The sequence below is a fragment of the Virgibacillus salexigens genome, from assembly GCF_000723585.1.
GTDB lineage: Bacteria > Bacillota > Bacilli > Bacillales > Amphibacillaceae > Virgibacillus > Virgibacillus salexigens.
Genome location: NZ_CCDP010000002.1, coordinates 807,402 through 922,744, shown reverse-complemented (window position 1 = coordinate 922,744; position 115,343 = coordinate 807,402). Strand labels below are relative to the sequence as shown.

109 protein-coding genes, 3 riboswitches and 1 other annotated feature (1 of these 113 only partly in view) are annotated in these 115,343 nt (G+C 37.2%); of the genes, 77 read left to right on the top strand and 32 right to left on the bottom strand.

Annotated features, from left to right (window positions below):
- The 5 genes from BN990_RS17400 to BN990_RS17380 all read right to left on the bottom strand — a co-directional run.
- Positions 1 to 1,067, bottom strand: the 5' portion of a protein-coding gene (locus tag BN990_RS17400) for a Ger(x)C family spore germination protein (protein ID WP_038245891.1). It extends 4 nt beyond the left edge of the window; only the first 1,067 of its 1,071 coding nucleotides appear in the window; the start codon lies at positions 1,065 to 1,067; its stop codon lies beyond the left edge, outside the window.
- The gene (locus tag BN990_RS17395; protein WP_038245890.1) at positions 1,064 to 2,131 is read right to left on the bottom strand and encodes a GerAB/ArcD/ProY family transporter; all 1,068 of its coding nucleotides are present in this window, start codon (positions 2,129 to 2,131) and stop codon (positions 1,064 to 1,066) included. The genes BN990_RS17400 and BN990_RS17395 overlap by 4 nt, the downstream gene beginning before the upstream one ends.
- 1 nt (position 2,132) lies before the next feature.
- Positions 2,133 to 3,443: a spore germination protein gene (locus tag BN990_RS17390; RefSeq protein WP_038245889.1), complete on the bottom strand. Its 1,311-nt coding sequence runs from the start codon at positions 3,441 to 3,443 to the stop codon at positions 2,133 to 2,135.
- Between the two features lie 258 nt (positions 3,444 to 3,701).
- Positions 3,702 to 4,730: an NAD-dependent formate dehydrogenase gene (locus BN990_RS17385; protein WP_038245888.1), complete on the bottom strand. Its 1,029-nt coding sequence runs from the start codon at positions 4,728 to 4,730 to the stop codon at positions 3,702 to 3,704.
- Positions 4,731 to 4,942: 212 nt separating this feature from the next.
- Positions 4,943 to 5,302, bottom strand: coding sequence for a Na-translocating system protein MpsC family protein (locus BN990_RS17380; protein ID WP_038245887.1), 360 nt, complete (start codon positions 5,300 to 5,302; stop codon positions 4,943 to 4,945).
- Positions 5,303 to 6,076: 774 nt separating this feature from the next.
- Here BN990_RS17380 and BN990_RS17375 point away from each other — a divergent pair.
- From BN990_RS17375 to BN990_RS17365, 3 genes are all read left to right on the top strand, one after another.
- The gene (locus BN990_RS17375; protein WP_021290436.1) at positions 6,077 to 7,027 is read left to right on the top strand and encodes a response regulator transcription factor; all 951 of its coding nucleotides are present in this window, start codon (positions 6,077 to 6,079) and stop codon (positions 7,025 to 7,027) included.
- Between the two features lie 165 nt (positions 7,028 to 7,192).
- The gene (locus BN990_RS17370; protein WP_038245886.1) at positions 7,193 to 8,041 is read left to right on the top strand and encodes an ABC transporter ATP-binding protein; all 849 of its coding nucleotides are present in this window, start codon (positions 7,193 to 7,195) and stop codon (positions 8,039 to 8,041) included.
- Positions 8,042 to 8,734, top strand: coding sequence for an ABC transporter permease (locus tag BN990_RS17365; protein ID WP_038245885.1), 693 nt, complete (start codon positions 8,042 to 8,044; stop codon positions 8,732 to 8,734).
- Between the two features lie 142 nt (positions 8,735 to 8,876).
- Here the strand turns inward: BN990_RS17365 and BN990_RS17360 are convergent, their stop codons facing one another.
- Both BN990_RS17360 and BN990_RS17355 read right to left on the bottom strand, forming a co-directional pair.
- Positions 8,877 to 9,740, bottom strand: coding sequence for an AraC family transcriptional regulator (locus BN990_RS17360; RefSeq protein WP_021290439.1), 864 nt, complete (start codon positions 9,738 to 9,740; stop codon positions 8,877 to 8,879).
- A gap of 399 nt (positions 9,741 to 10,139) precedes the next feature.
- Positions 10,140 to 11,636, bottom strand: coding sequence for a glycine betaine uptake BCCT transporter (locus BN990_RS17355; RefSeq protein ID WP_021290440.1), 1,497 nt, complete (start codon positions 11,634 to 11,636; stop codon positions 10,140 to 10,142).
- A 373-nt stretch (positions 11,637 to 12,009) separates the two neighbouring features.
- On the opposite strand from BN990_RS17355, the gene BN990_RS17350 reads away from it, so the two are divergent.
- From BN990_RS17350 to BN990_RS17290, 13 genes are all read left to right on the top strand, one after another.
- Positions 12,010 to 12,564 (top strand): TetR/AcrR family transcriptional regulator, encoded by a 555-nt coding sequence (locus BN990_RS17350; RefSeq protein WP_021290441.1) that lies wholly within the window; start codon positions 12,010 to 12,012, stop codon positions 12,562 to 12,564.
- Between the two features lie 58 nt (positions 12,565 to 12,622).
- Positions 12,623 to 13,756 carry an MFS transporter gene (locus BN990_RS17345; RefSeq protein ID WP_038245884.1) on the top strand — a complete coding sequence of 378 codons (1,134 nt, stop codon included), beginning with the start codon at positions 12,623 to 12,625 and terminating at the stop codon, positions 13,754 to 13,756.
- 316 nt (positions 13,757 to 14,072) lie between these two features.
- Positions 14,073 to 14,801, top strand: a complete 729-nt coding sequence (locus tag BN990_RS17340; protein WP_038246139.1) for a FadR/GntR family transcriptional regulator — start codon at positions 14,073 to 14,075, stop codon at positions 14,799 to 14,801.
- Positions 14,802 to 14,815: 14 nt separating this feature from the next.
- Complete coding sequence (gene kdgD / locus BN990_RS17335) at positions 14,816 to 15,748, top strand: 5-dehydro-4-deoxyglucarate dehydratase (protein WP_038245883.1); 933 nt, start codon at positions 14,816 to 14,818, stop codon at positions 15,746 to 15,748.
- A gap of 58 nt (positions 15,749 to 15,806) precedes the next feature.
- Positions 15,807 to 17,270 (top strand): alpha-ketoglutaric semialdehyde dehydrogenase GucD, encoded by a 1,464-nt coding sequence (gucD, locus tag BN990_RS17330; RefSeq protein ID WP_038245882.1) that lies wholly within the window; start codon positions 15,807 to 15,809, stop codon positions 17,268 to 17,270.
- A gap of 113 nt (positions 17,271 to 17,383) precedes the next feature.
- On the top strand, positions 17,384 to 18,460 hold the full coding sequence (locus BN990_RS17325) for a tripartite tricarboxylate transporter substrate-binding protein (RefSeq protein ID WP_021290446.1): 1,077 nt from the start codon (positions 17,384 to 17,386) through the stop codon (positions 18,458 to 18,460).
- 50 nt (positions 18,461 to 18,510) lie between these two features.
- Positions 18,511 to 18,915: a tripartite tricarboxylate transporter TctB family protein gene (locus BN990_RS17320; protein WP_021290447.1), complete on the top strand. Its 405-nt coding sequence runs from the start codon at positions 18,511 to 18,513 to the stop codon at positions 18,913 to 18,915.
- Positions 18,916 to 18,930: 15 nt separating this feature from the next.
- A complete protein-coding gene (locus BN990_RS17315; RefSeq protein WP_021290448.1) occupies positions 18,931 to 20,424 on the top strand; it encodes a tripartite tricarboxylate transporter permease in 1,494 nt (497 codons plus the stop codon).
- 52 nt (positions 20,425 to 20,476) lie between these two features.
- Positions 20,477 to 21,817, top strand: a complete 1,341-nt coding sequence (gene gudD, locus BN990_RS17310) for a glucarate dehydratase (protein ID WP_021290449.1) — start codon at positions 20,477 to 20,479, stop codon at positions 21,815 to 21,817.
- 38 nt (positions 21,818 to 21,855) lie between these two features.
- Positions 21,856 to 22,926 carry an Ldh family oxidoreductase gene (locus tag BN990_RS17305; RefSeq protein WP_021290450.1) on the top strand — a complete coding sequence of 357 codons (1,071 nt, stop codon included), beginning with the start codon at positions 21,856 to 21,858 and terminating at the stop codon, positions 22,924 to 22,926.
- Positions 22,927 to 23,015: 89 nt separating this feature from the next.
- Positions 23,016 to 24,554 carry a galactarate dehydratase gene (garD, locus tag BN990_RS17300; RefSeq protein WP_021290451.1) on the top strand — a complete coding sequence of 513 codons (1,539 nt, stop codon included), beginning with the start codon at positions 23,016 to 23,018 and terminating at the stop codon, positions 24,552 to 24,554.
- A 213-nt stretch (positions 24,555 to 24,767) separates the two neighbouring features.
- Positions 24,768 to 24,998 carry a DinB family protein gene (locus tag BN990_RS23540; protein ID WP_308436513.1) on the top strand — a complete coding sequence of 77 codons (231 nt, stop codon included), beginning with the start codon at positions 24,768 to 24,770 and terminating at the stop codon, positions 24,996 to 24,998.
- 387 nt (positions 24,999 to 25,385) lie between these two features.
- The gene (locus tag BN990_RS17290; RefSeq protein WP_038245881.1) at positions 25,386 to 25,796 is read left to right on the top strand and encodes a GNAT family N-acetyltransferase; all 411 of its coding nucleotides are present in this window, start codon (positions 25,386 to 25,388) and stop codon (positions 25,794 to 25,796) included.
- 65 nt (positions 25,797 to 25,861) lie between these two features.
- Here the strand turns inward: BN990_RS17290 and BN990_RS17285 are convergent, their stop codons facing one another.
- Positions 25,862 to 26,110: a hypothetical protein gene (locus BN990_RS17285; RefSeq protein ID WP_021290454.1), complete on the bottom strand. Its 249-nt coding sequence runs from the start codon at positions 26,108 to 26,110 to the stop codon at positions 25,862 to 25,864.
- Between the two features lie 363 nt (positions 26,111 to 26,473).
- Between BN990_RS17285 and BN990_RS17280 the strand changes: the two genes are divergently transcribed.
- Positions 26,474 to 26,740, top strand: coding sequence for a hypothetical protein (locus BN990_RS17280; RefSeq protein ID WP_021290455.1), 267 nt, complete (start codon positions 26,474 to 26,476; stop codon positions 26,738 to 26,740).
- Between the two features lie 104 nt (positions 26,741 to 26,844).
- Here the strand turns inward: BN990_RS17280 and BN990_RS17275 are convergent, their stop codons facing one another.
- On the bottom strand, positions 26,845 to 27,660 hold the full coding sequence (locus tag BN990_RS17275; protein ID WP_081856167.1) for a C40 family peptidase: 816 nt from the start codon (positions 27,658 to 27,660) through the stop codon (positions 26,845 to 26,847).
- 770 nt (positions 27,661 to 28,430) lie between these two features.
- Between BN990_RS17275 and BN990_RS17270 the strand changes: the two genes are divergently transcribed.
- The 4 genes from BN990_RS17270 (at position 28,431) to BN990_RS17260 (ending at position 30,872) form a co-directional block, all read left to right on the top strand.
- The gene (locus BN990_RS17270; protein ID WP_038245879.1) at positions 28,431 to 28,910 is read left to right on the top strand and encodes a DinB family protein; all 480 of its coding nucleotides are present in this window, start codon (positions 28,431 to 28,433) and stop codon (positions 28,908 to 28,910) included.
- 134 nt (positions 28,911 to 29,044) lie between these two features.
- Entirely contained in the window at positions 29,045 to 29,173 is a 129-nt protein-coding gene (locus tag BN990_RS23405) for a hypothetical protein (protein ID WP_267903324.1), read from the top strand.
- Position 29,174: 1 nt separating this feature from the next.
- Positions 29,175 to 29,591 (top strand): hypothetical protein, encoded by a 417-nt coding sequence (locus BN990_RS17265; RefSeq protein ID WP_148530725.1) that lies wholly within the window; start codon positions 29,175 to 29,177, stop codon positions 29,589 to 29,591.
- Between the two features lie 354 nt (positions 29,592 to 29,945).
- Positions 29,946 to 30,872 (top strand): S66 peptidase family protein, encoded by a 927-nt coding sequence (locus BN990_RS17260; RefSeq protein ID WP_021290460.1) that lies wholly within the window; start codon positions 29,946 to 29,948, stop codon positions 30,870 to 30,872.
- Between the two features lie 86 nt (positions 30,873 to 30,958).
- Here the strand turns inward: BN990_RS17260 and BN990_RS17255 are convergent, their stop codons facing one another.
- Together BN990_RS17255 and BN990_RS17250 are read right to left on the bottom strand one after the other, a co-directional pair.
- Positions 30,959 to 31,213, bottom strand: a complete 255-nt coding sequence (locus BN990_RS17255) for a spore coat protein (protein WP_038245877.1) — start codon at positions 31,211 to 31,213, stop codon at positions 30,959 to 30,961.
- Between the two features lie 11 nt (positions 31,214 to 31,224).
- The gene (locus BN990_RS17250; protein ID WP_021290462.1) at positions 31,225 to 31,410 is read right to left on the bottom strand and encodes a hypothetical protein; all 186 of its coding nucleotides are present in this window, start codon (positions 31,408 to 31,410) and stop codon (positions 31,225 to 31,227) included.
- 145 nt (positions 31,411 to 31,555) lie between these two features.
- Here BN990_RS17250 and BN990_RS17245 point away from each other — a divergent pair, with 145 nt between their 5' ends.
- Positions 31,556 to 32,410, top strand: a complete 855-nt coding sequence (locus BN990_RS17245; RefSeq protein ID WP_021290463.1) for a DUF72 domain-containing protein — start codon at positions 31,556 to 31,558, stop codon at positions 32,408 to 32,410.
- Between the two features lie 37 nt (positions 32,411 to 32,447).
- Here BN990_RS17245 and BN990_RS22690 read toward each other — a convergent pair whose 3' ends face one another.
- The 3 genes from BN990_RS22690 to BN990_RS17235 form a co-directional block, all read right to left on the bottom strand.
- Positions 32,448 to 32,882 carry a hypothetical protein gene (locus BN990_RS22690; RefSeq protein WP_148530724.1) on the bottom strand — a complete coding sequence of 145 codons (435 nt, stop codon included), beginning with the start codon at positions 32,880 to 32,882 and terminating at the stop codon, positions 32,448 to 32,450.
- Positions 32,883 to 32,986: 104 nt separating this feature from the next.
- A complete protein-coding gene (locus tag BN990_RS22685; RefSeq protein WP_021290464.1) occupies positions 32,987 to 33,154 on the bottom strand; it encodes a hypothetical protein in 168 nt (55 codons plus the stop codon).
- Positions 33,155 to 33,254: 100 nt separating this feature from the next.
- Entirely contained in the window at positions 33,255 to 33,710 is a 456-nt protein-coding gene (locus BN990_RS17235; RefSeq protein ID WP_038245876.1) for a hypothetical protein, read from the bottom strand.
- Positions 33,711 to 34,452: 742 nt separating this feature from the next.
- Between BN990_RS17235 and thrS the strand changes: the two genes are divergently transcribed.
- The 5 genes from thrS (at position 34,453) to BN990_RS17215 (ending at position 39,322) form a co-directional block, all read left to right on the top strand.
- Complete coding sequence (gene thrS / locus BN990_RS17230; protein WP_038245875.1) at positions 34,453 to 36,366, top strand: threonine--tRNA ligase; 1,914 nt, start codon at positions 34,453 to 34,455, stop codon at positions 36,364 to 36,366.
- A 27-nt stretch (positions 36,367 to 36,393) separates the two neighbouring features.
- Positions 36,394 to 37,125, top strand: coding sequence for a class I SAM-dependent methyltransferase (locus tag BN990_RS17225; protein WP_038245874.1), 732 nt, complete (start codon positions 36,394 to 36,396; stop codon positions 37,123 to 37,125).
- Positions 37,126 to 37,221: 96 nt separating this feature from the next.
- Positions 37,222 to 37,266 (top strand): erythromycin resistance leader peptide, encoded by a 45-nt coding sequence (locus tag BN990_RS23645; RefSeq protein WP_126410072.1) that lies wholly within the window; start codon positions 37,222 to 37,224, stop codon positions 37,264 to 37,266.
- A gap of 318 nt (positions 37,267 to 37,584) precedes the next feature.
- Positions 37,585 to 38,484 carry a 23S ribosomal RNA methyltransferase Erm gene (gene erm / locus BN990_RS17220; RefSeq protein ID WP_051739263.1) on the top strand — a complete coding sequence of 300 codons (900 nt, stop codon included), beginning with the start codon at positions 37,585 to 37,587 and terminating at the stop codon, positions 38,482 to 38,484.
- On the top strand, positions 38,453 to 39,322 hold the full coding sequence (locus BN990_RS17215; protein ID WP_038245873.1) for a putative RNA methyltransferase: 870 nt from the start codon (positions 38,453 to 38,455) through the stop codon (positions 39,320 to 39,322). Before erm ends, BN990_RS17215 begins: the two co-directional genes overlap by 32 nt.
- Before the next feature lie 54 nt (positions 39,323 to 39,376).
- On the opposite strand, the gene BN990_RS17210 is transcribed toward BN990_RS17215, so the two are convergent.
- Positions 39,377 to 39,904, bottom strand: a complete 528-nt coding sequence (locus BN990_RS17210; RefSeq protein ID WP_021290469.1) for a DinB family protein — start codon at positions 39,902 to 39,904, stop codon at positions 39,377 to 39,379.
- A 169-nt stretch (positions 39,905 to 40,073) separates the two neighbouring features.
- On the opposite strand from BN990_RS17210, the gene BN990_RS17205 reads away from it, so the two are divergent.
- Positions 40,074 to 41,405, top strand: a complete 1,332-nt coding sequence (locus BN990_RS17205) for an NAD(P)/FAD-dependent oxidoreductase (protein WP_038245872.1) — start codon at positions 40,074 to 40,076, stop codon at positions 41,403 to 41,405.
- Between the two features lie 33 nt (positions 41,406 to 41,438).
- Positions 41,439 to 42,467 carry a serine hydrolase domain-containing protein gene (locus BN990_RS17200; RefSeq protein ID WP_101953565.1) on the top strand — a complete coding sequence of 343 codons (1,029 nt, stop codon included), beginning with the start codon at positions 41,439 to 41,441 and terminating at the stop codon, positions 42,465 to 42,467.
- Between the two features lie 15 nt (positions 42,468 to 42,482).
- On the opposite strand, the gene BN990_RS17195 is transcribed toward BN990_RS17200, so the two are convergent.
- From BN990_RS17195 to BN990_RS17175, 5 genes are all read right to left on the bottom strand, one after another.
- The gene (locus BN990_RS17195; protein WP_021290472.1) at positions 42,483 to 44,036 is read right to left on the bottom strand and encodes a polyamine aminopropyltransferase; all 1,554 of its coding nucleotides are present in this window, start codon (positions 44,034 to 44,036) and stop codon (positions 42,483 to 42,485) included.
- A gap of 87 nt (positions 44,037 to 44,123) precedes the next feature.
- Positions 44,124 to 44,519: a DUF350 domain-containing protein gene (locus BN990_RS17190; RefSeq protein WP_021290473.1), complete on the bottom strand. Its 396-nt coding sequence runs from the start codon at positions 44,517 to 44,519 to the stop codon at positions 44,124 to 44,126.
- Positions 44,520 to 44,549: 30 nt separating this feature from the next.
- Complete coding sequence (locus BN990_RS17185; RefSeq protein WP_021290474.1) at positions 44,550 to 45,152, bottom strand: DUF4247 domain-containing protein; 603 nt, start codon at positions 45,150 to 45,152, stop codon at positions 44,550 to 44,552.
- Between the two features lie 88 nt (positions 45,153 to 45,240).
- Positions 45,241 to 45,909 carry a PspA/IM30 family protein gene (locus BN990_RS17180; protein WP_038245870.1) on the bottom strand — a complete coding sequence of 223 codons (669 nt, stop codon included), beginning with the start codon at positions 45,907 to 45,909 and terminating at the stop codon, positions 45,241 to 45,243.
- 78 nt (positions 45,910 to 45,987) lie between these two features.
- Positions 45,988 to 46,497: a DUF4178 domain-containing protein gene (locus BN990_RS17175; RefSeq protein ID WP_038245869.1), complete on the bottom strand. Its 510-nt coding sequence runs from the start codon at positions 46,495 to 46,497 to the stop codon at positions 45,988 to 45,990.
- Between the two features lie 168 nt (positions 46,498 to 46,665).
- On the opposite strand from BN990_RS17175, the gene BN990_RS17170 reads away from it, so the two are divergent.
- From BN990_RS17170 to BN990_RS22070, 3 genes are all read left to right on the top strand, one after another.
- Positions 46,666 to 47,313, top strand: coding sequence for a pentapeptide repeat-containing protein (locus BN990_RS17170; RefSeq protein ID WP_051739259.1), 648 nt, complete (start codon positions 46,666 to 46,668; stop codon positions 47,311 to 47,313).
- A 16-nt stretch (positions 47,314 to 47,329) separates the two neighbouring features.
- On the top strand, positions 47,330 to 47,638 hold the full coding sequence (locus BN990_RS17165; RefSeq protein ID WP_038245868.1) for a CHY zinc finger protein: 309 nt from the start codon (positions 47,330 to 47,332) through the stop codon (positions 47,636 to 47,638).
- A gap of 104 nt (positions 47,639 to 47,742) precedes the next feature.
- The gene (locus tag BN990_RS22070; RefSeq protein ID WP_021290479.1) at positions 47,743 to 47,898 is read left to right on the top strand and encodes a DUF1540 domain-containing protein; all 156 of its coding nucleotides are present in this window, start codon (positions 47,743 to 47,745) and stop codon (positions 47,896 to 47,898) included.
- A gap of 189 nt (positions 47,899 to 48,087) precedes the next feature.
- Here BN990_RS22070 and BN990_RS17160 read toward each other — a convergent pair whose 3' ends face one another.
- The 4 genes from BN990_RS17160 to BN990_RS17145 are packed head-to-tail and all read right to left on the bottom strand — an operon-like array spanning position 48,088 to position 51,712.
- Positions 48,088 to 48,873 carry an energy-coupling factor transporter transmembrane component T family protein gene (locus BN990_RS17160; RefSeq protein WP_021290480.1) on the bottom strand — a complete coding sequence of 262 codons (786 nt, stop codon included), beginning with the start codon at positions 48,871 to 48,873 and terminating at the stop codon, positions 48,088 to 48,090.
- Complete coding sequence (locus BN990_RS17155; protein ID WP_038245867.1) at positions 48,848 to 50,527, bottom strand: ABC transporter ATP-binding protein; 1,680 nt, start codon at positions 50,525 to 50,527, stop codon at positions 48,848 to 48,850. The genes BN990_RS17160 and BN990_RS17155 overlap by 26 nt, the downstream gene beginning before the upstream one ends.
- Positions 50,524 to 51,105: an ECF transporter S component gene (locus tag BN990_RS17150; protein ID WP_021290482.1), complete on the bottom strand. Its 582-nt coding sequence runs from the start codon at positions 51,103 to 51,105 to the stop codon at positions 50,524 to 50,526. Before BN990_RS17150 ends, BN990_RS17155 begins: the two co-directional genes overlap by 4 nt.
- Positions 51,098 to 51,712 carry a YkoF family thiamine/hydroxymethylpyrimidine-binding protein gene (locus tag BN990_RS17145; protein ID WP_051739258.1) on the bottom strand — a complete coding sequence of 205 codons (615 nt, stop codon included), beginning with the start codon at positions 51,710 to 51,712 and terminating at the stop codon, positions 51,098 to 51,100. Before BN990_RS17145 ends, BN990_RS17150 begins: the two co-directional genes overlap by 8 nt.
- Before the next feature lie 96 nt (positions 51,713 to 51,808).
- A riboswitch (TPP riboswitch) is annotated at positions 51,809 to 51,913 on the bottom strand.
- A gap of 218 nt (positions 51,914 to 52,131) precedes the next feature.
- Here BN990_RS17145 and BN990_RS17140 point away from each other — a divergent pair.
- The 4 genes from BN990_RS17140 (at position 52,132) to BN990_RS17125 (ending at position 54,725) form a co-directional block, all read left to right on the top strand.
- Positions 52,132 to 52,512 (top strand): hypothetical protein, encoded by a 381-nt coding sequence (locus tag BN990_RS17140; RefSeq protein ID WP_038245866.1) that lies wholly within the window; start codon positions 52,132 to 52,134, stop codon positions 52,510 to 52,512.
- Complete coding sequence (gene yidC, locus BN990_RS17135; protein WP_038245865.1) at positions 52,452 to 53,216, top strand: membrane protein insertase YidC; 765 nt, start codon at positions 52,452 to 52,454, stop codon at positions 53,214 to 53,216. The genes BN990_RS17140 and yidC overlap by 61 nt, the downstream gene beginning before the upstream one ends.
- Positions 53,217 to 53,296: 80 nt before the next feature.
- Positions 53,297 to 53,343: riboswitch (PreQ1 riboswitch) on the top strand.
- A 183-nt stretch (positions 53,344 to 53,526) separates the two neighbouring features.
- On the top strand, positions 53,527 to 54,045 hold the full coding sequence (gene queF, locus BN990_RS17130; RefSeq protein ID WP_021290485.1) for a preQ(1) synthase: 519 nt from the start codon (positions 53,527 to 53,529) through the stop codon (positions 54,043 to 54,045).
- A gap of 50 nt (positions 54,046 to 54,095) precedes the next feature.
- Positions 54,096 to 54,725, top strand: coding sequence for a queuosine precursor transporter (locus BN990_RS17125; RefSeq protein WP_021290486.1), 630 nt, complete (start codon positions 54,096 to 54,098; stop codon positions 54,723 to 54,725).
- A gap of 211 nt (positions 54,726 to 54,936) precedes the next feature.
- Here BN990_RS17125 and BN990_RS22675 read toward each other — a convergent pair whose 3' ends face one another.
- Complete coding sequence (locus tag BN990_RS22675; protein WP_148530723.1) at positions 54,937 to 55,221, bottom strand: hypothetical protein; 285 nt, start codon at positions 55,219 to 55,221, stop codon at positions 54,937 to 54,939.
- Between the two features lie 104 nt (positions 55,222 to 55,325).
- Here BN990_RS22675 and BN990_RS17120 point away from each other — a divergent pair, with 104 nt between their 5' ends.
- From BN990_RS17120 to BN990_RS17080, 9 genes are all read left to right on the top strand, one after another.
- Complete coding sequence (locus BN990_RS17120; protein WP_038245864.1) at positions 55,326 to 56,735, top strand: APC family permease; 1,410 nt, start codon at positions 55,326 to 55,328, stop codon at positions 56,733 to 56,735.
- A 371-nt stretch (positions 56,736 to 57,106) separates the two neighbouring features.
- Positions 57,107 to 57,766 (top strand): GntR family transcriptional regulator, encoded by a 660-nt coding sequence (locus tag BN990_RS17115; protein WP_021290488.1) that lies wholly within the window; start codon positions 57,107 to 57,109, stop codon positions 57,764 to 57,766.
- Positions 57,767 to 58,046: 280 nt separating this feature from the next.
- On the top strand, positions 58,047 to 58,334 hold the full coding sequence (locus tag BN990_RS23535; protein ID WP_306465042.1) for a thioesterase family protein: 288 nt from the start codon (positions 58,047 to 58,049) through the stop codon (positions 58,332 to 58,334).
- 197 nt (positions 58,335 to 58,531) lie between these two features.
- A complete protein-coding gene (gene pdhA, locus BN990_RS17105; protein ID WP_038245863.1) occupies positions 58,532 to 59,596 on the top strand; it encodes a pyruvate dehydrogenase (acetyl-transferring) E1 component subunit alpha in 1,065 nt (354 codons plus the stop codon).
- A gap of 1 nt (position 59,597) precedes the next feature.
- Complete coding sequence (locus BN990_RS17100) at positions 59,598 to 60,620, top strand: alpha-ketoacid dehydrogenase subunit beta (protein ID WP_021290491.1); 1,023 nt, start codon at positions 59,598 to 59,600, stop codon at positions 60,618 to 60,620.
- An 11-nt stretch (positions 60,621 to 60,631) separates the two neighbouring features.
- Positions 60,632 to 61,852 carry a dihydrolipoamide acetyltransferase family protein gene (locus BN990_RS17095; protein WP_038245862.1) on the top strand — a complete coding sequence of 407 codons (1,221 nt, stop codon included), beginning with the start codon at positions 60,632 to 60,634 and terminating at the stop codon, positions 61,850 to 61,852.
- A 107-nt stretch (positions 61,853 to 61,959) separates the two neighbouring features.
- Positions 61,960 to 63,288 (top strand): FAD-dependent oxidoreductase, encoded by a 1,329-nt coding sequence (locus BN990_RS17090; protein WP_232620927.1) that lies wholly within the window; start codon positions 61,960 to 61,962, stop codon positions 63,286 to 63,288.
- A 104-nt stretch (positions 63,289 to 63,392) separates the two neighbouring features.
- Positions 63,393 to 64,820 (top strand): Na+/H+ antiporter NhaC, encoded by a 1,428-nt coding sequence (nhaC, locus tag BN990_RS17085; protein ID WP_038245861.1) that lies wholly within the window; start codon positions 63,393 to 63,395, stop codon positions 64,818 to 64,820.
- A gap of 132 nt (positions 64,821 to 64,952) precedes the next feature.
- The gene (locus BN990_RS17080; RefSeq protein WP_038245860.1) at positions 64,953 to 65,717 is read left to right on the top strand and encodes a GNAT family N-acetyltransferase; all 765 of its coding nucleotides are present in this window, start codon (positions 64,953 to 64,955) and stop codon (positions 65,715 to 65,717) included.
- Between the two features lie 115 nt (positions 65,718 to 65,832).
- Here the strand turns inward: BN990_RS17080 and BN990_RS17075 are convergent, their stop codons facing one another.
- Positions 65,833 to 67,374, bottom strand: coding sequence for an ABC-F family ATP-binding cassette domain-containing protein (locus tag BN990_RS17075; protein ID WP_021290496.1), 1,542 nt, complete (start codon positions 67,372 to 67,374; stop codon positions 65,833 to 65,835).
- Between the two features lie 524 nt (positions 67,375 to 67,898).
- On the opposite strand from BN990_RS17075, the gene ade reads away from it, so the two are divergent.
- The 16 genes from ade to qoxD all read left to right on the top strand — a co-directional run bounded on the left by ade (position 67,899) and on the right by qoxD (position 89,349).
- The gene (gene ade, locus BN990_RS17070) at positions 67,899 to 69,647 is read left to right on the top strand and encodes an adenine deaminase (protein WP_038245859.1); all 1,749 of its coding nucleotides are present in this window, start codon (positions 67,899 to 67,901) and stop codon (positions 69,645 to 69,647) included.
- A 105-nt stretch (positions 69,648 to 69,752) separates the two neighbouring features.
- Entirely contained in the window at positions 69,753 to 70,619 is an 867-nt protein-coding gene (locus BN990_RS17065; protein WP_021290498.1) for an aminoglycoside 6-adenylyltransferase, read from the top strand.
- Positions 70,620 to 70,823: 204 nt separating this feature from the next.
- Positions 70,824 to 73,076 (top strand): beta-N-acetylglucosaminidase domain-containing protein, encoded by a 2,253-nt coding sequence (locus BN990_RS17060; protein ID WP_081856164.1) that lies wholly within the window; start codon positions 70,824 to 70,826, stop codon positions 73,074 to 73,076.
- A 123-nt stretch (positions 73,077 to 73,199) separates the two neighbouring features.
- Complete coding sequence (locus tag BN990_RS17055; RefSeq protein WP_038245858.1) at positions 73,200 to 74,027, top strand: MurR/RpiR family transcriptional regulator; 828 nt, start codon at positions 73,200 to 73,202, stop codon at positions 74,025 to 74,027.
- Positions 74,028 to 74,129: 102 nt separating this feature from the next.
- Positions 74,130 to 75,797, top strand: coding sequence for an alpha amylase family protein (locus BN990_RS21610; protein ID WP_051739253.1), 1,668 nt, complete (start codon positions 74,130 to 74,132; stop codon positions 75,795 to 75,797).
- A gap of 263 nt (positions 75,798 to 76,060) precedes the next feature.
- Positions 76,061 to 77,395 (top strand): ABC transporter substrate-binding protein, encoded by a 1,335-nt coding sequence (locus BN990_RS17045; RefSeq protein WP_021290502.1) that lies wholly within the window; start codon positions 76,061 to 76,063, stop codon positions 77,393 to 77,395.
- A gap of 56 nt (positions 77,396 to 77,451) precedes the next feature.
- Positions 77,452 to 78,360 (top strand): carbohydrate ABC transporter permease, encoded by a 909-nt coding sequence (locus BN990_RS17040; protein WP_021290503.1) that lies wholly within the window; start codon positions 77,452 to 77,454, stop codon positions 78,358 to 78,360.
- Between the two features lie 14 nt (positions 78,361 to 78,374).
- The gene (locus BN990_RS17035) at positions 78,375 to 79,196 is read left to right on the top strand and encodes a carbohydrate ABC transporter permease (RefSeq protein ID WP_021290504.1); all 822 of its coding nucleotides are present in this window, start codon (positions 78,375 to 78,377) and stop codon (positions 79,194 to 79,196) included.
- Positions 79,197 to 79,314: 118 nt separating this feature from the next.
- The gene (locus BN990_RS22065) at positions 79,315 to 80,982 is read left to right on the top strand and encodes an ROK family protein (protein WP_021290505.1); all 1,668 of its coding nucleotides are present in this window, start codon (positions 79,315 to 79,317) and stop codon (positions 80,980 to 80,982) included.
- Positions 80,983 to 81,040: 58 nt separating this feature from the next.
- On the top strand, positions 81,041 to 82,564 hold the full coding sequence (locus BN990_RS17025) for a DUF4127 family protein (RefSeq protein WP_038245857.1): 1,524 nt from the start codon (positions 81,041 to 81,043) through the stop codon (positions 82,562 to 82,564).
- Between the two features lie 68 nt (positions 82,565 to 82,632).
- Positions 82,633 to 84,246: an FAD-dependent oxidoreductase gene (locus BN990_RS17020; protein ID WP_021290507.1), complete on the top strand. Its 1,614-nt coding sequence runs from the start codon at positions 82,633 to 82,635 to the stop codon at positions 84,244 to 84,246.
- 97 nt (positions 84,247 to 84,343) lie between these two features.
- A complete protein-coding gene (locus BN990_RS17015; RefSeq protein ID WP_148530722.1) occupies positions 84,344 to 85,051 on the top strand; it encodes an alpha/beta hydrolase in 708 nt (235 codons plus the stop codon).
- A 471-nt stretch (positions 85,052 to 85,522) separates the two neighbouring features.
- A complete protein-coding gene (gene qoxA / locus BN990_RS17010) occupies positions 85,523 to 86,482 on the top strand; it encodes a cytochrome aa3 quinol oxidase subunit II (protein WP_038245856.1) in 960 nt (319 codons plus the stop codon).
- A 40-nt stretch (positions 86,483 to 86,522) separates the two neighbouring features.
- A complete protein-coding gene (gene qoxB / locus BN990_RS17005) occupies positions 86,523 to 88,475 on the top strand; it encodes a cytochrome aa3 quinol oxidase subunit I (protein ID WP_021290511.1) in 1,953 nt (650 codons plus the stop codon).
- Positions 88,468 to 89,064, top strand: coding sequence for a cytochrome aa3 quinol oxidase subunit III (qoxC, locus tag BN990_RS17000; RefSeq protein WP_021290512.1), 597 nt, complete (start codon positions 88,468 to 88,470; stop codon positions 89,062 to 89,064). The genes qoxB and qoxC overlap by 8 nt, the downstream gene beginning before the upstream one ends.
- Positions 89,065 to 89,349 carry a cytochrome aa3 quinol oxidase subunit IV gene (gene qoxD / locus BN990_RS16995; protein ID WP_021290513.1) on the top strand — a complete coding sequence of 95 codons (285 nt, stop codon included), beginning with the start codon at positions 89,065 to 89,067 and terminating at the stop codon, positions 89,347 to 89,349.
- A gap of 94 nt (positions 89,350 to 89,443) precedes the next feature.
- Here the strand turns inward: qoxD and BN990_RS16990 are convergent, their stop codons facing one another.
- A complete protein-coding gene (locus BN990_RS16990; RefSeq protein ID WP_021290514.1) occupies positions 89,444 to 89,683 on the bottom strand; it encodes a hypothetical protein in 240 nt (79 codons plus the stop codon).
- Between the two features lie 158 nt (positions 89,684 to 89,841).
- Here BN990_RS16990 and BN990_RS16985 point away from each other — a divergent pair, with 158 nt between their 5' ends.
- From BN990_RS16985 to BN990_RS16965, 5 genes are all read left to right on the top strand, one after another.
- Positions 89,842 to 90,225, top strand: a complete 384-nt coding sequence (locus BN990_RS16985; protein ID WP_021290515.1) for an ArsR/SmtB family transcription factor — start codon at positions 89,842 to 89,844, stop codon at positions 90,223 to 90,225.
- Positions 90,212 to 92,320, top strand: coding sequence for a heavy metal translocating P-type ATPase (locus tag BN990_RS16980; RefSeq protein WP_021290516.1), 2,109 nt, complete (start codon positions 90,212 to 90,214; stop codon positions 92,318 to 92,320). Before BN990_RS16985 ends, BN990_RS16980 begins: the two co-directional genes overlap by 14 nt.
- Positions 92,321 to 92,604: 284 nt before the next feature.
- A riboswitch (cyclic di-AMP (ydaO/yuaA leader) is annotated at positions 92,605 to 92,756 on the top strand.
- Positions 92,757 to 92,899: 143 nt separating this feature from the next.
- Positions 92,900 to 93,556: a potassium channel family protein gene (locus BN990_RS16975; protein ID WP_021290517.1), complete on the top strand. Its 657-nt coding sequence runs from the start codon at positions 92,900 to 92,902 to the stop codon at positions 93,554 to 93,556.
- Positions 93,557 to 93,559: 3 nt separating this feature from the next.
- On the top strand, positions 93,560 to 94,912 hold the full coding sequence (locus tag BN990_RS16970) for a TrkH family potassium uptake protein (protein WP_021290518.1): 1,353 nt from the start codon (positions 93,560 to 93,562) through the stop codon (positions 94,910 to 94,912).
- Positions 94,913 to 94,963: 51 nt separating this feature from the next.
- Positions 94,964 to 95,244 (top strand) — a binding site (T-box leader).
- A gap of 69 nt (positions 95,245 to 95,313) precedes the next feature.
- Positions 95,314 to 96,561 carry an MFS transporter gene (locus tag BN990_RS16965; RefSeq protein WP_021290519.1) on the top strand — a complete coding sequence of 416 codons (1,248 nt, stop codon included), beginning with the start codon at positions 95,314 to 95,316 and terminating at the stop codon, positions 96,559 to 96,561.
- Between the two features lie 203 nt (positions 96,562 to 96,764).
- On the opposite strand, the gene BN990_RS16960 is transcribed toward BN990_RS16965, so the two are convergent.
- Positions 96,765 to 97,361: a YdhK family protein gene (locus BN990_RS16960; protein WP_021290520.1), complete on the bottom strand. Its 597-nt coding sequence runs from the start codon at positions 97,359 to 97,361 to the stop codon at positions 96,765 to 96,767.
- A gap of 184 nt (positions 97,362 to 97,545) precedes the next feature.
- Here BN990_RS16960 and BN990_RS16955 point away from each other — a divergent pair, with 184 nt between their 5' ends.
- The gene (locus BN990_RS16955) at positions 97,546 to 98,934 is read left to right on the top strand and encodes a HAMP domain-containing sensor histidine kinase (RefSeq protein WP_021290521.1); all 1,389 of its coding nucleotides are present in this window, start codon (positions 97,546 to 97,548) and stop codon (positions 98,932 to 98,934) included.
- The gene (locus BN990_RS16950; protein ID WP_021290522.1) at positions 98,927 to 99,619 is read left to right on the top strand and encodes a response regulator transcription factor; all 693 of its coding nucleotides are present in this window, start codon (positions 98,927 to 98,929) and stop codon (positions 99,617 to 99,619) included. Before BN990_RS16955 ends, BN990_RS16950 begins: the two co-directional genes overlap by 8 nt.
- 24 nt (positions 99,620 to 99,643) lie before the next feature.
- Here the strand turns inward: BN990_RS16950 and BN990_RS16945 are convergent, their stop codons facing one another.
- Complete coding sequence (locus BN990_RS16945) at positions 99,644 to 99,964, bottom strand: four-helix bundle copper-binding protein (protein ID WP_021290523.1); 321 nt, start codon at positions 99,962 to 99,964, stop codon at positions 99,644 to 99,646.
- 116 nt (positions 99,965 to 100,080) lie between these two features.
- Between BN990_RS16945 and BN990_RS16940 the strand changes: the two genes are divergently transcribed.
- The 3 genes from BN990_RS16940 (at position 100,081) to BN990_RS16930 (ending at position 104,491) form a co-directional block, all read left to right on the top strand.
- A complete protein-coding gene (locus BN990_RS16940; RefSeq protein WP_021290524.1) occupies positions 100,081 to 100,698 on the top strand; it encodes an NUDIX hydrolase in 618 nt (205 codons plus the stop codon).
- A 96-nt stretch (positions 100,699 to 100,794) separates the two neighbouring features.
- Positions 100,795 to 102,324 (top strand): FAD-dependent monooxygenase, encoded by a 1,530-nt coding sequence (locus BN990_RS16935; protein WP_021290525.1) that lies wholly within the window; start codon positions 100,795 to 100,797, stop codon positions 102,322 to 102,324.
- A gap of 133 nt (positions 102,325 to 102,457) precedes the next feature.
- Positions 102,458 to 104,491 (top strand): heavy metal translocating P-type ATPase, encoded by a 2,034-nt coding sequence (locus tag BN990_RS16930; RefSeq protein WP_038245855.1) that lies wholly within the window; start codon positions 102,458 to 102,460, stop codon positions 104,489 to 104,491.
- An 88-nt stretch (positions 104,492 to 104,579) separates the two neighbouring features.
- On the opposite strand, the gene BN990_RS16925 is transcribed toward BN990_RS16930, so the two are convergent.
- On the bottom strand, positions 104,580 to 105,158 hold the full coding sequence (locus BN990_RS16925) for an ATP-dependent Clp protease proteolytic subunit (RefSeq protein WP_021290527.1): 579 nt from the start codon (positions 105,156 to 105,158) through the stop codon (positions 104,580 to 104,582).
- 74 nt (positions 105,159 to 105,232) lie between these two features.
- Positions 105,233 to 105,895, bottom strand: coding sequence for an RNA polymerase sigma factor (locus tag BN990_RS16920; RefSeq protein WP_038245854.1), 663 nt, complete (start codon positions 105,893 to 105,895; stop codon positions 105,233 to 105,235).
- Positions 105,896 to 106,178: 283 nt separating this feature from the next.
- Between BN990_RS16920 and helD the strand changes: the two genes are divergently transcribed.
- The 6 genes from helD to BN990_RS16890 all read left to right on the top strand — a co-directional run bounded on the left by helD (position 106,179) and on the right by BN990_RS16890 (position 113,690).
- The gene (helD, locus tag BN990_RS16915) at positions 106,179 to 108,482 is read left to right on the top strand and encodes an RNA polymerase recycling motor HelD (RefSeq protein WP_021290529.1); all 2,304 of its coding nucleotides are present in this window, start codon (positions 106,179 to 106,181) and stop codon (positions 108,480 to 108,482) included.
- 559 nt (positions 108,483 to 109,041) lie between these two features.
- Positions 109,042 to 110,019: an ABC transporter substrate-binding protein gene (locus BN990_RS16910; protein ID WP_038245853.1), complete on the top strand. Its 978-nt coding sequence runs from the start codon at positions 109,042 to 109,044 to the stop codon at positions 110,017 to 110,019.
- Positions 110,020 to 110,040: 21 nt separating this feature from the next.
- A complete protein-coding gene (locus BN990_RS16905) occupies positions 110,041 to 111,048 on the top strand; it encodes a FecCD family ABC transporter permease (protein ID WP_021290531.1) in 1,008 nt (335 codons plus the stop codon).
- Between the two features lie 37 nt (positions 111,049 to 111,085).
- Entirely contained in the window at positions 111,086 to 112,063 is a 978-nt protein-coding gene (locus tag BN990_RS16900) for a FecCD family ABC transporter permease (RefSeq protein ID WP_369759847.1), read from the top strand.
- A 13-nt stretch (positions 112,064 to 112,076) separates the two neighbouring features.
- A complete protein-coding gene (locus tag BN990_RS16895; protein ID WP_038245852.1) occupies positions 112,077 to 112,865 on the top strand; it encodes an ABC transporter ATP-binding protein in 789 nt (262 codons plus the stop codon).
- 18 nt (positions 112,866 to 112,883) lie between these two features.
- Entirely contained in the window at positions 112,884 to 113,690 is an 807-nt protein-coding gene (locus tag BN990_RS16890; protein WP_021290534.1) for an alpha/beta hydrolase, read from the top strand.
- 59 nt (positions 113,691 to 113,749) lie between these two features.
- Here BN990_RS16890 and BN990_RS22255 read toward each other — a convergent pair whose 3' ends face one another.
- Entirely contained in the window at positions 113,750 to 114,928 is a 1,179-nt protein-coding gene (locus BN990_RS22255) for a hypothetical protein (RefSeq protein WP_051739237.1), read from the bottom strand.
- Positions 114,929 to 115,343 lie beyond the last annotated feature (415 nt).

The window sequence follows — 115,343 nt, the reverse complement described above, 5'->3', positions numbered from 1 at the left end:
TTAATTAAAGGCTCTTTATTTAAATTAACATGAACTCGAAAATCTACTTTCAATTTTGGGTAATAGTCATTTTTCCAGTTTCTCAGTTCATGGTATGGAATTAGACTCCGAAATTGTTGACCAAACCCAAAAATATCTATATTTTTTGCTTGGCTTTTTTCAAGTAATTGATAAAATCTTTCCTCAATTAGACGTTCATACTCATCTTTTATTCTGTTATTTGTAACTCCTTCATCCTTTTCTAAAACCTCTATATCTAATATTAAGTCACTGGAAACTCTCGGTATGTTATTTTTCAATGAGACCTTATTTTGTAAGGAACTATTCGTTATTATCATACTAGAGAAGTCCAGGCTATCTAATTTTCTTTTTGCAGCATTATTATGAAATAAATTAATTAAATGGCCTTCATTTGGCCCAATAACTTCCGAGGCTTTTCCTTTGGTTAATATAGTATATCCTTCAAAGCTTAGTACTGTATCCTCTCCTGAGCGAACTAGTGGAATGGGGATATCTTTTGTATATGATAATAGGCTTTGATACACTTCCCAAATGGCTGTACTAAAAATTTCCGGTGCCCATGCATCCCCTTTATTAAAATAGCCATATATGGCAGTTGCGTTTACACCTAATTTATTGTTAATGTTGGATAAAACCTTTTCAACACTGTCATTTGTAATGGCTAACAATACATTTGATGGAATTTCTTTAAAATCCATTAAAAATTTGATTAGCTTTACCATTTGGTCCCTGTTATTAGCGAATTCACTATGAATAATAATTAAACGTATCTGCGAGTAATCTATCGCATTCTCGGAATTCATACGAAATTGTTCCAATACACTTGTGAGATTTGCGCCTTTTCCTGAGACAACCCTAGATTCTTGGCTACTCTTCTGCGATATTGGAATTTGTAGTGAAATCTGAAACCCCTGGCTGCCACCTCCTGAAATACCCATGACCAAAGGAAGAGATCGTTTATCAATATCTTTAATATCCCAACATCCAGAAAGAAATGTTATAGATAACATTACTATTAAAAGTTTACTTTGCCTGCTTTTCCTCATTCTCTATTGCCTCCTCTTTGAAAAGAACCGTAAATAAAAATGGTTAAAGGAATAACAATCATAGAGTATAATTGAATACCTGCAATCCATGGAATATATTGATCCCATGAAGTACTTGTAATGGATAATGCGATGATAAGGGAGGTAATAGAAAAAGCAATAATCCAATAAGAGGGTTTTACCAATTTCCAGTGAGCCATTTTATGGATAATGCGCCCAATTAACCATAGCATTACAGCATTAGCAAGTATTACTAATCCAACCAACGATATACCCAAGAACATTGTTTGCCGACTAAATGGAAACCAACGGATTTCTACAGATTCCATTGCCTCCAAAAAAGGGATCTCTAACCTAGCTACGGTTTCTTGTCCAAATATAAATAATGGAATGTATACAACTGAAAGTAAGAATAGCAATATAATAAGCCAAGACAGAAAAATTGGACCAAATCTCAATTTAATTTCAGAAGTCATTAAACCTAGAAACAAAAATGAGGAAAATGCCAATATATAAACAAATTTTTTGTCTATTAAGAAATCGACGGATAAATCCCATGCTGGTAGAGCATTATATACATCAGCATTAATACCAGATGAAAAAATGTTAAACAGGACCAAAGGGACAACGATAATAAAGATGAGGATCGAGCTACGTAAGATAGTTCCTATACCCTTTATGGCTGTATATACAGAAATAGAAAATATCAAAAACAAGATGGCCCAATTAGGAGTGCGGGACAGAAATATTTCATTAATAACATCTGTGTGTAATCGAGTATTAAAGGCAACTAAGAAGATAATGTTAATAACAAATGGGATAAGTAAAATAAATCCCGCCCATTTACCTATTTTCAAAAAAATATCAACAAGGTCATTTTTAGGGAAATAATTCAGCCCTTTTATGTAAATCCAAATTAAACTTATTTGGAATAATCCCTGTAGTAAAACAACCCTCCAATGTGCTACTTCGGTCAAAGCATAAATAAGATTAGGATAAACCAAATAACCGAAGCTTAAATGTAATATAATGAAAACTACCCCAATTTGTACACGTACCGTCACTTTATACCTCCTTTTGATCCAAACTAAAGGTTATATAAGGAAGATTATTGGAAGTTAAACTTGCCAAATAAATGATTGTAAATACCAAGCCAGCACATAGTCCAAGTATGCCAAAGATTGATGCTAATATTAATATTGGATATTTAAGCAATCGAATATATAATGAATTTTGCATGCCAACTACTGTAGAGCTTGCAATTACAACAGCTGTGATTACAATAACTAATAAGTTGCTAACCAACTTTGCCTCAACCATTGCTTGCCCTAATATAATTCCTCCCACCATTGTTACAGTTGGACCGACACTTTTAGGGAGCCTTGTGATTGCTTCTAGTATTAGATCGACGATAACAACCATTACAATTGTCTCAAGAAATGCTGACAAAGGGATACCCTCTCTACTCTCTGCTGTAAAAAGAGCTATATCTGTTCTAAACACTTCAGGATTTACGGATACTAAAGCTACATATAGTGCAGGAAGTATCAACGTAGCCATGACTCCAATTACTCTAAAAATCCGCAGCATAAATGTCAGTATAAAAGGAAAGTTACGATCATTGGCACTTGTTAACATATCCCAGAATAGATGGGGGAAGGTGAGAGCGAAAGGGAGATTGTCTACAAATAGTATAATTCTGTTTTTTTTTAATGATTGCACAGCTTGTGTAGGAAGTTCAGTTGGAAAAAAATGGCTAACTGGATTAAATCTACGTTTCCCAAAATGCCTATTAAGACTGTCGATTCCTTCAATATCCGACTTAATTTGATTTAATTGTTTGTCGACATTTTTCGTAAGAGAATTAGAAGCCTTTCCCTTAATATAAAGCATTGAAATCTTACGTTTTTCCAAATCTCCGATTTGATAGGAGTAATGACACAAACGATCTGAATTCAGTCTCTTTCGAATCATCCCTACATTAATATGAATATCTTCACCAAAGGCATCCATAGCAGCTTGGATAGGACTTTCATTTTTAGGGTCTTCAATGCTACTTCTCAGCTCGTGGGCAATAGGATCGACAATGGCATTTTGTTGTGGATTTTTTAAACAGATGACTAACTTACCTTCTAATATGGAGTTAATTATTTGATCTCTATCAACATTCGTCTTGTCACTAAGGTTAGTGACAAGTTCTTTTACTGAAGGCGACGATGCTGCCATTTGTTTAACATATAATTTAGATTTATTTAAATCAATAAGCGTTTTAAATCCAATAAGATAGATTGTAGTTTTATTTACTTGCTCTTCCTTGATAAAAAAATCATCTTGATCTGAGAAATTAGCTTCTATTTCTTTTAGTAGATGCCCCATTAAAATACTCCTCAAAATAGTCTTATACTATTATGGTTACCAGGATATGAAAATTCATGTGGATAATAAAAGAGAATAAGGAGATATTCGGATTTATAATAATACGTTAATTGGAAATAGTGGTTTTAAATGTTTCGATATTCACTGTAGTCTGCTAATTTTTATTTCTTTTTAGAAGTTTGAGTATCTCCTCAGATCCCTTTTATTGCGGGTAATTTAGCTTTGCTTGTACTACCCGCAATTTGCAGGATATTCTATTTATTTCACACGGTAACTAGAGCTGGCAATTTTACCACCTTCAACAATAACATCTTTTGTTTGGAAGGGGCGGTTTTCAAAGAACCTTGTAAGTATATCCTTAACACCTTCTTCAATGCGTCTCTGAGCTTCTAATGTCATTCCAGAATAGTGAACCGTCATTCCTTGTTTCGGCATCGTACGCCAAGGATGATTTTTTGGTGCAGGCTGTGGATACCAAACATCACCAGCATAACCCGCTAAATGTCCATTTTCTATTAACTCTTTTAAGGCATTCGTATCAACGATTTTCCCACGGGCTGTATTAACTAAATAACTACCTGTCTTCATTTTGCTTAATAAATCGCGGTCGAATAAATTATCTGTTTGCTTCGTTAATGGTGCGTGGATAGTAATAACATCGCTTGTCTTTACTAGCTCCTCAAAAGGTACATATTGTGAACCTTTTAAATCCTTTTGGTTAAGTGGATCAAAGTGTTGAATCTTAACATTAAACGGTTGAAGACGTTGGGAAACTAGTTGGCCTATACGTCCGAAGCCAAAGATACCAACAGTCTTCCCTTCTAAATCATGGGCATGGTTGCCTACCTTGGGCAAGTCCCACTCCCCTTCAACTGCTTGACGATGGCCTTCCAGGAAATTACGTAACAAGATTAAAATGTCCATTACAGCGTGTTCAGCCACACTAACAATGTTACTTCCAGTCACTTCTACTACCGAAATATTATTTTCACGAGCGGCATCTAAATCAACATGATCAGATCCTACACCAGCAGTAATCGCTAATTTAAGATTTGGAGCTTTTTCTATACGCTCTTTTGTGATATAAGCTGGATAAAAAGGCGAACTTATCACTACAGACATATCTTCTAAATGGGAGTCCAATTGTGTTTCAGCATCACTAATAATAATGAGTTCATGACCTCTATTTGCTAAAAAAGATTGCAGTCCTAAGGCCTTTTTCGTACTTAAGAGTTGATTTTCATTTTTGATTGCGTCACTTTCAGGGAATAATGCAACAATTTTCATAAGAAATGATCTCCTTTGTAATAAACAGTTAGTGTAAAATCTAGTAAGAATTTAATTGAATCAGTGAATTAACTACATAAACCACCTCCTAAAATAGAAAAACCACCATCCTTCAGGGTAAACGTCTCCCGAAGAATGGTGGTTAGCTAATAGCACATAAGTACTGTTATACCAATCCGCCATTGGTAAATGTATGAATTTTATTTGTTAATCTAATCTATTTGTTGATCAAAGACAAAGATTGAAATAACTTCATCACTTTCGACATGAATGTCTGTAAATAGTTTCTCAAACTTTGCACCGACTAATTCTTCCATTTCTGTTGGTTGAATGTGGTCGTACAACTCTTTTATCATTTGTGTGCGAGCTTGCCGAACCATATTCAATCCATCTTCATTTTGCATAAAAAAATGCTCTATGTTACTTAGACTTCCACTCATATGAGCGATTGCCCAATTTCCTTGGAACATTACTTTAATTTTCTCTGGACCTTTGCCAACATACTTTTTCCGATAGGATCTTACTAAATTTGCAAATTGTTGTTCAATTTGTTGGGTAGCCGTAATTTCCACCTTCTTTTATAAGACAAATGGGTAGAACAAAATAAACGGTTGTTCTACTTGATTACTAACTTTCGTATTTATTATACTACTTCCTTTATAATTATCAATAGTTGGTTATAATTCATAAAATTACAATAATTATGTTGGCACTAAACTTACCATCCGATCAGAAAATTATATCCGAATCACTGCCTTTCCAATTGAAGTAGGGACTATTATTAAAGGAGGCACTTAGAAGAAATCCAAGTTATACTTTTCATGGAATGGTTAGGCATAATCGTTATAAAGGATTGGTGTTTTGTACCATATTTGCGAATGGTACCAGAGGGATAAAGCTTAAATATATCTCTTGATAACTTAAGCAGTACATTAAAAAAGAAATATCTTACTAAATATACTATGTATTTATAGAAATTTATTGAAATTCACTAAGCGATTATCGTGGGAATCACTTATTTTGTATTTCTTCAATAGCTGGGGGGACAGTTGGAAATACAAAGATACAAAATATAATGGTACTGTTTTACCCCTTTGGATGTTATTTGTCTAAAGGGGTTTGTTATGGTAAAAGTAATATAGGTCATGGATATTATAAGAAGTTTTAAGATGAATGAAAATGGCATTATATCAAGTTAGTAGAACATACAGTGAAATACGATGAACTATATTGTTTAGTAGAAATAATCTCTTTTAAATTTACCACCATTTCAAAAGCAAGTGAACCAGTAACAGGCTGTCACTTTTATTGAAACTTCGTAAAAAGAAAGGGAAAGGATGTTTGAAATGGCAGATTTTACAATTAATCAGGAGAATATAAGCGATGCTGCTCTCCCTTTATTTTCCCTTACCATCTACGATTCACATGTGACAGCTGTTTACAGCGATACGGATATGCAAGCTGAGCTGATGAGGGTCCTTCGCGGCGATTCCAATATCTCGGTTTTTGATAAGCAGGAGGGATTGTACAGCCGCATATCGGTGGAAAGCAATGTCGCCTTTTATCATAAATGGTTCGGATGTCACACGCCGTTGCCAGAGATTCTCGTACAGTTTGAACTGCAAAGCTGTGCAAAACAACCTTTGCATCAGTGTTCGGAATCGGAAATCCGACGGATCTATTTTGCAAAATATTATATGAGCGGCGTTAAGCCAATGGTATTCCATGAACCAATACACGGTGTTGATGTCAGGACAGTTAATACCTTTATTACGATGCTTCAAAAAATTAAAGACGTTGCAACACCTGTACTCATTTTAGTATCCAACATGGAACATGCATTGTTACTTGGTGACATTGCATATAAGCTGCAACAAACTGGAATGAAGCAAGTTGAAATTGATGAAGAGGACATAGTAACTTCAGAAATGGAGGGTACTGATCTCCCAACTACTGCAAACCTATTCAAGATCTCTGCAAAGGTGGATGATAAAATGATTTTATTTGATCCGCCTGAGATCGACTATATCGAAAGCCAGGATGGAAAGGCGATGATTGTCATCAATGAGGAATCATATGCGATGGATGCCACACTGGCAGAAGTTGAGCAGAAATTGAAGGTTTACGGCTTTTACCGTTGTCATCGGTCCTACATTGTGAATCTGCAAAAGGTACGTGAAATCATTACATGGTCGAAAAACACATATTCACTCAGAATTAATAATAAAATTCAGTCGACTATTCCGTTGTCGCGAACCAAAATTCAAGATATTCAAGAGAAATTAAGCCTTAAATGAGTACAGTTCATTTTTAATAGCAGGTACAGGGGGCTTTCAAACGTTATTTTTTAACCGAAATTCAGTACAGTTCACCCTCTTTTTGGTACATTCCATTGGGATTTGACTGTGCCCTCAAGCATCAGCCGCTATGATTGAAGCAGTTGATCAAGGGAGGTTTTTCAGTTGAAAAATATCATTGAAGTAAAAGGAATGCAGAAAGTTTTTGGCTCAAATACCGCTATTAAACATGTTAATTTTGGTATTAAGCAAGGGGAGATTTTTGGGTTGCTTGGTCCAAGTGGATCTGGCAAAACAACAACAGTTAAGATTTTAACCGGAGAACTATCGCAAACTACTGGTGACGTGAAAGTGCTCGGTATCGATTCAGAGCGTTTTGATACATCCGATTTCAAATCTAAGATTGGGATATTATCGGATAATAGCTCGTTGTATGAGCGGCTGACCGTCTATGATAACCTGAAATTATTTTGTAAATTATATCGTGCATCATTGAATCAAATTGACGTCATCCTGCGGGAGGTTAATTTGCAAGATGATCGTTCCAAAACGGTTTCGAAGCTGTCAAAAGGGATGAAGCAACGTGTACTGCTTGCCAAAGCGCTCATCCATAAGCCTAAACTGTTATTTCTGGATGAACCAACATCAGCTCTGGATCCCGCCAATATGGCACATATACACCGTGGGCTGCAAAAGCTGAATGATGCCGGTACAACGATTTTTTTGACAACGCATAATATGGAGGAAGCAACTGAACTATGTGACCGTGTAGCATTTTTGCACAATGGCGAACTAAAGGAACTAGATAGTCCTGCCGCACTACGATATAAATACTCAACACATGCTTTTCATGTGGAAACTTTTGATGGTGATCAATTGGTCATTGAAAACCAACCGGAGAAAGCCAATCAAATAAAGGACTTAATTGCAAACGGACAAGTAAAAGCAATGCATACCGATAATCCAACACTTGGTCAGATTTTTTTAAAAGTGACCGGAAAGGAGCTGGTATAGATGAACATTCAACGTATATCTGCCATATTTGAAAAAGACATAAAAGATTTCATGAAGAACATGATGCTGTTGGTGTTACCGGTAATACCAATTGTCACTGCGTTAATGTTCGACGGCATTGGTGAAGATAAGCTTCCACTGGCGTTAAGCTATGTAATTGTTGGAGGGACATTTTCAACGGTTACATCAAGCTGTATAATGACCATGATGGCAGAAGAAAATGAGAAAAAGACATTGCGTGGTTTGATACAGTCTCCTGCTTCCCTTTTGGATATTATTGTAGGTAAAAGTCTGGTCACTGGACTCATAACATTGATTTCCCTTGTTGTGTCATTGATGATTATTGGCATAGAACCGTTTCTGAACTTCAGGGTATTCGTTGGATTAATCTTGCTGTTTTTGTTCTTTTTACTGCTTGGTATCGGTATTGGGTTATTTTCAAAGTCGCTTGCTGCAACATCCGCTTACCTGATGCCAGTCATATTCCTACTCGGTTTCACACCGATGTTAAATGCGTTTGGTTTTGCAGAAGACAGTATGGCCATTAAAATTACGGATATGTTTCCAGTTATGCAAGCAATTGAAATACATGATACTAACTCCTGGCTGCCAATGGGGATACTGGCTGTTTGGATCATCGGTGCAGGATTGTTTACGTATGTTTGTTTTCGAAAGTCCATGACGGATGATTAAGAGGTATCTTATAAGTGTAGCCGCATGATTGAACCATGCGGCTGCTTTTTAAGATATCGATTTTGATAAAGACAGAGGGATTATTTCGAGCGGGTTTACGGAATGACACTTCTGTAACGATGGTAATCAACCTAGTTAATTGTTAATTTTTTTCTTTTACTGGCATCCAAATTTCACTATATACATTTTCCGGTGAACCTTCGTGTTTTGTAAAAGAAATGCCAGGTATATCGGATACTTGATAATCTGATGAAGGCAACCATTCAGAATAAATTTTTGCAGTCGTTTCTTGCAGTGTAGAAGGAAATGGTCCTTGATTAGGGAAAATTGCCCATAAACTTTTATCAATAGAAATCTGTTCTAGATCATCGAATGGATTTTCTTTTGTAGTTGCAAACCCAATCATATGCGTTAAATAACCTTTTTCTTCCAAGTAACCATCATCAAAATCATAAGATACATTCAAAACGTGGTGAGGATATAAATCAGCTAATTGATGCATTTCATTTCTTTGTTGTTCGGTAATGGATTTGGCTAATTCCAAGATAGCATTATTTTCACCTTCGAATTGAATGGGTACTCTTTTCGATACACCTACAATATTGAACTTCTCTTTTTCTTCCATTTTGAATTCCATCGATATTCCTCCTCTTATATCTATAAAGAATGTAAATTTGGGAAATGATTTTTGAATTTTATTTTTAGCTACTTCTGATGGTAAAAAACCACTCCATTCACGAAAGGCTCTTGAAAATCCTTCTATAGATTGATATCCATATTTATAGGCTATATCTGTCACTTTTTCTCCGTTTATTAATTCAACATTTGCAACGGATAATCTTCGGTTTTTGATATACGCATTCAATGACATTCCAGCCATATATGAAAACATTCTTTTAAAATGGTAATTAGATATCCCTACAATTTTTGATATATCTTGTTCAGAGATGTCATCCGTTAAATGCGTTTCAATGTAATCCATTAAACTATTGAATTTTTGTAACATCCTTTTCCCTCCCTTTACAAGTACATAGTATCGTTAAAAATGATCCCTTACTTGATATTTTTAGTACGGGATTTATCGGAACTTCTTGTTATGTATTAGTATAGTTATTTAATTAACTCTTTCATAACATTCTTATTCACCATCGATTTATTCACTGGTTGAGATCGTCGAGTAATTTCCGAGTGTAAATGATATTTATTTGCGAAAGGTTAGGAATGTATTTTCCAGATGTTGTTAGGAGAATATGGATTTACTACGTTAAGGATTTCCAAGAATAAAGCCCAATTCCCTACATTCTTATCGAAAAAATTGGGCTTTTTCCTATTTCTTCATAACAAACTATTACTACTCCAGAGGAGCTAGTTGCGTTTATCTTGCTCATTCTATTAAATCATTTGCTTATTGCTTGGTATTGGATTCCTTCCTATAATCTTCTTTTAATGCTTTAACAAGAGACACGATCATAAACAGCAATATAAAGGCGAAAGGAAATGCTGAGACAATAGATGCTGTTTGTAATGCCCCCAGTCCGCCAGATGCGAGTAATACCGAAGCAGTTGCTGCTTGGATAACGCCCCATATCATTTTTATTTTGTTAGGCGGATTTAAACTACCGTTTGTCGTTTGCATGCCCAAAACAAAGGTTGCAGAATCGGCAGACGTAATAAAGAAGGTACTAATTAATAGTATGGCGACGATGGTTAATACTGGGGCATATGGGAATGATTCGAATAAACCAAATAATGTTTCTTCTTGGGCTAACTCCGTCAGACCAGTATTTATGCCATTTATTTCTTGAAATAGACTAGATCCACCAAAAACAACAAACCATAACGCACAAAAAATAGTTGGGATAAACAATACGCCAATTACAAATTCTCGAATGGTTCTTCCTTTAGAGATACGAGCAATGAAGGTTCCTACAAAGGGAGACCATGCAATAAACCAAGCCCAATAGAAAACAGTCCATTGCTGAACCCAACCATTAAAATTATCATCAAATGACCCTGTTTGAAAACTAAGTGATACGAATGATTCAACATAGTCTCCTAAAGTAGAAATAAACGTATTGAGTATAAATGTGGTTGGTCCAAGGATTAAAGTTAAACCAAGAAGTAACACTGCCAAAATGATATTGGTATTACTTAAGTATTTGATTCCTTTACTTATCCCTGACCAAGCCGAGAACATAAACAAAACCGTTACAATAACAATAATAATGAGCTGGGTACTAAACGTATTTTCTATATCAGTAACAAATGATACCCCACCGCTAATTTGCGAAGCTCCCAAACCGAGAGAGGTTGCAACTCCAAAAATAGTGGCAAATACTGCAATAATATCGATAACATTTCCAATCCAGCCGTTTGTTTTCTCTCCTAGTAGAGGCTGAAAGGTAGAACTAATTAGTCCGGGTGCACCTCTTCTAAACTTGAAATAAGCGATAGCTAATGCGATAACTGTGTAGATACCCCAAGTTTGTAACCCCCAATGAAACACAGAAAAACGAAGAGCATTTTTAGCAGCATCCACACTTTCTGGTTCTGCTTCAGGAGGTGACGCGAAGTGAGCAAGAGGTTCCGCAGCTCCCCAGAATATAATTCCTATACCCATTCCTGCACTAAATAACATAGCGAACCATGTTATTTTATTATATTCTGGTTTATCTTCCTTTTTCCCTAACCGCATCTTCCCAAAGCGGCTAAAAATAAGATAGATAGAAAAAATTAAAAATATAGCGACAGAAACAATATAGAACCAGCCAAATTGTGAAGTCAAAAACGATTGAACTTCAGAAGTAATTAGCTCTAAATTAGATGGTGCTATCACTCCCCATAGAACAAAAATAGCTGAAATAAACAAAGATATCCAAAATACTTTTCCAACTTTAATCACAAATTATTCCCCTTTCAAAACTTATATAATACTTCATGCTTCTATCGGCTAACGGATAACAGCTAATTTAATGATATTAAAGATAAATGTGTTCCCGTTATGAAAAAAATCCTCCCTTTTAAAAACAGCTATCCTATTACCTGAAGTATTCCATTTAAATATATAGAACGACCTTTCTAATTCTTAACATAAGAAAATAAAGTAATCAACCATTAAGGGTTTTTAGAGTACTTTATTTATCTAATGAAAGGTCGAGAAAATAAAAAGGGATTCCTGTTGTAGCCTATTTTTAAGGAAATATTTGACGCTAGTACAGGAAATTGATACTCTAAATGTAGAAAGGTTGTTCTATCTAAAAGGAGAAGTTGATCATATGAGTCGATCTACAAAAAAGGATATACTACTTCAAGTAGCTGAACGTTTATTTTATGAGCATGGATTTCGTGGGGTTGGATTGAAGCAAATTATCAGCGAAGCGAATGTAGCAACAATGACGCTTTATAATCATTTTTCTTCCAAGGATAACTTAGTCGAAGAAGTACTTATACAACGGGAAGAACGTTATTGGTCATATTTGGATTCCCATGTAGAAATGGATTCAGATTCTCCTTTCATTCTTGCTGTTGAGGCACATGGACGTTGGTTAAAAGAACAATCCTACAAAGGAGATATGTTTTTAAGAGCGATAGAAGATTATGCAGGGACGGATAATGAGATTGAAAATATTGCAAGAGGACACAAATCCAAATTACTTCAATATTTTCAGCTATTGGCTCAAAGAAAAGGAAAAGATAACGAACGGGATTTAGCTAATCAATTTACATTATTGCTGGAAGGAACTACTTCCATGACAACATTGATTGGCGCAGAGAAAGCGACGGAATATTCTATTGCGATGGCGAGGACACTAGTCCAACATACATCGTAATTTTTTTAATATAAATTAGAAAGGTCGTTCTATATAATAAAACGTTAGGATGAAGTATATGAAATTTTTAAGGTTGGTTTTACCTGGAGTTACTATGATTGCTGTCACTTATGGATTAGCAAGATTTAGTTTTGGGTTGCTTCTTCCTGAGGTAAATAAGTCACTTGAAATGACTGAGTTAGTATCAGGAATTATTTCATCCCTATTCTATTTAGCCTACTGCTTCACCATCATTTTATCTACTGTGATTACTACAAAAGAAGGGCCGAGGAGGATGATTATTTCAGCAGGGTTATCAGCCTTTGTTGGATTGCTGCTAATCAGTATCGCAACGAATGTATGGGTACTAGCTTTAGGTGTCTTATTTGCTGGAGGAAGCACCGGCCTGGTTTCTCCACCATATGGAGCGGCAATATCACTTTGGATTAAAGAGCATAAGCAAGGAAAAGCAAATACATGGATTAATTCAGGAACAAGTTTTGGTATTGCCCTATCTGGAGTAGGAGCGTCTTTTTTAACATCGGATTGGAGACTGACCTATTTCATCTATGCTATTTTGACCCTGCTAATCGTGATATGGAATTTCCAAGCAATACCTAAAGCAGGTACGAAACCGCCGAAATTAAGGTTAAAAAAGGGGAATTTATCCATAAGAGGAGTTAAAGGATCCAATCCTTTAATTTTAGCATCACTTACATTAGGATTTTCTACGGCCGCTTTTTGGACGTTTTCCAGATCTTTTATTGAGGTGTCCGGTAATTATAGTGATTGGCAGCTATCTGGATTTTGGATTGTCATTGGATTATTTGGCGTGCTAGGAGGGTTTTCCGGTTCGTTAGTTGAAAGGAAAGGGCTGCCATTTGTTTATAAATTAGGGGGGATGTCTATCGCTTCATCCTCCATTATTCTATCCATTACATCAGGGAATTGGTTTATGTCGTATATATCTGCTGGAATATTTGGTTGCGCCTATATATTTTTAACCGGAGTTCTTCTTGTGTGGGGGATCCGTGTTTTTTTCACAAATGCATCGTTAGGTATTGGCGTGCCATTTTTACTTTTAGCAGTAGGGCAAGTAATTGGCTCCATATTCGCTGGCTGGTTTATTGGAGCATGGGGTTATGTTACAACCTTTATCATTTATGGCTTGGTTGGTATGGCAGCTATCCTGATGGGCCCAAAAAAAGAGTGAGGAAGAGTGTTCTTGGCTGTTGGTTGTACTCTAGGTAGAATTAGAGACCAATTCCTATAGCTTGGCAACTTAATAAAGATGCTTTCTTTACGTTTTTTGCTTGAAAAGAACGAACATGAAACCAAATTGAATTGAAAGAATAACAAAGACTAGATTTATTTAAAATCCAGTCTATTTTTATTTATTTGTCAGACAAATAAATAATTTGAATATTTTAATTGACAGAATATTTTATTTGTCTTACAATTAGACGAAACAACAAGATATTTAAAATGGTGAACCGATCATTAAACAGAAAAGAGAAAGTAGGGAAATGATGAGCCAAACAAAGGATCAATTAAAGATAAAATCTGTAAAAAGAGAAACGCTATCAAGCCAGGTAATTGACCAGATCATCGAATTATTATTGAGTGGTCAATTAAAACCAGGGGACAAGCTCCCTTCAGAAATGGAGTTGCTCGACATGTTCATGGTCAGCCGCCCTGTTTTGCGGGAAGCGATCAGTTCGCTAGAGACTATTGGAATTGTCCGCAGGAAGACGAGAGAAGGAACGTACTTTACGAATAAAATTGGAAGCAAGCCTTTTAAAATTATGCTGTCGTTATCAGTAGGAGATATCAAAGCTTTTATTGAGACACGGATAGTACAGGAACTGGGGCTTGTCACACTTGCAGCCGAAAAGATTACTGATGATGACTTGAGAAGGATGAAAGAAAACATGGAGAAGATGGAAGCACAGGAAGGAAGCACGATTGAACTAGATAAAGAGTTCCACCGAATTATAGCTTACAGTGCAACCAATCCGATTATTGAAGGGATAATTGACCCGCTTTTAAACATGATTGATCAGACACAAGAGACTATTCCTCCAGAGGATAGAGATAAGGCATACACGATCGAACAACACAAAGAAATTTATGCTGCCTTGGAAAAACGAGATCCAATTGAATCTTACATATGTATGTACCGGCATTTGGATCATGCAAGAAAGAGAATCTTAGCTCGGCATGAAGCGAGGCTCTCTTCGGATCTTGATAAAAAATAGAAAGGATGAAAAGGATGACAATTGAAAGAAAGGCACCGACAGGCATTTTAGGATTTCCGATTACCCCATTTAATGAAAGCGGAAACATTGATGAAAAAGCGTTAAGTCGCAATATCGAGTTCTTATTGGAGAATCATTTGGAAGCCATTTTTATTGCTTGTGGATCGGGTGAGTTTAATGCTATAAGCCTGAAAGAGTATGAAAGAATGGTAGAATTAGCTACCTCTGTTGCGGGGAAGAAAGTACCGGTCTACACTGGCGTCGGCGGTGTTTTATCTGAGGCGCTGGAAAAAGCTCAGATTTCTGCTAAGTATGGAGCTGATGGATACTTAATGCTTCCTCCTTATTTAATTGCAGGAGAGCAGGAAGGACTTTATGAATATTATAAATCAATTATATTGAGCACGGATCTGAACGCGATCGTGTATCAACGAGCAAATGCGATTCTCGATCTTAATACATTAAGAAAGTTAATAGAATTTCCTCAAGTTGTAGGACTGAAAGATGGCATCGGTAATATGGATCTTAATATTGAACTTACCCAGACGATTAGAAACCGTCTAGGTTGGTTGAATGGCATGCCGATGGCGGAAGTAACTATGCCAGCCTATATACCTTTAGGATTCCATTCGTATTCCTCCGCAATTTCAAATTATATTCCACATATCTCAAGGGGATTCTACGAAGCACTATTGAATGATCGTAAGGAGGAAGTACAAGCATTATATGAAAATATAATTCTACCAATCAACCACATTAGAAAACAGAGAAAAGGCTATGCTGTTTCTTTGATAAAAGCAGGGATGGAAATTATCGGATTGCCTATTGCTAACACTGTAAGACCACCGATTGTACCGGTAGAAAAAGAACATTACCAACAACTTGAAAAAGTATTAACCAAGGCATTTGAAATGTATCCTGTTGCTAATAAGTTGACGCACCCTTAACAAAGCTATTTTATGGTAAATCCAATAAAATAAATTCTATTTTAACAGGAGGCGAACTATGACTATTAATACGCAAAACAAGCGTTATTTAAACTATGTTAATGGCGAATGGATTGAATCAAGTAAAAATGAATGGACTGAAAACAGAAATCCGGCAAATACAGAAGAAGTTGTTGGATATGTACCGAAGTCGAGTAACGAAGATTTAGACAAAGCAGTGGCTGCTGCAAAGAATTCACAGAAGGAATGGAAGAAACTTTCTGGAGATGTAAGAGGGAAGTATCTATACAAAGCAGCTGACATTCTTGAAAGTAGGATAGATGAAGTTGCAGAATCTATGACAAGGGAAATGGGTAAAACTTTACCAGAAGCAAAAGGTGAAACAGCACGTGGAGTAGCAATTCTTCGTTATTATGCTGGAGAAGGTTTACGGAAAGTAGGAGATGTCATCCCTTCAACCGACAAAGAAGCGTTGATGTTTACAACACGAGCTCCTCTTGGTGTTGTTGGAATTATTACTCCATGGAATTTTCCTGTTGCGATTCCAATTTGGAAAGCGGCACCTGCTTTAATCTATGGTAATTCTATTGTCCTGAAACCAGCAACTGAAGCGGCAGTAACATGCGCTAAGGTTTTTGAATGTTTTGAATTGGCTGGTTTTCCGTCGGGCGTCGTGAACATGGTAACTGGCCCTGGCAATGTTATTGGCAAAGGAATAGCTAATCACTCTGATGTTAACGGTATCACTTTTACTGGTTCTAATACGGTAGGGAAGCAAATTGGTCAAACAGCATTAGCAAGAGGTGCGAAATATCAGCTGGAAATGGGCGGGAAAAACCCAGTCATCGTAGATGCAGATGCTGATCTTGATCAAGCTGTCGAAGCAACGATCAGTGGGGCTTTTCGGTCTACAGGACAAAAGTGTACTGCTACAAGCCGAGTAATTGTATTGGAGAATGTGTATGACCGGTTTAAAGAAAAGCTGGTCGCGAAAACCAATGAGATTATAGTAGGAGATGGTCTACAGGAAGGGGTCTGGATGGGACCAGCTGTCAATGAGCGTCAGTTGAATACAGTTCTTTCCTATATTCAAAAAGGGAGAAAAGAGGGTGCCTCCCTTGTTATTGGTGGAGAAAGGCTGACAGCAGGTAGCTTTGAAAAAGGCCATTTCATCCAACCAACGATTTTTGAGAATGTCACTACATCGATGACAATAGCACAGGAAGAGATATTCGGTCCTGTGATTACACTCATGAAAGTGAACACAATGGAGGAAGCATTGAATATAGCAAATGATGTAGAGTTCGGTTTAAGCGCCTCTATCTTCACGTCTAATATACAGAAGATGCTAACATTCATAGAAGATATCGACGCGGGACTTGTTCGAATCAACGCAGAGAGCGCAGGTGTTGAATTACAGGCTCCATTCGGTGGAATGAAAAATTCAAGTTCTCATTCTCGTGAACAGGGACAAGCAGCAATAGAATTCTTCACCTCGATCAAAACAGTTTTAACGAAATAAGAAAAGAATGGTTGCCGCTGGAACTTCTGGCGGCAGACATATTTCTATTCACATTTATTTTTTATATTATATATGTTTTTAAAAGGATAATGAAACGTATTGGAGTTATATGTATGCGATTACAAATTCGGATGGGAGAGAATAAGATGAAGAATTCTTTAATAATTTTTTTGATCGTTATACTCATGCTCAGTTTAACTGCTTGCGGCGATAAGGCTTCTGGTTCAAACGATGAGGGAGAAGTCGATGTTTCAAGGATTAGACTAGTGATCGGTTCAACGTCAACTGGTGGGGATACATATCAAAATGCCGATACGATTAGTCGTTATTTGGAAGATAATTTAAAGACCAATATTAAAGTGGATGCAGTAGGCGCCGTCAGGGCTTTTCAGGAGTTAGGAAAAGCAAGGAATGATGGAAGTACAATCATGTTTTTTCATGACATGTCGTATTTAGGGGTTGAATATGGAAGTATTCAAGAAAATAACAAGTTGGAAAATTGGACAATTGGGCCAATTGTATCTGTCAACCCAGGTAATGCCTTCCTAGCAAAAGGAGGTGCACCATATGACACAATGGCAGAATCCGCAGAGTGGCTAAAACAGAACCCCGACGAAACGATCACTGTAGCAATTGAATCAGGTGGAGTCTCAGAGATCACGTTCAACGGTTATTATCTTTGGGTGAAAGAAAAATACGGAACGAAAGTTTCTGATCGTATAAAAGCTTATGTGACAGGCTCTCAAGAAGATAAGAACCAGGCACTATGGGATGGGAATGCAGATATCATTAACGGTTCCATAGGCGGCAACAGCGAATATGTCAAAGATGGAGTAGATGATGAAATTAAAATGAAGTTTCTTGGTATTACAGCTGGTGAACGGGTAGAAGGCTATGAAATTCCTACTTTTGCGGAACAAGGGATTAAAGTTGATGGCAAAGAGTTCGTATTTGATAAGGAATTTTTCTTCCTTATGCCAAAAGATGTTGATCAAGACTTTGCTTCAAAGTTAAACAATGCTGTAGCCAAAATACAAGAAAACCCAGAATATGCGGAAGACTTAGCTAAAAACTCATATAAAACCAAGTACATCCCAGCTGATAAAGCTGAGGAATATTTACTGGAAAAGAGGGAGACCTTCCAAAAAATTATCAAAAAGGCGCCAAGCTTGGACAATATTACCAATTAATTGAAATAGTCCGTCTGAATAAACAGATGCTTATAGAAGAGGTGAAACCATTGAAAGGTCTGCTTACGGTTGAATTGAAATTTAGTGAATACCATACTATCTTTCCGAACATTATGCTGACGATTTTGATTTTTTTAGCGGTGTTGATGTTGTTTCTCAATGTCATCAGAAGAATAAAAGAAAGAAGGTTGAGGGAGTTTCATTTTCAATTTTTCGTCGACAACTATGACAAACTGAAATTCTTTGGAACCCTCGTGTTATTAATAGCGTATGCGTTTGTCCTTGAATCAATTGGATTTTTGCTTGCGACCATCCTTTTTATGTTTTTGATTAGTTTACTATTCATTGGTGATATCAAAAAGAAATCGATCTTTGTCTCATTAACTAACTCACTTTCTACATCATTGATCATCTGGTATTTGTTCGGCCAGCTGTTCGATATTACTTTACCATAAGGAGGGTGGTATCCAATGGACATGTTTGAAATAATCAGCCCACTATCAGTTTTGCTCTGTTTTCTAGGTGTTTTCATGGGAATTATTTTTGGATCAATTCCGGGAATGACCGCAACCATGGCGATTGCCCTTTTCCTGCCAATCACATATACATTGGACCTGGTTGACTCGATTGCTTTATTAATTGGTTTGTATGTAGGTGGGATAAGCGGCGGCCTAGTCCCGGCGATCTTATTAAACATTCCTGGTACGCCTTCATCTCTCACTACAACGTTTGATGGTTATCCAATGACTCAGAAAGGCGAAGGGGAAAAAGCATTGAAAGTGGGGATAACGGCATCGATTATTGGTGGTTTTTTCAGTTTGATCATTTTATATTTCTTTGCTCCAGTGCTCGCTTCTGTTGCAATAAAATTTTCATCCGTTGAAAAATTCCTGATTATCGTTTTTGCGCTGACCGTCATCGCATCGATTTCAAAAGGAAGCTTGTTAGGAGGAATATTTAGTGGATTCATCGGTGTGTATTTGAGTTTGATTGGGATGTTTGCTGATAACAATCAAATGAGACTTATTCCCCCTGGATTTGAAGAAGAATTGGTTTATGGTTTTTCTCTTCTCCCAGTATTGATCGGGTTATTTGCAATTGCCCAAATTCTTCAGGAATCTGAAACAGGCATGAAAGCTTCGCCCCATCAGAATTTTGACTTCAAAAAAGATAAGAAAAATCGTTTCACGTTTAAAGTTTTTAATGGTCAATTGATAAATACGGTTCGTTCCTCGATCATCGGTACATTTATTGGTATGCTGCCAGGGGTTGGTGGAAGTGCTGCTTCAATTTCCTCTTACTCACAAGCAAAAAACTTTTCGAAGCATCCTGAAAAGTTAGGTACAGGTGAACCAGAAGGATTAATCGCAAGTGAATCAGCTAATAATGGTCTAATCGGTGGTGCATTGATCCCTTTGTTATCGTTAGGGATACCTGGGGACAGTACAACCGCGGTTTTGGTCGGAGCATTTTTATTACAGGGAATTCAAGTAGGTCCATTATTTATTCCGACAAATCCTGATTTATGGGATGGCATTATCTATGCGCTTATCATGGCAAATATCATCATGTTTTTCTTGATGTTCTTCTCGATTAAATATATGGCAAAGATTATTTATATTCCGAAATATATCATTTATCCGATTATCATTGTTATGTGCGTTGTAGGTTCTTATGCCATTAACAATGGTGTCATGTTTGATGTTTGGACACTGCTACTATTCGGTTTGGCAGGATATGTGTTTATGAAAATTGGAATACAAGTTGCACCATTCTTGATTGGTTTCATTTTAGGAGGTCAATTGGAAAAGTACTTTATTGATAGTTTAAAAGGCAGTGGAGGAGATTTAACGATCTTTTTTACGAAAGGCCCGATTGCATTGGGATTATGGCTCTTAATTGCTGTTTCGATCATCTATGCGATCGTGGATAACCGAAGAACAAAAAAATCTACTGCCATCTAACGCAAAGAAATGAAGGAAACTGATTTTACTTGGAAAGATTGGAGAGGATTGAATGAATTCGGTAATGCAGATGACTCCTACCATCGAGGAAATGTCTGTTATCCCTGTTGCAGGGCATGATAGTATGCTGTTAAATCTTAGCGGGGCACATGGTCCATTTTTTACAAGGAACATTGTTATCCTGAAAGATAGCGCCGGTAATGTAGGGGTTGGAGAAGTTCCCGGAGGTAAAGGGATTCGTAAAACATTAAAAGATACAGAAAAGTTGGTTATTGGAAGCTCAATCGGTAATTATAATAATTTGCTCAAGAAGGTAAAAGAGTCGTTTGCTGAGCGGGACGTCTACGGCAGAGGGGAACAAACATTTGATTTACGTATTACAATTCACGCTGTAACGGCATTAGAGGCAGCTTTACTTGATTTGCTAGGCAAGCATCTCAACGTACCAGTCGCTGCATTGTTAGGAGAAGGCCAACAACGAGATAAAGTAAAAATGTTAGGTTATTTATTTTACATAGGAGATCGAAATAAAACGAATCTGCCATATATCGGTGCAAGGGATGAAGAAGAAGAGTGGCTACGACTCCGTCATGAAGAAGCATTGACACCGGAGGCGATCGTCAATTTGGCTACAGCTGCTGAAAAACGATATGGATTCAAGGATTTTAAGTTAAAAGGTGGTGTATTAGATGGAAAAGAAGAGATGAAAGCAGTTCGTGCATTGGCCGAGTGTTTTCCTGATGCTCGTATAACGCTTGATCCCAATGGAGCGTGGTCGCTTAAGGAAGCAATTGACTTATGCAGGGATCTAGATGGAATATTGGCTTATGCAGAAGACCCGTGTGGTGGGGAGAACGGTTATTCCGCAAGAGAGGTAATGGCGGAATTTAAACGGTATACAGGATTACCGACTGCAACGAATATGATTGCCACTGATTGGCGGCAAATGGGACATGCGATTCAGTTAAATTCTATTGATATCCCGCTTGCCGATCCACATTTTTGGACGATGCAAGGATCGGTACGGATTGCCCAAATTTGTAATGATTGGGGATTAACCTGGGGTTCTCATTCTAATAACCACTTTGATATTTCATTAGCAATGTTTACGCATGTCGCAGCAGCAGCTCCGGGTAAGATAACAGCAATTGATACACATTGGATCTGGCAGGATGGTCAACGCCTTACAAAGGAGCCTTTTCGTATTTCAGGAGGCCATGTGACTGTTCCAAACAAGCCAGGACTTGGAGTAGAGGTAGATATGCAACAAATAAAGAATGCACATAGGCTTCATGATGAAATGAAGTTGGATACTAGAGATGATTCTGTTGCAATGCAATACCTCATTCCTAGTTGGGAGTATGACCCAAAGCGTCCTAGCATGGTTAGATAATTTCAGATGACTGAATATGAAATACGGAGGGCTTCATTTTGAATTTTAATAAGGACCAATTAATTCACTATGTGGAAAATATTTTTAAAACAGTCGGATTATCGTCAAAAGATAGTCATACGGTTGCAGATAGTCTGGTTGCTGCTAACTTGAGAGGTGTGGACTCTCATGGAGTCACGAGAGTTCCGATTTATGTGAAGCGTTTGAAAGAAGGTGCGGTGAATCCTCGTCCAAATATCAAGGTGATCCAAGATAATAATTCAACTCTTTTGGTTGATGGGGACGATGGGATGGGTCAAGTAATTGGGCAAAAAACAATCGAAATCGGCATTGAAAAAGCAAAGAAAAACGGTGGGGTTCATATAGGTGTTACTAGATCAAGCCATTTTGGTGCTGGAGCGTATTTTGTAAAACAAGGTGTTGAAGAAGATATGATAACTTTTGCAATGTCAAATGCACCTTCAACAATGGCTCCTTGGGGTGGGGTCCGACCGTACTTTGGGACCAATCCATATACCTTTGCAATTCCTACAGGCAAGAAAGAACCAATCATATTGGATATGGCAACGAGTGTAGTTGCAAGAGGGAAAATCATTATGGCTGCTCAGAACGGAACAGATATACCAACTGGGTGGGCGATTGATAATAAAGGTCAGCCGACCACTGATTCTAATTCTGCTCTCAAAGGGACTGTTTTGCCATTCGGTGGGCCGAAAGGATATGGGATTGCAATGATGATTGACATTATGAGTGGGGTGCTAACCGGTGCAGGGTTTGGCCCCCATATCAAGAATATTTATGGTGACTTTGATAAACCACAAAATGTCGGGCATTTCTTTCAGTTGATTGATATCAATACCTTCATGCCAGCTAAATTATTTAAACGACGCATTAATCAAATGATTGATGAAATTAAATTATCGCCAGCAGTTGAAGGAATCGATGAGATATTCATTCCAGGTGAAATTGAGCATAAGATGGAGCAAACAAAACGTAAAAATGGCATCGACTTATCAAAGGAAGTCTATGATGATATCAAAAAAGTAGGGGCTGATTGCGGGGTGGACATTCGAGATTATGAAGGAAAACGGAACGACACCATCCGCTGATTAAATGAGACTAAGACATGGAACAGGTATATTATTGTACCTGCTAAATAAAAGAGGGAATGCTTTAAATTAGAAAGGGTGAATTAGCCATGTCATTAAATAATTTAAAAAAAGAAACAACGCTTTATATTAGGTTGAATGATAAAGATAATGTTGCGACAATTGTAAATCCAAGAGGGGTAAAAGAAGGAGCTGCATTCTTTAATGGATCTCGAATCCAAGAGTTTATACCGGAAGGACACAAAGTAGCTTTGACCGATTTAGATAAAGATGAAGCGATTGTTCGTTACGGAGAAATAATTGGCTATGCAGCAGTCTCTATTAAAAAAGGAAGTTGGGTAAAGGAAACCTTGGTTAGGTTGCCGTCTCCTCCTAAACTAGATGATTTGCCAATCGCAACAAGGAAACTTGAAGAACAACCTCCCTTAGAAGGCTATACTTTCGAAGGATATCGCAATAATAATGAAAGCGCTGGAATTAAAAATATCCTCGGAATTACAACAAGTGTTCAATGTGTGGTTGGTGTTTTGGATTATGCAGTAGCAAAAATTAAACAAGAATTGTTACCTAAATATTCGAATGTTCATGATGTAGTAGCACTTAACCACAATTATGGTTGTGGAGTTGCCATTAATGCACCCGAATCTGAGATTCCAATACGCACACTTCAAAATATGTCAACCCATCCAAACTTTGGAGGCGAAGTCATGGTTGTAGGATTAGGATGTGAAAAACTATTGCCTGATCGGCTTATTCAAGCGGATGACAAACAGCTCAACATTCTATCCTTGCAAGATCAAAAGGGATTTACAAAGATGATAGACGCCATTATGAAGATGGCAGATCAGCGCTTACAAAAGTTAAACCAACGAGAGAGAGTCACCTGTCCAGTTTCCGATTTAGTGGTGGGGTTGCAGTGCGGAGGTAGTGATGCTTTCTCTGGGGTGACGGCAAATCCTGCTGTAGGATACGCCGCAGATTTGTTAGTACGTGCTGGTGCAACCGTAATGTTTTCAGAAGTGACGGAAGTTAGGGACGCTGTCCATTTATTAACTCCACGTGCTGTTAATAAAGAGGTTGGACAAGCGTTAATCGATGAAATGAAATGGTATGATACGTATTTACAAAAGGGGATGGCAGATCGAAGTGCAAATCCTTCCCCGGGAAACAAAAAAGGTGGTCTTGTTAATGTCGTTGAAAAGTCTCTCGGATCGATTGCTAAATCAGGAAGCAGCCTAATCACCGATGTTGTAGCACCAGGAGAGAAGGCAACAAAGAAAGGATTAATTTTCGCAGCTACACCTGCCAGTGATTTTGTCTGCGGGACATTGCAGCTAGCATCTGGAATGCACCTTCAAGTGTTTACGACAGGCCGTGGTACACCCTATGGATTAGCGATGGCACCTGTCATTAAGGTATCTACACGGAATGCGTTGAAGAATCAATGGGATGACTTAATAGATGTCAACGCGGGGCGAATTGCAACTGGAGATGCTACAATCGAAGAGGTTGGCTGGGAACTTTTCCATTTTATATTGGATGTAGCTAGTGGCCGTAAACAAACTTGGGCAGAGCATTGGGGGATTCAAAATGACTTGAGCCTATTCAATCCAGCACCAATCACGTAGGTTAGTTGGATCATTCATAGCAATGATATATATTTTATTGAAGTGACCGCAGAAGGTCACCTTTTTTTGTTTGTAACAAACATTGATACTGAAGATATAAAGGGTTATTAAGTAGGACTGTCGAACATTGAATATATAGGAAGGAGCTCAGGTCCATGGGAACAGATACAAGTTCTGAGATATTATTTAACCAGTTACAAACTTATCGTTCAGATGTTTTATCCGTTACCTGAAAACGTCACCCGGGATGATGCTGAAGCCATACCCGAAAATTTCAATAACAATATCCGCTGGAATCTTGGTCATATATATCTTGATCAATTTCTTTGGATTGAAGCTTTAACAAAAGAACAGAGTGAAACAACAACACTAGTTAATTCTTGGTTTGGATTTGGGACATCCCCCAGTGATTTCACCACGGATACCCCAACATTCAAGCGTTGATATCATTGCTTGAAAACCAGCCTGCAATCCTCAAAAAAATATATGGTCAAAGACTTAGAGTAGAATTCCCTCCTATCGATATGGGGGTGAAAACGATTGAGCAAGTTTTAATTCGAACGATTTTTCATGAAGGAATGCACTTACAAGCGATTATGGATATTAAAAAATGTCTGAAGTAAGGCGGGAGCCTACAAATGGTTAATCGTACAATGAGTTATGAATGGTTAAAGGAGCAATAAATATGGTTATGCGTGGTATTGTTATGTAAATGAGCTGTCAATTTTTATTGAATTAGCCTTTGATCATTATTCGTTAATGGAAGGGGGGACTACTGTGGTAAAATTGCGATTAAACTCTTCAAACTAACTAATTGAGGAGGAATGTAAATTGGTTATAACGTATAAACATGATAAAACAATTGATAAAGAACCATTAATTTGTTTATATAATGATGTACATTGGACGGCATATACGAAGGATATACCTCTTCTTCAACAAGCTTTACTGCAATCAGAAGAAGTGATTTCTGCTTGGGATGGGGAACAGTTAGTTGGCCTAATTCGTGCGATCGGAGATAGGTTAACCATTATTTATATTCAAGACCTACTAGTATTAACTGCCTACCAGAAACAAGGCATTGGCACACAATTAATGCAAATGATCTTGAAGAAGTATCAACATGTACGCCAAAAGGTTCTTTTGACTGAAGAGGCGCCTGATGTAAGATATTTTTATGAGAAAAATGGTTTTCAATCTTGTGATAGGGGTAGTGCTATAGCATTTGCTAAGATAAATTAGCAAAGAAAATCCTGCTGTTTACAGCAGGATTTTTGAGTTAACCAGAGAATATCGGAAACACGATTCTATTTTTTAGGTCGTTTGATTTTCGTTTTCAGTTTTACAAATCGTTCTTTCAATGTTTCCTCTGTAGCTACAAAAAAGATTCCCATAATAAAGATAAATACAGCTCCCATTACTGTTCCAATACCAATTCCTGTGAAAGAGCTTCCTTTATGGATGAAAAATCCATATAAAAAGATCGCAATACCAATAATTAAAATAGTTGCACCTGTAAATTTCACGGCACGCATGATTTTTTTTCGTTTTTTCATTGTTGTCATCCTCTCCTTGAATGGATGAATCGATATTCTAATATCATCTCTTCTTATTACATACCCGTTTTCATAGAAAGGAAAAACTAGCAAGTCTATTCGTATGTGGAATATTTTGGGGATAGAAATGTAAAGGATAAGATGGGTGTGTTATTAAAATACAATAAATGGTATAAAATAACACACGAGTTACATTAGCCTCTAATGAGCTTAACCTCTTAACTTTTTCTAATCTTGGACCTTCTAAGTTTGTAAAATGATGTATAAATTAGAAAAATATAAAGTTAATGTATAAATATGCTATTATTGCAAACGGTAAGAATGAGTTGCATAAGCAACAAAAATTTCTAGGAGGTTTTTATAGTGGCACAACAAAACCAACAGCTACAACAAGCACAACAACAGGCACAACAAGCGCAACAAGCTGTTCAACAGGCACAAGCTAGTGCAGATCCGCAACAATTACAACAAGCTCAACAGCAGTTACAGCAGGCGCAGCAAACGTTGCAAAATGCACAAAACCAAGCAGGAGCTAATGCACAGCAGGATCCTAATTTCCAACAGGTGCAGCAGCAATTGCAACAAGCTCAACAGCAGGCACAGCAAATTCAACAAAATCAACAACAATAATTATTTAGATAGAAAGCTGTCTACATTCGTAGACAGCTTTCAATAATAAGAAAAAATACAAGTGCAACACGTTTGCACTTGTATTATTATGTTTTTATTGGCAATTATTCTGTAATAGACTTAGCGCCAATATAGTGGTTTTTCCAGTAATCGATACTGATATCTGCTACGCTAACCCCATCATTTCCAGCATGGATCATTTGATTATCGCCAATATAGATTCCACTATGAGATGCACCTTCTGTTTCATAGGTACCTTCAAAGAATACAACATCTCCAACACTTGGAGCATCTACATGGACACCATCGTTTTGCCACATTTCACTATGTGTACGTGAAACATCAATACCCACTTGGTCAAACACATAGTTAATAAATCCACTGCTGTCCATTCCGTCCGTAGTGGTTCCTCCCCATACATAAGGAGTTCCTATTACACTTTCTGCAGCAGCAACGATATCAGCTTGAATATCAGAATTATCCCCAGACTCTGTAATCGTTAGATCATTGGAAGATTCACTTCCTGATAATCCCATTGCTTCAGAAGTATTTGGACCTACTATACCATCAACTTGTAAACCTTGATCTGCTTGATAATCTCTTACCGCTTGTTCGGTTATTGGACCAAAAATGCCGTCAACTGTATATGTATAATAGCCTTGGTCTTGTAGCAATGCTTGTACATCTTCTACAGATTCACTCACATCCCCGCGCTGAATGAGTGATGCCTCATTTGATGAAGTATCTTCCTGCTGTTCTACATTAGGGATATTGCTCTCGCTAATGGTTAAATCTCCTTCCGAAGCACCAGCTCCTGCATTGGCAAAAACACTCCCGCTAAAAATAGGAGTAAGAGCCAAGGAAGTAACAAATGCTGTAGAAAGTACATATTTTCTTGCTTTGTGATTGGTCTGTGCCAACATAATTCCTCCTTTGCCTTTATTAACTCTACTATCTAACTAGTAAAAATCAATGAAATATGATTCGACAAATTCCATCATATTTTTTAACTATCTGTAATGTATCACATAAAAATATCAGTGAGATAACATAGTGATTAAGGAGAAATAACAAATTATTTTAATAAATGACATCAAAAATAAAAGTAAAAAAGGAACTATTTTCATAGAAATGAAGGAAATATCTCCATTATTTTCATGCCTTCCTCCGTTGTTCATATTACATTCATGTTAGGATCTTTACGAATTTCATACCGTCAAGAAACATTCGTGGCAGTTTGTTTCCTTTCTTTTCCAACTTCACGTGTATCTTTTTAAAGGATTTTTAGCTTACGGGGTGGAATCAATTACTATATGATAACAACACGCAAAAATGGATAAGTAGATGGTAAAGGAGGAAGATTCTATTTTTGTGTCAAATGAATATGGCCGTGTCAACGCAGCTTAATAAACATCATCAACAGATGCATATAAAAAAACAAAAAATAAAGAGATCCAGCAAGAATGGACACTTGACTGGATCTCTTCTCCCAAGTGGGGATTTAGGATAGTATCACTTTTCTGGGACCAGACTTTTTCCGAGTGAAAAACAATGGAACCATCGAAAAGGATTATGGAAGTATCTTTATCTTACGAGTTTAAAGGCCTATATGCAGTAATGTTGTAAGAATATCTGACAGGGTTTTTTAAATTTAATTTGTAGTGGAGCTTTTAAATAAGGAGGAAATAGGATGAAGAAGTTGTTTGAATATAATTGGCAAGTACGGAAAGAGTGGCTTACCTGGTGTGAATCGTTGTCCGAACAAGAGCTATTAAAGAGAAGGGTGGGTGGCATCGGAAATATACTCCATACTTTACTGCATATTGTAGATGTAGAGTATAGTTGGGTTGCCTTGTTGCAAGGAAAACCAGAGCCAATAGAACCATCCTTGCTAGATTATGCGAGCTTGGATAAAGTAAAGCAGCTATCGGACCACTATCATCCAGAGGTTAACCATTTTGTGGAGAATTGGACAAGTGATTTGGAATGGGTATTACTTGAAGACGTTAATGCGAAAGGTGAACAGGAAATATTTTATTATGGAGAGGTAATGCGCCATGTAATCGCACATGAAATACATCATATTGGACAACTTTCGGTTTGGTCACGTGAAATCGAGAGGAAGCCTATTACGGCAAACTTCATTCGAAGAGGGTTGTTTGATAAGTAAATAGTTTATATGAAAAACTCTGTTAGATTAACTTACAAGATAATTGCAGTTACGTTCCTTCACTATAAAATGAAAGCATAGACAAACATTTTGTATTCTATCTATTAATAGGGAAAAGGAAAGGAGATACCAGTTTGAAGGATAGTACAGTCTTCTCATCCATTGCAAATAGTAGTCTTTTGGAAGAAGTGACGGTGGAACAATTAATGCTATGGTATGAAGAAGGTTCACCCATTTCAAGGAATGGAAACTTTTTTCTATGACTTGGAACAATACATAAAACATTTGAATCCGGACGATGAAACACTAACCATGGCCAATGTCTTTCATCGTAGTGGGATTATTCCTTGGACGGTCGATGGGCCACTGGGGATGGTTCATGATTTTGTAAATGAAGAAGCAGCTAACGTACACCATGGCTCACTTCTAAACTTAACGCAATTTCAAGAAATAAAAGAAAAACTACTTCACATGATAAACATGGTGTTAAATAAGGTGGGATTAGATGGTTTTGTTTATCCGCAAATGTCGGAAGCTATTCCTGGTATTAAAGCAGAACAGGTAGCATCAACAACAATCCCGGAAATCAACATTAGCGGCCTTCCATTAATTACAGTGCCGGCTGGCTATTATACAATGGTTCACCCTTTGCTTTGGCTTTTTGGGGAAAATGTGGAGTGAGGCAGAATTAGTTGGTGGCATACGCTTATGAACAAGCTACAATGCATCGAATAGCTCCCAAGCTTGAAAGTAATTTCTAAGCAGTGCAGACTCTCGTCTGATCGGGAGTCTCTTTTTATTTTCTCACAAATAATAAAATTTACGACAGTGGCTAATTAACCAAGTATCTAGCTGCATCCTGCTTAGCGAACAGCGCCTAGTGAAGCATCCCTTATCTCATTACGATAAAGAGACTTTGTCGCACATATGCCCTTGTGACGGTTAGTAGCGCCTACTTGAGCAATTGCTCTTAAGTAACAAATTAATCGCCCACGAATAAGATGAAAGAGAGATTATTTGTGAGGAGGTTCCATAATGGCAATTAAGCCACCCATTTTGCAACAAGGCGATACGATCGGCATTGTAACTTTAGGTAGTCCTTTAGCTGCAAATATCATTAATGATCGAATAAATACCTTACAAAACTTCGGCTTTCAAGTCGTATTAGGACAACAAGTTTATGCAGAGAATGGCTTCCTTGCAGGTACGGACGAAGAACGTGCCATGGATCTTATGGATATGTTTTCCGATGAACAAGTGAAATTGATATTGCCTACTAGAGGTGGCGTAGGAGTTGCGGGGATACTTCCATTTCTCGATTATTCGTTTATTGAGGATCATCCAAAATTAATTAGTGGATATAGTGATATTACTGTTTTATTAAATGTATTAGCACAGAATAGCAATTTAATCACATTACAAAGTCTTATGCTTATTGATTTTTCTTTGAGTACGCCGAGTTACAATTATGATCAATTTTTCAATGCAACATCACTTTGGTCTCCTCAAAGACAAATTCAAAATCCTCCCCAGTTGCCGCAAGTAAGCAGGGTAAGCGGAAATGTTACAGGCCCAATTGTTGGTGGGAATCTCACCTCTTTTGTCGATACGCTTGGAACCCCTTATGAAATTGATACAACAGGTAAAATACTACTACTTGAGGAGACGCATGAACCGATAAATACTGTTTATCGGTACATGAATGCACTAAAGTTAGCTGGTAAGTTCGATGATTGTATTGGCATTGTATTAGGAGAATGTACAAATTGTCCAACAGCCTATGGGGTAACATATGAGGACTTTATTAATAACTTTGTGGTGCCATTAGGTAAACCGTTAATGACGAATGTTGCTACTGCTCATGGTATATATAAAGCGGCGATTCCAATTGGTGCAACGGCAAATTTGGATACAGTGAATAATAGGCTGACCGTAATGGAACCTACCATTACTTTACCTTAAATAACGATTAAATGAGCCATTTGGAGATCGAATAAATGTAGAGACGGAGCATCGAAAATCAATGGATTATTCGATACTCCAACTGATTATTGACCAGCAGATAGTTCTGATTGAACCTGCTGGATTTCTTGTTGTGTTGCCGCTTGTGGCGGCTTATAAAACCCGTGTTGTGTTGCATAGCTGTATACAGTTCGTTGTCTTGACTCATCGCCATTTCTTAAATTAATTAGGGTTTGTCGTAGTCCCGGATTGTTTGCTTCACTAATGTAACCAGCATAGCTTTTTAAACTTGCATTTAAGCCATTTAAGTAATCGTTCACAATATCCTTATCTTGTAACATCTATCTTCCTCCTATTGTAAAAATGGTAATAACTGCTGTTGTGCCTGTCTAGCAGATTGCGCATCTCTCAGCAGAATGGACTTCAATTCTGGATCCATTGCAGATTCAGCATAAGTCTCTAATTTATTAGCGATCATCCCATGCTCACCAATCATCTTTCTTAGGTTTTCCAACTCTGTTTGTGTTAGTTGGTTCATGGCACAAGCTCCTTTCCATATTAGTAAAGCCTAGTTTTTCCATTTTAATGAGGAATATGCAGTGGCAAAGGTATAGCTCTTGCTGAATTTTTGTTATTCATTTTGCAATTCCTCTTGTGCTATTATATTGGCAGGAGGGTTCATAATGATTTACATAGGATTGACTGGTTGGGGGGATCATTATTCACTCTACCCTGATCAATTGAAATCAAAAGATAAACTTTCAGAATACAGCAGCCATTTTCTTGTAGTTGAAGTAGATGCTTCTTTTTATGCAGTTCAGCCTGTACGTAACGCAGAAAAATGGGTACGTGAGACACCAGAGAACTTTCGATTTGTTGTCAAGGCATATCAAGGTATGACAGGACATCAGAGGGGAGAAGAAGACCCGTTTGAGACAAAGCAGGAGATGTTCCAAGCGTTTAAAGATTCTTTGGCACCATATCAACGTGTTAATAAATTAGCAATGGTCTTATTTCAATTCCCGCCTTGGTTTGAATGCAATAAAGACAATGTCACGTACCTTCGTTATTGTAAACAAATGATGGGAAATATACCAGTTGCCTTAGAATTCAGAAATCAATCTTGGTTTCATGAGCGCTTCCGAAATAGTACATTATCATTTATGAAAGAAGAAGGCTGGATTCACTCCATAGCTGATGAACCGCAGGCTGGTAATGGATCAGTCCCATGTGTACCAGTTGCCACTAACTCCTCGAAGACACTTATTCGAATGCATGGCCGCAATATACACGGTTGGAACAAACCAAGCAGCGCTGAAACCAACTGGCGGGATGTCCGTTATTTATATAAATATAATCAACAAGAATTATTGGAATGGAAACAGCGAATTACCGAGCTTAGTAAGAATTCAAAAGATATCATTATTGTATTTAATAATAATTCTGGTGGAGATGCTGCAGGAAACGCAAAAGAATTGCAGGAATTGCTTGGAATAGAGTACAAGGGACTATCTCCAAAACAATTGGATCTATTTTAATGTAAACAAAACCGCGACATTATCGTCTCGGTTTACTTCATTTCGTTTTAGCTGCAATCAATATGCCGATGCCAACCAGTATACTGCAAGCGACTAACACCCACTGCAGCAACTCATACGGAGCTTTGACATAAATAGCAATAAAGGTCCATATAAACACAAGCGGGTATAAGAAATCAGATTTACGAACTGTAACTAGAAGAGTGATTATACTTACGATAATTAATGTAAGGATTGTCCATCCTAATTCACTTATCCTTAAAATAGGCCAGAGATTGTTACGTACCAAGTATGTAAATAAGTTAACAATACTTGCTAAAGAAACCCAACCAAAGTAAATAGCAAAAGGCGCGTAATCAAGAAAGGTGCTATTCGGATTAGAGGTTACTCGTTGATACATCTGAATAAGCGAAATTAATAATAGGAATATAATGATAGTAGAAAGGAATATATACTCAACGTAAGAATCCATGCTGCATTTAACAAAAGGTTAACAGGAAAGAGGGTTTTCATCGAATGATAAAGAGGTTGATTATCAGGTTTAGCAAAGAATCCTTTAATTACCCATATAACCAATCATATATAAATGATTCCCCAAATGGAAAAAGCGTAGCCAGCTGGTTGAATAAGTGTATCCTGCTGATCAGCGATACGTCCTACATTTGAGCCGACTGAATAATTAATACTAAGTGTAAGAATAAGAAAGATCAGATTACGGATTGTTATTCCAATTGGTGGATTCAAATGGTCTTCCTCCTTTTGTTAAATGGTATACAGTCCTTTTATACAAAAAGGCTAAACGTACTTTACTTATATTTAGAATGGAGAAAGACCATTATGTTGTTTAATTTATTATTGTACTTGCAATGCCACGAATTTGCCATTCTCCATCTATCAAGGCGAGAAGTACAAAATCCAAAAATTCCGCGCCACCTTCTCTTGTTGCATTGACTTTAACCAGATAGTGTTCACTATCTGTTATTCGTTCTTGTAAAGGAAGCGGAATTTCTTCACTTAAGCTAGCTTTATCTAATGCTTTAACGGAAACGACGGCTATTTCTGAAACGCTATTCCCTTGTTTCTCAGCGAATTCAAACTCGTCAATAACCTCTCTTTTTGTCATTCCAATAAAATCAAGATATTCTTCTCCTAATAATTGTAATGATGCTTCATAGTTGCCTTCCTTCAACCCTTGGTAATAATTTGTGACAAGGTCCTCCACTTTGGATTCATCAGATTTCATACACCCAATACAAGTAATCAGGAATAAGCAGGCAATAAATAAACCGATCTTTTTCATTCTCTTTCTCCTTTGCAAGTTGCTATCAGTTGGTTTCATGTTGGGACACCTAACTAAACAGCTTTCTGTTTTTACATCAATGTAAGTCTATGCAAGTAATCTAATACTTGTTAGTTGTTTTAAAAATTTCTGCGGTATTGTATAAATCACCCTTGTTTTTTATGGACGAATAGTGTAGGATATATAAAAATAAAAACGTTAAAGAAGCGATGAACAGGACATGGGTTACTTTTGATGGTTAGCAGAGAGGGGAGGATGCTGGAAACTTCCTATCCTAGCAAAGTAACTTACCACCTTGTGAGCAGTATTGGAGAAATCAAGTAACCATTATCGTAAAGCCTGCGTTAAAGGACCATAAGTCAATCGGCATAGCTTGTCGGTTGGGAAAATGGGTGGAACCACGGATCAACACATTCGTCCCTTGTTTTGGGATGCATGTGTTTTTTTAATACTACAAAAGTTTATATCAAGAAATGCAAGGAAGGGGACATGGATGATTGTCACTCGTTACTAGAGAGGGAAAGAGATGCTGGGAACTTCCTAACGAAAGATAATCATTTACCACCTCGGAAGCTGTATTGGGGAACCATAGTATCCAATTACCGTTAGCTGCGTTAAGGCATATAAAGCCAATTTAAGTTTTATTGGAAAATTAGGTGGAACCACGGGTTACGCACTCGTCCTTTGTTTTAAGGATGGGTGTGTTTTTTATTAAATTATTTTATAAAGGAGGACGAATAAAATGGAGAAATTCGTTCACATTCAATTTCCCGATGGAAAAGAGAAGAAATATGAAAAAGGTATACAGTTATCAGAAATTGCATCGTCCATTAGTCAAAGTTTACGAAAAAAAACAGTGGTAGGAAAAGTTGATGGCAAATTAGTTGATCTAAGTTATCGTATTGAGAGAGATGCATCTGTATCTCTTCTTACAACCAATTCTGAGGAAGCATTAGAGGTATTGAGGCGTTCTACAGTACTCGTTTTAGCGCAAGCGGTGAAAAGGTGTTATTTCAATGTTAAATTAGGAACTGGTTCTGTCTTAGACAATGGATATTATTATGATTTTCAGATTCATCAGAGCATTCCTTTAGATGAATTAAAAAAGATTGAAGCCGAAATGGAAAACATTATTCAAGAAAAGCTAGAATTTAAACGCAAGGTTTTATCCTACGAAGAAGCTGTTCAATTGTTCAAAGAGAGGGGAGAATTATATAAGCTAGAAGAAATACAAGAGCTTCCGAAAGATGGAGAAATAACACTGTATAAGCAAGGAGAATTCATTGATGTTTCTCATGGTCCCCAGTTACCACATACTGGGTTCATTAAGGCTTTTAAATTGACGCATATTTCAGGTGCCTATTGGCGCGGAGATAATCAAAATCAGGTTCTCCAACGTGTATACGGTACTGCCTTTCATAAGCGTTCCGAGTTAGAGAGCCATCTTCTTTTCTTAGAAGAAGCAAGTAAACGGGATCATCGGAAGCTAGGGAAGCAACTAGAGCTCTTCATGTTTTCAGAAGAGGCACCCGGGATGCCGTTTTATTTGCCAAATGGCCAAATTATTCGAAATGAGTTAGAGACATTTTTACGAGAATTACAAGATAAGGCAGGTTATAAAGAGGTACGCACACCGCTAATGATGAATCAACGTCTTTGGGAAGAAACTGGACATTGGGACCATTATCATGAAAATATGTATTTCTCGGAAGTAGATGGTATAAGTTTTGCGATGAAACCAATGAACTGCCCAGGACATATGTTAGTGTTTAAAAATAGTCTTTATTCTTATCGTGATCTACCACTTAGAATGGCTGAATTTGGTCAAGTACATCGCCATGAATTTAGTGGAGCTTTGAATGGGCTGTTTCGTGTACGTTCTTTTTGTCAGGATGATGCTCATATTTTTGTGCGGGAAGATCAAATAGAAGACGAGATCAAGCAGGTGTTTCACCTAATAGATCAAGTTTATAATACCCTTGGTTTTTCTTATACTGTAGAACTATCTACCCGGCCAGACCATTCTCTAGGAGAGGATCATCTTTGGGAAATAGCTGAAAAAGCATTAATTCATGTACTGAAGGATTTGAATATAAATTACCAGCTTAATACTGGCGATGGGGCTTTTTATGGGCCAAAAATCGATTTCCATATTAAAGATGCTTTAAATCGAAGTCACCAATGTGCGACAATTCAGTTGGACTTTCAAATGCCAAATAAATTCGATTTATCTTATGTTAATGAAAATAATGAAAAGATACGTCCCGTTGTTATTCATCGCGCTATTTTTGGTTCTATTGATCGGTTTTTAGGGATTTTGATTGAACACTTCGCGGGAGCATTTCCTGTATGGCTAGCCCCAGTGCAGGCGCAAATACTTCCTATTTCAGAGGTACATCTAGAGTATTGCTTCTATATTCAAGCTAGACTAGAAGCATTAGGAATAAGGGTGGGAATAGATAATCGAAATGAAAAATTAGGGTATAAAATTAGAGAAGCGCAGCTGAAAAAGATTCCGTTTATGTTGGTGCTTGGAGATAAAGAAATGGAGAATAGAACCGTCAATGTTCGGCACTATAGTGAACAGCAATCCACGAGTTGGAAGTTAGGTCGTTTTGTAGATCATATTTGTGAAAAGGTGATGAAAAGACTGTGATAGTCATTTATTAGGGAGGAAGAAGTTATGAAACAGAATAAATATGATGACGTTCTATTTTTTAATGAATATAAGAAGATGCCACGTTCGATAGGTGGATTAGAAGCTACTGGTGAGTGGCCGGTTTTTCAGCAGATGCTTCCAAATATGAGAGAAAAGCGTGTGCTTGATCTAGGATGCGGTTTTGGATGGCACTGCCGCTATGCTAAAGAACAAGGAGCTCGTGCAGTGGTAGGAGTGGATATTTCTGAACGGATGCTCGAACGTGCCCGCGAAGAAACGAAACACCATTCGATTACCTATAAGCGAACAGCTATTGAAGATATCGAATTTGCACCCGATTCGTTTGATATCGTAATAAGCTCCTTAGCATTTCATTATGTGAAAACAATCGATGTTGTTTTTTATAAAGTATTTCAATTGCTGAAGCGTGGCGGAGCATTTGTTTTTTCTGTAGAGCATCCGATTTTCACATCCCAATCTGCTCAGGATTGGTATTATGATTCAGATGGAAATCGCTTGCATTGGCCGGTCGATAATTATCAAACCGAAGGCATACGACATACAATGTTTTTAACAGAAAATGTGGAGAAATATCACCGAACGATTTCAACCTATATGAATGATTTAATTAAAGCAGGCTTTCGAGTAACGAAGGTCTCGGAACCAAAGCCTCATTCAGGAATGCTAGATAAACAGGGGATGGAAGATGAAATAAGAAGACCAATGTTTCTGTTAGTAGCTGCTGAGAAACAGTAGCATCTACTGGGTAGAGGTCAAAACTTGATTTTGACTTTTCCTATCAAGCTATTTATAATGACAACTAGATGACAAATAAAGGAGGATTATTAAAAATTGACACATTTTATGAGACTTCGTTTCCCAGCTTTGAACCAGTAATTAAATGCGTTCAGAGGCTCTGTTTGTTGATGCAGAGTAAACGGGATCAGTCTGTCTTTTTTTAATAATTTTATTTATATCGTACTGCTGACTGAAAGGTGACTCGTTTTGCCTTTCTTTTTCTATGTTTCTAAAGTATGTACGTTTAAAAAAACAACAAATTTATCGATTGAATGAACCTTTGAATGGATGTTCATTGATTTCAACGAAGTTGTATGGTTGGGGACATCCAAATGATTGTCACGTCTTACGTACTTCTTTTCCTTTTTACTCTGATCACAGGCAGTTGCCTGTGATTTTTTAGAAAGGAAGAGGAAAATGACAAAGCGGATTCATAAATATGGCCGGAAAAAATTAAGTAATGGTGAACCACCAAATTATTTAGGTCAGCATTTACTTCATCATAAGCCTATCATTAATGAAATGGTTAAACAGGCGAATATAAGTAAGGAAGATAGCGTACTGGAGTTAGGAGCGGGGGAGGGTGCTCTAACAACAATTTTAAGCAAAAAAGCTAGGAGAGTAATCGCTGTCGAATATGATCAGAGATTTGTATCTATTTTAAAGGAAAAAACAAAGAATGGTTCAAATACGAAAAATATTCATGAAGACATTTTAAAAATTCAATTACCAAGTCAAAACTTTATTGTTGTTTCTAGTATTCCATATGCAATTACAACACCGATTATGAAATTGCTCCTTAACCACCCATCAAGTGCCTTTCAAAGGGGAGTACTCGTCATAGAGAAAGGTGCAGCAAAACGATTTCCTTCTAAGTTTATTAAGGATGCATATGTACTAATTTGGCGTATGTGGTTTACTATTTCCTATTATAAAGATATATCTAGATACCATTTTTCTCCCCCGCCTAGCGTGGACTCTGCGATGCTGGTGATAATTAGAAAAAAAGAATCGTTTCTTTCTACAAATGATTATTTAGCTTTTTATGGACTCGCAGAATATGCATTAAGACGACCGGAATTGGAGTTTCAAATGGTTTTACGACCGATATTTACTCCACCTCAAATCAAGCATTTAAAAAGAAACTTGGGAATTCATAAAGAGACACCAATTGGATTATTAACGGAATTACAATGGTCTATCCTGTTTACTACAATGAAACAGTATGTTGCTCGTCCGCTCTGGCCGAAGCCAAGTAAACGAAAAAGCAAACGAGGTGCTTATCATGACAAAAAGCAAAAAAATAAAAAGCGCTGAACTTGTATCTGAATGGAGTGATATATTTAGATGCCCGCATTGTGGTACAAAGATGCAGGTGGAAGCATGGAAGAGCTTGACTTGTGTCCATCATCATACGTTTGATTTTACGAAACAAGGCTATCTTAACTTAATGAAGCAGCCAATCAAAAGTAACTATGATAAAACGTTGTTTGAAGCAAGGCAGCATGTAGTTGGAGAAACTGAGTTATTTCAGCTTTTGCATCAACGTATAAGTGAAATTCTGTCACGTCTGAATAAAGAAACCATCACCATATTAGACGTTGGCTGTGGTGAAGGATCGCATCTACACCAGATAATGGAAGGTCGATTGGATCGTTCATTAGTGGGCATTGGCTTGGATATTGCTAAAGAAGGCATATTGCAAGCAGCTAAAAATTATATAGACCCGATTTGGGTGGTGGGAAATCTTGCGAATGCTCCCTTCCAAAAAAATGTATTTGATGTAGTAATAAATATCCTTTCGCCATCGAATTACGTTGAGTTTAAACGGTTGGTGGCTTCTAATGGCCTTATTATTAAGGTAGTGCCTCGTAATAACTATTTAAGCGAATTGAGAGAAGTTCTTATGAAGAGTGAGAAGCGAGAGATGAACAATAAGGATGAAGTGGTGAGCCTATTTCAAGACCATTTTGAAACAACTAAACGCATCCCCTTAACGTATCGTCATAAATTGAACCAAACGGTACTACAGGACTTGGTACGAATGACTCCACTTGCTTGGTCGGCCGATCCAAAGCGTATTCAGTCATTTACAGAGCAGGAGTCAGCAGAGATTACGATTGATTTGGATATTCTCATTGGTAGGAATAATTAGAAACTAGAGTAAAAAAACATACACCTACTCGCTTAGTGGGTGTATGTTTTTTGCTTATTTATTCGTTAGTATCCCTAAATAGGCTTGCCAAGGACCAACGTCTTTTTGATATCGCTTTGCCATGACTCGTACTATTTGAGCGATATGGGTTAGATCATGGACTACCCATGTAGATAGTAACTCGCTTAACTTTACTTCGCCAAAGACTGGATGTAAGCCTATGGCGTCCAGATGCGATTCAAGCGAAGGAATGGTTTCTAGTCTAGATAAGTTATGCGCACGAAGCGTTTTAAAATCCATAAGTTTTTGTTGAATTGGGTTATTCGTATCTTTATTTAAATGAGCATACCGATCAAATGGTGGAATAGGTGCATGTTCATCTCCATGGAGAATAGCTTCTAATCGAGGAATCCAGTTATGCTTTTCACTTTCAATAAGATGGTCTATTACCTCATAACTATTCCACGTCCTATCTCCCTCGTTACATTGTAACCAACCATGAGATAAGTTGGATAATAAACAATCCAGTGCTTGTGGGGTGTTATCTAGAACCTCGAGAGCCCCTTTTAATGAAAATTGCATTCCATCACTCCCTTAAGAGATCGCCTTGATACATTTAGTATATCATGATGATGTTAGCTATAGGGTGATATTTCGAAATAATATGTTATTTCAAAAAACAATCAATTACCGTATACTGGATATAAATAAAGGATGGGTGAACGGAGATTCGAGGAAGGGGAGGAAAAGCATGTTAGAAAGAGCAATTATTATTGGTGGAAGTATTGCTGGAAAATTGGCTGCGAAGGCCTTATCCACATCTTTCCGAGAAGTAATTATCCTAGAAACTGGTCCAAGATGGGATGAGAAAACACCAAGAAAGAGAGTTCCGCAAACATATCATCCACATGTGCTGCTAAAGGGGGGAGAAGAAGCAATAGAGGAATTATTTCCTCGTTTTCTTGATGAATTAATTGCGGATGGCGGAATTATAACGAACTTTACAAGGGATCTAAAGTGGCATCACTTTGGAGCATGGAAACAGCGATTTACCGGCGAATTAGTAATGGTTCAACAAAGTCGACCAATGCTGGAATGGCACTTGCAACAACGAATTAATAACATAGCTAATATTGAAACCAAATATGGGATGCGGGTGGACCGGCTGTTGGCAAATTCACGTTATAACCAAGTCATCGGTGTTAATGTTCGTTCATTGCAAACAAACGAGGAAGAAAATATGACAGCTGATTTAGTAGTTGATGCTAGTGGATTCGGTTCAAACGTAATGAATTGGTTGAAGCCGTTTCGAGTAAATGTAGTGGAAGAAAAAGTCGCGATTAAGCTGTTTTACGCCACAAGGTATTTCCGTTTACATCATCATGAAGAACTGGATTGGTGTAATATGTTAATATCCCCAAGTTTTCCAGAAAACCCTTATGGAGCTTTTATTCAAACGGTTGAAGGAGAGCGATTTTCAGTAACATTTAGTGGTTATGCTAATGAACAGCCTCCAAAAACGGAAAATGCGTTTCAGGCGTATGCAAAAAAACTGCCAACATCTGAAGTTACGAAATTTTTAGCAAAAGCGGATCCCATTTCTAAAATAAATATTCATAAGATCCCTTATCAAGTAAGGCGGAGATTTGATCTAGTAAATCTTCCAGCCGGATTGTTGGTAATAGGCGATGCCCACTGCCGCTTTGATCCTGTCTTTGGACAAGGGATTTCTGTAGCTGCAATGGAGGCTTTGGCCTTACAAGAAAGCTTAGTAGAAACGAGAACGTTTAATCGTAAGTTTGGTAGGGAATTTCATCGTGCTATCGCCAAAGTGATAGCAACGCCATGGGATATGGCAACTACAGAGGTATTGCGTCACCCCGACATTAAAGGGGATCGATCCGTTATTCTGCCATTTAAGCAATGGTACAGTAGAAAGGTTTATGAGCTATCCGCTGTCGATCCAGAAATATATTTACGGCTAGTGAAGGTTATGAATTTAATGGAGCCTCCGACGCATCTATTCCACCCTAGCGTAGGTAATGCCATCTTAACAAGTAAGAAGCAATCGAGGAAAGTCTAGTTAACGAATAAAACAATTAAGGGGGGGTACATGATGAATAAAAACGTAACTAAAAGGTTTCAATATATAACCAAACAAATGAACTATTCAGGTGCATTGTTGGTACGTGAGGGTAGACAACCATCCATAAAATTAAGTTCTGGCTATAGGAATCGTTCAGAAGAATTACCAAATGAAGTGAACACCAGGTTTGGAATTGCATCTGGTTGTAAGCTCTTTACTGCTATTGCCATTTGTCAACTTATTCAATTAGGGAAGTTATCCTTTCATGACGATATTCAAGATTACTTAGATATTGAATTGCCATGGACGAATGGAATTACGGTGCATCATTTACTGACACATACGTCGGGGGTGCCTGATTATTTTGATGAGGAAGTGATGGGAGATTTTGAAGAATTGTGGGAAGAAAATCCAATGTATCAATTTCGCCAATTATGTGATTTTATTCCATTATTTCAACAACAGCCAATGAAAATGCAGCCTGGAGAAAGGTTCCATTATAATAATACCGGCTATATATTACTTGGTCTTATCGTGGAAAAAGTAACCGGAACATCGTTTACGCAATATATAGAAGAACATATTTTTAAAAAAGCTCATATGTATCATTCGGGTTACTTTTCATTTGACTCATTACCAAGCCAGACTGCTCTAGGGTATATTGATGAACCTGATGGAACATGGCGTACAAATATGTATTCATTACCTATACGAGGGGGGGCTGATGGAGGAGCATTTATTACGGTTGATGATATGGAAAGGCTTTGGGATGCATTAATGAATTACGAATTATTAAATGCTGATTATACAAAAAAATTACTAACACCACATGTTCATGAAAACGAGAACTCTTTCTATGGTTATGGTATTTGGATTGAGAAAAGTAGAGAATCCATACGAAAGTATCATTTGATGGGGTATGATCCTGGGGTGAATTTTCATTCCGCTTATTATCCAGATAATGCTATTACTTTCGTTGCATGTTCCAATACTTCAAATGGATCTTTTCATCTTATGAAAGAACTAGAAAATAACTTACGTTTAAAGCAGCTCCATTGATGAGCTGCTTTTCTATTAATAACTGCGCCATGCCTTTTCATATTTTTCAATTAGGCTTGGACGTATCAGGGTATTCACCTCTGGGGAAACTGTATCTCCCTTATTATTGGTAATATGCTGCTGATCGATGTCCTTTCCAAAAGTAGTTAATCCAGCTAATACGTCATTGGTTAGGAATTTTGTATCTACGTTTATATCGACTTCCTCCAGGTTGACTGCTTCTCGTTTAGCTAATACAAATCCCCAATCACCAAAGCTTGGTATATCAACATGAAGGTTATCCGTTTCTAGATTTGCTGCCTCGATGGTCTGATTAATGGACCAATATACCTCTGTTGCAAAGGTTGGACTAGTTGCTTGAACCATCATGGACCCGCCGGGTTTTAGATGATTACGAAGTAGTTGGTAGAATTCTAAGGTGTATAACTTGTTTAATGACTCATTGTTCGGGTCTGGCAAGTCAACTAGGATGACATCGTAAAATGTTTGGTCTTTCTTTAAATATTGAAAGGCATCTTGATTAACGACTTCTACTCGGTCATCTTCAAAGGCATGATTGTTCAATTCGGTAATTTCATGATTTGTCTTGCCCAATTCAGTGACTTTTGGATCAAGGTCGACCAATGTCATTGATTCTATCTGATCGTATTTTTGTAGCTCACGTAAGGCTAGACCGTCACCCCCACCAAGAACAAGTACATTTTTAGGTGATTTTGCTGTTGCCATGGCAGGGTGTACTAGTACTTCGTGGTAGCGGTATTCATCTTCTGAACTGAATTGCAGCTGCCCATCAAGGAAGAGTCTTAGATCTCCTTGTTCTTTTGTTAAGATCACTTGTTGATAATCGGTTTGCTCATTGTAAACAATAGGGTCTTCGTACAGCTTTTGTTCAAATAAAAATGCTGTTTTTTCACCAAATAAAACGCCGAAAACAAGAATAACAAAGATAATTATTCCAGCAATAAAATGTCGTTTAAATGTTCGTATCTCTTTTCTGAAGTAGTATAAAACCCACAATGCGACAAGGACATTAATAATAGCAACAAGAAAGGCAGTTTTCACAAGGCCGAATTGTGGTCGAAATAAATAAACAAACAATAATCCACCAATTAAGCCACCTGCATAATCAGAAAAAAGTACTTTTGCCGTACTTTTTTGCACGGTTACGCCTATCTCGTTTGCTTTTCGGATCAATATTGGCAGTTCTACACCAGTTAAACCACCAACCACAAGGGTAATAAAATATAAGAAAAATGCGTCCATGCCAGAACTCAAGAAGGCGGTTACTCCAAATAATACAAAAGTAGAGAAACCAGCAAGAATACCAATTGCGTATTCAATCCAAACAAAAGACAATATTAAGTTTTTCGTTACTTTTTCACTTATGGAGGCTCCTATCCCCATACCGGTGAGGAAAAGGGAAATAGTGAGCGTATACTGTTTAACCCCATCCCCAAGTAAGTAGGATCCAGCGGCACCAAATAAGACTTCAAATATAATACCACAAATAGAGACGATTCCTGACGCCCAATAGATAGCTTTGCTTTGCTTTATACTTAAATCATTCACAGTTAGGACTCCCTGTTCAAATTCATCTAAACCTATTTTAAAGAAAAAGGCAATCGACTGCTAGCCGATTGCTGCGTGTGGATTTTATTATGTAATGGATGCTCCAATAACAAATCCTAATCCCACGGATACACACATACTGATAATTCCAACGGAAATATTCCCTTGTTTTAATTGTTCTTCTACGGAGAACTTGCGGGTGAACAGCTCGAATAATACGTATGCTACCATTTGCAAGACAATTCCAACTACACCCCAAATAAGCGTATCAAGAATATGTGCGCTATTATAGATAGAAAATGCAAGAACAATAGATATACCTACGATTTTACCGCCGATAGATAAAGAAACTGCATGATTTCCTTTTAATACTTCATCCCAATCTTTATATTGCTTTGTTATCATTTCAAAGATAGCCAAGCCAACTAAAATAATTGCAACCGCGATAAGGAAATATACAATTGTTAATACGAATGGTTCCATTCTTTTCTTCCTTTCTCCATTAGTTTATTTTTACTTCCCAGATCCAGGCCCTCCACCACGTACGGAGGAAGAACGTATGGATTTGGAGTCGCCTGAATTTTTATAAAAACCACCAGATGAATAATAGCCGCCATAACAATCATTGGTGTTGACGCATTTATTTTTTCTCTTTTTAGCCCAATCGTCGACATCAAGAACTTCGTCCAATAGCCACAACGCAAATAGCCCATTAAAAAAACTTGGTTGATAGTTATCACGTACAAAGTTTTTCGAGGCAACTTCTACTGTAGAATTATCAGGATCTTCCTCATCCTCTGTTATAATGACGAATAAATTATTATAGACAAGTGCTTGCTTTTGGTCACTTTTTTCACTTACTTTTTGAGGTTCCTTATACTCCTGTAATTCAGAAACTACTTCATCCACACTTTTATTTTCCGCTATGTAGATTTCTGAGATGTCAGAGGAGTCTTCTTGACTGCTAACCACATCATGAAAGGTATAAGTATCATTTATAAATTCAGCAATTCCATCGTTAAACGCGGTTGAGCCTGCTGCTTGATTCATACTACCACCACAAGCTGATAGGACAAGCGTAAAAGAAACCAGCACAAAGAAAAGTGATTTTTTCATGGTTTCACCTTCTTCTTTTATGGAATCAATTTTTCAGACATCAGAGGGGGGACCTTTCCTTTCCTCTGATGTCTGATGTTAAAACCAGTTATTCTTTCCCTAGTTTTTTCTTTAATGCTGCAAGCTCATCATCTACATCATTTTTTTCTAATGCTTCAAATTCGTCGTCTAAGCTACGGTTTGACTGACGTAAATCTTCGCTTGTTTCTGCCTCAGCTTCAAATTTTAGTACCTTTTCTTCCATACGCTCGAAACCTTGTTTGGATTCATCACTGCCAATACCAGATAATGTGCGATTCATTTTGGTTCTCGTTTTGGCAGATTCTGCTCTTGCTTTTAAGGAGTCTTTTTTCAGCTTCATTTCTTGATATTCAGCTTTCATCTCATCCAATTTCGTACGTAGAGAAGTAGAGTCTTGCTTCGCGCGATCATACGATTCTTTTAGAGAATCAGCAGATTGTTGATGTGCTTTTTTATCCTCTAACGCACGTTTTGCTAAATCATCATTTCCAGCTTCAATCGCTTTAATCGCCTGCTCATCCCGTTTTTCAACCATTTTTTTAGCATCTTCGTATTTACGGAGCATCATTTTTTCATTGGCAATTTGCTTTGCTACAGCGGATTCGGCTTCACGGATATCTTCTTCCATATCACGCATGAATTGATCGAGCATTTTTACAGGATCCTCTGCTTTATCAAGGGCAGAATTCAATTCGGATTCGACCACGGTTTTCATTCGTTTAAAAAATTTAAACATCTTGTTCATTCCTCCAATAATTTTATTTAAAATGTAAGTAACTTAATGATGAAATTTGTGAATGTTTAGCTTAGGAAATTATTTACTCGCGATAATTTTTAATTCAAATTCTTCAATGGTATAACCAGTACTAACTTCTAGTTCGGATCCCCATTTTTCAACTGATAGGAATTTTTCTTCTTCATCATCCATGTAATCAAAGTAGTTACACGTGGTTCCAGACAGATTTTCGCTTCGCCCAACACCTGATACATTAGCAGTACCAGATTCGTCTAAATAATATGTTGTACCATTGTATTCTATTTGTTTGGGGATAGGTTCTTGAAGAGGTAATTTGATTTTCTCATACATTCCAAGGTTCAGTTCATCATCCATCTCAACACTCAACCATAATGTTTTATGCGTACCTTGCAGCTGATATGCGTGCCATTTAAAACCATGGTCATTATAATTGATTTTACCTACTACTTTGTAATCTTCTAGATCAAAAGTTACAATATCATCCATTTCAAGATTAAACATATTTCGCTCTTCAATCGCGTTGCTTGATTCTTTTTTCTTACCAAATAATTTTCCCAGTATGCTCATCTATTCACCTCAACTTATCTATTCTTAACTTCATTATACTAATACGAATGAAAAATGTATAAGTTTCAGTTTTTATAAAAATCATTAAGGACTTTTGTATGAACATTCCGTGACAGAAAAATTTCATGTACAATTTAAGTAATAAGTAGAATGGAGAGGAGGGAATGTATGAAAAGAAAACAAAGAGCCATTCACGAGCCGGAACTACCTGAGAATTTGGAGGAAATCGAGCTAACGCATCTTTCTTATCATGATCTAATTGAGCTGTCGCGGATTGAAAAGATAAAGGGGCCATTAGTGGGGGAGCATGTTCGTTTTGAAGAAGTCTACTTGAAGAAAGTAACGTTATCTCAATCACGACTCTCCTTTTCTAGATGGACGGATGTGATTTTTAATGGATGTGACCTATCAAACGTTGATTTTCAAGATGCATATTTTAATCGTGTTGCATTTCATAATTGTAAATTAGCAGGTGCGGATTTTGATCAAGCAAACTTTCAAGATGTGCAGTTCATCGAATGCGAAGCCCCCTATTGTTTATTTAATCAAACGCTATTACGAGATATGGCTTTTCGCCAATGCTTGTTAAAGGGCGCTAATTTTATGGAAGTTCAATTTGACAATGTTCAGTTTGGCTATTCTGTCATCCAAGATGTTACATTCACAGGCTCCTCATTAGCTTCGATCGATCTAAGTAATTGCCAGTTTCGTACCATTCATCTAACTGGAGAAGAGTTAAGGGGAGCAATCATATCAGCTGAACAGGCTGTTTCATTTATTGAATTATTTGGCGTGCAAGTAAAATACGACGAATAGTAGAGGTGATGAACAGGTGATACCTATTTATGGACAAGTAGTTGATCAAGAAACGAGATGTGTACATTATCATTCAACAAAGGATATCATTGCAATCAAGTTCAAATGTTGTGGAAAGTATTATCCCTGTTACCAATGCCACCAAGCAGAAGGTCATAAAATAAGTGTTTGGAAAAAAGAGGAATTTGATCACAAGGTAATCCTCTGTGGTGTATGTAAAACGGAATTTACGATTCGCCAATATCAACAAATGGATAAATGTACTTGTTGTGGATCTATGTTTAACGAAGGATGTAAGCTGCATCATCACTTATACTTTGAATGAAAAGGATGTAAGCCGCAGTATGTTGCATCGAAAGAATATACAGAGACTAAAGTATCAATCACCTCCTAATTGTTAATCCTAATACATTAAGGAGGTGTGATACGTTGGCTAAAGATGTACTTTGTGAAGTGAATAACTGTGTGTATTGGAGCAATGGAAATAAATGTAATGCAGATGCCATTTATGTAGTCAGTCATAAAGGTAAGCAGGCGTCCACTAGTAAAGAAACCGACTGTAAAACCTTTGTTCCAGAATCTTAAAATTTGTTTGGGGGGATAACCTTGGGAGGTTATCCCTTTTAATATGATTATTATTGATAATAATAATCAATTTCATTCCTGTTTATACATTAATTTTTTCTAAGGTGATTTCTCCCTACAATGAAGCCAAACAATCGCTTATTAAGCGGCCAAATGCAGAAGAATTTAAAACGAATATCCTTTTCTCCCCTAGAACTGTCCCTTGTACCAACTGAAATATCCTAACTTCATGGAAAAGAGTACGGTAATTAGAAATACGATTAGCATCATGCCTAAAAAACCCCAATCCTTCCATTTCAATGTAAATTGACGATAAAACGTACGATCTCGATCCCCGTTAAATCCTTTTGACTCCATCGCTATTGCGGTACGTTCCGCTTTTCGTATAGCCCCGGCCAGCAAGGGGATAGCAAATCGTTTATATTGTTGAATGGAACCTTTGATGCCATTAGCACGATGGATTCCTCTAATACGATGCGCTGATCGGATTTGAATTAATTCTTCTTTTATTAATGGTAGAAAACGGTACCCTGCTAATACGCCATAAGCAAGTTTAGGTGGAAGCTTGAACTGCTGCATGACACTCAAAATAAAATCAACCATGTTTGTTGTAAAAATAAACATAAATGATAAAGAAGCAAAGGCGAGCATTCGTAATGTTAATGCGGCTGCTACTGTTACATCTTCTTTTGGTAAATCCCAAAATAGAATGTGCATCGTGACACCCGGATTCGTTGGTTGATCTGCAAACGCAATGGTTGTCCAAAGCATGCCAAAGGATAATAAAAAAATAACCGAGAAATAAAGCGTGTACCATTTCCATGCTACTTTTCCACATATAATGGTAACCATTACGGTGAACATGCAGTAAATTAATGGTGTAAAAGGGTCGAATACAAACGTCAGTAAACAAACTAAGAGAACAACTGTAATTGCTTTCAAACTGGGGTTAAGTTGATTTAGAAACGAACACATGGCGATCCTCCTCCATTTGTTGTTTCAATTGAATTCGATTGGGATAATCTAAATGCCATCGTTTAATTACTGACTTTTCTTGTTTCCATAATTGATCAGGCGATTGATCAGCTACAATTTCCCCTTTTTCTAAAACAAGCACACGATCAGCGTACTTATCAACCAGATCCATATCATGTGTAACCATGATAATCGTAGTGCCTTGTCTATGTCTTTGCTCCAACAGATCCATTATTTTCGCAGTGGAGGCAGCATCTTGTCCAAATGTCGGTTCATCTAAGAAAAGGACCTGTTGATCATCCACAATCATTGTTGCTACACTCAGTCTTCGTTTTTGTCCTTGACTTAATGAATAGGGATGCAGATGCCCCAAACCCTGTAATTCACAATGTGATAGCGTGTTCTGAACTTGTTCCTGAATCACGCTTTCTCGATGCTCACCGCCTAGTCGTAAACTAAAGGCAATCTCGTTATAAACCGTATCTGTGATAAATTGATGTTCAGGATTTTGAAAAACGTACCCAATTTGTTTTCGTACATCTTTCTCCTGCCATTCATTAAGGGGACGTTGGTATAAGCGAATATCACCATTGGAAGGTCGGTCTATTCCACTTAATAAACGCGTCATGCTTGTTTTTCCGCTTCCATTCGGTCCGACGATTGCTACAAAGGATTGATCGTATAGACGGACAGTTAATTGGTTTAGAATTCGCTGCTGGTTTTTATAAAGATTCACATCCGATGCAGAGAGAATAACGTTCTTTTTCTGTGGCTTTGCTATCTCTACACGGTTTCTTTCTAAGAAGCTGGCATCCATAGTGACCGATGATAACACATCCTCGTTTGACAATGGTATCTTCTTATAACTTGCCTTGTTTTGTCTGGTAGCTGTAAGTACAAGATCAGTTATTTTAGGTAGCCTAATCCCTTGCTGCTGAAGCATTTCTCTATTTGTTTCAATAAGTTTAACGAGAGGGCCATCATAGATACCTTTGCCTGTTTTGGACAAGATAAATGCACGGTTGATAAAAGTAATCCAGCCTTCCAGTTGATGTTCAATAACGATAAGCCCGATCTGCTGTTCTGTCCATACATGTCTTATTGTTTGAATAAATTCCTTTGTTGATTTTGGATCTAAATTAGCAGTTGGTTCATCGAGAACAAGATAATTTGGTTGTAGTGCAAGTACGCAAGCGAGTGCTAACTTTTGCTTTTGTCCACCAGAAAGTGTATTTATTGAAGCATGCTTATACGAGCTTAATTGAACCAATTCTAATGCCTCATCGATCTTTGCTTCTATTTCGTTGGAAGGTGTGCGAATATTTTCTAGTCCAAAAGCAATCTCATCTTCCACCGTTAACATACAGAACTGCGTTTCGGGGTCCTGAAATACGACTCCTACTTGTTTACTTATTGTACCAGGATGAGCCTCTCGAATGGAGTGATCGTATATATGGATATCGCCTTTGAGCATACCTTCCAATTCTCGAGGGTATATCCCATTTAAACAACGTGTCAGTGTACTCTTGCCACTTCCACTTGGGCCTAGTAATAGCATTGCTTCCCCTTTATTTAATTGGAAACTTAGCGTTTGGATAATTGCTTTTTCATCATTTCCATCAAACCAAAGAGAAAGTTCGGAAACATTAATCATGATACGGAACGTTCCTTTCTTATTTGTTTTCCTAAAGCAAAACTGGAAAGTACGCCCGTTTTGGCAAGGGAATCGCTGATGGTTTTCCCAATTAAGCCAGCAATAATGGCACCACTAATCATTCTGATGACCAGCATACTTACAATATAAGGGGTGGAAAGAGCGGTAAAACCGGATCTAAAGTAACCCCATACAAAACTAAAGATAGCGGCGCCAATACCAGCCAGCATAAGGACCCATAAGGAATAACGCTTGTATCGAGTGGCAGCAAAGGCAGCCTCTGCTCCTAACCCTTGAATCATTCCAGTAATAATAATAATCGGGCCCATCGCGTTTCCTAGCAACATTTCGACGGTAGCAGCAATCGTCTCTGATAAAAACGCTGCTCCTGGTTTGCGAATGATATAGGCAGCAATGATAGATACGATAAACCAGATTCCAAATATAAAATCGTAACCAATTGGTCCTAGCAAGGATACGAGGAGTTTTCCAACTGGTAAAAATGCTAAATAAACAATTCCGAACACGACGGCAAGTACGGACATCACAATGATTTCTTTCAACTTCCAGTTATTCATTTATTTTCTCCTTCTTTGAAGGGCTGTTGGCAGAAATCGTGGTTGTCATAACAGTATGTGAAGATTTTAAATTTTCCATGTTGGTAAATACGCGTTCAAGGCCATCAAAAACCTTTTCACCATCGCCATCTAGTCGTGTTGCATAGTGAATAGAAGAAACATCAATACCATGTAATTTCATTTCTTCGATTTGGTTATAAATCATATTCATATAATTTCCGCCTCCTAGCGGATACAATGAAAACTTTCCAGCTACCTCCTGGCTCATTCGTTTTAGTAATTTGGTATTTAACCGCTCATCATCCTCTGATAAATATACATCTCCATCAGAATCTCCAGGACAGCCGATGGAATAGGTGCTACTGAAAACTACATGATGACCAGTGTTTGCCGCATGTAGAAAGAGCGCCTTCGTTACATCAAAAACATGAGATATTCTCCCTCGGACACAGGTTTCTACATCTGTCGTTTTCATCCAAACCTTCGATGTATCAACTTCCTTTAATGAAGCTGTAATAACATCTACGAATTGATCCGTCATTGGATAAATAGCAAATGTACAGCCTGCAATCCTACTTGTGCTACATGTGATCGGTTGGTTGTTCAACGTAATCTCCTCCTTATCGATACATACACAAAAAAACTGCATTCTTGGGAATGCAGTCTTCATAAATAATATGATAAGGCAATGCCTGTTCCATTTTATTGAACGACTGCACTTCCCCACGCTAGTATTATCTAGATCGGGTTCTAAGGGTCAGATCATTTTCCTCTCAGCCATCTTAAAATAGCTCCCCTAGTGCAATAAAAATAGATATGCAGTTTTTATATGTCCATCTAGAATAGTTGAATTCGAATCATTTGTAAATATGTTAGATTTTATCTTGTCTTTTAACTAATTAAAAAAATCCAGGAAAATTTTTCAGGTCATGTTGAATCATGGTAATCAGGTATTAGGCTTAGGAATAGGTTTTAAGCTGTGTTATAATTAAGAAAGATTTAAGCAAGAAAAGGAGGTGAGTATAAATGACGATTGAGTTGTTAAATGAACTTTTTAATGATGTATCTCCGCTATCACTGTATTTAAGTCTATTATTGACGATTGTCACGACATATCAATTTCTAGCTATCGATGCTAGAAGTATAATGGAAAATAACAATGTATTAACGAGGGAATATCATAATCAGCGGGTAAGATTATTGCCAATGCAGGAACTGCTAGGAGAATGTGCAGAAATCTTGCAATGGTTAGTTAAAAAGACGAAGCGTATCGCTTCACCAGACGATGATACAGACCAGCAGTCCTTCTCGTTTTTTAAAGATTTATTACAACGAGGAGGAAAACAATGCAAGGTCAATTTATACTCACTTTTCTTAAAAAATATGCCATTGTCGGTATCATTCTAATCTTCTTTTTAACGGGGTGCCAAGCAGATAGTGGATTATTTCATTTTGACAATCCATTCTCCGGGCTCATGAAATATGTAGCTGTGTTATTTGGAGGGGATTATGGTCTATCCATTATTTTAATAACGGTGCTTATTCGTTTGCTCTTAATGCCTTTATCATTAAAACAAACAAAAAGCGGCGCTAAGATGAAAGAGAAAATGAATGAACTGAAGCCTGATATGGACGCTATTACAGAAAAATATAAAGGGAAAACAGATCAAGAGTCCAAAACCAATATGCAACAAGAAATGATGCAGCTTTATCAAGAGCATCAATTCAACCCGTTAACCTCTATGGGATGTTTGCCAATGCTTATTCAATTTCCGGTGATTATCGCTTTTTATTATGCAATTAGAAACTCACCGGAAATCGCGACCCACTCATTCTTATGGTTTAATCTAGGCGAAGTTGATCTCATTTTGCCATTTATTGCAGCTGCGATATATTTTATTCAGTCACGTGTTTCAATGATTGGTATGGATGAAAAACAAAAGAAACAAATGGCCATTATGGGACTTCTTTCACCTGTGATGATTGGGTTCATTTCATTTAATACCCCAGCAGCTTTGCCGTTATATTGGACGGTCAGCGGGATATTTCTAGTATTTCAAACATTACTTGCTAAAAAATTATATTACCCTAAAAATGCTGTGCAGCAATGAGTTTAGTAAAGATGTGATTGACATCCTTTTACTCGATATATATAATTAGGCGAGAAAATGGATATTCGGATCCATATAAAATTGGAGAGGTTCTTAGCTATAACCCTCTATAAAAAACTAAGGACAACTGATGCGATAAAAAGCCATGTGCCTTGGGCCATGGCTTTTTTATATGAAAGAATAAACATATGTGACAACTGTCTAATTCAGGATCCCCCCCTTAAGTTTTCCTTCATACGTTGGGTTACATTCGATGAAAAAGTTTGCTTTAGGAGGAGCTTGAGCTGTGTGAGCTCGAAGGGCAGTAAACATGGAAGAGGAGGTTTTACTTGTGTCTGGAAGAAGTAATGATGAGTTGCATGGCGTAACGTTATTGGGAAGTCAGGGGACGAACTACGCTTTTGATTATACCCCCGAAGTATTGGAGGTATTTGACAATAAACATCCAAATCGTAATTATATTGTAAAATTCAACTGTCCTGAATTCACAACATTGTGTCCGAAAACAGGACAACCTGATTTTGGGACAGTCTATATTAGTTATATTCCTGATCAGAAAATGGTGGAAAGTAAATCGCTAAAGCTCTATCTTTTTAGTTTTCGTAACCATGGCGATTTTCATGAGGACAGTATGAATATAATTATGAATGATCTTATTCATCTTATGGAGCCACGTTATATCGAAGTTTGGGGAAAATTCACACCACGCGGGGGTATTTCCATTGATCCATATTGTAATTATGGAAAACCTGGTACCAAGTTCGAACAAATGGCAGAGCATCGTCTGCTGAATCATGATATGTATCCAGAGAAAATAGATAATCGTTAAGTTTATGAGGGTTAGCTATGTTCCTCTACTTCAGAAGAGGATGAAATACGATGTTTGTTTACTTAAATGCTTTGTTTGTGGGGCTTTTACTTTTATCAAATATATTAGCAGTGAAGCTATTTCAAATTGGCGAATTTATTTTGCCAGGTGCTGCAGTAGTTTATGTCATTACCTATTTGCTAACAGATGTTATTGGGGAGGTTTATGGGAAGGAAACCGCTAGAAAAACGGTTCAAGCAGGGTTTATAACACAATTGATTGGGATGTTATTTATTTTCATTGTGGTTCACTTACCTGCTGCTCCAGCATTTGGCCTGCAGGAAGAATTTGAACAGATCCTTGGGGGTAGCTTTCGAGTAATGATTGCAAGTCTTCTATCCTACCTTGCCAGTCAACATCTAGATGTTACTATATTTCATAGGTTGAAAGCGAATCATGGGGAGAAAAAACTTTGGTTGCGAAATAATATTTCAACGATGACCAGCCAACTCATAGATACTTCCATTTTTATTGTGATTGCATTTTGGGGAGTTGTACCTTTTAATGTATTGATTGGTATGGTTATTACACAATATGTATTTAAATTAATTATTGCTATTATTGATACCCCTTTCGCTTATCTATTAGTAAAGTGGGCGAGAAAGCAAGAAGTACACCAGGAAGGCTTGCGTGTTTATTGAATTTTCGGTAAACTCAAGTTATATAAAAATTAACTGCTGAATCTAATTGACTTTACTGATAAAGTAAAGCGCTCCGTTAGATCAAAACCAGTTATATTGATAGATCTACCTTAGGTGGTTTCTGTCTATATGACTGGTTTTTTGTATAAAAAGGAGGTATTACTGGGAGCAATTTATTCGAATTAGATAAGAAGCATTTTTTCAACCAATATCATCCATTCATGAGCAGCAAGCTAATGGGACAAAAGTGATTTTGCAAGAAGGCAGCGGCATCTATGGGACGCTGTTTCTTCCCTTTGGAATCTAAATATTGGTTTATAATAGAAGAATTGGCAGAAACGGCAGTACTGCAAATGGAATAATTGGCCTTTAGCTCCCTTCTCCACATTGTGTCATGAACCAGCAATAACATTGGCTGAAAAGATTGCTTCACTTGCTCACTTGCACCTGAAGGATTGAACGTTGTTTTCTTTACGTTGGTTGGATCAGAACCCAATTTATTTGATGTATATCATAAGTAACATCGTAAAAGAAAGAATTTTTATCATGATATTTCGGAATAGTTTGTTAATATAAAAACACATGATCTGGAGGGTTTTTATGAATGAATCTGATAAGTTATTAAAAATTCTAGGTAATAAAGATGTGCTAGCACTAGCATTTGGAGCTATGATCGGCTGGGGATGGGTGGTTACATCTGGATTATGGATTACAGAAGCTGGATCAATAGGAGCTATTTTGGCATTTGTTATTGGCGGCCTACTTGTCGTTTTTGTAGGATTAACCTATTCGGAGTTAGCTTCAGCGCTTCCCTTGGCTGGTGGAGAACATGTGTATACATATAAGGCGATGGGGAGAGTGGCTTCTTTTATTGCTACATGGTCAATTATCCTTGGTTATGTATCTGTTGTAGCCTTTGAAGCTGTTGCTCTTCCAACTGTATTTGAATATGTTATACCTAATTATAGTCAAGGTTATTTATATACCATTGCGGGCTGGGATGTTACGCTCACCTGGGCAGGTGTAGGTATTATTGGTTCCATCCTAGTTGCTTGGATTAACTACCGGGGGATTAAGCTGACTACAGTTATTTCATTTATATTAACATTAATCATTTTAGTAGCTGGCCTTATGTTAATTACCGGGAGTACATTCGGAGGAAAAATGGAGAACATGCAGCCCTTGCTAGAAACAGGGCTTGCTGGTATATTGACGGTTGTTATCATGACACCATTTATGTTTGTAGGTTTTGATGTTATTCCACAAGCAGCTGAGGAGATTAATCTACCACAAAAGAAGATTGGGCAGTTATTAATATTTTCTGTTATTCTGGCAGTGATTTGGTATATTGCAATTATCTTTGGAGTTTCTCGGATATTAAGTCCTGCAGAACTTAATGCGTCTAGTTTAGTCACGGCAGATGCAATGGCAAAGGCGTTCGGCGGCAGCCAACTAATGGGGAATTTCCTTGTGCTAGGTGGGATTGGTGGTATATTGACAAGTTGGATCGGTTTTTATGTTGGAGGCAGCCGAGCAATCTATGCCCTTGCCAAAGCTGGGATGCTGCCGAAATCACTTGGCGACATACATCCAAAATATAAAACCCCACATAAAGCAATTTTATTAATTGCTATTCTCTCCACTGCTTCACCTTTATTAGGACGTCCCGCCTTAGTTTGGCTAGTGGATGCTGGTGGATTAGGCTTAGTCGTAGCATGGCTAATGGTAGCTATATCATATATTTTATTAAGGAAAAAAGCACCTACCATGGCTCGACCGTTTAAACTACCTTTTGGAACCACGTTTGGTTGGGTCGCTGCCGTGATGTCTTTTGGTGTTATGATACTGTATATGCCTGGTATGCCGTCGGCTTTGATATGGCCATATGAATGGGTTATTGTTGGGGTGTGGGCCATCTTAGGGGTGATCTTGTACAATTATTCAATGAAAAAATACGGTAAGGCATATGCGGATGATCATATGAAGAAAGAAATGAATAGAGTGGCATAATTTGTTGATGTCCCTCAGCTGGTAGAGCAACTCGTATTTTATTTGCCTTTAGGAGCACAGATCTTCCCCTTCCCGCGGACAACGCTCAAGCCTCCTCGTGGAAAAAACACACGGTGGGGTCTGGAACTGTCCGTTTTGCTGCAGGGAGTGTCACGCTCTGTGCTTCTTCGCTCTTTGCCTATGGCTGAAAAAGACTCTTCTCGATAGTGTGCCCCACAAAGTTAGCGATCCTCTTTCTTTAAATAAAGTTTTTCCTTTCATTACAGTTTTTAAAATTTCATAAACAAAGCCATTGAGATTTTGATATAATATAACCTATATATTCAGAAAAGAATGAGAATAAAGAACTAGCTTTCTGATTGGAGGTTATTATGACACGTATTATTAAACCTGAATCATTACATTTACAGGCTTATCATATTCTGAAAGAAGAAATCTTGGAAGGGGAGTATAAACCTTCTGAACGTATTGTTGAGGCAAAAGCAGCTAGTAAGCTAGGCATCAGCAGAGGACCAGTAAGAGAAGCTATTCGAATGCTTATTCAAGATGGTTTACTTACTTATAATGAAGGCTATGTTCGCGTTTACACACCTACCGTTCAAGATGTAGTGGATATTTTTCAGTGCCGAGAGAGCTTGGAAGCTTTAGCTATTAGCCTTGCCATTTACCATATCACGGAAGTAGAGAAAGAGCAGCTAACCAATAATTTACAAGCTACATACCAAGCATATGAGCAGCAGAAGACAATTGAATTAGGGAAGCTGGATCAAGAATTTCACGATATCATCATTCATGCATCCAAAAATAAACAATTAAAAGAATTGTTAGAAGTAATTCGTACAAAAATTCATTATATGCGAATAAGCATGGTAAAGGGTGAATTTTATCCTTCTTTTGTAAGTGAACATGAACGACTTGCTGAGCTGCTATTTAAGAGAAATGAAGCAGAAGCAAATGAATTGATGAAACAACATATTAAAAAAGGACTAGACGGTGTACTCATGCATATAGAAAAAGCTCAATCCAGATAGGTAACGTTATCTGGATTTTTTCATGTAAAGCTAAAGCGCGAGCAGGTGACTTTTAAGGATATTCAAGAGCTGTAGTTGTTCGAAATGTTTCTTTATATTCCTTAACAATTATGCCATTCTTATATTATAGTTAACTGTATGCAGTTGACTATAATTATAAGATATTGTAACATACAAAATATACTAAAAATTTAGATACGTACGTTTCGAAAGCAACCGGATAAAGATTAAATCATATTGAAAGCGCATACATTATTTGCTTAGGAAAGAGTGATAGTCAATGAAGGAAGGGCTGTGTATTGGAGATACAAAGACAATTACGGTAGAAGTAACTAGAGAAATGTTTGCTCAATTTGGAGGAGAAGTTGTGCATCCAGTTTATTCCACTGCGTCAATGGTTTATCACATGGAATGGGTATCTAGACAGTGCATTCTTCCATACTTAGAAGAAAATGAAGAAGCTATGGGTGCAGCAGTTGCCTTAAATCACATAGCACCATCCGCGTTAGGGACGAACGTTAAATTGACGGCTGCGGTATCAGAGATAACAAAGCGAACGGTCAACTGAACTGATTGTAGAGAATGATAATGGAAGGATAGGTGAAGGAGAAGTTAGGCAAGCTATCTTACCTAAGCACATAATTCAAGAGAAAGTCAGAGCAGCAAGCATTGGAGGAAACGTTTCAATATCTAGCCAGTTAGAAAGGAAACCCATTACCTTCTTATAATGAAGGGAATATAAAAGTAGAAAAAGGTGGGATATAGATGAAAGAGAAATATCCATTATTTCAAGTTATGGGTAAAGACGGGAAATGGCAGGATCAAACGTATGAAAAAGAATTAAATGAAGCCAAAGTAAAATCATTATATTACCATATGTTACGTATTCGTACGTACGACCAGAAGGGGGTAGCTTTACAACGACAAGGAAGAATTGGAACATACGTACCATTTGCAGGTCAGGAGGCAGCCCAAGTAGGTAGTGCACTTGCTTTGGGAGAAGAGGATTGGATGTTTCCTACATATCGGGACCATGGTGCGTCTCTAGCCTTTGGCGCAGATCTAGACATGATGCTATTACATTGGAATGGTCGGATAGAGGGGTGTCTTCCATCAAGGAAAAAGCATATCATGCCTGCTTCAATACCAATTGCTACTCATTTGCCTCATGCTACTGGTGCAGCAATGGCCGAAACGTATAAAGGAAGTAAAAATGCGACAATCGCTTATTTCGGGGATGGAGCAACCTCAGAAGGGGACTTCCATGAAGGATTAAATATAGCTAGTGTTTTTAAAGCTCCAGTTGTTTTCTTTAATCAAAATAATGGATATGCTATTTCGCTTCCGGTTGAAAAACAAATGAATTCGGAAACAATTGCCCAAAAAGCGGAAGCATATGGAATCCCCGGTATTCGAGTAGATGGAATGGATGTATTGGCTGTATATATCGCTGTACAGCAAGCGCTAGATAAAGCGAAAAGAGGGGAAGGTCCTACATTAATTGAAGCAGTAACAATGAGATTTGGTGCACATACAACTGCTGACGATCCATCTAAATATCGTAACCAAGATGAAATCAACCAAAAACGTGAAGTGGTTGACCCGTTAATTCGTATTGAAAAGCATATGAAGGGGCGTCATATTTGGGATTCTGCATGGCAGTCCTCCCTATCTGAAGAAATAGGAGAAGAACTGGACAATGCAATAAGTCGAATGGAAAACTATCAAAAACCCGTAGTCTCGGATATGTTTGATTATGTTTTTGAAAAACCAACATGGACGATTGCGAAACAGAGACAACAGATTATTTCTAGAGGAGGACGGGGCTAGTATGGTTATGTCAAAGGAATTAGCCAAAACAGGGGAAAAAGTAAAAACAAATTCATTCAATATGATACAAGCGATTAATGATGGGCTAAAGACAGTACTGGAAAAAGATAAGCGAACACTCTTACTAGGTGAAGATATTGGCAAAAATGGTGGGGTGTTTCGGGCTACTGATGGACTACAGACAAAATTTGGTGAACAGCGTGTAATGGATACACCCTTGAGCGAAGCCGGTTTTGTTGGCACGGCTGTAGGGATGGCCTTAAATGGACTAAAACCAATTGTAGAAATTCAATTTTTAGGGTTTATCTATCCAGCTTTTGAGCAAATTGCAACACATGTGACACGAACACGAACACGTACGTTAGGTCATTATCATATGCCGATGGTAATCCGGGCTCCATATGGTGCTGGGGTACGTTCTCCGGAGATACACTCGGATAGCGTAGAGGCATTTTTCGCCCATATGCCTGGGATAAAGGTGGTATGTCCGTCTACTGCATATGATGCGAAGGGATTATTGCTCGCAGCAGTAGAAGACCCGGATCCAGTTCTATTTTTAGAACCAATGCGGCTGTATCGCGGTAAGCGCTACGAGGTACCGGTGGAGGAATATCATATTGAACTTGGCAAAGGAACAATGGTTGCTCAAGGAGGAGATGTGAGCATTTTCGCTTGGGGAGCAATGATGCCAATTGCGTTGGAAGCAGCTGAAAACATGAAGCAGCAAGCTATTTCATGTGATGTCATCGACTTGCGTAGCTTATACCCACTGGATAAAGAGATTATTGCTAATTCCGTACAAAAAACGGGAAGAGTGGTTATTATTCATGAAGGTCATGAAACTGGAGGAATTGGTAGTGAAATCATATCGATCATTAATGAGACCTCCTTCCTTTATTTAAAAGCACCGATTGAGAAAGTGACAGGATTTGATGTTCCCGTACCACTCTTTGCCTTAGAAAATGATTATTTACCAACAACAGACAGAATAGAGCAGGCGATTCTAAAGGTGTATGAATTTTAGGAGGTGATATTATGGTTCAAATCAAATTTAGCGATATAGGCGAAGGTATGACAGAAGGAGAAATTATACATTATTTTGTCGAGGTAGGAGATGAAGTATCTATCGATCAGCCTTTGGTCGAGCTACAAACAGATAAGATGGTAGCAGAGATACCTGCCCCATCCGCTGGTAAGATTACATCTATTCTATATGAACCAGGGGACGTTGTAATAGTTGGTACAGTAATAATGGAGATAGCTAATGATAAACAAATTAATTCTAATAATCAGGAACAAACAACAGAAATAATGGTTGATGATACGAAACCTCTCATAGAAGAAGCATTCCCTGCTGCTTCGTTCAATCAATATAACCGCATTTTAGCTGCGCCTTATACGAGGAAGATTGCTAGAGAGCTAGACGTTGATATAGAGGAAATAAAGGGAACTGGCCCTTCTGGACGCGTTATAGATGAAGATGTGTATCGCTTTGCAAATCAATCTGCACCTTCAGATGACATAGAGGTTGAAAAAACAATCGAAAAGAAACAGGTAGATAAGCAAGGTGAAGTTATTCCATTTACTGGAATTCGTAAACAAATAGCGCAAAAGATGAGCTATTCGTTGCAAACGATCCCGCATGTTACCCATTATGATGAAGTAGATGTTACGTATTTAATCGAGGCTAGTAATGCCTTGAAGGAATCGAAAGATACGGTTTCCCTTGCTGCCTTTTTTGTAAAAGCAATCGTTGTTTGTTTAAAAGAATATAAGCTTTTTAATGCAAGACTTGATGAAGAAGCTGAGGTCATCCAATTACTAACGGATTATCATATTGGAATTGCAACGAATACAGAAAATGGTTTAATGGTACCCGTTGTTCCGGATGTAAATCAAAAATCGATTCGTACCATTGATCAACAAATGAAAGCCGTTGCTGCGAAAGCAAATAGTGGTCAACTTGCATCGGAAGCCCGCGTCCAAGGTACATTTACTGTTAATAATGTAGGTCCACTTGGAGGTACTGGTGCAACACCCATTATTAATCATCCCCAAACCGGAATTATGACTTTTCATAAAACAAGGAAGATGCCAGTCGTTATGAAAGACGATGAAATTAACATACGATCGATAATGAATGTCTCCTTATCTTTTGATCATCGTGTAATTGATGGGGCGCAATCCATTGCTTTTACCAATCGCTTTAAAGAACTGATTGAAAATCCGGCGAAGTTATTATTGGAGTTGATGTAAATGGTTGTGGGCGAATTTGCAGAACAACGGGAATTAATTATTATTGGCGGTGGGCCTGGGGCTATCATGCAGCAATTCGCGCTGCAAGGTTAGGTTTACAAGTTACTATGATCGAGCAAGAGCATCTAGGTGGGGTATGTCTAAATAAAGGATGTGTTCCTTCTAAAGTATTTGCAAATGCCGCTAAGCATTTAGATGAAGTAAAGCATCTTTCATCATTTGGTATTTCAGCAGAGAACCTGTCTTTCCAAATCCATCAATTGGTCTCCTATAAAGAACAAACGATGCAACAATTACGAGCAGGTGTAGAAAACCTATGTAAAACCAACAAAATTGAAGTGATTCATGGTAGGGCCAATTTTATTAATGAACATCGAATTGGTGTAGAAATGGAGCATCGTTTTGAACTGTTTGAGTTTAAACAAGCAATTATTTCAACCGGCAGATCACCAATTTTGCCTAACTCCCTCATGGGCAACCCTCGTATCATGACAGAACAGACCATATTTAATTTAAATGAGGTCCCGGAAGAACTGGTGGTTTATGGAACGGATTATATCGCATTAGAAGCAGCTTTTAGCTATCGGAAAATGGGATCAAAGGTGTCGATTGTTTTGAATAATCGAGCCGATTTTCCATTTGATCATGCGATCAATCGAGAATTAAAGCGAATTTTAAAGAAAGAGAAAATACATGTTTACCGTGAATATCAATTGAAACAAGTGACTCCGAGGGGAGATCGCATTCTTCTACAACTTACCAAGCATGATAATCAATTAACACTTGCAGGAACGCATCTTTATGTAGAAACAAACCATCAGCCAAACATTGATTCTTTAGGCATTGACCAAGTCGGAATTCAACTGTCAGAAGCAGGTTTTATAGCCATTAATCAAGAAATGAAAACTACCATTCCTTCCGTATTCGCTATCGGTGACGTAACCGATGGAGTCGCTTCAGCTGTTAAAGCTATGAAACAAGGGAAAGTAGCGGCTGAAATTGCCGCCGGGTTATCAAGTGAGGTTGACTTAACAATGATTCCAACAGTTGTTCATAGCATTCCTCCAATTGCAGTCGTAGGTTTAACCGAACAAGCAGCAGAACAGCAAGGATATCATGTGAAAACAAGCCAGTTTGGATACGTTGCGAATAGTTATGCAACGATATCGAATCAAACAGATGGGATAGCAAAGGTTATTAAAGATGCTGATTCTGACCTTCTATTAGGTTTCCATACAATAGGAGCAGGTGCAATTGAGCTAATAAGTACAGGGGTCACGGCATTAGAATTAGTAGGAAGGGATGAAGATTTGTCATTCCCGCTTTATCCTCATCCTAGCTTTAATGAAACTATCTTAGAAGCAATTGAAGGATTAACCGATAAAGCTATTCACATAAAGCCAAAGAATAAACCGTTAGACTTAGCAAACAAATAGATATTGCTCAGATTCTTTTGCCACGTTTGGACATGTATTCAACTAACGATAGAACCCACATGATCTTGTTTTAACGTGAATAAAACAAAAAAAGGGGTAGTTATATGTATCGTATTAAAGCTGTTCAAACACCATCTTTATTGGAAGCTGTCATTATTACTTTAGCTATTGTGGGCATTATCAGTACGAGTATTATATTTTTTGAAGCTGCTCCTCATGTGCCGCTAGTGATCTCATTATTACTCTTGTGCACATATGGTCTCACTAAGGGGATTTCATATAAAGCGTTGGAAGCTGGAATTATCGAAGGAGCAACATCCGGGATGGGCGCTGTCTTTATTTTTTTTCTGATTGGTGTATTAATTGCTTCGTGGATGTTGGGTGGAACAATCCCAACGCTTATTTATGGAGGGCTTCAGTTAGTTACCCCTAGCTTCTATTTCGCGGTCGTATTTATTATAACCTCACTGATTGGAATTGTTGTGGGCAGTTCCTTAACTACTATTGCGACGGTTGGTGTGGCTTTTATTGGTATATCGGAAGCTGTCGATGTTTCCTTAGCGATAACTGCAGGAGCTATTGTGTCTGGGGCTTTTTTTGGAGATAAGATGTCACCATTGTCTGACACAACTAATATGGCATCGGCAACACTAAAGGTGGACTTATTTGATCATATAAAAAATATGATGGGTACGACGGTTCCCGCCTTCATTCTTACGTTAATCATCTTTGGCATTATTTCTCCAACGCTTACAGATGCTAATTTTGGCAAAATGATCGATTTTCAAAATGGTCTATTAGATACTGGATTAGTACATTGGTATAATGGATTTTTTCCGCTTGCAGTACTGCTTGTACTTTCAATAAAAAAAGCCCCAGCGATGTTAACGTTAGCTGCAGGCTCTCTAACAGCGATCCTACTGTCTTTATTCCATCATATTCCTTCACTTGAACGTTTATTCGGGGTTTTAATGGGTGGGTTTGTTTCGGAAACAGGGGTTGAAGCGATAGATGCTTTATTAACACGAGGTGGTATTAATGGAATGTTATTTACCATTGGCTTAGTACTGCTTGCATTAAGCATGGGTGGCTTGATGTTTACACTCGGAATCATCCCTAGATTGTTGGCTGCAATTGAACATTTATTACATAAGGTATTTTCAGTTATCATGGTTTCGGCACTAACTGCAGTAGGATTGAATGTATTAATAGGAGAACAATATTTATCCATTCTCCTAACAGGGGAGACTTATCGATCGCAATATGAAAAGGCCGGTCTTGCTAAAAAGAACCTATCTCGTGTAGCAGAAGATGCTGGAACGGTTATTAATCCATTGGTACCTTGGAGTGTTTGTGGTGTATTTATTACAACTGTTTTAGGTGTGTCTACACTGGAGTATCTTCCATTTGCATTCTTTTGTTTATTATCCCCATTACTGACTTTACTATATGGTTTTACTGGATGGACATTAACCTATGAAGTTAATGTCCAGAAAGAATCCGGTGCTGTAAGAGCGACGGGTACGGAATAAAGGTGGAGCTTTTTTATCCCTTGCTTTTATAGCGAGGGATTTTATTTTATCGTGTAATGAGCACAAACAACAAGATTTTCTGTATAATAGATATTGCGTTCATTTTAACATAGAGCTGTTAGGAGAAAAAATATGAATAGATTGAGCTTTGAGAACATATATACAGCAGGTGAAATCGTATACCAGTCGGATTTATATGTACATTATCATTATCCCGAAATGTTAATAAAATTTGATAGTAATTATTTGAAATTTCAAAACATGCCAACGTTAACTGCTTTTAAAGAAGCAGCTACTTATTTGTACAATTTTCATTTGCAGCAGCATCAATATCATGTCAAATTCACGTTTCCAGAGAATAGGAAGCCAACAGAAGAATTAATTCATCATTTTTTACAGAATAATTACGCGTATAGTTATTTGGAATTGTTCTCGATTCAACCCGACCAGTTTCCTCGCATCGAGAAAAATATGGATATAGCTATTGAGTTAGTAACAGCAGCTAATTTTGATACATACTTACAATTACAATATCAACAAGATATCTCATACGGGAAAGCGTTTGCCGAAGCAAAGCCATATGAATATCGACAACAATTTCAATCGGAAAATGTCATGCAGATTTTGTCTTATTTCCAGGGAAATATTGCAGGTTCTGTAGATGTAATTCTCGACAAGGATACTGCAGAAATTGACAGTTTATTCGTTCTTGAGGAATATCGTAGAAAGGGGATTGCTGCTAGATTACAGCAATTTGTTATGGATCAATTTCCTAATAAAACAATCATTCTAGTGGCAGATGGCGAAGGTACGCCCAGAGAAATGTATATTAATCAAAATTACCGCTACCTTGGATTCCAATATGAAGCGATTAAAATATTTAAAGAAGAGAACTAGGTGTGTGTAATTTTGTAGGTTTGTTATCAGATATCGTCACATACCATAGATAAATAGCTATAAAAAAGACAGCAATCTTGATATCAATGATTGCTGCCTTGAAAAAAGAAATTGGTTACTGCCATTTTTCCATATTCCATACGTTTGTGACCCAGTCCTGATAAAATGTTGCCTCATGTGATACAAGAAGTAATGTTCCAGTATAGTCTTGCAGTGCTTTTTTAAGCGCATTTTTTGTTTCCACATCCAAATGGTTGGTGGGCTCATCTAGAATAAGGATGTTGCTTTTAGCAAGCATAAGCTTACATAAACGAACTTTTGTTTGCTCCCCTCCGCTAAGCGAAGCTAACGATTGAAAGATATGCTCTGTTTTTAATCCGCATCGTGCCAAAGTCTGTCTTACTTGTTTTTGAGTTAAATTTGGATAATTACCCCAAACCTCTTCTAATGCTGTATGTTTGGCAGCAACCCCCATTTCTTGCTCGAAAAATGCAGGTATAACACAATCGCCGATGCTTATACAGCCATTTAGTTCCGGGATTTCACCCAGTAATGTTTTTAAGGTGGTTGTTTTGCCAATACCATTATGTCCTATTAAGGCAATTTTATCACCACGCCTTAACTGTAAGTTGACGTTGCTAAATAACGGTTGATCATATCCAATATCCAGGCTTTCCGCTTGGAAGACAATATTGTCTGGTTGATTTGTAACGGAAAAAGAGAAGGTCGGCTTTGGGTTCATTGTAGGTTTTTCTATTCGCTTGATTTTATGCAACTTTTTCTCGCGACTTTTTGCTTGCTTGGCAGTAGAAGCTCGAGCTTTATTTTTTCGAATATACGTTTCAAGTTTTGTAATTTCTTCCTGTTGCTTCTGGTATTCCAAGTGTATTTGTCTTCTTCGTAAATCATAGGCTTCTAAAAATTGTTCATAATTACCGGTATATTTAGTTACCTTCTTATGTTCCAAATGATAAATAATTTGCACCACATGATTCATAAAAGTCGTATTGTGTGTAATTAAGATGAATGCATTTGGATAGTCGGTTAGATATAAAGTCAACCAGTCAATATGTGAAACATCTAGATAGTTCGTCGGTTCATCAAGTAATAATACATCTGGCTGCTGTAATAGTAGTTTTGCCAGTAATAGTTTTGTCCTTTGCCCACCACTTAATTTACTTACATCTGTATCTAAGCCTAATTGCGTAATTCCAAGTCCTGCAGCCACTTCTTCAATTTTTGCTGGGATACGATAAAAATCATGGCGGTCCAGTTTTGCTTGTAATTGACTGTAGTGATGTAATAATTGTTCAAGATCTTCTGTGGATGTACGCATTTTTTCGGTTAATATCATCATTTCGTTTTCGGTATCAAATAAATCATGAAAAGCCCCTTGAAGAAATTCCAGTATCGTCTTTCCTTGACTTAATTGAATATGTTGATCTAATGTTCCAATTCGTGCCTTAGGATGCCAGGTTATTTCCCCTTCATCTGGTACGAGCTTTCCAGATAGGATTTGAAAAAGTGTCGATTTTCCAGCACCATTTGCACCGACAAGTCCGATATGTTCGCCTTTTAACAAACGAAATGAAAGATCACGTAAAACAACTTTATCACCAAAAGCATGGGATACATGGTGAACGTCTAAAATACTCATCTTTATTCTCTCCTTTAACCCGAAAATCGTCCTTTTGCCTACAAGTACAAGGAGAGCAAACACCTTTTACCTTTTTAAGGTATAAAAAGAGCAGAGCGCAACGCCCTGCTCCACCAATTAGATGTTGACATAAATCTGCCATCCATCCATATTTTATGAGTTCAGGTGTTAATCCGCTGCTTGTAACTTGCATAGGCTTGTTAAAAATGGACAGACTTCTCCCATTCTTAAGCACAAACAAGTTGAAGCAGAACAGATAAAAACATGGATCACCTTCACTCCTTTTGATGTTAGAATAATCAATCTTATTTATGAATATACCATGTAATCGCTCGTAAAGCAAATGAGTAAACATAAGAAATAAATTGTATGTTATAGTAAGTAAAATATTTGCTAGAAAATATCACACTACTGTTGATTGAAAAGAATGACATGCTAAAATAAATACATTTATTCGTGAGTAGACGTTTATGTAAACATAATTGAGAAAAAGGCAAAGAATGAAATGATTGGAGGCTGAAGGAATGAGTGATAAAACATTTATTAATAAAATTCAGGTATCTTCTGGGCGGGAGCTTGCTGATATTGTGATAAAAAATGGAAAAATCGTCAATGTTTTTAGCTCAGAGATCATGGAAGGCGATCTAGCAATAAAGGATGGCTATATTGTAGGTATAGGTGAATACGAAGGAAAAAAAGTAATTGATGCAAATCATCGTTATATATCACCAGCGTTTATTGATGGACATGTTCACATTGAGTCTTCTATGGTAACTCCCAGTGAATTTGCTAAGGTTCAACTCGTTCATGGGGTAACTACAATGATTTGTGATCCGCATGAAATAGCGAATGTGGCAGGAGTTAAAGGCATTGAATATATGCTGAAAAGTGTACTTGATTTGCCATTTGATTATTATTTTATGCTGCCATCCTGTGTGCCAGCAACACCGTTTGAACATGCAGGTGCAACCGTTACATCAGAGGGGCTGCTTCCTCTATATGATTATGATCATGTACTTGGCTTAGCTGAAGTAATGAATTTCCCTGGGGTGGAAAATGCCGACAAAGATATGATTGATAAATTAGTTACTGCTAAAAATCGAGGGAAGAAAATTGATGGTCATGCAGCAGGGCTTTTTGGAAAACAGTTAGATGTATATATGACTGCTGGAATTCGCACGGATCATGAAGGTACAACAGTTGATGAAGCTAACGAACGCTTGCAAAAAGGAATGTATGTCATGATTAGAGAAGGGACTGCAGCAAAGGATTTTAGGCAATTAATACAAGTAGTAAATGAAAGAAATGCACGGCGCTTTTTGTTTGTAACAGATGATAGACATTTGGATGACATTATAAAAGAAGGAAGTATCGATCATATGGCAAGAATGACGATTGAAGAAGGGATAGATCCTATTACTTCCATTCAAATGGCTACGTTAAATGCTGCTGAATGCTTTGGTCTTAATGAGCATGGAGCAATAGCACCTGGTTATAAAGCAAATTTCCTGTTTCTTGATGATTTATCAAGTTTACACATATCTTCCGTTTATAAGGATGGGATATGCGTGGTTAACAATGGGGAAATTAAAGTAGACCTAGAATCGGTATCTCCACCTTCTGAATTAATGGATAGTATAAACTTTCATCCTATAAAAGAAGCAGATCTATCTATTCCATTGCTGGGAGAATCGGCTAATGTCATTGAACTTATCCCAAATAGCATTGCAACAAATCACCTGATTGAGTCTGTCCCTACTAATAATGAGCAACATTTTATTCCCTCCATAGAAAGAGATTTATTGAAATTAGCGGTTGTTGAGAGACATGATGCAACTGGAAACATTGGGTTAGGTATCTTAAAAGGACTAGGTTTACAGGCTGGAGCAATTGCTACCACCGTTGCTCATGATTCTCATAATTTAATTATTGCGGGAGCGAATGACCCAGATATGGTACTTGCTGCTAAAACAATTCAAACAATACAAGGTGGATTAGTAGTTGTAAATGCTGGAGAAGTAATAGCAACAATTGCATTACCGGTTGCGGGATTAATGTCATTGGATTCGTATGAACAAGTAAATACCAAGCTGGAAGAGATCTCCCTTGCCTTACAATGGATAGGTGTAAAAAAAGACTTTAACCCTTTCTTAACGTTAAGCTTTTTAGCATTACCAGTGATACCAGAATTGAAGCTGACAGACCAAGGGTTATTTGATAATCGTAAATTCAAACATATATCGGTTGATGTATTAAATCATCCGATCGAGTAGTCTATAATAAAGAGGGTGGCTTATTTAAAAGGCCATCCTCTTTATTTCGAAAGTATCATTATCTATTCAAATTTAAAAGAAAGCAGGATATAAGGAGGAAAAAGGATGCGGACAGAAAGTGAAATGCTGGATTTGATCTTACGCTTAGCTAAAGAAGATGAACGGGTACGGGCTGTCGGTATGAATGGATCTAGAATAAATCCAAATGCACCTGTAGACCCATTCCAAGACTTCGATATTGTTTATTTAGTAAATCATATGCAATCATTTATTGAAGACCCAGAATGGGTTGATGTGTTTGGAGATCGATTAATAATGCAGACACCAGAAGCAATGGCGTTATTCCCTTCTGAACTTGGGGAGAGGTTTTCATATTTAATGTTGTTTACAGATGGAAATAGACTTGATCTGATACTCGCCCCAATTCAAGAAAAAGATATGTATGAAAAGGAAGATTCATTAACGATCCTATTACTAGATAAAGATGATCTACTCCCAGAAACATCCGCTCCAACAGATCAAGATTATTGGGTGAGCGAACCAACCGGCATTCTTTTTGACAATTGCTGTAATGAATTTTGGTGGGTATCAACATATGTAGCAAAAGGTTTATGGAGGAAGGAAATTCTTTATGCGTTGGATCATATCAACTTGGTTCGTAACATGCTAATAAAAATGCTAGAGTGGCGCGTTGGATTCGAAACAGATTATAGCGTCAGTATTGGAAAAAATGCAAAGTATTTAGAACAATTTGTTGATAAACAAACATGGTTAACATTGTTGTCCACCTATCCACCGGGAGAATATGAAGCGATTTGGGGATCTTTATTTAAATTATGTGAATTATTCATTGAAACAGCAACATATGTTGCAAATTCGTTACATTTTGACTATCCATACAGTACCGAAAGGAATGTAATGCAGTATTTACGCCATATTAAAGATTTGCCTTCGGATGCTACTGTTATTTAAAATCAATTGTGGAATTAGAAAAGAGTTATCATACTCTTTAAAAAATGAATATCTTTAGACCTAAGGACAATCAGATCATTTAATTCAGAATATTGATAATTATATTGACAAATTAAATGGTGTATTGTAATGTCAAGAATGAAGAATAATTCCAGGAAAATATAAAAATTTGAAGATTTATTTCTTCATTAGAATTTATTTCGAATGGAGGGGGTTTCTATGTTCCAGTACACAAAACATAGAAAAGTATCATTAATTTATTCAATCCTATTACTATGTTTCATACTAGTAAGTATAAGTCCCCAGGTGTACGCTACAGAGAACGAAACAAACATATCCGTGTACCCAACGCCCAAAAATATGGATGTCAAAAAAGGCTTAAGATTTCCATTAACACCAAAAGTCGGTGTTGTTGTTCCTAATGAATATGATCCAACGGTTTTAAAAGAATTAGAACAAGTACTGAAATCCTTCAATGTGAAGAAAATACAGAAATTCACTCCTCATGATAAAGTAACCACACCAGTAACTATTTATTTAAGCAGTAATTTGAAAGCCCCATACATTGTTACCCAATTAAACACATTAGATATAGAACCCCAAAGTTATCCTGCAGAGGGTTATCTCTTGGCATCAGGAAAAGGAAATGATGGAAAGAAAAAAATAATAATTGCAGGCGAAGATTGGGATGGAACTTATTATGGAGTGAAAACCCTTAAGCAGATTATAGAACAAAATTCTGGACGGGCCAGTGTTCCTGAACTAGTAGTAGAAGATTATCCAGAAATGGAATATAGAGGAGTAATTGAAGGGTTTTACGGTACGCCTTGGTCACATGAAGAGCGGGTTGATCAACTAAAATTTTATGGTGATAATAAGATGAATACTTACGTCTATGCTCCAAAGGACGATCCTTATCATCGGGATGCATGGAGAGAGCCTTACCCCACTGGTAAACTGAATGAATTGGCGGAGTTAGTGGACATTGCTAAAAAAAATCATATTGATTTTGTATTCACAATTTCTCCTGGTTTAGACATTTGCTACTCGGATAATCAAGACTTTAACTTGCTTTTTGAAAAAGCGCAAGCATTATATGATGTAGGTGTTCGTGATTTTGCTATTTTATTCGATGATATTTTCATGGAGATGAGTTGCAAGATGGACGAGAAAATGTTTGGAGATGAACCTAGTCCTACAGCAGCAGCACAAGCATTCTTACTTAATAAATTTCAAGATAAATTTATTGAAAAAAATGAAGGTACAAACCGTTTAATAACTGTACCGACCGAATATTACCAAGAGGGCACTAGTCCCTATAGAGAGCAATTTGCAGACTTGGTAGATTCCAGTGTTCTTGTTTATTGGACGGGTATTGGAATTACAACTGACACTATTACAAACGAGGATGCACAAAGGATTTCAGATATATTTAAGCATGATTTATTAATTTGGGATAATTATCCTGTTAATGACTTCTCTGAATACCGAATTTTTTTAGGTCCGTTAACCGGAAGAGATGCAGGCCTAACAGAACATGGTGTTCATGGTTTAACTGCAAATCCAATGGAACATGCAGAAGCATCAAAAATTCCGTTATTTACTATTGCAGATTATACATGGAATCCAAAAGACTATACTTCTAAAGATTCATGGGATGCTAGTATTAATGATTTCACAGGATCTTATACGGAAGAGGTAACAACCTTTGCGGAAAATGTATTATCTTCACCCTTAAACCAAAGTGAATCGAGAACGATAAAACCAATAATTGATAAGTTTTGGGAAGGTTTTAATGGAAGAAATGATTTTCAGGAGATTGCAAGTAACTTATATAATGAGTTTTTCATACTTGAAAATTCTGCTGACACTTTAGAAGAAGATTTTACAAATAGGGAATTCATAAAAGAGATGAACCCATGGATAGATAAAATGAGACATTACGGCATAATTGGAAAGTTAGCAGTACAAATGGTACGTGCAAATTATAATGGTGATACGGAATTAGCCGAAAAATATAAAAATCTGCTTGAATATGAGCTAGAACATGATACAACGGATGTTGTCTATAGAGAAGATCAAATAGCTTCAAGGCAACTCGATGGGATTAATAAGGAGAGGGGCTGGGCTGAGTTCGTAATGTACACTCCGGAATATGGAGAAAGCACGCAAACAAATCAGTGGGGATTTGAAATCAAAGTGATAGATGGAGAGGTTACCGATGTGGGAGGAAATAATTCAACTATCCCATCTGATGGCTATGTCCTAAGTTTACATTCTGGTGGAGATGGTGACTGGTTAGCTAATAACTCAATCGTTGGTGCAAGCTCTTCTATTAGTGAAAACATTGTTACATTAGAAATTGAAAAAGGTGAATATGATATACCTAATGAAGCGAAATATGGATTTAATGTTTTTGAACCATTTATTAATCAAGCACTAAAAGTGGTTGATTAGAAGTCGTTTGTAGTTTTACCACTAATAGAAATTAAACAAAGTTTGTCAGATGAAACATTTGACAAGAGGGCTTTGTGAAAGCAGTAGGATTAATGAAAAAGACGAGTAAGGATGATCTTAAAAATGAAGAAGCCGATAAAAGAAATCATCAATCGTTCCTTTCCAATATTAACAAATTCCGAAAAAAAAGTAGCAGCATTTGTATTAAAGAATTTAGAAAATGTAATATATTATTCGATAACTGATCTAGCAGACAAAGCTGGCGTTGGTGAAACAACGGTTCTACGATTCTGCAGAAAAATTGGTTTAAAAGGATATCAAGAATTTAAACTTACTATTGCGCAAAATATACCAGAGGATAATGCGAAAGAAAATTCTGGGTCTATAAATCTTATTCAATCCATCTTAGTAAATACTACAAAAGCCTTAGAGAATACCACCACAATGATAAACGATGAGAAACTAAATAATGCAATTGAGTTACTCCATCATGCGCGTTCGATACACTTTTTCGGAGTTGGAACCTCAGGTTTAACAGCTCAAGATGCAAAAAGTAGGTTATTGAGAATTGGAATCATTTCAGAAGCAATTACAGATCCACATCTACAAGCAATGTCAGCTGCAACATTAACGAGTGAGGATGTTATTGTAGCACTTAGTGTATCTGGTAGCACAAGAGATACATTAGAGTCCCTTGAAATAGCCAAGAAATCAGGAGCAAAAATTATTGCGATAACTTATTATCACCGATCACCAATTACACAGTTTGCAGATGTCGTTTTACCAGGGGGTGCTATGGAATCCCCACTAGAAGGGGGGTCATTAACGGCTAAAATCTCTCAGCTTTTTGTAATTGATTTACTATACACAGGATTAGCTTTAATGAAGAAGGATAAAGCGCTTGAAATGAAAAAGAAAACAGCAGAAGCAGTTGTAAATAAAATCTATTAAATTAAAGGAGGTGAATTACAATTTCTGTAAGAGATAGACAACTATATTATTAGTAATAGGGTGTTATAGAAGAAAATAGTATAAAAATATGGAGGGACAGTAATGAAAAAGTGGCTTCATATCCTACTGACAGTAATTATTGTTATGACAATGACAACTCCAATTCAAGCTGCATCAGACAAAGGCCGAGAACAGGTACTATCAAATTTAGTTAAAAATAAAAATATGAAAGGCCGAGTACTTTGGTATGATCTATCAGCAAATATTCACAATCTAAATACACCCGAAAAAGTTTCAGAAGTTGTCCAAAAAACAGCGAATGCAAATATTGACACGATTGTATTAGATGTAAAAAATTACACAGGTTTCGTAGGTTATAATAGTGAGATCGCTCCTCATATGAGTGAAGCAAATATCTCTAATTACAGTGATTTTCCAGCTGGATATGATTTATTAGCTACTGTTATTGAGGAAGCAGATAAGCATGGGCTTGAGGTTCTTGCCAATGTAAACGTATTTTCTGAAGGGAATAATACTTACAAAGATGGTCCTGCTTTCGACCATCCCGAGTGGCAATCTCAATTTTATACAGCTATTAGGGTAGTAGAAGCAGTAAATGGTGAGTCAACAGAAATTGACGGTATCAATACAGATAGAGGTAAGGACCAGCTTGTTCTTTATACGCCAGATCAATATGATCAATCTCCTTCTAATAGATGGGGCGTGGAGATTCAAGTTGTTAATGGAGAAATTACTGCGATTGAAGATAGATCGATAACTGGAGCTGACCCATTAGAAGTTCCTGAAAATGGGGTGTTGTTATCTGCTCATGGAGAGTCGCGTAATTGGGTATTAGAGAATTTGAGAATTGGAGATAAGATTGACCATGAGAAGACAGAACAAAATTTTATTCCAGCATCTGAATACCCAGCTTCATCGGTGTTCATTAACCCAATTAGAGAAGATGTTCAAGAATATGAACTCAGTATCATTGAGGAGATTATTACAAATTATGAGGTTGATGGTATTGTATTAGATCGAGCAAGATATGCAAATGAGCATGCAGACTTCAGTAATTTAAGTCGTGAAAAATTTGAGGAATACATTGGCGAACCAGTATCGAATTGGCCAGAGGATATTTATGAAATTCAATTAGACGGGTCAGAGAAAACAATTGAGGAAGGTCCACAATACAAAGAATGGATTGAATTTAGAGCGCATAATATACAGTCTTTCTTTACAGAAGCTGAAAATCTGATCCATTCTTATGAAGAGGATTTGATATTCACTACTTATGTCGGCTCCTGGTACCCACTTTATTACAATGAAGGGGTAAATTGGGGAAGTCAAACATATCAGCCTGATTACGATTGGGCAAGTGAAGATTATCATAAGACTGGCTATGCAGAATACCTTGATTTTTTAATGACAGGCAATTATTACTATGAAGTAACTGAAGAGGAATTAGAAGGATCTGGACTGCCGTATTGGTATAGTGTGGAAGGCTCAGCTCAATTGGCAATGGAGGTGGTCAATTATGCGACACCATTATATGGCTCCCTTTATCTTGCGCAATATAAGAATGATCCCGAACAGTTTAGAAAAGCAATAAAAGCCGTAGAGGATAATACTCATGGAACGATGCTATTCGATTTGGTATATTTAGAAAACTATGACTGGTGGTCTATTTTGGAAGAGGAATTTGCCAATAATACAAACGCTCCTCATCAAAATCCTGGAATATTGAAAATGATTAGAGAAGACAACTAGCATATACGAATAATTAATTATCTTTATTTTATGGACTGGGTAATCCAGTCCATTTTTTAATAACGGATTAACTCGCTGTAATGGCATGAAAGTAATTCATTTTAATATTAATAAGTTTAAAAATTATTTTTAAAATTAAAAATAAAACAAAAATATTTTTTAAAAAGCATTGATATATGTTGGTTGACCAATTAAGATATACATAAGAAAGCGTTTTCTTATGTATATCAAGCTGACTATTAATGAAAGGGAGGAAAGGGAAAATGGGGGAAAGTGTCAAAAAGATCACATTAGCTTTACTTACGGTATTACTTTCTATCGGGTTAGTAGCTTGTAGTGACGGAGAGGAAGATGCAGGGGCGGCATCCGATTCTGGTTCATCGAATGAGCTATCAGGAGAAGTCACGATGTGGACCGCATCTTTATCAGGGGAACCGTTTGATAGTTATTTTGCTGATTTGGAGCAACAGTTTGAAAAAATCCATCCAAACTTAGACGTGATAATTGAAGATATCCCACAAGGGGAAATTGAACAAAAGGTATTAACTTCTCTTACTACAGATGATGTCCCCGATCTTGTTAACTTAGCACCCCGATATATGGTTAGTATTGCAGCTCAAGGCGGTCTTTTGGAATTAGATGATTTAGTTAGTGAAGGAACAAAGCGCTCTTTCTTAGAAGGTCCTTTTGAATCAGGGTATTTTGATGATCATTTATACGCTCTTCCATGGTACTTAACAACAACTGTTAGTTGGTATAATGACAATCACTTCGAACAGGCCAATGTAACTAAACCTCCTCAATCTACTAAAGAAATTTACGATACAGCAAAAACAATTACAGAAGCAACTGGAAACCCTTCTTACTATCAAATTATTAATGAAGGAGACACGGTTATTCAAAAGATGATTACACTTGCAAATGGGGAACCAATTGTAGAAGAAGGTAAAACAGTGTTAGCAGATAATGAAGCTATTGTAGAATTCTTTACTTTAACACAACAAATGTACGAAGAAGGTATTATGCCTCAAGAAAATGCCGAAGGTTCGTTCTCTACTGCACAAGAATTATATATGGCAGGTAATCTATCTTTGCTTGAGAGCGGGGTTACTTTCCTAGGTCCGATTGAATCTGGTGCACCAGAAACCTATGAAGTCTCAAAAGCTGGGCAACCGTTAAATGATCCAAATGCACCAGTTAATGTCGCTGTAATGAACTTCTCTATCCCTGCGAAAACAAAAAATCCAGATGCAGCAGTTGCATTAGCAGAATATGTAACAAATGCTGAGAATCAGCTAGAATTTGCAAAAGTTGCAGGAACCGTACTGCCTTCAACTAAAGAATCATTAGAAGCTGATTATTTTACAGATCCAGGTGATTCACCAAAAGCATTGGGAATGCTTGAAGCGTCAAAGACGCTTGAACGGTCAAAAGTATTAATTCCACCACTTGAAAATAGTGCAGAACTACGTGAAATCGTAAAGATGGCTTTTGTTAAAAACTTACAAGGGGAAGTAACATCGGAAGAAGCCTTAAAAGAAATCGCTGAAAAATGGGATACATCTTTTGAAGAAACGGGTATTGCACCGACATTTTAATGTGGAAAAGATGAGACTAGCAATATTGCTAGTCTCTATATATAGGAGTGAATACGATGAGTAAAATCACCTTTTCGCTAACAAAAAAGAGAATGATAAAAAACATCACCCCATGGTTGTTTTTACTTCCATCCATTGTGATTCTGGTGACATTTTTAATTATACCAATTGTTGAAGCTTTTCAATGGAGTTTTTTAGATTATAAGATTATTGCTGGTACAAGCGAATTTGTAGGATTTTCTAATTTTAAGGAAATATTTTCAGATGAATTATTTTGGAAAGCACTGGTTAATACAGTTTTATATGTGGCTATTGTTTTACCCTTAAATGTATTTCTTCCAATGATCTTAGCCGATTTAGTCAATCAAAAGGTGCGCGCAGTAGGATTGTTTCGTGTGCTTTATTATTTACCAGTTGTTACTCCAATCGTTGTCGCTGCTTTGATGTGGAAAATGTTGTACTCACAAGACGGGGCTTTATCAAACTTCTTAGTAGGGATCGGGATCATTGATGATCCAATTAATTTTCTTACTAATTCAACAACTGCATTAATGGTTGTCGCTTTTATCACAGTTTGGAAAGGTCTTGGATATTATATGATTATTTACTTAGCCAATCTACAGTCCATTCCAAATCAATTATATGAGTCTGCCAGTATCGATGGGGCAAATAGTATTCAAAAATTCACAAAAATTACAATGCCAATGATGGTACCTTCAATGACGTTGGTTTCGGTTTTAACAATTATAAATGGACTGAAAGTGTTTGAAGAAATTGCATTAACTACTAATGGTGGTCCAGCTGGGGCAACGACAACGCTTGTTATGTATATATATGATAAATTTATGAATCTGGAAGTTTCGATTGCTTCTGCTGCTGGCTTGGTGTTATTGGTATTAGCTATTGTGGCATCTTTACTCCAAATGAGGTTAACTAGCAAACGTGAAGATGATTTGAGGGCATAAAGGAGCTGGAAAAATTGGGTTCTACGAAGTGGAGAAAACTATTGGTTTACAGCTTGATGATTTTTATTACTGTTATTACGGTAGGTCCTTTTCTATACACTTTATTTATTGCTTTGAAGTCTTCAGGTCAAGGAATATATGATGGGATACTACCAACTGATCCGACCTTTACGAATTTCGTCTATGCGTTTAATCAAACCGATTTTCTGCAATATTTATGGAATACCGTAATTGTTACTGCAATTGCAGTTCCATTCAACCTGTTATTTAGTAGTATGGCTGGTTATGCACTTGCTCGAATTGACTTCAAAGGAAGAAGTATTGTACTAACCATTATTATCTCTACTATGACAGTACCATTTCAACTTTATATGGCACCACTCTTTCAAAGTGCTGGGGAATTAGGTTTACGGAATACTCATGTTGGACTAACAATCTTACAAATTTCAACAGCCTTTGGTATATATTTTATGCGACAAGCATTCTTAAATGTTCCGAAAGATTTAGAGGAATCTGCTTATTTGGATGGAGCTAATCGTTTCCAAGTTTGGTTCAATGTTGCTATACCGCTTGTGAAACCAACACTAATTTCTCTCGCAATCTATACCTTTACTTTTACTTGGGGGGATTACTTATGGCCATTAATTAATACAACTGAAAGTAGCATGTATACCCTGTCCATTGGGTTAGCTCAGATGTCACAGAACTTTAATGGTGGGAATTTGAAATTAATTAGTGCAGCATCTATTTTAACCACCATACCAAGTTTATTAATATTTGTATGGTTACAAAAGTACTTTATTTCAGGTCAGACAGATGGTGCATTAAAGGGATAATGGAAGATTGTACGTTGTCTAAAAAACTACTTTTAATGAATAATAAATACATAGGACTAGACTCCCTATTCTTAACTTAATATAGGAATGATAGGGTCCATTTTTAAGGAGAGGTAGCATGAGAAAATTCCTAGCAATAGATATTGGGGGTACGTTTATTAAATATGGTGTACTTACTGAAATGGGTAACCTTATTAACAAAAATGAAATACTAACAGATGCTCATCTAGGGGGAGCAGGAGTATTAAGAAAAGTAAAAAAAATAGGTAAACAATCTTTGGAAGAGCATGATCTAAGAGGAATTTGCATTAGTACAGCTGGTCAAGTGGATTCTAAGAAAGGGGTGATCTTGTATGCTTCGTCCCTTATCCCTGATTACACAGGTATGTCAATTAAGAAAGAGTTAGAAAGTTATTTTGGCTTGCCTGTAGAGGTTGAAAATGATGTGAATTGTGTTGGATTAGCAGAATCATGGGTTGGAAAAGGAAAAGACGTAAAAAGCTTGTTTTGTCTAACTATTGGAACAGGAATCGGTGGGAGCTATATTATTGATAATAAGCTACATAGTGGTCATAGCTTTAGTGGAGGGGAAATTGGTTATATTCCAATAGAAGGAAGCCAATTTGAAGAACTTGCATCTACAAGAACACTTATTAAAAATGTAGCCATTAAAAAAGGCATACCTGAAAAGGCAATTGATGGGAAGCAGATCTTTGAGTTAGCAAGAGATGGAGATGAAATTTGTAGTCAGGAAATAGAAAAACTGGTTTATTTTTTATCGAAAGGAATTTCTACTATTGCTTATATGATGAATCCAGAAATGATTGTTATTGGAGGAGGAATAACCCATCAAAAAGATTATTTGTATCCATTAATCATGGAAGAATTAGAGAAAGATCTTATTCCTTCCATTCTCCGTAAAACAAAAATAGAAATTGCAGGTAACCTTAATGATGCAGGAATGATTGGAGCATTACGTCACTTTCTAATACAGGAATCAATGAAACCATTTAATCGAATTACAACGTTAATTGAATCAAATAAACATAAACTCACAAAAGGAGAAGGAAGAATAGCAAAGTATGTCATGATGAATCTTAGTGATGTGCCAAGTAAAACAATCTCAGAAATGGCTGATAAGATAGAGGTTTCTGAATCGATGATAACCCGATTTTGTAAAAAATTAGAAATTGGTTCATTTAATCATCTTCGTTTAATGGCTAAGGAAGCAATTGTAGGTACACGAATACATGACAAAACGGAAACAAGTAGTTTAATGGAGATAAAGCAAAAGTATATTAATGTACTAAATAAACTCGAAACATTAAATCAACCAAAGGATATCTCAAAGTTGAAAAACCAGTTTCTAATAGCAAAACAAATATTAATATATGGTTCAGAAGGAATGGAGTTTGTTATTAACCAAATAAAATACAAATTAATGCAATTTGGAATTCCTGTGGACGCTTTTTCGACTAAGTTTCAAATGGAGATGTCAACGCATTTAATGCAACCAGAATCTATTGTTATTGGGATTAGTATATCGGGATTTGATTCAAATATTATAAACATACTACAAAGCGCGGAAAGTAAAAATGCAATTACAATTGGTGTTACGAGTCAACGTGATTCCCCAATTTCAGAGGGGGCCGATATTTCGTTTCTAATTCCATCGTCAAACGATTTGGAAGCGGATGTATGCTCAATTCATGAGGTATCGGTATTTTATTTACTGGATATTTTTTTAAAAGAATTTCAACGTAAAATTCAGAAAGAGGTGATATAAGATATTGTTCATAAGGCTATGTGGTAATTGTTAAAATTAAATAAGAGGGTGAGAGCCTGTGAGAATTATCTATATTCCAATAGATGAAAGACCTTGTAATACGGAAATTGTTAAAAGAATAGCGAATTCAACACCTGAAATTAAACTAATTTTACCGCCAAATGAATTTTTTGGAAACAAAAAATCTCCCGCACATACCGAGGAGCTATGGGAATGGCTGAACGTGGAGGCAAAGAATTGTCACGCACTTATCCTTAGCATCGATATGCTCATATATGGCGGGTTGATACCATCCCGTCTACATTATTTGTCTGAAGATACAGGTATGAGATGGTTGAACAGATTGCGTTCATTCCATAGAAACCATGCTAACTTACCCATTTATGCATTTAATTTAATTATGCGCACACCAAGTTATAGTTCAAGTGATGAAGAGCCGGATTATTATGAGGATTGGGGGCGTGAGATATTTTTAAACTCGTATTTGCATAACAAGAGTAAGCACGAAGATTTATCTCAGAAGGAATTAATTCAATTACATGATGTGCAACTTCGATTACCAGAAAAGTATGTTGAGGACTATGAAACTAGAAGGGAATATAATCTTCATATTAATGAATCGATGCTTGAACTAGCGAATGAAGGGGTTTTCACCTTTTTAGCTATTCCTCAAGATGATAGTTCGGAATATGGCTATACAGCAAAGGACCAAAGAGTGATTCTATCTAAACGAGAATCCTTACATTTATATGAGAAGGTATTAATTTATCCAGGAGCAGATGAGGCAGGTGCCACATTACTGGCACGTGTATATAACGATTTAAAAGATTGTTGTCCTAAAATATTCCCAATATGGAGTAGTATACATGGACCACAAATCACCCCCATGTACGAGGATCGAACATTTGAAGAGAGCATGAAATTCCATATACGAGCTGCTGGCTGCTTACTGGTAGATGATGCTAATAGTGCAGATCTAATCCTTGCTTATAATACACCTGGACTTGTAATGCAGGAATCTTGTGATCAGTATAATAAGGATGCAACTTATACTAGTTTTCGAGATATGAAGGAATTTGTTAGCCAAATGAAGCGTTATATTCTTCATGGGAGAAAGATAATTGTAGCGGACTCGGCTTATGCAAACGGGGGGGATTTTGATTTAATAACGCTAATGGATGAAAAAGGGATTCTCGATAAAATAGTATCTTATAAAGGGTGGAATACAAACTGCAATACGTTAGGTACGACACTTTCACAAGGGGTTATCGGACAGAATGGATATTCAGTGCGGTTACAGGAAAATATAATATATCATTTATTAGATGATTACTTCTATCAAGCTGAAATTCGTAAGGAATTGACAACTAAATTCCTGCCAAATCATAATTTGAGTTATTTTGATCTAAAAAATAAAGCTGATTTAGTAAACAAGGAAAGAGATAGACGAATGATTTGCTATTTTACAGAAAAGATTAAAAATAGTTTTCCTCAGATTAATATTGAGGAGTTGTACACATACGCCCCATGGAATAGAATGTTCGAATGTGGCGTTCGATTGAAAGTAAAGTTTCTAAGATAGTATGAATAATGTACTGCTCAAAAACATTTTGGATTGAATTAAAAATAGAAACGAGGGAGATCGTTTTGTTGACTCAAGATAGTGCTGACGTAATTATTGTAGGTGGAAGTCTGGGGGGCTGTATGGCCTCTTTAGCAATTGCTAAAATGGGATTAAATGTCATCATGACTGAAGAAACAAATTGGATTGGTGGTCAGCTTACAAGTCAAGCAGTACCTCCAGATGAACATCAGTGGATCGAAAAATTTGGTTGTACTTCTACATACCTGGAATTTAGAAATCGAGTTCGTAACTATTACAAATCTAACTATCCGCTAACGAAATCTGCAAGGGATAATGAGTTGATAAACCCTGGAAACGGATGGGTTAGTCGATTGACCCATGAACCAAAGGTTGCGTTACAGGTAATTGAAGATATGCTATCCCCTTATCTTAATAGTGGCAGAATTCAGATACGCTTAAACTTCAAACCAGTAGATGCCAGCATGATTAAAGATAACATTACTTCTGTTATTGTTCAACATGTATATAATCATATAAAGGTAGAATTAACAGGTAAATACTTTTTAGACGCAACGGAATTAGGGGATCTTTTACCATTAGTAGGTGCCGAGTATGTAACGGGAGCAGAGTCCCAAAAAGATACTGGAGAACCTCATGCATTAGAAGAAGCGAATCCATTTGATACACAATCGATTACACATGTTTTTGCTGTTGATTACGTAGAAGGTGGGAATTTTACAATAGAGGAACCTGAGCAATATAATTTTTGGAAGAAATTTGTCCCTGAATTTTCTGATATGCCGCTATTAAGTTGGTATACCGTAAATACAAAAGATACAACAAAACTAAGAGAATTTACTTTACTCCCGAATGATAAAGGTATTCCTTCTTTATTTACCTATCGCAGAATACTAGATGTGATGAATTTAAAAGAAAATCTATATGAAGGCGATATTTCGCTCATTAATTGGGCACAAAATGATTACTTTTTAGGTTCAATTATTGACGTTTCTACAGAAGAAAAGGAAAAAAACTTAAAGAATGCGAAACAACTTAGTCTCTCTCTTTTATATTGGCTACAAACCGAAGCTCCTCGTTTAGACGGAGGAAATGGATATCCAGGATTACGACTGAGGAAGGATGTCCTAGGTACAGAAGACGGTCTAGCTAAATCACCATACATTCGTGAATCACGCAGGATTAAAGCCGTGTACACGATTACAGAACATAATGTAAGTCGTGAGTTAATAGGTAATAAAGGGATACATAGCTACTTTGACAGTGTGGGAGTAGGAAGTTATCATTTAGACTTACATCATACGACAATAACAAATCGAGCGTTTTATATTCCCTGTTATCCTTACGAAATCCCATTGGGGGCATTCCTGCCGATTCGAATTAAAAATCTATTACCAGCATGTAAAAATATCGGGACGACTCAAATCACCAATAGTTGCTATCGCTTGCATCCAACAGAGTGGAATATTGGAGAGTCTTCTGGGTATCTAGCAGCTTATTCAATCCTTAATAATATAGATGCCCATGTAGTCCGGCAAGATCAGAGTCATTTATCAAAATATCAAAATCTATTAAACAAATTTGGCATCCAAATCCACTGGCCAGAAAGTTTAGATTTGTCCGGGTTAACAGAGGAAGTAAAGACTCATAACTCACCTTAAACAAAAAAGAAAAAAGGTGTGGGAATCATTCTGTAAGAGGCCTATACTTATTGAAAATACTTTTAAAAAAACGGGTTGGGAAAGGGATTTTGATGTTGTGAAGAAATTTGAAAAGGTATTTTATAGTGAATTTCTAAACAAGAATTTTGATTACTATCTCTTAACATCCGATGATACAGTTAATGCATATGTTTTGTATATGCAAGATGGCAAAGATTATTTAGAATTAGGAGGATTAGAGAACACCGTAGAGAATATAATAGAATCCTATCCTGAATTAGCTAAAAAGCTTGTTTTTGTTTTAATACACCCTGGAGATTCCCTTGAGAGATGGCATTCCTACCATCATAGTGGCAACAATTTTTGTATGTATATTCAGTTCATGAACGATGAGTTCATTCCTGAAATTGAGGCTTCGTTAAAAAGGAATGTTGTAAAACGGGGGATTCTTGGGAGTTCACTAGGTGGGAACGTCTCGTTAAATATTGCGATAAAGGAACCTAGTAATTGGACACATCTGTTACTCCAATCTGCAGCAATTTCAAAGAAAGACATTGCTGTTATAAACAATGTCGCGACACTAAATTGGAATATTTATCAAACCGTGGGGATAGACGAGGAACAGTTTGTTTCTCCCATTACCAAAGAAAATCTATATATTCTAACGAGAAATCGTGAGTTATATCATACGTTTCTTAAGCAAGAAGCAACAGTCCAGTATAAAGAACAAAAGGAAAGACATGAATGGGCGTTTTGGGAAAAGGATTTAACTAGTGTTTTAGATTTTTTTATAAATACCCCGTAATGAGTTATAGCAGAGCCAAGCAGTTTATTAACTGCTATAAGGTTATATAGCATAAAAACTAAATTTTGTAATGTATCTAGTAGCTTCTAAAAATAAAAAAGTAGTAAAAAACCTCCATAAACATTTAATGGAGGTCTTTTACTACTGGGTTTGTTTTTCTTTGATAAAAGGTAATTATTACCTATCAAAAAAGTTGTCATTAATTAGCCCAACCATGAAAGCGCTAAGAAGGTTAGTATATTGCTAATAAGTCATTTTATCCCAATTTTTACTACCTATATTCTGCCATATTTTATTCATTAAATGTTCATTTTTTGTATGATAAAACTTGAACATTTTCTGACATCCAACACATCAATATTGTTTTTCAATGGTTATGGTATTAATATTGATGATGGATTTTGTGAAGTGTGTAACAAAAGTATTTCAATATATTTTCATTTAAACAACATGCAGGGGAGGGTATCTCTTATGAAATTGAAATGGGTGATGCTAGCATCGTTATTCACATTATTAGCGGTTCTTACTGGTTGTGAGCCATTATTAGTATTAGACCCTGAAGGTCCGCAGGCTCAAACCCAGGCGAATGTCATCTGGATATCAATTGCTATTATGTCTGTTATTGTAATTGTGGTATTTGCTATGTTGGCTTATATCCTATATAAATACCGCGCATCAAAACAATCAGACTCATATGAGCCACCGTATATAAAAGGGAATGTTATAGTTGAATCACTTATTGTAGGGATTCCGGTACTTATCGTAATCGTACTATCTGTAATTTCAGTTCAAAGTAACTATAAAGTAGAAGCTACTCCAGAAGGATATGAGAATGATGAGCCACTAGTGGTTTATGCTTCTTCTTCAGATTGGAAATGGCATTTTAGTTATCCTGAACAAGATATTGAAACGGTTAACTATCTTTATGTTCCAACTGATAGACCACTAGAGTTTAGACTTTATTCTTATGGACCAATTACAAGCTTTTGGATACCGCAACTGGGCGGTCAAAAATACGCAATGTCCGATATGATAACTACGCTGCATTTAGCCGCAGATAATGCTGGAGAATTTATGGGTAGAAATGCGAACTTTAGTGGGGAAGGTTTCGCTGAGAATACATTCAGCGTAGAAGCAATGCCGCAACAAGAATTTAATGATTGGGTGAAAGAAGTCAAACAAACAGCAGATCCACTAACGGAGGATAAATTTAATGAATTGCTTGAGCCCGGTCATCTTGGTCAATTAACCTTTACAGGCACACACTTAGAATTCAACCCTCCACCACAAGGGCATCATGAAGGTCATGGTGCTGGTTCGGAAGGTGAACATAATGATGAATCTAGTTCAGAACACGATGCACATGGTGAACATGAATCAGATTCCGGTCATGCAGATGAAACAGAGGAAAACACAGAGCATCAACATTAAGAATTAGTACATCTGGGTTATCCGGAAAGGAGAAATAAGAATGGACTTTTTTGAACGATTTCTAATTCCGCATCCGAGTCCAATTATTTACGCATCGATGGCTGCTATTGTTCTTACTACAATAGCAATCATCGTCGGTCTTACCTATTTTAAAAAATGGGGATATCTATGGCGTGAATGGCTTACAACGGTTGATCATAAGAAAATAGGAATTATGTATTTAATCTCTGCCTTGCTCATGTTGTTTAGAGGTGGAGTAGACGCTATCATGATGAGGGCGCAAACATCCATGCCAGAGAATACGTTATTGGATGCACAGCACTATAATGAAATATTCTCTACGCACGGTGTTGTAATGATCTTCTTTATGGCAATGGGATTCATTATTGCTTTAATGAACTTTGTTATTCCTTTACAAATTGGTGCAAGGGATGTAGCATACCCACGGTTAAATGCTGTTAGTTTCTGGCTGTATTTTATGGGAGCAATGTTATTTAACTTGTCATTTGTAATTGGAGGTTCTCCTAGTTCTGGTTGGACGTCCTATTTTCCACTGGCGGGTAGTGAATTATCGCCTTCGGTCGGAACGAATTATTATATGCTTGCACTACAAATTTCTGGTCTAGGTACGTTAATGACGGGTATTAACTTTATTGTTACCATCCTAAAAATGCGTGCCCCTGGCATGACCTTAATGAAAATGCCGATGTTCACATGGTCAGGACTAATTACAAATATTATTATTGTATTTGCTTTCCCAGTCTTAACCGTAGCATTAGCGATGGGAACGATGGACCGTTTGTTTGGAACCAATTTCTTTACAACCACAGACGGTGGTATGGATATGCTTTGGGCTAACCTATTCTGGGTTTGGGGACACCCTGAGGTCTATATTCTAATTTTACCGGCCTTCGGAATTTATAGTGAGGTTATCTCTACCTTTGCTAAAAGGAATCTGTATGGATATAATTCCATGGTCGCTTCGATGGTCGTTATTTCCTTGTTATCCTTTGTTGTATGGGTTCACCATTTCTTTACAATGGGGCAAGGAGCAATGGTAAATAGTATTTTCTCTATTACAACGATGGCAATTGCCATTCCAACAGGAATTAAGATCTTCAACTGGCTCTTGACCCTTTGGAAAGGAAAAATCGTGTTCACGGTGCCGATGCTCTATTCATTAGCATTTATCCCGATCTTTACGATTGGTGGAGTTACCGGTGTGATGCTTGGAATGTCAGCAGCAGACTATCAATATCATAATACGATGTTCTTAGTGGCTCATTTCCACTTAGTAATCATACCAGGTGTTGTATTTGCAATGCTTGCAGGTCTAACTTACTGGTGGCCGAAAATGTTTGGGTTTATGCTTAATGAGCGTATTGGTAAATGGGCGTTTAGTTTCATTTCAATCGGAACTTGTGTAGCATTCTTCCCAATGTTTATTTCTGGATTAGATGGGCAAGCCCGTCGTATGTACACGTACTCTGAATCGACTGGTTTTGGTATCTGGAATATGATTTCCTTTATTGGTGCAATCGGTCTGGCCATTGGATTTATCCTAATCGTATACAATATCTACTATAGTACGCGTTATGCTTCTAGAGATGTTGGAGACGACCCTTGGGATGCACGTTCCCTTGAGTGGGCAACGCATAATCCAGTACCTGAATACAACTTTGCAATTACACCACATGTTAATTCTAGTCAAGCATTGTGGGATTCGAAGAAAAATGGTCATACGTTATTTAGAGATGGACTGAAAGAAATCCATATGCCAAACAATAGTGGTGTCCCATTTGTTATGAGTGTCTTCTTCTTTATCTTTGGATTTTCATTTATCTTTAGTATGTGGATCACAGTCATAGCTTCTCTAATTGGTATTTTTGCTTGCATGCTTCATCGTTCGTTTGAGAATGATCATGGGCATCATATTTCCGTAGAGGAAATTAAAAGAACAGAATCGGAAGTGCGGGGTGCTAAAAATGAATAATAATAATACGCAACCGCTTGAATACAGTACAGAGCAAGGACGTATGAATATACTTGGTTTCTGGATCTTTATTGGAGCAGAAATCATGCTGTTTGGAACGTTATTCGCTTCGTATTTCACATTAGAAACCCGTACAGGATCGGGACCAGCTGGTGCGGAGATTTTTGAACTGCCACCAGTTCTTGCGGAAACACTTTTATTATTAACGAGTAGTTTCATTATTGGTTTAGGTATCCATGCAATGCGGCTCGGCAGAAAAAAGGCAATGATGACATTTTTCATCATTACGCTTATTCTAGGAGCAGCCTTCTTAGGTTTTGAGATATATGAATTCATTCACTATGTTCATGAAGGTGCTAGTCTACAAACAAGTGCTTTCACGTCCATCTTGTTAACAACCTTAGGAACGCATGGGTTGCACGTTACGTTTGGCTTAGCGTGGGGGATCGTTATTCTAATTCAAGTAATTAAACGAGGATTAACTCCGCAAACAGCCAATAAGTCATTCATATTCTCTCTTTACTGGCATTTCTTAGATGTTGTTTGGATCTTTATTTTCAGCTTCATCTATTTGAAAGGAATGATGTAAATGAAAGAATTATTCCCAGCTAAACACGTCATGGGCTTTATATTTTCACTAGTGTTAACTGGTGTTGCACTATCTGTGTATTTCTTCGATATGTCATTTTTCATGGGAATGACTATTCTGCTTGTTACAGCATTTGCCCAAGCTGCATTGCAGTTAGTGCTGTTCATGCATGCCGGTGAATCTGAAGATAAGAATACGATTTACACCAGTGTATATTATGGGATCATTATAGCTGTCATCACTGTACTAGGTACGATGCTAGCAATGATCTGGGGTTATGTATAAAATAAAAAAGCAATCGGCGAGAAATATTGTCGATTGCTTTTTTATGTTTTTTGATCACAGCACAAGTGACACATTTCTTTTGTTTGCTTCATTTTTATTTATGAAAGGGTTCTTCCATTTTCTTATTACGCTTTTCTAGCATTTCCTCTGTAGCAACAAAGAATATTCCCATTAGAAAGATAAACACTGCCCCCATGATTGTACCAATGCCAATGCCGGTAATTGTGCTGTATCCGCTTACAAAAAATCCATATAAAAACAATGCAATTCCGATCAATAATACAGTTGCCCCTACATACGTAACAGCATGAAGCATTTTATCATTCTTTTTCATCTCGCTCATCCTCCTTATACATATATTATTCACATTGTTCACAAAGTTGTCAAATACTTTACAAAAAATTGTTAAAAAATCCAATTGACATAATTAGTTCACTCTCATAGACTATAATCAAACAATCAAATAATTATTTGACTGAGGTGACGGTATTGATGAAAGACAATGTTCAAATGAAAAATGATACATGTGAAACATTCTGTTTTGATGAAGATAAAGTAAATCGAATTCAACCGAAGATAAATAAAGTAGAAGGTGTTGAACAGATCTTTAAAGCACTTTCAGATGCAACTCGTTTAAAAATCGCCTATGCACTCACACTAGAGAAAGAACTATGTGTTTGTGATGTAGCTAATATAATCGGTTCTACAAAAGCCACAGCATCCCACCACCTTAGACTTTTGAGGAATATGGGTTTGGCAAAATATCGAAAAGAAGGGAAGCTGGTTTTTTATTCGTTAGAAGATGAACACATTCATCAATTAGTAACGATAGCTACTGTTCATGCTAAAGAGGGTGTAGCAAGTGAAGGAAAATAAACAAGTTTATCGTTTAGAAGGCCTATCATGTACAAATTGTGCTGCGAAGTTTGAAAAGAATATTCGCGCTATCGATGCAGTTGAAGATGTTCAGTTGAATTTTGGGGCATCCAAAATAACGGTTCAAGGGGAAGCGACCATTGATCAACTTGAAGAAGCTGGTGCTTTTGACGGAATTAAAGTTTATCCAGAACGTCAACGAATGGCTCCGAAGAAACCTTTTTGGAAGAAACGTGAAAATATAACGGTAATGGTTTCGCTATTATTAACAATGGTTGGGTATGGTTTTTACTTCCAGATAGGAGAAGTCAGTCCGATAACGATTGGTATATTTGCTGCAGCGATTCTAATTGGTGGTTATGATTTATTTAAAGTTGGATTTCAAAACCTTATTAAGTTGCAGTTTGATATGAAAACACTAATGACGATTGCTATCATTGGAGCTGCTATTATAGGTGAATGGGCAGAAGGTGCAGTTGTCGTATTTCTCTTTGCCTTAAGTGAAGCATTGGAAGGGTTTTCGATGGATAAAGCAAGACAATCCATCCGCTCCTTAATGGATTTAGCACCAAATAGAGCAACGATTCGTCGTGGTGATACTCTTATTGAAATCGATGTTGAGGATGTCCAGATTGGTGATATTATGGTCATTAAACCTGGACAAAAGATTGCGATGGATGGTGAAGTTGTAACTGGACAATCTTCCATTAATCAATCTGCTATAACTGGGGAGTCGATTCCTGTGTATAAGTCGATTGGAGATGAGGTGTTTGCTGGAACAATTAATGAAGAAGGTTCTATGGAGATTCGGGTTACCAAGTATGCCAAAGAGACAACGATTGCTAAGATTATTCATTTAGTAGAAGAAGCACAAGCTGAGCGAGCTCCTTCTCAGCAATTTGTTGACCGATTTGCAAAATACTATACACCTGCGATCTTAATCATCGCTTTCTTGGTTGCAGTTATCCCACCATTATTTATGGGTGCTGTTTGGTCAGAATGGATCTATAGTGGTCTAGCTGTTCTTGTTGTTGGTTGTCCTTGTGCATTAGTAATATCAACACCTGTGGCAATTGTAACGGCAATCGGTAATGCAGCAAGGCAAGGTGTATTGATTAAAGGCGGTATTCATCTAGAACAAGCTGGTAAGTTAGATGCTATTGCATTTGATAAAACAGGCACACTTACAGAAGGAAGGCCTGTAGTTACAGATGTCATTCCGGTAGGTAATATGACAAAGGAGGATGTCCTTGCTACTGCTTCAGCAATCGAAGCCTATTCGCAGCACCCACTTGCTTCAGCGATTATCCGTAAAGCCAAAGAAACAGGAGTAGTGCGATGTGTGGCTACTGATTTTCAGTCTTTCACTGGTAAAGGGGCAAAAGCCTTTATCCAAGAAAAGGAATATATCATTGGCAGCCCCTCTTTACTCAGTGAAAAGCTAAATCGTTTAACTGAAGTGGAACAAACCGTTCAACACATGCAATTAGAAGGAAAGACAGTCATGTTGCTTGGATCAGAGGTAGGTATTGAAGGTATCATTGCTGTTGCCGATGAAATTCGCAGAGGCAGCCCAACTGTTATTCAAAAACTAGTCCAATTAGGTAAGAAAACGATTATGTTAACCGGAGATAATCAAGCAACTGGGCAAGCAATTGGGAAGCAAATAGGTATTTCAGAAACAAGAGCAGAACTTATGCCAGAAGAGAAACTTAATGCTATTAAACAACTAAGTAAACAACATGGAAGTGTAGCAATGGTGGGAGATGGAATTAATGATGCTCCTGCTTTGGCTGCGGCTGACATTGGAATTGCTATGGGTGGAGCGGGAACGGATACTGCTATGGAGACTGCAGATATAGCGCTTATGGCAGATGATCTCGGTAAGCTTCCATTTACGATGGATTTAAGTAGAAAAACATTACAAGTAATAAAGCAAAATATTATTTTTGCTCTAGGGTTGAAAGTTATTGCCTTGCTTCTGGTTATTCCAGGTTGGTTGACCTTATGGATTGCTATTTTTGCAGATATGGGTGCGACATTGATTGTCGTCTTAAATTCATTACGGCTGATGAAAACCAAGGTTAGTGAGTAATGGTAAAGTGTAACCTCAAGCTTTGAGAGGGTTACCTCTTCGGATTAAAGATACTGCTTAATGCTAGTTACAACTGATATAAAAAACTTTACAAAAATGTTATTGACAATGAGAATGAATCGGAGTAAATTATACTTTATCATAGGCACTTATTCATCGTAAGGATCAGTGATAGAGGCTACTGATAAACGCAGATTTTTGCCATGAACATGCAGAGCATAAACGGAACTTCGTTCTTTGATTCTGTGTGATGTTGAATGTTTAATAAAATAATGAATATCCAAACCTTTTAATCGCTTAATCTCAATGAGCGGGGGAACCATTTTTTGATAAGATGAAATACTTATCTAGGGGTGAATCTTACTTGCTAGTAAGATGGGATACTCTCAGTCCCTAATCCGACAGCTAACCCCGTAAGCGTCCATAAACACGAGAGAAAGGTCCAAGGGGTTACCTTTAGACCATTCTATTTGTAATGGTCTTTTTTATTACCATTATTTAATGAACTGTTTTTGGATAGAATGATAAAGGTATTTGCGATGGTTACACATGGGGAGGATATAGAAAGAAGGATGCAACTTGGGAAAACAATTTGCGGTTATTGGTCTAGGGAGATTCGGAAGTAATGTTTGTAAAGAATTATACCAGCTAGGACATGAAGTATTGGCAATTGATGCGAACGAAAATATTGTAGATAGATTAAAACATCATTCTTCTCATGCGGTAGTTGCGAATGCGACCGATGAAGCGATTCTGAAATCACTTGGTTTGAGAAATTTTGATTATGCAATTATTGCTATTGGTGAACATATTCAACCGAGTATTTTATGTACATTGATATTAAAAGAAATGGGTATCAAACAGGTATGGGTGAAAGCGCAGAATACACAACATCATAAAGTGCTGGAAAAAATAGGTGCAGATCGAATTATTCAGCCAGAGAAAGAAATGGGGATGCGAATTGCACATCAACTGGATTCTGAGAAAATCATTGATTATATTGAGCTGTCAAAAGAATACAGCATTGTGGAAGTCGTTGCTACTGCTAAGATAAGTAACCGCACATTAGTAGAAGTCGATGTTCGTAAGCGATTCGGCTGTACAGTTTTAGCAGTGAAACGAGACGAACAGGTTAATATATCTCCATTACCAAATGATTTTATATACGAAGGAGATATATTAGTTGTAATGGGGCATAAAAATGACATCAAACGATTTGAGAATAAAGGAATGTAAGCAATGATTAAAATCATTTCATTGCATCCATTAAGAGGAAAAACCATCCGTTTAAGCCCGCCACAGATTCTAGCGTTAGGATTTTTAGTATTTATTATAGTAGGGACGCTTTTATTAAAGTTACCATTTGCTACTACTGTTTCTGTTTCATGGTTAGACGCCCTGTTTACGGCAACTTCTGCGATTACGGTCACTGGTCTTGTTGTCGTTGATACAGGCAGTGCTTATAGCTTGTTTGGCGAGATTGTCATTATGAGTTTGATGCAGCTAGGCGGTTTAGGATTAATGACATTTTCTGTTTTGTTATTAATGATGCTTCGGAGAAAGGTTGGATTGCATCAACGGATTCTGACGCAGGAGTCATTAAATTTAAATGAGGCCTCAATTGGTGGTTTGCTTCGATTAGTAAAACTATTATTTGTTTTTTCTATTGCCATAGAGGCTATTGCCTTTGTTTTATTATCTATACGCTGGATTCCTGAATATGGCTGGTCAGAGGGGATACATCAAAGTGTTTTTCATAGTATTTCTGCCTTCAATAATGCTGGTTTTTCGCTTTGGTCTGACAGCCTGTCTGGTTATGTTGGAGATCCTTTGGTTAATATTGTAATTACGGGATTATTTATTACAGGTGGTTTAGGCTTTACCGTTTTGGTGGATATCTGGGATAAAAAGAGCTTTCGAAAGCTATCGTTACATTCGAAATTAATGCTCGTCGGTACATTTATTATCAATATAACCGCGCTATTAACGCTATTTATTTTAGAGTTTTCAAATCCTGAAACAATTGGTAGTTTTTCATTTACAGATAAGTTATGGGGTTCTTATTTCCAAGCAGTTACCCCCCGTACTGCTGGATTTAATTCACTACCTATAGCGGAAATGACAGTACCATCCATCTTATTTCTGATGTTACTAATGTTCATTGGCGCAGGAAGTGGTTCAACTGGAAGTGGAATTAAAGTAACGACATTTATCGTCATGTTATTAGCAACTGTCTCCTTTTTACGAGGTAAAAGCGAAACGACGGTATTTAATCGAATGATTAAGGTGCATACAATTGTGCGTGCACTATCGATTATGATTATTAGTATCTTAGCTATCTTTATCGCTGTTTTTATCCTGTCCATTACAGAAGCTGCACCGATTATGGAGATTATTTTTGAAGTGATATCTGCTTTCGGTACAGTTGGGTTATCAATGGGGTTAACAACAGATCTTACTTCATTTGGGAAATGCATTATTATGGTTATGATGTTTATTGGAAGGCTGGGACCACTAACATTGGCTTTTGTATTTGCTAGGCAGAAGCAATCATCTATTCGTCATCCGGAGGAAGAGGTGTTTACCGGTTAATTCAAGGTTTACAAAATAATCATACTTCAGTACAATAATAAAAAGTTTTAGCTAAAAGCAATGATGAGAAGAGTAGTTGAATAAGAGCTTCTGCAGAGACCTTCCATATGCTGAAAAGGAGGGAGTATCAAGTTCATTGAAACAAGTCTCGGAGCTGCACACAGGAGTTTTCTAATAGAATTGGAAGAGGATGGTGTGACGGGATCTCCCGTTATTGAGATAGAGTATAAGCATGCGATATTTTAGCTGCCGTACTTGATAAGATTTCTGTGGCGACACAGAAATAAACTGGGGTGGCACCGCGATTTTGGATTCCAAATCTCGCCCCCAAGACGATGTTCTTGGGGGTGGGGTTTTTTATTTTGATTTACTAGATGATGAATAACTTAGGGGGAATCTAAATGCGGTTAAAAGGATTGGTTCAAACTTGGCGCTATCCTGTTATCTTATTGTTCAGTATCGGCATTTCCGGTGTGGGGAATTGGGTTTATTTTATTGCTCTAAATCTTATCGTTCTAAACATGACAGGATCTGCACTTGCCGTTTCTGTTCTATATATTGTTAGAGCTTTGTCGACGGTATTCACTACCATTTGGTCGGGAACATTAATTGATCGTTTAAATAAAAAATACCTTATGATCATACTAAATGTATTCCAAACGGTGCTAATTACGATATTACCTTTTGCGTCTTCTTTCGTGTTCATTTATTGTATGGTATTTATTATTACCATAGCTAGTTCTATGTATCATCCAACATCTATGACATACATTACGAAGTTAATACCGTCCAAACAAAGAAAACGATTTAATTCTTTACGCAGCTTACTTGATTCTGGAGCCTTTTTGACTGGTCCAGCAATTGCAGGCATGTTGTTTACCGTTGGTACCCCTAATATGGCTATTTTTATTAATGCTATTGCTTTGTTCCTATCAGCCTTATTTACACTAGCAATGCCTAATTTGGAGAAGTCTAGACAACTAGAAGGAACGATAAATAAAAAAATGTCGTTAGTGAAAGCTGATTGGAGTATTGTAATAAGCTTTAGTCTTCAAAACGTATACCTTATGATTGTCTATTTTTTATTTAGTGTCATGATCGTTATAATGACAGCTACAGATTCGTTAGAAGCAGCCTTTGCAACCCAAGTGCTGTCTTTATCTGAAGGAGAATACGGGGTTTTAGTCAGTATTGCTGGTGCGGGAGTATTCGTAGGTTCTTTCATAAATACCATCGTAGTCGAGAAGATACCAACTTCTTGGTTGATTAGTGTAGGATCAATCATAACCGCAATTGGTTATGTTGTCTTCTCGATGTCTGTAACATTTTTGATTGCCTCCGTCGGCTGTTTTGTTTTATCATTTGCTACTGCTTTTGCAAATACTGGCTTTTATACATTTTATCAAAATAATATACCGGTCGATATGATGGGAAGAGTAGGAAGTATCTATGGATTTGCTGAAGCCTTTCTAATTATTTTAGCCACTGCCATATTTGGAGTTGCTGCTGAGCTTATACCAATTAGATGTATTGTTGTTTTTGGAGCTACCCTGATGTTGTTCGTAGCAATTACCCTATTTATTTGTGCAATTCGATCATCAAAAGCAGGGTATTATCAAAATGTTACAGCAAAGGCAGAAGAAATATAAGTATCTTTTGGCTCCTCAGTATATAAGTGTAGTTCGGGTAACCACAGATAGAATGCATCCACCTTGAAACAGGCTTACGTTCACATGGTTCAAGGTGGATCAGAAATTCAATAAAATGAAAAATAGCTTTGGAATAACAGAAGGAATACATGAATCCAGTCTGGGAAGTAATTGGACCATGTATATGATTAGTAAGTAAAAACTTATTTGGTTATAGGAGCAAGTTCATCTTCTGTTACCCATTTGTGGTTTTTAACCGCCTCTCCATCTGTTGTGGATTGATAATCAACCATGTATACCGTTGTTTCTTTAGCTGAAGTTATCGTCGCAGTTGCTCCGACCATTCCTTCCATATGTGACGCGTTTATGGTTGCTGTTGAACCAGCATTAATCGGCTCTTGTTCTACATCAGCTAGCTCTTCACGAATAACCCATTTATGGTCTTCTACTTTTTCACCACCATTGGTTGGGGTGTAGGTTATTGTATATACGGTAGTATCATATGCGCCAGAAATGGTTGCTTTTGCACCATTCATCCCTGCCATGTGATCCGTTTCAATGGTGGCTTTACTTCCAACTTCATACTTTGGATTATCTGCCTCTTTCAAATCATCTGGTACCTCTCCAGAACTAGAATGATTCATACCTTCATGTCCATCGTGTTCACTAGAGGTAGCTTCTGTTTCTGTCGTTTGCTGTTCACCTGAATTATCTGGCTCATCCTGACTATTGGAACAAGCGGTGAGTACGATGAGAGACAATAGGGAGATCAAGCCAATTACGTAAGCTTTTTTATTCATGCCGATAGTTCCTCCTGTGTTTATTTTGTCTATATTATTCTAGCCAATAAATTTGCAGATTATCTGCACTTTATATGACACCTTTTCTACAACAATAGGAAAATATATTTGCAAATATGCACAAAAAATTGATAATCAAGGATTAGTATAGATTATAGTTAAAGCAGATGAAGGGGATAGGAAAATGTTTAATAAGCTCTCTTTAAAGGTAGGGATTCTCTTCTTTTTCGTTATTGTAATTATTGAAGGGTTCCTTTATTTTGTTCTTTATATTAATTTAGCTAATGAGCGGATCGATGAAGTAATTGGAAATTTATTAGCTAGAGGGAACACACATCGTGAGGTATTGGAGGATAATTTCACACAAACCACCTTAGAACATGTTGGTTTAATGGAATCAGCCTCTGATTTTGTCGTTGTCATTACAGATCCAGTAGGTGAGGTTATCGTGAACTCAGATCCTATTGATCCAGAAATGACAGAACTGATTCATAGCATAAATTATGATAAGATACCTACAGAGGGTATCGTTATAGAGGATCGTTGGAAGGATGAGCCATTTATTGCTACGGATAGTCCAATAAATATAAGTGGAGAACATCGTGGTCATGTGTTTATGTTTGCAAGTACCAATCAAGTGAAGAAAATCTTGAATCATCTAAGTGATCAATTTACCTTAATCGGATTAATTACAATTGGTTTGACCATCATTACGATTTTTTTACTCACACGGTTTATTACCCGTCCCTTATTAAATATGAAACATGCAACTGAACAATTAAGTAAAGGTAACCACCAAGTTGTATTACATACAGAGCGGAATGATGAACTTGGAGAACTTGCAAAATCAATTACATCATTATCAAATGATTTGGATCGAATGAAAAAGGAGAGGAATGAATTCCTTGCAAGTATCTCACATGAACTGCGAACACCTTTAACATATGTCAAAGGGTACGCAGATATTGTTCAACGTCAAGATCTAAAAGCTTCCGATCGAGAAGCATATTTGGAGATTATTAGGGAAGAAACAACCCGGCTTTCCATGTTAATCAAACATTTGTTTGAATTAGCTAAAATGGATCAGCATACATTTACCATTCATCGAGAAAAGGTGCCTTTTCATCTGATATTAAAACCAATTGTTGATTTAATAAATCCTGTACTGACGAAGGAGAAATTAACCTTGGCGATTGCATGCCCTGAGAGCATAGAGGGAATTGTAGATCCAAACAGATTTCAACAAGTATTGTTAAATATTCTTGATAATGCAATAAAGCATACACATGAACACGGACATATTTCTTTGGAAGTAAAGCAACAAAAAGATCGCCTTGACATTTCGATTTCAGACAATGGCGAAGGTATACCGGAAAAGGAATTACCCTATATCTTTGATCGATTGTATCGAGTAGAAAAATCACGATCCAGAAAAAGCGGAGGCACTGGTTTAGGGTTAACCATTGCCAGAGAAATAGTAGAGGCACATGGTGGTACAATTGATGCTTTCAGTAAAAAAGGTGCTGGTACAAGAGTAATAATTAAACTACCAAGGAGTGAGGTTGATGAATAGCATATTATTAGTTGATGATGAACAACGAATGTTAGATTTATTAGCTTTGTACTTAAAACCTCATGGTTATGTCTGCGCAAAGGTAAAAAGTGCCATGGAGGCACTAAACTATTTAGACAAAGAAAACGTTGACATCATACTGCTGGATATTATGATGCCTGAAATAAACGGGTGGCAGTTATGCCGAACCATTCGAGATTTTTCTGATGTTCCTATCATTATGATTACCGCTAGAGATCAACAAGAGGATATTGTTAAAGGTCTACGATTAGGGGCGGATGATTATATTACCAAACCGTTTGATGAATCAGAGTTATTGGCCAGAATAGAAGCTTTAATAAGAAGGACAACGTCGAAGGCGCTTATTGAAGTAGACGGATTATTTTGGGACAAGGATCGGTTTGAGATTACCTATGATAATCAGGTCATTCCATTAACACCAAAAGAATTTCTGATGCTTGGTCATTTAATGAACCATCCGAATATCGTTGTTACTCGGGAGCGTTTCTTTGAATTCATTTGGGGGCTGCATGCAAGCACGGAAGCACGTACGATAGATTCTCATGTTCGTAATATACGAGATAAATTGAGAAAAGCAGGTTTCCCTATTGACCTTTACCTCAAAACAGTTTGGGGTATTGGCTATAAGTGGGTAGTACCCAAAGGGAAAACAGATCGCATCTAATGCGATCTGTTTTCCTTCATTACATTAAGCTGCTTTGCATGCTTCTGCACAAGTAAAGCATTTTTCTGCGCAATGCTGACAATGATTATGTGCATGTTTCTTGCATTCTTTTCCACATGCTTCACAAATAGCGGCACAAACATTCGTTAGTTCAGATAAGAATGGGGTACCTCTTGTGATTGCTTGTTCTACATAACCACAAATATCTGCGCATTCTCTATCTAATTGAATACATGTTGTCATCATCTTTATATCTTCCTCCTGAAGACATGCATTATAACAATGATTACATGCTGTCATACATTCATGCAATGTGCTAATAAGTTCTTGTTGTTGGTGTGGCATTCGAATCCTCCTGTTTTACTTTATCATGAATTAGGATCCCCTAGAATTTTATAAATAACCACACAGATTATTCTGTTAGACTTAAAGAAAAAGAAGCGTGAAGGAGGAATGTTAAGGTGAAGGACCAATGGCTGAAGTGGGCTCAAAGGATACAAGCATTATCACAGGCTGGGCTAACATTCTCAAGGGATGCATTCGATCGAGAACGGTATGAAGAACTTCGGAAGATTAGTAAAGAAATGATGGCGTTACAATCAGAGCTAACGATGCAACAGCTAAATCTTTTGTTTGATAAGGAACAAGGATATCCAACTCCAAAAGTTGATGTTAGAGGGGTGGTATTTAAAGACAATACAATATTAATGGTTCGTGAAAAAATGGATGATAAATGGTCTCTGCCGGGAGGTTTTTGTGAGGTAGGGCTTTCTCCAAGTGAAAATATTGCAAAAGAAATAAACGAAGAATCCGGCTATCATGTCGTTCCAATTAAATTACTCTCCTTATTAGATACGAATAAACATGAACATCCACCGCAGCCATTTCACTATTATAAAATATTCATACAATGCGAAATAGTCGGCGGATCGCAGCAGATTGGAATAGAAACCAATGATATTGCTTTTTTCTCTGAGAATCATTTACCGAATCTTTCGTTACGAAGAAATACACAAGAACAAATTCACATGCTCTTTGAATTTTATCGTAATCCTAATAAATCAACAGTTATCGATTAAAATAGCAAATCAGAGATTCGAGAAAGGTCATGCAGGGAACAAATAAGTAATTGTAGAAATTATACCTAAAACAATATTAATTGAGGGGGAAACAAGATGGGTTCCGACGTTTTAATCGTAGGTGCAGGTCCTACTGGTCTGGCGTTGGCTTTAAGTATGGCAAAACAAGGTGTGTCCACAAAGATTATTGATAAAGCAGCAGGACCTGGTACTGCATCTCGAGCGATGGCTGTTATGCCGAGAACATTAGAGTTTTATGATCAATTTGGATTTGCGGATGAAATGGTTACAGAGAGTATTAAAATAGAAAATATCAACCTTTATGTAGATGGTAAGAAACGAGCCAGAATGCATGTGGGATCATTAGGGGAAGGAATAAGCAACTACACGTCACCGTTTAGTTTTCCGCAAGATGAGCATGAGAAATTATTGCTGAAAAAACTAAGCTCCTTTGGGGTTACGGTAGAGTGGAATACAGAGTTGATTTCTTTTCAAGAAAGACAGAATAATGTTACAGCAACCTTACAGAGTTACGATGAAACGGTGGAGGAAGTGTTTTTATATGTATGTGGTTGTGATGGTGCTGGAAGTGCTGTTCGCCAAGAAATACAAGCAGATTTTCCTGGAGGAACTTATGAAGAGAAGTTTTATGTAATGGATATTAAAGCTACAGGAAAACCCGTAGGGTCTCATAATTTGTCTTTATGTTTGCGTGATAATTCGTTTGTAGTTCTATTACCCGTAAGGAGCACTGGTACAACCAGAGCAATTGGTGTGTTCCCCCCACAAATGTCCATGCAATCGGATGCTGGTGACAATGAACAATTGGTGTCATTTATTGAAAAAGCATATCAATTGCAAGTCAGCGATGTGAATTGGTTTTCCTCTTATAACGTTCATCATCGAGTTGCTAGTCATTTTCGAAAAGGGAGAGCATTCCTCGTCGGTGATGCTGCGCATATTCATAGTCCTGCGGGTGGACAAGGAATGAATACAGGGATTGGCGATGCAATGAATCTTGGCTGGAAGCTTGCAGGGGTGATACAGGGAAAAAGTAACCTTAAACTTCTGGATACTTTTGAACAGGAAAGAAAAAGCTTTGCCGAACGATTAGTGAATACTACGGATCAAGCCTTTACTAGAGTTGTATCAAAACGCTTGTTGGACCGTGTTTTACGCAAGCAACTGGCACCTGTTGCTATCCCTTTTATTAATCGTTCCAACCGAATTAGACAAGGCCTATTTCGGGTTATCTCTCAGACTCAAATTTCATATCCAAATAGTTCGATAAGTAAGGGGGAAGTTGGGGATATTCAAGCAGGGGATCGACTCCCATATACAAAGGAGAATTACAAATCATTACAAATGGTTGATTGGCAAGTTCATATTTATGGTTCTGCAACTTCGAAAATGCAACATTTTTGTTATGAAAATGGGATAAAGCTCTATACATTCAGTTTTGATTCGATTGCAGAAGGGAAAGGATTACAGAAAGAAGCAATATACTTAATAAGACCAGATGGCCATATTGGGTTTACCAATTCCCATCAAGATATTAATAAACTGAAAGCTTACCTTGATCACTGGGGTATCATTCCATTTCGGAAAACAAAATCAAATAGTTAAAATATGGAATTGAGCCCTTTTATTAAAAGGGTTCAATTTTATTGTTTGACAATTACCTTAGGGGGGTATAGTATTTGTGTATAGGATTTATATATAAAATAATAATAACTTATTAAATAAAGGAGGCTATATAATGGAACACGAGAACCATAACCATACAAACCATCAACATCACGATAGTGTAGAAAATGAGCATTCACACGGACATCATCATGGTGGACATGATCACAGCCATATGGTAGATGATTTTAAAAAGCGGTTTTTTATATCAATTGTTATCACGATTCCAATTCTTGCATTATCTCCGATGATCCAGGGGTTTCTAGGTGTAGATTGGCGTTTTCCGTTTGATTACTATATTCTATTTGCGTTATCTACCTTTGTCTTTTTCTATGGTGGATGGCCATTTATTACCGGAGCTATCGATGAATTAAAAGATCGCAGTCCTGGAATGATGACATTAATTGGGCTTGCGATTGTAGTTGCTTATGGTTATAGTACTTTAACCGTATTTGGCTGGGAAGGTAAGGACTTCTTTTGGGAATTAGCAACGTTAATTGATATTATGCTCCTCGGTCACTGGGTAGAAATGCGCTCGGTAATGGGAGCCTCCAATGCACTTGAACAACTGGTTAAACTAATGCCTAATGAAGCGCATAAAATAGATGAAAATAATGACAACGTACAAGATGTGCCTTTGGCCAATTTAGTAAATGGCGATTATGTATTAGTGAAACCCGGAGAAAAGGTACCGGTAGATGGATTGATCATTGAAGGGAAATCTGCCGTTGATGAATCCTTACTAACAGGTGAATCTGTACCGATAGAGAAATCGAAAGGCGATGAAGTTATTGGCGGCTCCGTGAATAAAGAAGGTTCATTAACAGTCCAAGTAGAGAAAACAGGAGAAGATTCATTCTTATCGCAAGTTGTTACTATGGTAAAAGAAGCTCAAGAATCCAAATCAAAAACACAGGATCTGACAAATCGAGCGGCAAAGTGGTTGTTTTACTTAGCGCTATTTGCTGGATTTGTAACCTTAGTTATTTGGCTGCTATTAGGGTATCCGTTTGATGTTGCTATTGAACGAATGGTGACTGTGATGGTTATTACATGTCCACATGCTTTAGGTTTAGCTGCTCCTTTAGTTGTTGCGGTATCGACGTCAATTTCAGCAAAGAAAGGTTTGCTTATTCGTAACCGAGCTAATTTCGAAGGAGCAAGAAATTTGAACGCTGTCGTATTTGATAAAACTGGAACATTGACAAGGGGTGAGTTCGGTGTAACGGATATTGTTACTAACGATTCACATCAAGAGGAGGACGTAATAGCATATGCTGCAAGCATTGAACAACATTCAGAACACCCGATAGCTACAGGTATTATTCAGGCAGCGAAGGATAAGCAAATAACTTGGAGTAAAGTGGCTGATTTTGAATCGATTACCGGCAAAGGAATTCAAGGAACGGTAGATGGAAAGGTTGTCAATGTTGTTAGTCCTAAATATGTTCAAGAGAAACAATTTAAATATGATAAAGAGGTTTTCGAACAACTTTCTGAGGAAGTTAAGACAGTTGTATTTGTGTTAGTAAATGAATCGATAATCGGAATGATTGCATTGGCAGATATGATTCGGGAAACCGCAAAAGAGGCAGTTGCATCACTTAATAAACAAGGAATTCATCCCATTATGCTAACAGGTGATAATCAGAAAGTAGCCAATTGGGTGGCTGATCAATTAGGGATTGATGAGGTATATGCTGAAGTAATGCCAGATGATAAAGCAAATCAAGTGAAAAAAATTAGACAAAAGGGTTGGAAAGTCGCTATGACTGGTGATGGTGTTAATGATGCTCCAGCACTCGCTACAGCTGATTTAGGAATTGCAATTGGGGCAGGCACTGACGTAGCGATGGAGACTGCTGATGTCGTACTTGTAAGAAGTAATCCAAATGATGTTGTTGCCTTAATGGACTTATCGCAAAAGACATATCGAAAAATGGTCCAAAATCTTTGGTGGGCGGCAGGATATAATATATTTTCTATCCCGCTGGCAGCAGGTATACTGGCTCCAATTGGTATTATTCTGAGTCCAGCTGTTGGGGCTGTACTAATGAGTTTAAGTACTATCATTGTTGCCATTAATGCCAAGTTATTAAAGGCGTAAGAACAGAAAATCGAGTGATGCACAAAGCTTTTAGTTTTAAAACTTGCATAAAGAAGAGCCAAGACTTGAGCTTGGCTCTTTGTTTATTCTATTCTAATATTTTATCTACAATACCATATGCTTTTGCCTCTTCAGCGCTCAAAAAGAAGTCTCTATCTGTGTCTTTAGCTATTTTTTCATATGGCTGGCCGGATTTTTCAGCAATAAATTGATTAATCTCTTTCCGTTGATTAATGATTCGCTTGGCATAGATATTCATATCGGCTGCTTGGCCTTTCATTCCGCCATGTGGCTGGTGAATCATAACTTCTGAATGCGGAAGTGCGATTCGCTTACCTTTTGTACCACCAACAAGTAGGACTGCAGCAAAGGATGCTGCCATTCCCGTACATATAGTTTGAACATCTGGCTTAATATGAGTCATCGTATCTAGGATAGAAAATCCAGCAGAAACAGAACCCCCTGGACTGTTTATATACATAGATATATCAGCTTTAGCATCTTGAGATGCGAGAAATAATAATTGTGCTGTGATGCTATTTGCTAACGTATCATCGATTTCAGAACCAATAAATACAATTCGGTCTTTTAAGAGCCTTGAATAAATGTCATAGCTTCGCTCACCGTGATTTGATTGTTCCACAACATATGGAATTGGTACGCTCATTTGTAAAAACACCTGCCTTTTTTGATAAAAGGTCATTGAAAAAGGATGAAATTACTGTGAGTTTCTCATATGAATTAAGCAGCCATTTTGCATTCCATAGGAGTAGTAGTTGTTTGTTGTTGGGCGTATAATGAACGAACGGTAGCATTGTCTGTCAATAAGCTGGCCAGTAACTGCGTATCTTCTGTTTGTAGAGCAGTTATATAAAGCTGCACGCGAAGTACTTGATCCTCTTCTATAGGGGGGTCCATGTCAATATTTTCTCTAACATGAGATTTAACCTTTTGACGTGCTCTGAAAAGATTGGCCTTCACTGCACCAACACTTAAATTTGTTAATTGGGCTATCTCTTTTAGACTACAATGACAGACGTCTGCTAATAAAAATACAATTTGTTGGTTAATGGTTAATGTTGAGGCGAGCTGATTTAATATGGGAACAAGAGATATACTTGCGATGTTATCTGTTTGTTCATCTACGGGCTGCTCATCATCTTGATATGGTATCGTAGTATGTTTTCTTTTACGGCATTCGTCGATCCATGTATTTCTGGCAATTGTTGAAAAATAAGCTTTTGTTAATGAGCCCTGCTTTTTCTTTTGCCAATACGTAAACGATTTTAGCCAAGTGGTTTGCATTAAATCTTCGGCCTCATAAGAATCCTTTGTGTAAAATAAACAAGCTTTCCATATCGAGGGTGCATACTCTCTCCAAGCATGATGAAAATACTCATTCATGAAAAACACTCCTTTTTCAATTTCCCCTTTCATTTATGTAAACGAAAAAAAGGCAGAAAAAGATACGTATTAAAATGAAAAATGTAAGGCTGACGGTAAAAAAGAGGAGGTAAGAAGTGAGGAAATAGAAAATACCTGTTGCACCGAGGATAGAAACATGGTATGATTAACAGGTTACGAACAAAAATAATATAACTTATATATATATCCAATTATATTATAACCTTTTCGTTTTGTAAAGTCAATACAAATGATCAAATTGATTTGAATGGGGTTGGTAAATGTGAGCAAAGAAGGTCAAACTTGGCAAATAGAACAGCGTCGGGTGGATAAAGTAATTAATGAAATTAACAAAAAGGAAGATCAACTTGCATTACGCGCCACCGATTTAAAGGATAGCGTTATTGAGTTACGTGAAACATTTTGGGATGATGTAACTGTTAATTTAGATGAACCAGATGATGTGATTGAAACAGAAGCAAGTATTAAACAGCAAGCTGAGCTATTAAAACAAAAAGAACTGGTTCACGGAAATATAGATGACGAACGTAAAACCTTGAAACAATTAAAAGATAATCCATATTTTGGGAGAATTGACTTTAAAGAAGATGATGAGTCAAGTAAAGAAGCGTTGTATATTGGAATTTCTTCGTTAATGGATGCTGCTGAAGAAGATTTTTTAATTTATGATTGGCGTGCTCCTATATCAAGCCTGTATTATGATCATTCACTAGGTAAGGGTTCATACGAGACCTTAGATGGAGAAGTTACCGGAGAAATTACTTTAAAACGACAATTCATTATCCGAAATAGTCAAATAAAAGGTATGTTTGATACAGGATTAACAATTGGAGATCAATTATTACAAGAAGCTTTAGGGAATAATGCAAGTACGACAATGAAAAGTATTGTTTCTACCATCCAAAAGGAACAAAACAAAATTATTCGAAACGAACAAAGCAAATACCTACTTGTTCAAGGGGTTGCTGGAAGTGGTAAAACATCTGCTGCCTTACAGAGAATTGCCTACCTCATGTATCGTTATCGAAAAGAATTGAATCCAGAAAATGTTATGCTGTTCTCACCTAATCCGTTATTTACAAGTTATATCAATAATGTTCTACCAGAGCTAGGAGAAGCAAATGTGAAGCAGGTAACTTTTTTTGATTATTTGCAAGACAAGATAGGGAATAAGTTCACAATTGAATCTCCTTTTGCTCAAATGGAATATACGTTAACGAAAACAGAAGACATCCATTTTAATCGTCGATTATCTAACATTGGGTATAAGTCAACGCTAGCATTTATGAAATTAATTGATGAATACTTGTTCTCGCTGCTTACAGAAGGAGTTCAATTTAAAAATATCTCTTTTCGTAAGGAAGTTCTTATCTCCAAACACCGAATCAGCGAGTATTTCTATTCATTGGATAAGCAAATGACTTTGCCTAATCGACTAGAATTGGTTGTGCGATGGTTGGTTAAAGAGCTGCGTCCATTCCAAAAAGCCGAAGTGAAAAAGGATTGGGTAGAAGAAAAAATCGAGCTTTTAGATAAAGAAGCCTATGTGAAAGCTTATTATGAATCACAGAAACAGGAGAATGAAAGTGCTGCGAATGAAGAGTTGATTTTAAGGAAAGTCGTCGTCGCAAAGATGTTTGGTTCGTTAAAACAACAAATTCAACAGTTTGCTTTTGTAGATGTGTCGGGTACGTATTATCAGATGTTTGCAGATTGGAAATCGGATAATAAGCCAGAAGAGTGGCAATCCCTTGCAAAACAAACGAAGAAAAATTTGGAAAAGAAACATTTATATTGGGAGGAAGCAGCCCCGTATGCTTACTTTAAAGGGAGATTACTTGGGCATACTTCTGACCGACAAGTGCGCCAATTATTTATTGATGAAGCACAAGATTACGCTTCTTCTCAATTCGCTTATATACAGCATATGTTCCCTTACACGAATATGACGTTGTTAGGAGACATTAATCAAGCAATTTATGTTCAAATGACGAAGGAAAACCCGTTAATCCCAAGTTTGGCTGGTAGGAATGCAGAAAGAATAACGTTAACAAAAAGCTATCGATCAACAAAGCAAATCGTTGAATTTACAAAACATTTTGCTCCAGGGAATGAAGAAATTGAGCCATTTGAAAGAGAGGGGAAGAAGCCAAGAGTTATCATGGTCAATGACAATGCGGAGGTAATAAAAAGGATTAACGAACAAGTAAACAAATTAACAGAACAAGGCTATGAGAGCACAGCTATTATTTGTAAAACCATGCAAGAAAGTGAGATTATTTATTCTGCATTGAAGGATCACATGGATGTAACGTTATTATCGGAGGATACCTATTCATTAACTAAAGGGTTACTTATTGTGCCGATATATTTAGCAAAAGGGATAGAGTTTGATGCAGTTATAATTCCTGACGCTTCGTCAGAACATTATACGTTATCGGAGCGTTCTTTGTTTTATACAGCATGTACACGAGCGATGCATGAGCTTGTAATAATAAATCCAATGTCTCCCAATGTGTTTATTAAAGAGGCAGTAACGTCTACGTATGAGCAAATTATTCGATAGCTAAGAAACCCTAACTATAAAAAAGTTAGGGTTTCTTAGCTATCCTGTTCTTTAATTAATTTTAAGTAAAAGTGCTTGATTTATTCGTGAATATACTATAGGTTTACTTTGTGCAACATTTATACATTCGGGAAATTATTATTCCTTTAGGTAATTAAATTTCCTGAAGGAGTAACAGCGATGATTCAGGTAATTCAATATGCTCTTCTGGGGTGGTAGCCGGAAGAGCACCCCTTTTTATAGAAGTAATTCATGTTATATCTATAATCGATTAAGATGCTAAAAAAGAAGGAAAGTAGCTATTACAAAACATATACGATAAGCCATGCCTGAACAAAGTATTTTCTGTTCAGGTTTTTTCTTGTAGAAAACGGATAAAAGAGCAAATATAGTTGATCGAAAATGTTAAAAAACTATTTGACAAAGTATACCTTTTCCCATAAAATTTTAGATGATATTAATAATCATTCTCAATTAAAATAAATCTAATCTAGAAAGAGGAGGCGTTATTTTCTGTTTTTTGTTGTTTTCATTAGTTAAAAGAGAGAAGGAGTAAAAAATGAAAGCGAAATTATTTATATTTACGATTGTATGTCTATTATTAATTGTCTTATCTGCTTGTGGTAGTAGTGCTAGCAGTGATTCGGAAGAGTCTGCTGAGAATAATCAAAAAAATACAGAAGCAAGTATTGGAAATGAAGAGGAAAAAACAGTTACATATTTAGAAGAAGAATATACGGTTCCTTCTGAGACAGACAAAATTGCTGCAGCCAGTTTAGAAGCGATGGAAGATACAGCTATGTTAGATGTACAACCGATTGGTGCCATTACTTATGCGGGAGAATTGCCAAGTTATCTAGCAGAAGATCTTGAGGGTGCGGAATCAATTGGAGAAAAAACCCAGCCTAATTATGAAACATTGTTAAGTATGAAACCGGATGTAATATTGGGGAGTTCTAAGTTCCCTGCCGATGTAACGGAACAATTAAACAAAGTTGCAACGACGATTCCTGTCTCACATATCTCTACGAACTGGGAGAATAACTTAAATTTAATGGCAGAGTTAACAGGAAAACAGGATGAAGCAGAAAAGGTTATTAACGGTTATAAAGAAGATGTAGAAAAAATCTCAAGTTCTGTGGAATCAATGGTTGATGAAAAAGTACTTGTGATTCGAGTGCGCAGCGGTAACTTATTTGTTTATCCACAAGATGTATATTTAAATCCTGTCTTATATAATGATTTAGGAATTTCTGTGCCTGAGGAGATTAAATCTGTAGAAGCGCAGGAGATGATATCCTTAGAACAACTAGCGGAAATAAATCCGGATCACATCTTTTTACAATTTGCAGAAGATGAAAATGCGGACCAGCCAAATATGTTGGAAGATTTAAAAGAGAATCAAATCTGGAAAAGTGTAAAAGCAGTTAATGAAGATAATGTCTACGTGAATACAGTAGACCCATTAGCCCAAGGTGGAACAGCGTGGAGCAAGACTAAATTCCTTCAAGGTGTACAGGAGAATTTAGCGGAATAAAACATAAGGTGCGTAGAAGTTATGAGGAAAATAAGTAATGTGCATATGCTTATATTAGGAACAGCACCTATATTTGTTATCTTAATCACTTGTTTATCCGTTATTTATGGAACAAAACCAATTGAATTAAGTACAGTTTGGGAAGCTGTAGTAGATTATGATGCTGAAAATGTTGATCATGCGATTATTATGACGTCGCGTATACCTAGAGCGATCGGGGCAATTGTAGTAGGGGCATTTCTAGCCATATCGGGAGCTGTGATGCAGGGGATGACAAGAAATTATCTTGCGTCCCCTTCCATTATGGGAGTAACAGATGGTTCTGCGTTTGTAATAACAATTTGTATGGTATGGCTTCCAGGTATGTCGTCTATGCAAATGATTCTTTATTCAATGGTAGGGTCATTAATAGGTGCCGCCATTGTATTTGGATTCGGTTCACTTATCCGAAATGGTCTTTCGCCTGTAAGGCTAGCAATCATTGGAACGGTTATTGGTACTTTTTTAAGTAGTATCTCTTCAGCTATTTCTACGTATTTCCAAGTATCCCAAAATGTTAGTTTTTGGTACAATGCACGACTACATCAAGTTGATCCAGAAATGTTAAAATTAGTAATCCCCATTGGATTAACTGGGATTCTATTAATAATTTTTCTTTCTAAATCAATTACGATTCTATCGCTTGGTCATGAGGTCTCTGTAAATTTAGGTCAACGGACAAAATTTGTAAAAGCCTTTGCTATTTTAGCAGTGGTTATGCTGACAGGGACGGCAGTAGCATTAGTAGGGAAAATTGGCTTTGTCGGGCTTATTATTCCACATATTACGAGATTCCTAGTTGGTGTAGACTATCGATGGATTATTCCATGTGCAGGAGTTATTGGTGGTATTTTCTTAGCACTATGTGATTTATTAAGTAGGTTTGTTAATTATCCATTTGAGACACCGATTGGCGTCATTACCGCTTTTATTGGTATTCCTTTCTTCCTTTATTTAATACGAACTAAAGGAGGAGAGAAACATGCCTAACTATTTGAACGGTCGTTTTATCCTCACCATTTTTATTATGTTATGTCTTATTTCGGTGGTCTTTTATATAAGTATTACGAATGGGTCGTTTGATATAAGTGTGTCAAATGTAATTCGTACGATATTACGAATTAATCCGAATGAAGATTATGATTTAGTCATTTTTGATTTTCGTCTCCCTCGTATTGTGATTGCTGGATTAGTAGGGCTTGGTTTTGGAATGGCAGGGGCAGTTATTCAAGGGGTAACTCGTAATGGGCTAGCTGATCCGGGAATTCTTGGGATTAATGCCGGAGCAGGTGCAGCGATAGTTGCTTTTATGTTTTTCTTCCAAGGAAATATGAACGGTACGGATCTTCTTTCTATTATGATGCAGCCAATCTTTGGTTTAGTTGGAGGATTACTAGCAGCTGCCATTATTTTTCTATTTGCATGGAAGAATGGAAAATTGGACCCACAAAGGCTTATATTAACTGGAATTGCTATTGGTTCCGGATTCGGCGCTTTCTCTTTGTATTTATCATTAAAAATGAAGGCATCCGATTTTGAAATGGCCACTGTCTGGATCTCAGGCACAATATATAATGCAAACTGGTATTATATTCTTTCGATGCTACCTTGGTTAATTATATTTATTCCCATTATTTATAAAAAAGCATATTCTCTCGATCTACTTCAATTGGAAGAGACGAGTCTGAAGAGCTTAGGAATGGCAGTTGAAAGAGAAAAGTCCTGGCTATTGATTAGTGCAGTAGCAATAGTTAGTGCGTGTGTATCTGTATCCGGTAGTATTGGATTTGTCGGATTGATGGCCCCGCATATTGCTCGAAGACTAATCGGACTGAAACATAGGTATATCCTGCCAGTAAGTGGTTTGCTAGGAGTATTGCTTGTTATGGCTTCTGATTTTGTTGCTAAAACTGTATTTGCTCCAGCTGAATTACCAGTGGGTATTGTAATATCACTAATTGGGGTTCCATATTTTCTATATTTACTAGTAAAAACAAAGGCGTAAGGAGGGGGAGCAAATGAATAGTTTACGAGTAGAAGCGTTAGCATCAGGTTATGAAAAGTACACGGTCTTCGAGGATTTGAATTTGCAAATTAAAACAGGCGAGATTACCACGATTATTGGGCCAAATGGTTGTGGTAAATCAACTTTATTAAAGACAATGGGAAGAATTCTTAAGCAGCGTAATGGCAAGGTCTTTTTACAGGAAAAAGACTTGAACCGTATTCCGACAAAGAAAATTGCTAAACATCTTTCATTGCTTCCACAAAATCCTATTGCTCCTAATGAATTAAAAGTGGAAGAATTAATAACCTATGGTAGGTATCCGCATCGAAAAAACGTAAATAAAATTACGAAGGAAGATCAAAAGATAGTGGATTGGGCCTTGGATATTACAAGGACAACAGGGTTTCGAGATAGAGAACTTGGTAACTTATCAGGTGGTCAACGACAAAAGGTTTGGCTAGCAATGGCGTTAGCCCAAGAGACAGATATTTTGCTTTTAGATGAACCAACCACGTATCTTGATTTGGCTCATCAGTTAGAGGTGTTACAAATCGTAGAGCGGCTTAATGCCGAGCATGGTTGTACGATTGTAATGGTTTTACATGATATTAATCATGCGGCTAGGTTTTCAGATGAATTAGTTGCTATGAAAGCTGGAGAAATTGTATCCGTTGGTCCTCCATCAAGGATTATCACGAACCCCGTACTAAAAGAAGTCTTTGAAATAGATGCTCGTGTAATGATAGATCCACATGATAATGCTCCGGTTTGTTTTGGTTATGATAGTATAGAAAAGTAATGGTAAGGAGGAGTACGCATGGTACAATATACAACATCTCCAGTAACTACTTGGAGAGCAGAGAATTGGTCTATGACTTCAAAACAAGGGCATTCTTATGAAATGTATATATCCATCCCCAAACAACCGGCTCCCCCAACGGGTTATCCGGTAATATATGTATTAGATGGAAATGCTTTTTTTCACACCTTCCAAGAGGCTGTTAAAGTACAATCTGTCCGTTCACAAAAAACAGGCATTGTTCCAATGGTGGTCGTAGGAATTGGTTATCCTGTAGAGGAGGCATTTGCTTCTAGCTATCGCATGTATGACTTTACCCCACCAACAAAGATCTCCGATTTGCCAGCTAAGCCTGATGGGAATAAATGGCCAGAAAATGGCGGAGCAGAGGAATTTATGATGTTTATCAATCAAGAATTGAAACCTGCTGTAGAAGAACATGTTTCCATTAATCGTGAGAAGCAAACGTTATTTGGACATTCATTAGGTGGCTTATTTGCCTTACAGGTACTTTTCTCAAGGATGAATTCATTTCAATCATTTTTTATTACAAGTCCTTCTATTTGGTGGAATAACCGATCGATTATTGATCAAGAAAAAGAATGGTTAGATGGAATAAATGATACCGAAAACTTACGTTTATTTATGGCTGTAGGTGAATTGGAAAAGGATCATATGATAAATGATGCCAGAAATTTTTCCGGTCGACTGAAGCAAATAGAAGGCAAAGGTATCTCATCTGTTTATTATGAGGTCGAGGAAGAGAATCATGTCTCCGTCGTGCCGACCGTTTTAAGTAAAGCAATGCGATTTATAGGACAATAATAACTAAGGAATGCTTAAGTATGGCCCCCGATTTAATCAGGGGCCATATATTTGTTTGATCAAAAGCCAGAAATCCAAGGTGATACTAAAAGGCTTTGATCACTGACATTAATTGTTTGACCGATTGAAAACCCTGGGAGGTTTTGAGATCTAAAGTTAATTGGGGGAGCGTCTTGTACGGTGGCGAGACCAGTTATTCTTCCTCCAATATCAGATCCATTTACCTGATTATAAACAGCAAAGTAATAGGGCGAGTTTAAATTAAGTGTCACATTAGTTAGAAGCGGTAATGTGAATAAACCTCCTTCAATGCTTGTTGCTGTATCGGTTATACCTACAACTACTGAATCCGTATTTGAAGTTACTTCTAGTACTGCCATTTGAAAATTGCCTGTAATGCTACCGTCTTGAACGATATAAGCAGATAAATTTGAGATGGTTGAACCCTTTCCGATAGTTAATGCACCGACAGCCTGATTATTTCCTGAACCTTGATTAAATGCTATTTCGGTATCAATATCACCTATTTTTACTGTCTGATAAAAGGATGATCCACCAGTTGAAGGTCCTGTCGGCCCTGTTTCACCCGTCGGTCCAGTAATGCTTATCCCCGTAGTTCCAGTTGGCCCGGTGGCACCAGTGCTGCCAGTAACACCTGTAGTCCCTGACGCTCCAGTGGTCCCAGTTGGTCCTGTGGGTCCTATAGGTCCAGGCCCCGTGGGCCCCGTAGCACCCGTAGCCGGTCCCGTAGCACCAGTACTACCGGTGGCTCCGGTCGGACCTGTAGGTCCGGTGCTTCCCGTTGTTCCAATAACCCCAGTCGGTCCGATACTGCCAGTTGGCCCGGTGGCACCAGTGCTGCCAGTAACACCTGTAGTCCCTGTCGTTCCGGTAACTCCAGTGTCACCCGTATCCCCGATCGGCCCTGTAGGTCCAGTGCTACCTGTCGTTCCAGTGAATCCAGTTGGTCCTGTGGGTCCCGTGGCTCCCGTAGCACCAATATCGCCATCCTCTCCAGGAGGTCCGGTGTTGCCTTTTCCTGAATAGTAGGTGGTATTATTAATTTGATTAATAATTTTTCCATCAATTTTATCACAACAACAAACATCATCTGGTCGTTTACAGTGATTACAAAAATGTTCAATGTTTGATGTCCGTTTATTAAAATGCTTACAGTGCATGCAGTTATATTTATTGGCGGCACAATTACACCGTTTTCGATTGTACTTCTTTCCCATTATAATTTCTCCTCTATATAAAAATGGACTTTTATATCCTATTTCAGGCAGGATGAAATCGTGTAAGCAAGAGCTTGCTTAATTGTATATAGCCTAAAAGATGGAGATAGAAATAAAAACCTGTATTACGACAAATTTCGAGTATTAGCGTGTATTTTATATGAATACGCTATAAGGTACATTTAAACGGGAGGGATCACGTTTTATGTAGACTAATCCCTGCTGATCCCTGTTAAATCAGTTTGAGAAGCAACGGGGTTTTCGATAAAATATAATATGTTGTAAAAACAAAGGAAAACATTACACATACTCTCCGAACTTTGTCATACAAGAACCTCTTGTGTAACAGGTAGCTTACCTGTTCAACCATTTTCAATATTTTCCTAGATTAAGGTGAATATGGATTTAGTTTCTA

Excerpts from the sequence above, each read along its gene's own strand:
- pdhA (WP_038245863.1), top strand. The coding sequence starts at position 58,532 with ATGAAAGAGAAATATCCATTATTTCAAGTTATGGGTAAAGACGGGAAA.
- BN990_RS17170 (WP_051739259.1), top strand. The coding sequence starts at position 46,666 with ATGAAAAGAAAACAAAGAGCCATTCACGAGCCGGAACTACCTGAGAAT.
- BN990_RS17040 (WP_021290503.1), top strand. The coding sequence starts at position 77,452 with ATGAGTAAAATCACCTTTTCGCTAACAAAAAAGAGAATGATAAAAAAC.
- BN990_RS17270 (WP_038245879.1), top strand. The coding sequence starts at position 28,431 with ATGAAGAAGTTGTTTGAATATAATTGGCAAGTACGGAAAGAGTGGCTT.
- BN990_RS17360 (WP_021290439.1), bottom strand. The coding sequence starts at position 9,740 with ATGTTACAAAAATTCAATAGTTTAATGGATTACATTGAAACGCATTTA.
- BN990_RS17190 (WP_021290473.1), bottom strand. The coding sequence starts at position 44,519 with ATGGAACCATTCGTATTAACAATTGTATATTTCCTTATCGCGGTTGCA.
- BN990_RS17080 (WP_038245860.1), top strand. The coding sequence starts at position 64,953 with ATGAATAGATTGAGCTTTGAGAACATATATACAGCAGGTGAAATCGTA.
- BN990_RS17210 (WP_021290469.1), bottom strand. The coding sequence starts at position 39,904 with ATGCAATTTTCATTAAAAGGGGCTCTCGAGGTTCTAGATAACACCCCA.
- BN990_RS17100 (WP_021290491.1), top strand. The coding sequence starts at position 59,598 with ATGGTTATGTCAAAGGAATTAGCCAAAACAGGGGAAAAAGTAAAAACA.
- BN990_RS22065 (WP_021290505.1), top strand. The coding sequence starts at position 79,315 with ATGAGAAAATTCCTAGCAATAGATATTGGGGGTACGTTTATTAAATAT.
- BN990_RS17055 (WP_038245858.1), top strand. The coding sequence starts at position 73,200 with ATGAAGAAGCCGATAAAAGAAATCATCAATCGTTCCTTTCCAATATTA.
- BN990_RS17375 (WP_021290436.1), top strand. The coding sequence starts at position 6,077 with ATGGCAGATTTTACAATTAATCAGGAGAATATAAGCGATGCTGCTCTC.
- garD (WP_021290451.1), top strand. The coding sequence starts at position 23,016 with ATGTCATTAAATAATTTAAAAAAAGAAACAACGCTTTATATTAGGTTG.
- BN990_RS16905 (WP_021290531.1), top strand. The coding sequence starts at position 110,041 with ATGAGGAAAATAAGTAATGTGCATATGCTTATATTAGGAACAGCACCT.
- BN990_RS17225 (WP_038245874.1), top strand. The coding sequence starts at position 36,394 with ATGAAACAGAATAAATATGATGACGTTCTATTTTTTAATGAATATAAG.
- BN990_RS16930 (WP_038245855.1), top strand. The coding sequence starts at position 102,458 with ATGGAACACGAGAACCATAACCATACAAACCATCAACATCACGATAGT.
- BN990_RS23540 (WP_308436513.1), top strand. The coding sequence starts at position 24,768 with ATGTTTTATCCGTTACCTGAAAACGTCACCCGGGATGATGCTGAAGCC.
- BN990_RS17235 (WP_038245876.1), bottom strand. The coding sequence starts at position 33,710 with ATGAAAAAGATCGGTTTATTTATTGCCTGCTTATTCCTGATTACTTGT.
- BN990_RS16985 (WP_021290515.1), top strand. The coding sequence starts at position 89,842 with ATGAAAGACAATGTTCAAATGAAAAATGATACATGTGAAACATTCTGT.
- BN990_RS17340 (WP_038246139.1), top strand. The coding sequence starts at position 14,073 with ATGAGCCAAACAAAGGATCAATTAAAGATAAAATCTGTAAAAAGAGAA.
- BN990_RS17385 (WP_038245888.1), bottom strand. The coding sequence starts at position 4,730 with ATGAAAATTGTTGCATTATTCCCTGAAAGTGACGCAATCAAAAATGAA.
- BN990_RS17095 (WP_038245862.1), top strand. The coding sequence starts at position 60,632 with ATGGTTCAAATCAAATTTAGCGATATAGGCGAAGGTATGACAGAAGGA.
- BN990_RS17090 (WP_232620927.1), top strand. The coding sequence starts at position 61,960 with ATGATCGAGCAAGAGCATCTAGGTGGGGTATGTCTAAATAAAGGATGT.
- BN990_RS16970 (WP_021290518.1), top strand. The coding sequence starts at position 93,560 with ATGATTAAAATCATTTCATTGCATCCATTAAGAGGAAAAACCATCCGT.
- BN990_RS16925 (WP_021290527.1), bottom strand. The coding sequence starts at position 105,158 with ATGAGCGTACCAATTCCATATGTTGTGGAACAATCAAATCACGGTGAG.
- yidC (WP_038245865.1), top strand. The coding sequence starts at position 52,452 with ATGCAAGGTCAATTTATACTCACTTTTCTTAAAAAATATGCCATTGTC.
- qoxA (WP_038245856.1), top strand. The coding sequence starts at position 85,523 with ATGAAATTGAAATGGGTGATGCTAGCATCGTTATTCACATTATTAGCG.
- BN990_RS23535 (WP_306465042.1), top strand. The coding sequence starts at position 58,047 with ATGAAGGAAGGGCTGTGTATTGGAGATACAAAGACAATTACGGTAGAA.
- BN990_RS17350 (WP_021290441.1), top strand. The coding sequence starts at position 12,010 with ATGAGTCGATCTACAAAAAAGGATATACTACTTCAAGTAGCTGAACGT.
- BN990_RS17140 (WP_038245866.1), top strand. The coding sequence starts at position 52,132 with ATGACGATTGAGTTGTTAAATGAACTTTTTAATGATGTATCTCCGCTA.
- BN990_RS16935 (WP_021290525.1), top strand. The coding sequence starts at position 100,795 with ATGGGTTCCGACGTTTTAATCGTAGGTGCAGGTCCTACTGGTCTGGCG.
- erm (WP_051739263.1), top strand. The coding sequence starts at position 37,585 with ATGACAAAGCGGATTCATAAATATGGCCGGAAAAAATTAAGTAATGGT.
- BN990_RS17365 (WP_038245885.1), top strand. The coding sequence starts at position 8,042 with ATGAACATTCAACGTATATCTGCCATATTTGAAAAAGACATAAAAGAT.
- BN990_RS17160 (WP_021290480.1), bottom strand. The coding sequence starts at position 48,873 with ATGTGTTCGTTTCTAAATCAACTTAACCCCAGTTTGAAAGCAATTACA.
- BN990_RS16955 (WP_021290521.1), top strand. The coding sequence starts at position 97,546 with ATGTTTAATAAGCTCTCTTTAAAGGTAGGGATTCTCTTCTTTTTCGTT.
- BN990_RS17250 (WP_021290462.1), bottom strand. The coding sequence starts at position 31,410 with ATGAACCAACTAACACAAACAGAGTTGGAAAACCTAAGAAAGATGATT.
- BN990_RS21610 (WP_051739253.1), top strand. The coding sequence starts at position 74,130 with ATGAAAAAGTGGCTTCATATCCTACTGACAGTAATTATTGTTATGACA.
- nhaC (WP_038245861.1), top strand. The coding sequence starts at position 63,393 with ATGTATCGTATTAAAGCTGTTCAAACACCATCTTTATTGGAAGCTGTC.
- gudD (WP_021290449.1), top strand. The coding sequence starts at position 20,477 with ATGAATTCGGTAATGCAGATGACTCCTACCATCGAGGAAATGTCTGTT.
- kdgD (WP_038245883.1), top strand. The coding sequence starts at position 14,816 with ATGACAATTGAAAGAAAGGCACCGACAGGCATTTTAGGATTTCCGATT.
- thrS (WP_038245875.1), top strand. The coding sequence starts at position 34,453 with ATGGAGAAATTCGTTCACATTCAATTTCCCGATGGAAAAGAGAAGAAA.
- qoxC (WP_021290512.1), top strand. The coding sequence starts at position 88,468 with ATGAATAATAATAATACGCAACCGCTTGAATACAGTACAGAGCAAGGA.
- BN990_RS17155 (WP_038245867.1), bottom strand. The coding sequence starts at position 50,527 with ATGATTAATGTTTCCGAACTTTCTCTTTGGTTTGATGGAAATGATGAA.
- BN990_RS17390 (WP_038245889.1), bottom strand. The coding sequence starts at position 3,443 with ATGGGGCATCTACTAAAAGAAATAGAAGCTAATTTCTCAGATCAAGAT.
- BN990_RS17150 (WP_021290482.1), bottom strand. The coding sequence starts at position 51,105 with ATGAATAACTGGAAGTTGAAAGAAATCATTGTGATGTCCGTACTTGCC.
- BN990_RS16890 (WP_021290534.1), top strand. The coding sequence starts at position 112,884 with ATGGTACAATATACAACATCTCCAGTAACTACTTGGAGAGCAGAGAAT.
- qoxD (WP_021290513.1), top strand. The coding sequence starts at position 89,065 with ATGAAAGAATTATTCCCAGCTAAACACGTCATGGGCTTTATATTTTCA.
- BN990_RS16950 (WP_021290522.1), top strand. The coding sequence starts at position 98,927 with ATGAATAGCATATTATTAGTTGATGATGAACAACGAATGTTAGATTTA.
- BN990_RS17245 (WP_021290463.1), top strand. The coding sequence starts at position 31,556 with ATGATTTACATAGGATTGACTGGTTGGGGGGATCATTATTCACTCTAC.
- gucD (WP_038245882.1), top strand. The coding sequence starts at position 15,807 with ATGACTATTAATACGCAAAACAAGCGTTATTTAAACTATGTTAATGGC.
- BN990_RS17260 (WP_021290460.1), top strand. The coding sequence starts at position 29,946 with ATGGCAATTAAGCCACCCATTTTGCAACAAGGCGATACGATCGGCATT.
- BN990_RS17175 (WP_038245869.1), bottom strand. The coding sequence starts at position 46,497 with ATGAGCATACTGGGAAAATTATTTGGTAAGAAAAAAGAATCAAGCAAC.
- BN990_RS16965 (WP_021290519.1), top strand. The coding sequence starts at position 95,314 with ATGCGGTTAAAAGGATTGGTTCAAACTTGGCGCTATCCTGTTATCTTA.
- BN990_RS22690 (WP_148530724.1), bottom strand. The coding sequence starts at position 32,882 with ATGGATTCTTACGTTGAGTATATATTCCTTTCTACTATCATTATATTC.
- BN990_RS17285 (WP_021290454.1), bottom strand. The coding sequence starts at position 26,110 with ATGAAAAAACGAAAAAAAATCATGCGTGCCGTGAAATTTACAGGTGCA.
- BN990_RS17180 (WP_038245870.1), bottom strand. The coding sequence starts at position 45,909 with ATGTTTAAATTTTTTAAACGAATGAAAACCGTGGTCGAATCCGAATTG.
- queF (WP_021290485.1), top strand. The coding sequence starts at position 53,527 with ATGGAAGAGGAGGTTTTACTTGTGTCTGGAAGAAGTAATGATGAGTTG.
- BN990_RS17115 (WP_021290488.1), top strand. The coding sequence starts at position 57,107 with ATGACACGTATTATTAAACCTGAATCATTACATTTACAGGCTTATCAT.
- BN990_RS22255 (WP_051739237.1), bottom strand. The coding sequence starts at position 114,928 with ATGGGAAAGAAGTACAATCGAAAACGGTGTAATTGTGCCGCCAATAAA.
- BN990_RS17325 (WP_021290446.1), top strand. The coding sequence starts at position 17,384 with ATGCGATTACAAATTCGGATGGGAGAGAATAAGATGAAGAATTCTTTA.
- BN990_RS16920 (WP_038245854.1), bottom strand. The coding sequence starts at position 105,895 with ATGAATGAGTATTTTCATCATGCTTGGAGAGAGTATGCACCCTCGATA.
- BN990_RS17215 (WP_038245873.1), top strand. The coding sequence starts at position 38,453 with ATGACAAAAAGCAAAAAAATAAAAAGCGCTGAACTTGTATCTGAATGG.
- BN990_RS17185 (WP_021290474.1), bottom strand. The coding sequence starts at position 45,152 with ATGAAAAAATCACTTTTCTTTGTGCTGGTTTCTTTTACGCTTGTCCTA.
- BN990_RS17205 (WP_038245872.1), top strand. The coding sequence starts at position 40,074 with ATGTTAGAAAGAGCAATTATTATTGGTGGAAGTATTGCTGGAAAATTG.
- BN990_RS17065 (WP_021290498.1), top strand. The coding sequence starts at position 69,753 with ATGCGGACAGAAAGTGAAATGCTGGATTTGATCTTACGCTTAGCTAAA.
- BN990_RS16990 (WP_021290514.1), bottom strand. The coding sequence starts at position 89,683 with ATGAAAAAGAATGATAAAATGCTTCATGCTGTTACGTATGTAGGGGCA.
- BN990_RS17075 (WP_021290496.1), bottom strand. The coding sequence starts at position 67,374 with ATGAGTATTTTAGACGTTCACCATGTATCCCATGCTTTTGGTGATAAA.
- BN990_RS16960 (WP_021290520.1), bottom strand. The coding sequence starts at position 97,361 with ATGAATAAAAAAGCTTACGTAATTGGCTTGATCTCCCTATTGTCTCTC.
- BN990_RS17255 (WP_038245877.1), bottom strand. The coding sequence starts at position 31,213 with ATGTTACAAGATAAGGATATTGTGAACGATTACTTAAATGGCTTAAAT.
- BN990_RS17045 (WP_021290502.1), top strand. The coding sequence starts at position 76,061 with ATGGGGGAAAGTGTCAAAAAGATCACATTAGCTTTACTTACGGTATTA.
- BN990_RS16945 (WP_021290523.1), bottom strand. The coding sequence starts at position 99,964 with ATGCCACACCAACAACAAGAACTTATTAGCACATTGCATGAATGTATG.
- BN990_RS17315 (WP_021290448.1), top strand. The coding sequence starts at position 18,931 with ATGGACATGTTTGAAATAATCAGCCCACTATCAGTTTTGCTCTGTTTT.
- BN990_RS17125 (WP_021290486.1), top strand. The coding sequence starts at position 54,096 with ATGTTTGTTTACTTAAATGCTTTGTTTGTGGGGCTTTTACTTTTATCA.
- qoxB (WP_021290511.1), top strand. The coding sequence starts at position 86,523 with ATGGACTTTTTTGAACGATTTCTAATTCCGCATCCGAGTCCAATTATT.
- BN990_RS16910 (WP_038245853.1), top strand. The coding sequence starts at position 109,042 with ATGAAAGCGAAATTATTTATATTTACGATTGTATGTCTATTATTAATT.
- BN990_RS16895 (WP_038245852.1), top strand. The coding sequence starts at position 112,077 with ATGAATAGTTTACGAGTAGAAGCGTTAGCATCAGGTTATGAAAAGTAC.
- BN990_RS17120 (WP_038245864.1), top strand. The coding sequence starts at position 55,326 with ATGAATGAATCTGATAAGTTATTAAAAATTCTAGGTAATAAAGATGTG.
- BN990_RS17060 (WP_081856164.1), top strand. The coding sequence starts at position 70,824 with ATGGAGGGGGTTTCTATGTTCCAGTACACAAAACATAGAAAAGTATCA.
- ade (WP_038245859.1), top strand. The coding sequence starts at position 67,899 with ATGAGTGATAAAACATTTATTAATAAAATTCAGGTATCTTCTGGGCGG.
- BN990_RS16900 (WP_369759847.1), top strand. The coding sequence starts at position 111,086 with ATGTTATGTCTTATTTCGGTGGTCTTTTATATAAGTATTACGAATGGG.
- BN990_RS17200 (WP_101953565.1), top strand. The coding sequence starts at position 41,439 with ATGAATAAAAACGTAACTAAAAGGTTTCAATATATAACCAAACAAATG.
- BN990_RS17345 (WP_038245884.1), top strand. The coding sequence starts at position 12,623 with ATGAAATTTTTAAGGTTGGTTTTACCTGGAGTTACTATGATTGCTGTC.